Origin of the sequence: Anoxybacillus sp. MB8, from assembly GCF_011006755.1 — a bacterium.
Lineage (GTDB): Bacteria > Bacillota > Bacilli > Bacillales > Anoxybacillaceae > Anoxybacillus > Anoxybacillus gonensis.
This window is the reverse complement of sequence record NZ_RXXX01000008.1, coordinates 1-81484: the sequence shown is the minus strand read 5'-3', so window position 1 is coordinate 81484 and position 81484 is coordinate 1. Positions and strand designations below refer to the sequence as shown.

The window sequence follows — 81484 nt, the reverse complement described above, 5'->3', positions numbered from 1 at the left end:
TCCATACGCTGCTCGATGCTTGCGAAATCGTCTTTTGTGGCCATACGCTGCTCAATGCTTGCGATATCGTCTTTTGTGGCCATACGCTGCTCGATGCTTGCGATATCGTCTTTTGTGGCCATGCGCTGTTCGATGCTGATGATATCATCTTTTGTCGCCATGGTTTGTTCGATCTGTTCGATGCGCTTGTCCATAGCAGCGATGTCATCTTTTGTGGCCATACGTTGCTCAATGCTTGCGATATCATCTTTTGTGGCCATCGTCTGTTCAATATGACTGACGCGACTTTCTAACGCTCGAATATCATCTTTTAACGCGGCGACGTCTGCTTTCGTTGCCATATTCGCACGCAAAAACCCCAACTCATCAAAAATGCGTTGCAACAACTGCTCCATTTTTTTCACCTCCTTTTTCGTTTCCATTATATCATCATTCGACAGAAAGAAGAGAGACGAAACAGAAAATATGACAAAAATTTTTTTGAATTTTTTTCTTTAGGTACATATATTGTCCATGTAAAATAGTAATATATTGTTATAAAAGGTGGCTCTTCACCAAAAGTTGTACTTGATTTTTTATAACACACCTACCGATGCTTGTGAGGAAGAAGCAGTAAACCAATGATTTCTGTACATTTTTGTTCAAGAAAGCGTATCACTTGTCAAGTACATGTTGTGGTGATGAACCATATTTTATAGATCTTCGCTACAAGTTGTAAATGAAAAAACCCGCCTACCTAGACGGGTTTTTTCATCTTCACCACCATCTCCTCATCTGGCGTGACGTAAATCGTCTGCTGGTTTTCGTAAATGACGAAGCCGGGTTTGGCGCCGTTTGGTTTTTTGACGTAGCGCACGCGCGTGTAGTCGACCGGAACGGAGCTGGAGTGGCGCGCTTTGCTGAAGTAAGCGGCTAAGTGGGCAGCTTCGATGATCGTTTGTTCTGATGGGTTTTTGCTTTTAATGACGACGTGCGAGCCAGGGATGTCTTTCGTATGAAGCCAAATGTCGTCTTTGCTTGCGAATTTGTTCGTTAAATAGTCGTTTTGTTTGTTGTTTTTGCCGACGAAAATGTCGGTTCCGTCGCTTGATACGTAGCGTTCGAGTTCGATTGTGCGCGGTTTTTGTTTTTTCTGTTTTGTCGCTTTGGCGCGCAAATACCCTTGTTCGATTAATTCGTCGCGAATGTCGTCAATGTCTTTCGGTGATGCCGTTTCAAGTTGCTGCAACAGCGTATCGAAGTATGCGATTTCTTCTTTCGTTCGTTCGATTTGTTCCTGCACGATGGAAAGAGAATTTTTCGCTTTTTGATATTTTTGAAAATAGCTTTGCGCATTTTCTGACGGCGATTTTTGTTGATCAAGCGGAATGGTGATTGTAGCACCGTTTTCGTCATAATAGTTGACGACTTCGATTTCGCTCATTCCTCGCTTCATAACATAAAGATTTGCGGTCAACAATTCCCCATATAGTCGATATTGTTCTGCCTGTTTTGCTTCTTCAAGCGTTTGGTGAAGTTTCAACAGTTTCTTTTCATTTTTCGCTTTTTCATTCGCGACAAAGCGTTCTAAATCGTGTGCTTGTTGTTTTACGCGGTCGCGTTCCGCTTTGCCGAAATAAAAACGGTCAAGCATCTCGCTTAACGTAGCAAAATGTTTTCCTTCCCCTTCGATATGGGTAAGCGGCAACGCATAAAATACGTCTTTTGTTCCGTTTGTGTATATACACGGAGTAAATTTCTCGCTGCGTACATCTTCCATCAAAGAGATGAAGCTTTTCGGCAACGTCGTTCGGTTAGCAAGCCCTGCGCGATAGATGACTTCGCGCGCAAAAAGTGGCGAAATGCCCGTAAATGTGGCGACGAGTTGATCGGCTAATTTTCCTGCGAGAAAGTCGATCTTTTTTAACACCGTCTCCTCCGTCGCATGAAGCGGATTAATTTTGTCGTGCGATGGAGGCAATATATAAGGCGCCCCAGGAAGCACTGTTCGGTATCGGTTCACCGCAGGAGAGAGATGTTTAACGCTGTCGATGATCGTGTTCGTCTGTTCATCGACGAGAATGATGTTGCTGTGGCGGCCCATCAATTCAACGATGAGCTGCTTTGTACATACATCGCCGAGCTCATTTCTTCCTTTTACATGAATGATGATGATGCGATCAAAATCGACTTGCGTGATCGCTTCAATGACGCCTCCTTCAAGATGTTTGCGCAGAAGCATACAAAACATCGGCGGCTCATGAGGGTTATCGTACGTCTCGTTCGTCAAATGGACGCGCGCATAAGTAGGATGAGCAGATAATAACAATTTATAATTGCTTCCGCGCGAACGAATATGAAGCACTAATTCGGATGGAAACGGCTGATAAATTTTTGAAATGCGCCCCCCGACAAGCGTGCGCTGTAGTTCTTTTGTCATCGCATATGTAAATACTCCGTCAAACGACATAGAAAACACCTTTCTCTTTTTTCTTTTCATTATACCATATCATTTTTTCGTACATGCCTGAATAAGCTGTCATAGATAAGACAAGCGGAAGGGGGAGAGAAATGAGCTGGCACGGACTGCGTATAGAGCAGGTGGAACAACAAGTAAATACAAAGATTGGCTTTGGATTAACGGAAAAAGAAGCGAAAAGACGATTAAAACAATTCGGCAAAAACGAGCTGTCGGAAGAAAAAAAGCCGTCTGCGCTAAAACAATTTTTTAGTCAGTTTCAAGATTTTATGGTGCTCGTCTTATTGGCGGCAACGGCGATTTCCGCCGTATTAGGCGAATACATCGATGCGGTCGCCATCGTGGCGATTGTCATCATGAACGCTTTTTTAGGATTTATACAAGAGCGTCGGGCGGAAAAGTCGCTTGAGGCACTAAAACAATTATCCGCCCCAGAATCGCTCGTTTTACGGGATGGGGAATGGGTAAAAGTGCCGTCTGCTCAGTTAGTCGTTGGCGATATTGTCAAATTCGCAAGCGGTGATCGCATCGGGGCGGACGTGCGCATCATTGAAGCGAAAGGGTTATATATTGAAGAATCGTCGTTAACGGGCGAATCGCTTCCTGTCGAAAAACAAACAGCGCCACTTGTAGATGATGTGCCATTAGGTGATCGCACAAATATGGCGTTTATGGGAACGCTCGTGACAAAAGGAAGCGGAATAGGTATTGTCGTAGCGACAGGCATGCATACAGCGATGGGGCAAATTGCCCATTTAATCCAGTCGGCGCCAACGATGACGACACCGTTGCAACGAAAGCTCGAACAGCTCGGCAAAATTTTAATTGTCATCGCTTTAGCGCTCACAGCGCTCGTTGTCGTGCTTGGCGTATGGCAAGGACATGCGGTATATGACATGTTTTTAGCTGGTGTGTCGCTTGCGGTTGCCGCCATTCCAGAAGGATTGCCTGCGATCGTTACCGTCGTATTGGCGCTCGGTGTCCAACGCATGATGAAGCGAAACGCCATCGTGCGCAAACTTCCTGCGGTTGAAACGCTCGGTTGTGCCTCGGTCATTTGTTCTGATAAAACAGGAACGATGACGGAAAATCAAATGACAGTCACGCATGTGTGGGTGAATAATCGATTATGGACAGTAAGCGGGACGGGCTATGAACCGAAAGGAACGTTTTTATATAACGGCAAACAAGAAAAGGTAGATGCTGCCTTACAGCAAATCTTATTATTTGGGGCGCTATGCAATCATGCGAACATAAAGAAAAAAGGAAAAACATATATGATTGATGGCGATCCGACCGAAGGTGCCCTCGTTGTTGCGGCGGCGAAAGCGGGATGGACGAAAGAAAAAATCGCTGCCGAGTTTACGATTGAACATGAATTTCCGTTTGATTCGACGCGAAAAATGATGTCGGTCATCGTAAAAGATCGCGCGAATCGGCGCTTTATTGTCACAAAAGGTGCGCCAGATATGTTGCTTGAACGTTGTCGTTTCATATATATGGATGGTCAAGCGAAACGAATGCGCGACCAAGAGCAGAAAATGGTGCAGCAAACGGTCAATACGCTCGCTTCTCAAGCGTTGCGAACGATTGCGATCGCCTATCGGCCGCTTTCTTTGACGGAAACAATGAACGATGAAACGAAAGCGGAAAGCGACTTAACGTTCATCGGTTTACAAGGGATGATCGATCCGCCGCGGAAAGAAGTAAAACAAGCCATTGCGGAATGTAAAAAAGCAGGCATTAAAACAGTGATGATTACAGGAGATCATGTGTTAACGGCGAAAGCGATTGCCCAACAACTGCACATGATGCCACCGAACGGCAAAGTGATGGACGGCAAAACGTTAGCGACGTTATCTGTTGATGAATTAGAAGACGTCGTTGAAGATGTATACGTTTTTGCGCGCGTATCACCAGAACATAAATTAAAAATTGTGCAAGCGTTGCAAAAAAGAGGGCATATTGTGGCGATGACAGGCGATGGCGTTAATGATGCGCCAGCGATTAAAACAGCAAACATCGGCATCGCGATGGGAGTCACAGGAACAGATGTATCAAAAGAAGCCGCTTCGCTCGTTTTGTTAGATGATAACTTTGCGACGATTAAAGCGGCGATCGAAGAAGGACGAAACATTTATGAAAACATTCGTAAATTTATTCGCTACTTGCTTGCGTCAAACGTCGGTGAAATTTTAGTGATGTTATTTGCGATGATATTTGCGCTTCCTCTTCCGCTCGTGCCGATTCAAATTTTATGGGTAAACCTCGTCACAGACGGACTACCTGCCATGGCGCTCGGATTAGACCCAGCGGAAGAAAACGTCATGAAGCGGCCACCGCGTCATCCGAAAGAAGGAGTTTTCGTCAGAGGGCTCGGTTGGAAAATTATTAGTCGCGGCTTTCTCATCGGTATGGTGACGTTGATCGCTTTTCTTGTCGTGCATACGCGACATCCGGAAAACTTAACGTATGCCCAGACGGTTGCCTTTGCGACGCTCGTGCTCGCTCAACTCATTCACGTGTTTGATTGCCGAAGCGAACGGTCGGTGTTTGACCGAAATCCGTTTGAAAATATGTATTTAGTGCTCGCCGTGTTGTCGTCGCTTTTCTTGTTGCTTGTCGTCATTTACTATCCGCCGTTACAGCCGATTTTCCATACGGTTTCGTTGCCGCTGACCGATTGGTTGCTTATTGTTGGCTTATCGTCTATTCCGACGTTTTTACTTGCTGGTTCGTTATTTACACGCCGCCGCTCATGAAATGTTTTCGCTATATAGTGATATATGCTATAATGGGAGAAGGTAATGGAGTGAATCTATTACCTTCTTTTATTGTCGATAACGTACAATGGATGTGAGAGTATGATCGTAAGTATGACAGGATTTGGTCGAGGAAAAAAAGAAGGCGAAAACGTGAGCGTTACGGTGGAAATGAAGTCAGTCAATCACCGTTTTTGTGAAATTTCGATCCGCATGCCTAGACAGTGGGTGATGTTTGAAGATAAAATAAAAAGAGTCATTACACAACATATTGCTCGTGGACGTGTCGAAGTGTTTATTACGATTGAAGGGGAACAGCTCGTCGAACGAACGCTTCATGTCGACTGGCAGCTTGTTGATGCGTATTATCGCATGCTTACTGATGTGCGCCGACGGTTTCATTTCGCCGATGATGTATCGCTTCGAGATGTTGTACATATGCTATCGGATGCGGTTGAAATGACGGAGCAGCCGATCGAAAACGATGCGCTTCTTTCGCTTCTTTTAGAAGCGACAAAAGAAGCGGTTGAGCAATTGAAACAGATGCGCGAACAAGAAGGAAACGCGCTATTAGCAGACATGCTGATGCAGCTGGAGACGATTGAGAAAAGCGCACATCGCATTGAACAACTTGCGCCAACGGTCGTCGCTTCTTATCGCGAACGCATACATAAACGAGTAAGTGAATTTGTACAGGGCGTTGTTGATGAACAACGGCTATTGACGGAAGTCGCTTTATTTGCGGAAAAAGTCGATATTCATGAAGAATTAAAACGGATATATAGCCATATTGAACAATTTCGTCGCATCGTTTCTGAAGGAGGAGCAGTTGGACGAAAGCTTGATTTTCTCGTCCAAGAGCTCAATCGTGAAATGAATACGATCGGTTCAAAAGCGAACGATCGCTATATTGCTTCCGAAGTTGTCGAAATGAAAAGCGCCCTTGAAAAAATTAAAGAACAAGTGCAAAATGTAGAGTAGTTTGTTTATCAATAGAAGGTGGGGATGACCGTGAAAGAACGAGGGTTATTAATCGTCCTATCGGGACCGTCTGGCGTCGGAAAAGGGACGGTACGAAAAGCATTATTTTCACAACCAGATATTCAATTGCAATATTCCATTTCTGTGACGACGCGCAAACCACGTGAAGGGGAAGTCGATGGCGTCGATTACTTTTTCAAAACGCGCGAGCAGTTCGAACAAATGATTCGCCAAAATGAGCTGCTAGAGTGGGCAGAATATGTCGGAAATTACTACGGCACGCCAATTGATTATGTAGAAAAAACATTGCAAGAAGGAAAAGACGTGTTTTTAGAAATTGAAGTACAAGGAGCCATGCAAGTTCGTAAAGTGTTTCCAGAAGCGCTCTTTATTTTCCTCGCGCCGCCAAGTTTAAGCGAATTGCGTAAACGAATTGAAATGCGCGGAACGGAATCAGAAGATTTAATTCGCGATCGTTTACAAGCGGCGAAAGAAGAATTAGAAATGATGGATGCATACGATTACGTTGTCGAAAACGATCAAGTAGAACTCGCATGCGAGCGCATTAAAGCGATTGTCATGGCAGAACATTGCCGACGCGAACGCGTGGCACAACGATATAAAAAGATGTTGGAGGTGGAGTAATATGTTATATCCTTCCATTGATTTACTCATTACAAAACTCGATTCAAAATATACGCTCGTCACAGTTGCGGCGAAGCGCGCCCGCCAATTGCAAGTGAAAAATGACTTAACGATCGAAAAACCTGTGTCGAAAAAATTTGTCGGCAAAGCGTTAGAAGAAATTGCGGCGGGTCATATTGAAGTCGTTAGCGAAGAAGAAGCAACGCAATAAACTACTTACGACAACCTAGTTTTTAGGTTGTTATTTTTTTACAAATACCGAACGAAAGGGGCAACGTCGATGCTTCAGCAAAAAAACATTTTATTATGTGTTACAGGTGGCATTGCTGTATATAAAGCAGCGGCGCTCACAAGCAAACTTGTGCAAGCGGGGGCGAATGTCAAAGTCGTCATGACGGAAGCTGCTTGTCAATTTGTTACACCGCTTACGTTTCAAGCGTTATCAAAAAACGAAGTATACATTGATACATTCGACGAAAAAAAGCCGAACGTCATTGCACACATTGATTTAGCTGATTGGGCACATCTCGTACTCGTTGCCCCTGCGACCGCAAACACGATCGCAAAACTGGCGCATGGTTTAGCTGATAACATGGTGACAACGATTTTACTTGCGACGAAAGCACCGGTTTGGCTTGCGCCTGCGATGAACGTCCATATGTACGAACATCCAGCGGTACAACAAAATATGCGCACGTTGCAGTCGTATGGCTATCGCTTCATTGAACCAGCGGAAGGGATGCTTGCGTGCGGTTACGTTGGAAAAGGGCGATTAGAAGAGCCAGAAACGATCGTCGCATTGCTTGAACAACATGTTGCATCAAACGAACTGTTAAAAGGAAAAAAAGTGTTAGTGACAGCCGGTCCGACGCGCGAAAAACTTGACCCTGTCCGCTTTTTCAGCAATCACTCGACAGGAAAAATGGGCTATGCTCTCGCAGAGGCAGCGCGCGATTTAGGAGCGGACGTCATCCTTATTTCCGGCCCGACATCGCTCGCTCGTCCGGAAGGGGTACAGACGATTCGGGTAGAAAGTGCACAAGACATGTATGAAGCGGTGATGGAGCATTTTCAACATAGCGATATCGTCATTAAAACAGCGGCAGTAGCAGACTACCGCCCTAAATATGTCGCCGACAATAAAATAAAAAAACAACAAGGAGACTACACTGTCGTTCTTGAGCGAACGATCGACATTTTACAAACGCTCGGCGAACAAAAAACGCACCAATTTTTAGTTGGCTTTGCGGCAGAAACGAACGATGTGGAACGATATGCGAAAGAAAAGCTTGCGCGCAAAAATGCCGATATGATTGTCGCAAATAACGTTGTCCAAGAAGGAGCTGGGTTCGGTACGGATACAAATATCGTGACGATATTTAAACGAGACGGAACGGCAAAGCAACTTCCACTCTTGCCAAAATCGGAAGTGGCCAAACAAATTTTATATGAAATTTATCATGAAATTGAGGGACGCCTATGACAGTCGCTTCTGTCATCGTCGATATTCCTACGAGTCAAACGGATCGCCCGTTTGATTACGTGATCCCAGCTGAACTTGTCGGCGTTGTACAACCAGGCATGCGCGTTGTCGTACCATTCGGCACACGTTTTTTACAAGGATTTGTCATTGAGCTGAAAGAAACGACGGACATGCCGCGCGAACAGTTAAAGCCCATTCATTCTCTTTTTGACGTTGTTCCTGTATTTAATGAAGAATTGTTGCAACTTGGAAAGTGGCTAACTGAAACGACGCTTTGTTTCATGGTATCGGCGTTTCAAGCGATGTTGCCTGCCGCAATGAAAGCGAAATATGAAAAAGACATTCGACTCATTGAGCAACATATGCCGTTCATACACGAAAAAGTACGTGCGTTGTTTCGTGACCGTCTCGTCATTCCGTGGAGTGAAGTGGCACAAACGCCATACGTGCCGCTGTTGCAAAAAGAAATCGCAAACGGCCATATTGAAGTCGTTTACCGAGTTGAAGAAAAAGGAAAAATAAAAACAGAAAAGTGGGTCGAACTGCGCGCAAGCGACGATGAGATCATACATGCGCTTGCATCGCTCCCGCAGCGTGCCATAAAACAAAAACAAATGCTTGAGCGTTTGCTTACAGCCCGCTCTTTCCCTTTAAAACAATTGTTAAGTGAAACAAATAGCACGTTTGCTACTGTTCAAGCGCTCATGAAAAAACAGCTCGTCGCCGTGACAGAAAAAGAAATATATCGCGATCCGTATGCCAACCGCTCGTTTACAAAAACAAAACCGCTCCCTTTAACAGACGAACAACGCCAAGCGTTACAGGCGATCGGAAAAGCGATTGACGAAGATGTGCATGACGTTTTTTTAATGTACGGCGTCACAGGAAGCGGCAAAACAGAAGTGTATATGCAAGCGATTGATCTCGTCTTAAAAAAGGGGAAAGAAGCGATTGTGCTCGTACCAGAAATTTCGCTTACACCTCAAATGGTGAAGCGGTTTAAAGAACGATTCGGTTCGCAAGTCGCTGTTCTTCATAGCGGGTTATCGCTTGGAGAAAAGTATGACGAGTGGCGAAAAATTCAACGAAAAGAAGTGCAGCTTGTCGTTGGAGCTCGTTCTGCCATTTTTGCCCCTTTTGAAAACATCGGCATCATCATTATTGATGAAGAACATGAAACGAGCTACAAACAAGAAGAATCACCGCGCTATCATGCGCGCGATGTGGCCATTTTTCGCGGTCGTTACCATCGTTGTCCAGTTGTGCTTGGCAGCGCTACGCCATCGCTCGAATCGTTTGCGCGCGCTCAAAAAGGGGTATATAAACAAGTCACGTTAACGAAGCGAATGAACGATCATGCGATGCCGCCTGTGGCCATTGTGGATATGCGTGAAGAACTGCGCGCAGGAAACCGCTCGATGTTTTCCCGCCTTTTATTTGAAAAATTAACGGAACGTTTACAAAAAGGAGAACAATCCGTTTTATTTTTAAATCGTCGCGGTTATTCTTCTTTTGTCATGTGTCGGGATTGCGGTCACGTCATTCAATGTCCGCATTGCGATATTTCACTGACGTATCATCGCGTCCAACAACAATTGAAATGTCATTATTGTGGATACGAACAGCGAATGTCGTCGCATTGTCCTGCTTGTCAAAGCGAACATATTCGCTTTTTCGGAACGGGAACGCAAAAAGTAGAAGAAGAATTAACAAAGCTGCTTCCAGAAGCGCGCGTCATTCGGATGGACGTCGATACAACGAGCCGAAAAGGAGCACACGAGCGACTGCTTCATCAATTTGGAGAAGGAAAGGCTGACATTTTACTCGGCACGCAAATGATTGCCAAAGGGCTCGATTTTCCAAATGTCACATTAGTTGGCGTATTAGCAGCAGACACGATGCTTCACGTCCCTGATTTTCGCGCGGCAGAAAAAACGTTTCAGCTGTTGACGCAAGTAAGCGGCCGAGCAGGGCGGCATCATTTGCCGGGAGAAGTCGTTATTCAAACGTATACACCTGAACATTACAGCATTCAATTCGCAAGCAAACATCATTATGAGGCGTTTTATGAACGGGAAATGATCAATCGAAAAAAACACGGATATCCACCGTTTTATTATTTAACGCTCATTACGGTGTCGCATGTTGATGCGCTAAAAGGAATAAGCATCGCTGAAAAAATTGCTACACATGTGAAAAAACATTTGTCAGCTGAAGCGGTTGTACTCGGACCGGTTGCTTCTCCGATTGCGCGCATGAACGATAGATATCGTTACCAATGCATGATAAAATACAAGCGGGAAGCGAACTTAACGACAGCGCTCCGCACGGTTATGGAACATTATCAGCGCGAGATGGCGCGCGGCGATGTGACGATTACGATTGATTTAAATCCATATATGATGATGTAAATAAGGGAGGAACCATTTTGGCTATTTTACCGATTGTAACATATCCTGCCCCGGTTTTAGAAACCGTTTGCCAGCCGGTCACTGTTTTTGACCGCAAGTTGACGAAAATATTAAACGACATGTACGATACGATGATTGCGGCCGATGGGGTCGGATTAGCTGCCCCGCAAGTCGGCATCGATCAACAAATTGCGATTGTTGACATTGGCGACCGCCATGGGTGCATCGAGTTAGTGAATCCCGTCATCGTTGCCCAAAGCGGTGAACAAATCGGACCAGAAGGATGTTTAAGTTTTCCGGGATTATTTGGAGAAGTAAAACGTTCTCAATATGTGAAAGTACGCGCGCAAAATCGGCGCGGTCGTCCGTTTGAAATCGAAGCGACAGGTTTTTTAGCTCGCGCGTTACAACATGAAATCGATCATTTACAAGGCATATTATTTACGTCAAAAGTCATTCGTTATTATGAAGAAGGGGAGTTCGAACAATGAACATTGTATTTATGGGAACGCCTGATTTTGCTGTTCCGATTTTAGAACAGTTAATCAAAGACGGATACAACGTTGTTGGTGTCGTGACACAACCGGACAAGCCGAAAGGACGAAAACAACAATTAACCCCACCGCCAGTCAAAGTGACTGCACAGTCGTACAACATTCCGGTATTGCAGCCGACAAAAATTCGTGAAAAAGATCAATATGAACAAGTGCTCGCCTTACAACCAGATATGATCATCACTGCTGCATTTGGACAAATTTTACCGAAACCGCTCCTTGAAGCGCCAAAGTATGGGTGCATTAACGTGCACGCCTCGCTTTTGCCAGAATTGCGCGGAGGGGCCCCTATTCATTACGCCATTTTGCAAGGAAAAGAAAAAACAGGCATTACAATCATGTACATGGTTGAAAAACTCGATGCAGGAGACATATTAACACAAGTGGAAGTGCCGATTGATGAACGCGATACAGTCGGGACGTTGCACGACAAACTTAGCGAAGCAGGGGCGAAACTACTTTCTGAAACGCTTCCGAAACTGCTTCGTGGCGACATTACACCGATAAAGCAAGATGATGAACAAGCGACGTTTGCATACAACATTAAACCAGAACAAGAACGAATCGATTGGACAAAAGCGGGCGAAGACATTTATAACCATATTCGCGGTATGAATCCGTGGCCTGTCGCTTATACGATGCATGGCGATGAACGTTGGAAAATTTGGTGGGGAGAAAAAGTACAAGCATCTTCCCAAGCGAAGCCAGGCACCATTGTTGCCGTTGAACGCGATGGCATTGTCGTTGCAACCGGCAACGAAACAGCGATTAAAATCACTGAATTGCAACCAGCAGGAAAACGGAAAATGAGCGCTACTGACTTTTTACGCGGTGCAACGATTGAAATCGGGACAGTATTAGGAGGAACGAATGAGTAAAAAAAACGTCCGAAACTTAGCGTTAGATGTGTTAATCGATATTGAAAAAAAACGAGCATATAGCAATTTATCATTACATCATGTGATCGAAACAAACGAATTATCCGCCCAAGATGTTGCGCTTTTAACAGAATTAGTATACGGCACGATCCAACGACGCGATACGCTTGACTACTATTTACAGCCGTTTATAAAAGGAAAAATTGAGCTATGGGTGCGCCTATTGCTTCGTCTGTCGCTTTATCAAATGGTATTTTTAGACCGGATTCCTGATCGCGCAGTATTATTTGAAGCGGTAGAAATAGCAAAACGTCGTGGGCATCGCGGCATCGCCTCGCTCGTAAACGGTGTATTGCGCTCCATCCAGCGCGAAGGATTGCGCTCATTTGATGAAATAAAAGACGACTTCGAACGTCTAGCCGTTGCGACAAGTCATCCGCTTTGGCTCGTGCGTCGATGGGTCGAACAATTCGGATGGGATGAGACGAAACGAATGTGCGAAGCGAACAACTTGCCACCAGAACAAACAGCAAGGGTAAACGCGATGCGTGTAACGGTTGACGAAGCGATCGCCCGCTTAAAAGAAGAAGGGATTGAAGCCGTTTCTTCTTCTGTCGTGCCGATTGGAATAAAAATGGTCAAGGGCAATGCAGCGAAAACGAGCGTGTTTCAAGAAGGGCTTGTGACGATTCAAGACGAAAGCTCGATGCTTGTTGCTTACGCCCTTTCTCCAACCGAAACAGACGTCGTGTTAGATTGTTGCGCGGCACCGGGCGGAAAGACGACGCATATGGCTGAACGAATGAACAATAAAGGCCGCGTCGTTGCGCTAGATATTCATGATCATAAAGTAAAACTGATTGAGCAGCAGGCAAAGCGTCTAGGCTTGTCGAATATTGAAGCGAAACAACTCGATAGCCGTCAAGCGCATACGCAATTTGCTCCTGAAACGTTTGATCGCATATTAGTCGATGCCCCGTGTTCAGGGCTTGGCGTCATTCGGCGGAAGCCGGAAATTAAATATGCGAAAAACGAAAACGATATGGCGCAACTTGCTGCTATTCAACGAAATATTTTGCGGGCGGTCGCTCCGCTTTTAAAACGCGGTGGAACGCTCGTATATAGCACATGTACGGTCGATCGGGAAGAAAACGAACAAGTCATCGCTGCATTTTTAGACGAACATCCACAATATGAGCTCGATGAAACGCTTGCTTCGCGCTTGCCATCATCGGTGGCGCCATATGTACGTCACGGCATGTTGCAATTGCTTCCACATCACGTATATAGCGACGGATTTTTTATCGCAACATTGAAAAAGAAAGGTGAAATGATATGAAACCATCCATTTACTCGCTGCGTTTAGAAGACTTGCAAAGTTGGGTGGAACAGCAAGGGGAAAAGCCGTTTCGCGCCACACAAATTTTTGAATGGTTATATAAAAAACGAGTGACGTCATTTGAAGAGATGACAAATATTCCAAAAGCGTTGCGCGAGCGGCTACATGAACAGTTTGTCATCACGACATTAAAAACGCTCGTACAACAAACGTCAAAAGACGGAACGATGAAGTTTTTATTTGAACTTCATGACGGCTATTCGATTGAAACGGTGCTTATGCGTCATGACTACGGTAATTCGATTTGTGTGACGACACAAGTCGGCTGCCGAATCGGCTGTACGTTTTGTGCTTCGACATTAGGTGGCTTAAAGCGCAATTTACAAGCAGGTGAAATTGTTGCGCAAGTCGTTAAAGTACAAAAAGCGCTCGATGAAACGAACGAACGAGTGAGCAGCATCGTCGTTATGGGAATTGGGGAACCGTTTGATAACTATGATGAGCTCATCAAGTTTTTAAAAATCGTAAACCATCCGAAAGGGTTGCATATTGGCGCGCGTCACATTACTGTATCAACAAGCGGCATCATTCCGAAAATTTATCAATTTGCTGATGAAAATATGCAAATTAACTTCGCCATTTCGCTTCATGCGCCAAATACGGAATTGCGCTCGAAGTTGATGCCGATTAACCGCGCTTATAAATTGCCAGAGTTGATGGAAGCTGTGCGCTATTACATTGAAAAAACAGGGCGGCGCGTGACTTTTGAATACGGCTTATTTGGCGGTGTGAACGATCAAATTGAACATGCCGAAGAGCTTGCTGCGCTTATTAAAGGATTAAAATGTCATGTCAACTTAATCCCGGTGAACTACGTGCCTGAACGCAACTACGTGCGCACGCCGCGCGAGCAAATTTTTGCGTTTGAGAAAACGTTGAAAAAACATGGCATTAACGTAACGATTCGCCGTGAACAAGGGCACGATATTGATGCGGCATGCGGTCAGCTACGTGCGAAGGAGCGGAAAGAAGAAACGAAAGCGTAACGATGTGGACACACAGATCGAAGTAAGGAAGTGATACGTATATGAAGGCGGTATTTCAAACGGATGTCGGGAAAATCAGGTCACATAACGAAGATAACGGTGGCGTTTTTATGAATCAAACAGGCGATTATTTAGCCGTTGTCGCTGATGGGATGGGCGGTCATCTTGCTGGTGATGTGGCAAGCGAAATGACGATGACGCAGCTAAAACAGTTTTGGGAAGAGACGGAAGAAATGACGTCCCCACAACAAGCGGAGACGTGGTTAAAAGAACATATTATGAAAGTGAACGAATCGCTTTTTCAACACTCTCAAACGAACGATCATTGTCAAGGGATGGGCACGACGATCGTTGCCGCCATTTGTACAAAACAGTTTGCTACGATCGGGCACATCGGTGATAGTCGTTGTTATTTACTAAACGCAAACGGATTTCAACAAATGACAGAAGACCATTCTCTTGTGAACGAATTAGTGAAAAGCGGGCAACTATCAAAAGAAGATGCGGAATATCATCCGCGCAAACATGTGCTATTGCGCGCGCTCGGAACAGAGCAAGTCATTGAACTCGATGTGAAAACGGTCGCTGTCGATGAAGGAGATATGTTATTGCTTTGCTCTGACGGCCTTTCGAATAAAGTGTCTGAACAGACGATGGTAGACGTATTAACGTCGGATCGCTCGCTTGAAGAAAAAGCGCAAGCGTTAATTGATGTTGCAAATGAGCACGGTGGGGAAGATAACATTACGTTAGCGATCGTACAATTTTTAGATGTGAGTGAAAGTAGGTGATCGCTCGTGCTCATCGGCAAACGATTAAACGGTCGCTATAAAATATTACAACTCATTGGCGGCGGCGGAATGGCGAACGTTTATTTGGCGAGGGATATGATTTTAGATCGCGACGTTGCCGTAAAAGTGTTGCGTTTAGATTTTGTAAACGATGAATTATTTATTAAACGGTTTCGACGTGAAGCACAAGCCGCGACAAGTTTAAACCATGAAAATATTGTTACCATTTACGATGTTGGAGAAGACGACGGCATTTACTACATGGTCATGGAATATGTGCGTGGCTGCACGTTAAAACAATACATTCAACAACGTGCTCCGCTTCCTGTTCAAGAAGCGTTGCGCATGATGGATGAATTAACAGGGGCGATTGCTCATGCTCATCAAAATGGAGTCATTCATCGCGACATTAAGCCACAAAACATTTTAGTCGCAGAAGACGGAACGATTAAAATTACCGATTTCGGTATAGCTGTCGCGTTAAGCTCGACAACGATTACGCAAACGAATTCAGTTTTAGGATCGGTTCATTATTTATCGCCTGAACAAGCAAAAGGCGGAATGGCGACAGAAAAATCGGATATTTATTCGCTCGGTATCGTCATGTTTGAATTATTAACGGGACAATTGCCGTTTTCCGGTGAATCTGCCGTAGCAATTGTGTTAAAACATTTGCAAACAGAAACGCCGTCTGTACGACGATGGAACCCAAACATTCCACAAAGCGTAGAAAATATTGTGTTAAAAGCGACAGCAAAAAATCCGTTGCATCGTTACAATAGCGCATTAGATATGCAAAAACATATTCGCACCGCTCTGTCGCCTGAACGCATCAACGAACAAAAATTTACGTTGCCAACCGAAGATGACGACGAAGAAACGAAAATCATTCCTATTGTGAAGCCGACCGCTTCTTCACCGTCAGAAAAGAAAGAGGACGTGCCTCCTCCGAAAGAAAAGCGATCAAAAAAATGGCTCATTTTATGGGCGGCATTTCTTTTCTTGCTCGTCGGCGCTGGAGTGAGTGCGGTGACGTGGATTCCTGATTTATTTTTCCCAAAAGATGTGACGGTGCCTGATGTGACGAACAAAAATTACGATGATGCCGTGACGGAATTAACGTCGTTAGGCTTAAAAATTAAAAAGACGGTCGAAGAAGAACATGATGACATCGCAGAAGGATTTGTCATTCGTACGAATCCGCAAGCTGGAAAAGTCGTCAAAGCCGGTACAGCAGTGACGATTTATAAAAGTATAGGGAAGAAAAAAGTAGCGTTTCAAAATTATGTTGGTGAGCCAATTGATGACGTTGAGCGACAATTGCGATCCGAAAACTATTTGCTCATCGACAAAAAAGAAGTATATAGCGACGAACCGGCAGGTACGATTATTGAACAATTCCCGCTTCCAGGCGAAAAAGTTGTGCCAGAAGAAACAGAAGTGCGTTTGACCGTCAGCCTTGGACCAGAAAAAATTATTTTAAAAGATTTAACAGGATACACGGAAAAAAGTGTGCGCGATTATGCTGCAGACCAACAGCTGTACGTCATCGTGAAACAGCAATATTCGGATACGGTCGAAAAAGGGCTCGTCATTTCTCAAACACCACAAGCGAACGCGAGATTAGAAAAAGGGGCAACCGTTACGGTCGTCATTTCTCTCGGAAAAGAACCGGTATTGACAAAGAAAGTGATCCAACAGATTGACATTCCGTATGAACCGCCTGTTGATGTAAACGAACCTGTCATGGCAGAATTATATATAGAAGATGAAAACCATTCATTTGAGCAACCGTACAAACGTTATCGTCTAACAAATGATGTGAAAGAGCGTGTAGAATTTGTTATTCAACAAGGAAAACAAGGGCGTTATCGCGTCGTCGTGAACGGCAAGATGGTGTATGAGGGCATCGTTTCATATCCAACTACACCTTAAAAGGAGGGAAGTCATGGCGGAAGGAAAAATTATTAAAGCGTTAAGCGGCTTTTATTACGTGTTAAGTGAAGGGCGAGTGTATCAATGTCGTGGTCGTGGGGTGTTTCGCAAGCGGAACGTGACGCCGCTTGTCGGCGACTACGTTTCCTTTCAGGCGGAAAATGAACGAGAAGGGTACATATTAGACGTATTTGAGCGGAAAAATGAACTTGTTCGCCCGCCGATTGCAAATATCGACCAAGCGATTTTAGTGTTTTCAGCGGTAGAGCCAGATTTTAGCCCGGCATTGCTCGACCGCTTTCTCGTCTTAATTGAAGCAAAGCACATTCGCCCAATTATTGTTGTAAGTAAAATGGATTTAGTAGACGATGAAACAAAGCCACGCATCGAACAATATATTCGCGATTATCGTCAAATCGGATATGATGTGTTAGAAGTGTCGACGAAAACGCGTGCAGGGGTTGAATCATTACTCCCTTACTTCGAAGGAAACGTATCCGTATTTGCAGGACAGTCAGGTGTCGGAAAATCGTCTTTATTAAATGCGTTACGTCCTGACTTGCAGTTAAAAACGGGCGACATTTCTCACCATCTCGGACGAGGAAAACATACGACAAGACATGTCGAATTAATTGAAATCGGAGGCGGTTTCGTTGCGGATACGCCGGGATTTAGCGCATTAGAATTTAACGGAATCGAACTAGAGCAATTGCCGCTTTGTTTTCCTGAGTTTGTTGCTAGGAGCGGCGATTGTAAATTCCGCGGTTGTACGCATACAGCGGAGCCGAAATGCGCGGTGAAAGAGGCGTTAGCATCCGGAGACATTCCTTCTTACCGTTACGAACATTACGTAAGCTTTATCGAGGAAATCAAAGAACGAAAGCCGAGGTATTGAACATGATTAAAATTGCGCCATCGATTTTATCTGCGAACTTCGCTAAACTTGGCGAAGAAATTGTAGACGTAGAACGGGGAGGAGCGGATTACATTCATGTCGATGTGATGGATGGTCATTTCGTTCCGAACATTACTATCGGACCACTAATCGTGGAAGCCATTCGTCCGGTGACGACACTTCCGCTTGACGTTCATTTAATGATTGAACAACCTGATCGCTATATTCCGACGTTTGCGAAAGCAGGAGCAGATTATTTAACGGTGCATGTCGAAGCTTGCCCACATTTACATCGCACGATTCATTTAATTAAAGAACACGGTGTGAAAGCAGGAGTAGCGCTAAACCCGCATACGCCGATAGCGATGATTGAACACATCATAGAAGATATTGACTTAGTTTTATTTATGACGGTCAATCCAGGCTTTGGCGGACAATCGTTTATTCCAGCTGTGCTGCCAAAAATTCGTGCGTTTTCGACACTCGTTCGCGAACGAGGGCTTTCTGTGGAAATTGAAGTAGACGGTGGCATTCACGCTGAAACGGCAAAGCGTTGTGTGCAAGCCGGTGCGAACGTTCTCGTTGCAGGATCAGCCATTTATAATCAAGCTGATCGCGCTCAAGCGATTCGCGCCATTCGTGAGGGTGTGTCATCTTGACACATCCTTCTTTTATAAAGGGGGGATATCGGTTGATTATTCATATTGTTGCAGGTGGTCCGATTCATTTTTTACCTCATTTACAGGCATATGATGGAGATGATGTATATTGGGTAGGGGTAGATCGGGGGGTTCTCGCATTGCTTCATGCCGGCATCATACCAAAACGAGCGTTCGGAGATTTTGATTCCATCAGCGAACAAGAGCTACAACAATTAAAAATGAAATTACCGCACATCGATATATGGCCAGCGGAAAAAGATCAAACCGATACAGACATTGCACTTGAATGGGCGCTTGAACAACAAGCGACAAACATTCGTTTGTTTGGAGCGACAGGCGGACGACTTGATCATTTATTCGGAAACGTTCAGCTTTTGTTTAAAGGAAAAGATGGACAAATTGAGTTAATCGATCGCCAAAATGTCGTAACGCTGTATCGCAGCGGGGAGCATATCGTTGAAAAGCGAGACGAATACACGTATATTTCATTTATTCCTTTGACCCCGATTCGCGCCTTAACGCTTCGCGGATTTAAATATCCGCTCGATGCATGCGATGTGCCGCTCGGATCAACATTATGCGTAAGCAATGAACTCATCCATCATTTTGGTACTTTTTCATTCACTGAAGGCATATTAATGATGATAAGAAGCAAGGATGAAAAATAAACGCTTCGAGGTACGATTTGTGCGGAGATGAATATATTAGTGGAAGAATGTGCACAGTAGGGGAGGGAATGATCGTGAAATTTTATACGATTAAGTTGCCGAAGTTTTTAGGTGGAATTGTTCGGGCGATGTTAAATTCGTTTAAAAAAGGATAAAAGCACCAAATGATTGGTGCTTTTTTCTATTACACACGTTCTACTTTTCCGGATTTTAATGCGCGAGCAGAAACCCAAACGCGCTTTGGCTTTCCGTCAACTAAAATGCGAACTTTTTGAAGGTTTGCTTTCCATGTACGGCGGCTCGCATTCATTGCATGAGAACGAGCGTTTCCGAAAGATTTTTTCTTACCAGTCACAAAGCATTTTGCCATTTTGTTTCCCTCCTCACTTGCCAAACTACGTGCTCAAAACACTACTATAATTTATCATACATAAAAACGGATTGCAATACTTCTGACATACTCTTTCAAGAAAATAACCTTGACATCTGTTTTCTGTTTCGGGTAAATATACTATGGGTAGAAGCTTTTAAAAATAAGCTGAGTATAGTACAATGGCGTTAGCTACCTAATCAGAAAGGGGACTTGAGCGATGTCCATTGAATTACAAACAAAATACGGTCGTGTTGAAATTAGTAACGATGTCATTGCAGCGATTGCTGGGGGAGCGGCAGTCGATTGCTATGGGATTGTCGGCATGGCATCAAAAAATCAATTAAAAGACGGCATTGCTGAAATTTTACGCCGTGAAAATTTTGCCAAAGGAATTGTTGTCCGTCAAGAAAACGACGAAGTGCACATCGATTTATACGTTATCGTTAGCTACGGTACGAAAATTTCTGAAGTTGCACATAACGTACAAACGAAAGTGAAGTATACGTTAGATCAAACGTTAGGTTTATCTGTTCAGTCAATCAACATCTATGTTCAAGGGGTTCGTGTGACGAATCCGTAGTGAGGAGGAACAAGTCTGTGGTCATGACAACATTAGATGGGAAACGCTTTGCACAAATGGTATTGCAAGGCGCGACACATTTAGCGAACAATGCAAAAACAGTAGACGCATTAAACGTCTTTCCCGTTCCAGATGGCGATACAGGGACAAACATGAACTTGTCGATGACTTCTGGGGCGAAAGAAGTGAAAAACCACGTATCGGACCATATTGGAAAAGTGGCGAGCGCATTAGCCAAAGGATTATTAATGGGTGCTCGCGGAAACTCAGGCGTTATTTTATCGCAACTATTCCGCGGATTTGCGAAAGCGGTTGAACAAAAAAGCGAAATCAATAGCAAAGAGTTTGCTGCAGCGCTTGAAGCGGGCGTGCAAACGGCGTATAAAGCGGTAATGAAGCCGGTTGAAGGAACGATTTTAACCGTTGCGAAAGATGCGGCGAAACGCGCTGTTACCGTTGCGAAAAAAGAAACGGACATCGTCACCGTCATGACGGAAGTGTTAAAAGAGGCAAAAGCGTCGTTAAAGCGCACGCCAGACTTACTTCCTGTATTAAAAGAAGTAGGCGTCGTTGACAGCGGTGGACAAGGTCTCGTGTTCGTATACGAAGGCTTTTTAGCGGCATTAAAAGGGGAAACGATTGCGGAATCAGAAACGTTGTCGATGGAACAACTCGTCCGCACCGAACATCACCGCAATGTACAAAGCCATTTGAGCGCAGATGACATTGAATTTGGATATTGTACGGAATTTATGGTGAAATTTGAGCAAGAAAAAGTAGCCAAACATCCGTTTCAAGAAGAAACGTTTCGCCAAGATTTGAGCCGCTTCGGCGATTCGCTTCTTGTGATTGCGGACGATGAATTAGTGAAAGTGCACATTCATGCAGAACAGCCAGGAGAAGTGCTCACATATGCGCAACGTTACGGAAGTTTAATTAACATTAAAATCGAAAACATGCGCGAACAACATGCGAATATTGTCCACGAAAATGTGCCGCAACCGAAAAAGCAAGAACGTCTCCCGTACGGTATCGTTACGGTAGCGATGGGGGATGGCATTGCTGAATTGTTTAAAAGCATCGGCGCTCATGCGGTCATCGAAGGTGGACAAACGATGAATCCGAGCACAGAAGACATCGTCAAGGCGATTGAAGAAGTGAATGCGGAAACGGTATTTGTTTTGCCAAATAATAAAAATATTATTTTAGCAGCTCAACAAGCCGCTTCGGTCGCTTCATGTGATGTTGTCGTCATTCCGTCAAAAACGGTGCCGCAAGGAATGACTGCATTGCTTTCATTTAATCCTTCTGCGACAAAAGAAGAAAACGAAGAAGCGATGACAGAGGCGCTTCATCGTGTAAAAACAGGACAAGTGACGTTTGCTGTCCGCGATACAAATATTGACGGTGTTGAAATTACGAAAGACGATTATATGGGCATTGCGGATGGGAAAATTGTCGTCTCTCACAAAGAGCTCATGCATGTCGTTGAAACGTTACTTTCCCATATCATTAGCGAAGAAGATGAAATCGTCACCATTCTTTCTGGTGAAGATGCGACGGATGAACAAACCGCACATGTCGTTCAATGGATTGAAAAGCAATTCCCGGACGTTGAAGTAGAAACACATCACGGCGGACAACCGTTATATCCGTTTATTTTTGCGATTGAATAAAGCGTATTGTTGTAATTCACATACGATAAAGAAGGGGAACGTTCCCCTTCTTTTTCATGAAGATGACAAGGGGGAGAACAAAGCGTGAAATATCGGAGTGTATTTGACATCATTGGCCCGATTATGATTGGCCCGTCGAGTTCGCATACAGCTGGGGCGGTGCGCATTGGCAAAGTCGCGCGCAACTTATTCGGAAGAAAGCCAGCATGGGCGGACATTTTCTTTTACGGTTCATTCGCTGAGACGTACAAAGGACACGGAACAGATGTCGCCATCGTCGGCGGGTTATTAAACTTTGATACGTTTGATGAACGAATGAAAACATCGTTACACATCGCCAAACAAGAAGGGATCCGCATTACGTTTCATGAAGAAGAAGCGATTCCGCCTCATCCAAATACGGCAAAAATTCGCATCGGCGATGAAAAAGGGGAGCTCGAGCTTGTCGGCATTTCTATTGGCGGTGGAAAAATTGAAATCATCGAGCTGAACGGCTTTGAGCTTAAGCTTTCTGGCCATCACCCTGCACTTTTAATTATGCATAACGATCGTTACGGGGCGATTGCAGGCGTTGCGAACGTATTAGCGAAATACGCCATCAATATCGGCCATATGGAAGTATCGCGGAAAGAAAAAGGAAAACAAGCGCTTATGACAATTGAAGTAGATCAAAATATTGATGATGCGATTGTGGAGCAATTAAAAACGTTGCCACATATTATTGACGTAACAAAAATTGTGGAGTAAAGCGGCGCAAAGGGGAGACAACGATGTTTCGAAATGTAGCAGAACTTGTGGAACGAGCAGAACGCGAACAAATAAAAATTGCAGAAGTGATGATTCGTCAAGAAATGGAAGTGACCGAGCGTAGCCGAGAGGATATTGTGGCGCAAATGGAGAAAAACTTACAAGTGATGGAACAAGCCGTTATGCGCGGATTAGCGGGCGTTCGCTCTCATTCTGGGTTAACAGGTGGCGATGCGACACGCTTACAACAATATATTGCGCGTGGGCAATTTTTATCAGGGGAAACGATTTTAGATGCCGTCAGCAAGGCGATGGCAACGAACGAAGTGAACGCGGCGATGGGGATGATTTGCGCGACACCAACAGCAGGATCAGCTGGTGTCGTCCCAGGCACATTATTTGCGGTGAAAGAAAAACTGCAACCGACGCGCGAACAAATGGTTGAATTTTTATTTACAGCTGGCGCATTCGGGTTTGTAGTCGCAAACAATGCCTCCATTTCTGGTGCGGCAGGCGGTTGCCAAGCAGAAGTTGGATCAGCGGCAGGCATGGCAGCAGCAGCGCTCGTCGAGATGGCTGGTGGCACGCCGAGACAAGCGGCGGAGGCGATGGCTATCGCTTTAAAAAATATGCTCGGACTCGTCTGTGATCCGGTCGCAGGTTTAGTTGAGGTACCGTGTGTAAAACGAAACGCGATCGGAGCGGCCAATGCGATGATTGCTGCCGATATGGCGCTTGCTGGCATACAAAGCCGCATTCCGTGCGATGAGGTCATTGAAGCGATGTTTCGCATCGGTCAAACAATGCCGATTGCATTAAAAGAAACAGCACAAGGAGGGTTAGCGGCCACGCCGACTGCGCGCAAATTAGAAGCGCGCATTTTCGGTAAGCCGAATGAGAAACGTGAGTGACGTATTACCACAACCAGTCACAGCGATTAAAGGAATTGGAGAAGAAACAGCCATAGCGCTTCATGACATGGGAATTGATACGATTGAACAACTGTTGTATCACTTCCCTTTTCGTTATGAAGATTATCGCATATGTGCATTAGAAGAAGCAAAGCATGATGAAAAAATAACGATTGTCGGCAAAGTGTACAGCGAGCCTACCGTTACGTATTATCAACGCAAAAAGTCGCGATTAACGTTTCGTGTGCTTGTGGATCGTTTTTTAGTGACGGCTATTTGCTTTAACCAACCTTATTTAAAAAAGAAACTAGCTTTGCACGAAACGGTGACGATGACAGGAAAGTGGGATAAACATCGTCAAACAATTACGGTGCAACAGCTTCATATCGGTGAAATAAAACAAAAAAAGGAAATTGAACCGGTCTATTCGACGCGAGGAGACTTAACGGTGAAAGGGATGCGCCGTTTTATAGCGCTCGCGTTACAACAATACGGCGATGCGATTGTCGACCCGTTGCCTTGCGAATTGTTGCAAACATATCGGCTCGTATCGAAACGTGACGCGATACGAGCGATTCATATGCCGCTTTCGCATGAGCAGCTGAAACAAGCGCGACGGCGGCTCGTTTATGAAGAATTTTTACTTTTTCAATTAAAAATGCAAGCGTTAAAAAAATATCGCCGTGAACAGTCACCGGGCATTGCACATCGCTTTTCAGATGAACAGCTTCAAACGTTTATTCAGTCGCTTCCATTTCCGCTCACGAACGCACAACAGCGGGTTGTCCGTGAAATTGTTCAAGATTTAAAGTCGCCATATCGGATGAATCGGCTATTACAAGGTGATGTCGGGTCAGGAAAAACCGTCGTTGCGGCTATTGTATTGTATGCAGTATATGTTTCCGGATATCAAGGGGCATTAATGGTGCCGACCGAAATTTTAGCCGAACAGCACGCCGAATCGCTCCGTGCGCTCCTTGAACCGATGGGCATTCGCGTCGAGCTATTGACGAGTTCTGTGAAAGGAAAAAGGCGAAAACAGTTACTTGAACAATTGGCAGCGGGAGACGTTCATGTTGTTGTTGGGACACATGCGCTCATTCAAGATGACATCAATTTTGCTCAGCTTGGAGTAGTCATTACAGACGAGCAACATCGTTTCGGTGTCGAACAACGGCGCATTTTACGTGAAAAAGGGCAATCGCCCGATGTGTTGTTTATGACGGCAACACCGATTCCGCGCACTCTTGCGATTACTGCGTTTGGAGAAATGGACGTTTCCGTCATTGATGAGATGCCGAAAGGAAGAAAAAAAATCGAAACGTATTGGGTCAAGCACGACATGCTTGAGCGCGTCTTTCAGTTTATCGCCAAACAAGTTGAGGCAGGACATCAAGCATACGTGATTTGTCCGCTCATTGAAGAGTCGGAAAAGCTTGATGTTCAAAACGCAATCGACGTTCATGCGATGTTAACGCACTATTATAAAGGGCGGTATCGCATCGGATTGATGCACGGCCGTTTATCTTCAGAAGAAAAAGAAGAAGTGATGCGTGCATTTAGTGTAAATGATATTCATATTTTAGTATCTACAACTGTTGTGGAAGTTGGGGTAAACGTCCCGAACGCGACGGTCATGGTCATTTACGATGCTGATCGATTCGGCCTTGCCCAGCTCCATCAGTTGCGCGGGCGAGTGGGGCGCGGACAAGCTCAATCGTATTGTATTTTAGTTGCCGATCCAAAGTCGGAAACGGGAAAAGAGCGCATGCGCATTATGACGGAAACGAACGACGGATTTGTGTTGTCTGAAAAAGATTTAGAACTGCGCGGGCCGGGCGACTTTTTTGGCACGAAACAAAGCGGCATGCCTGAGTTTCGTCTCGGCGATCTCGTCCACGACTATCGCATTTTAGAAGTGGCACGACAAGATGCAGCCCGCCTCATCGATTCCCCTGCCTTTTGGCGGGAAGAAAAATACGCTCTTCTTCGTGAACATTTACAGCAATCAGGCATTTTAAGCGGTGAAAAATTAGATTAAAAGTGGTTGAAATGTCATCTTGGGTGTTATATACTACTATTAGTACCTAGTAATAATTCGGATGGTGGATCGAAAATGAGAAGAAATAAACGAGAACGGCAACGATTACTGCAAGCAACGATCGAAGAAAATCCATTTATTACAGACGAACAGCTTGCCGAAAAATTTTCAGTCAGCATTCAAACGATCCGCCTCGATCGCCTAGAACTGTCGATTCCGGAGTTGCGCGAGCGCATTAAACATGTAGCTGAGCGCACATTTGCTGACGAAGTAAAGTCGTTGCCTATTGAAGAAGTGATCGGAGAAATCATTGATATACAGTTAGATGAAAGTGCCATTTCAATTTTTGATGTAAAAAAAGAACATGTATTTCAACGAAATCAAATTGCGCGAGGACATCATTTATTCGCACAAGCCAATTCGCTTGCGGTAGCGGTCATTAACGATGAATTAGCTTTAACGGCAAAAGCACACATTCGTTTTATGCGTCCCGTCAAAGAAGGAGAACGGGTCGTCGCGAAAGCGAAAGTAACAAACTTAAATGAAAATGGGCGCACAGTCGTTGAAGTGAATAGCTACGTTGGTCAAGAGCTTGTCTTTCAAGGAGAATTTCACATGTATCGTTCAAATGTTGTCAAAAAGGATGGAGAAGAAAAATGAAAATCGCAATCGATGCCATGGGAGGCGATCACGCACCAAAAGAAGTCGTGATCGGTGCACAAAAGGCGATTGAGCATTTTCACGATATTGAAATTACGCTTGTCGGGAATGAGACGCTCATTCGCCCATACATCACAAACGATGAACGACTATCGATCATTCATACGGAACAAGTAATTGAAGCAACAGATGAACCCGTTCGTGCCGTTCGCCGTAAAAAAGAGGCGTCCATGGTATTAATGGCCAATGAAGTGAGCGAAGGGCGCGCTCATGCGTGCATTTCGGCAGGCAATACAGGAGCTTTAATGGCAGCAGGGCTGTTTATCGTCGGCCGCATAGACGGCATTGATCGTCCTGCCTTAGCTCCGACGTTGCCAACGATTGGTGGAAAAGGATTTGTGTTGTTAGACGTTGGCGCAAACGTTGATGCCCGCCCAGAACATATAATGCAATATGCGTTGATGGGTGCAGCATATGCAGAAAAAGTGCGCGGTGTTGCTCGCCCGCGCGTCGGCTTATTAAACGTAGGAACAGAAGATCAAAAAGGAAATGAATTAGCAAAAAAAGCGTTTCAACTGATCCAAGAGACCCCGCTAAACTTTATCGGCAACGTGGAAGCGCGCGATTTATTAGAAGGAGTAGCTGACGTCGTCGTCACTGACGGATTTACCGGCAACGTGGCGTTAAAAACAATCGAAGGAACGGCGATCGCTGTTTTTTCGATGTTAAAATCGGCGCTGACAAGCGGAGTAGTAAGTAAAATAGCGGCGCTTGCTTTAAAGCCGCAGCTCATGCAATTGAAGAAAAAGATGGATTACGCTGAATACGGTGGGGCAGCGCTGTTCGGTTTACGTGCACCTGTCATTAAAGCGCACGGTTCATCGGACGCCCACGCTATTTTTCATGCCGTACGCCAAGCGCGTGATATGGTCGCCAACGAAGTCGTACAAACGGTGAAACAATCGATCGCGGAAATTACAAAATAAGAGGTGCTATGATGGGGAAAATCGCATTTATTTTTCCAGGACAAGGTTCACAAACAGTCGGGATGGGAAAAGAATGGGCGGAAAAAGATGAGAAGGTAGCATCGATTTTTCGCCAAGCAGATGAACGATTGCAAATGTCTTTGTCACAACTTATTTTTGAAGGACCACAAGACGTATTAACAAAAACAGAAAACGCTCAGCCAGCATTGCTCACGACAAGCATCGCATTTTTACAAAAAGTAAAAGAAGCGGGTATTCATCCGCATTATGTAGCAGGACATAGCCTCGGAGAATATAGCGCGCTCGTTGCAGCGTCTGTGCTGTCGTTTTCTGATGCGGTATATGCGGTGCGGAAGCGCGGGGAATTAATGGAAAAAGCCGTTCCAGCACGACAAGGAACGATGGCGGCGGTGCTTGGCATGGATGAGACGACGTTACAGCAAGTCGTTGATGAAGTGACGACACAATCATCGCCTGTTCAATTAGCCAACTTAAACTGCCCGGGACAAATTGTCATTTCCGGAGCAAAAGAAGCGGTTGAGCGAGCGTCACAACTTGCAAAAGAAAAAGGGGCAAAACGAGTCATTCCACTTGAAGTAAGCGGACCGTTTCACTCCATTTTAATGAAGCCAGCGGCAGAGCAGTTTTCATCTGTGCTTGACACATTGTCGTTTCAAGAAAGTGCTGTGCCGATCATTTCAAACGTGACAGCTGAGCCGATGACAAATGCAACGGAAATAAAACAACGTCTTGTTGAACAATTGTATTCACCCGTTCGTTGGGAGCAATCGATTCAAACGATGATCGATCTTGGTGTACATACGTTCATCGAAATCGGTCCTGGAAAAGTATTAAGCGGTCTAGTGAAAAAAATAAACCGTCATGTCAACGTCTATTCGATTTTTGATGAAGCTTCGTTTGCAGCGACGGTGACTGCGTTGAAAGGAGAATGAAGATGGAAGGAAAAGTAGCAATTGTGACAGGGGCATCACGTGGAATCGGACGTGAAATTGCTTTACATCTCGCTCGCCTCGGTGCAAAAGTAGCGGTCAATTATGCAGGGAGCGAAGCGAAAGCGAATGAAGTTGTTGCGCAAATTGTGGAACATGGTGGCGAAGCGTTCGCTGTGCAAGCCGATGTGGCAAATGGCGAAGCGGTCGAGCGCATGGTGAAAGAAGTGCTTGAACGCTGGGGGCGCGTTGACATTTTAGTAAACAACGCAGGCATTACGCGCGACAATTTGCTTATGCGCATGAAAGAAGAAGAATGGGATGCAGTCATTAACACAAACTTAAAAGGCGTCTTTTTATGTACGAAAGCTGTCACCCGTCCGATGATGAAACAACGTTACGGAAGAATTGTAAACGTCGCATCGATCGTTGGCGTGAGCGGCAACCCTGGTCAAGCAAACTACGTTGCAGCGAAAGCAGGCGTCATTGGACTGACGAAAACGGCAGCAAAAGAACTCGCGAGCCGAAACATTACGGTGAACGCTGTTGCGCCTGGATTTATTACGACAGATATGACAGACCAATTAAGCGAAGAGGTGCGCCAAGCGATGTTGCAACAAATCCCGCTCGCACGCTTCGGAAATCCAGAAGATATTGCCCATGTCGTCGCGTTTCTTGTTTCAGATGGGGCAAGCTATATGACAGGGCAAACGATTCACGTCGATGGCGGCATGGTCATGTAAAAATTCGTTTTATTTTCTGATATCGTTCTGTTTTTTAACTAAACCGTAAAAATATATGAAAGACTTCAATAAAATGTATTTAAAAACACCACTTCTTTTGTTATTATTTTTACATGTTATTGCATGGCTCTCTGATGAACATGTATATTAAAAGAGAGGGCGAGGTGAACAACCATCATAATGGTGAATCGAGTGGAAAGGCATATGATTTACGCCACTCATCCGTATTATCCGATGCTCGACGAGTATTGTTTTCGGTCAAAAAACTTGTACAACTTCGCCAACTATCAAGTGAGGCAAACGTTTTTTCAACACGGCACGTATCTTTCTTACAACAAGCTAGACAAGCTGCTGAAAACAGAAGGGATGGATACAGACTATCGAGCGATGCCAATGGCTCAATGTGCCCAACAAACGTTAAGGATGTTGCATCAAAATTGGCAATCATTTTTTAAGTCGATGAAAGATTGGACAAAAAACAAAGACAAATATACAGGCAGACCGAAACCGCCCAAATATCTCAAAAAAGACGGACGATATGTACTTGTGCTAACGAATCAATCATGCAAAGTCGTCGATGATCATATAACATTTCCTATCTGTTTTCAAGGGTTTCGGTTAAAGACAAACATGAAAGGGAAGCTACAACAAGTCCGATTCATTCCGAAACACCGCCATATCATCGTCGAAGTCGTTTACAAAATTCCTATTCCAGCGCAAAAACAAGATCACAACAGATACATCGGTATTGATTTAGGATTAGATAACTTCGCAACCATTGTGAACAACGTGGGGAAACAGCCGATCGTCATCAATGGTAAAGGTCTAAAATCCGCCAATCAATACTACAACAAACAAATGAGCCACTACCGCAAAGTAGCGAAACAAATGAATGGACTCGATTGGACAAAACGAATGAGCAAAATGACAGAAAAACGAAACCGCATCGTAGAAAACTTTATGCACCAAGCGAGTGCCTTTGTCATCAAACATGCGCTGTCTTTAGACTGCGATACGATTGTGGTGGGGATGAATAAAGATTGGAAGCGTGAAGTCCATCTCGGAAAGCGTACGAATCAAGCGTTCGTTCACATTCCGTATCAAACGTTTCTTCATCAGTTGCAGTACAAAGCGGTACAGCATGGCATTCGTGTCATCGTGACAGAAGAAAGCTATACATCGAAATGCAGTTTTTTAGACATGGAAGAAATGAAGAAACAAAAGGAATACAAAGGAAAACGAATCAAGCGTGGGCTGTTTCAATCTGAAAACGGAACGCTCATCCACGCAGATGTCAATGGAGCATACAACATCATGAGAAAAGTATTCCCAAAGGCGTTTGCCAATGGGATAGCGGGTGTGGGGTTACACCCAATCCGAGTACATGTCGCTTAAACGACGTGGACGGATAAACAATTTTATTAAAATCTTTCCCATGATTTTATGATTTTGATAAAATTGATAACCTAATGGCTTGAGGGGAGGTGAATAAAATGGCAGACGTATTAGAGCGTGTAACGAAAATCATCGTAGATCGCCTTGGTGTCGAGGAGTCACAAGTGACGCTTGAATCTTCATTCAAAGAAGATTTAGGAGCAGATTCGCTTGATGTCGTTGAGCTTGTTATGGAGTTAGAAGACGAATTTGATATGGAAATTTCAGATGAAGAGGCGGAGAAAATTGTTACTGTCGGTGACGCAGTAAACTACATAAAAAGCCGTCTATCATAATAAGCAAAGTCCCGTTTTGTAAGCGGGGCTTTCTATGCTTTTTACGTTTATAGTTGGGGGTTCATATGCATGTCGAAGCAACGACCGTACGTGAAGTTTAAACAGTTTCAAGAGCAAATTGGCATTTTTTTTCGCGATGAAAAATTGCTCATCCAAGCATTTACCCATTCATCATATGTGAATGAGCATCGAAAGCGGCTACATGAAGATAATGAGCGCCTTGAATTTTTAGGAGATGCCGTCCTTGAATTGACCGTTTCACAATATTTATTTGAACAGTTTCCGCAAATGAGCGAAGGGGAATTAACGAAACTGCGGGCAGCGATCGTTTGCGAACCATCGCTTGTTACGTTCGCTCATGCGCTATCGTTTGGCGATCTCGTTTTGCTCGGCAAAGGAGAAGAGCTAACGGGGGGGCGAATGCGTCCATCATTGTTAGCGGACGTGTTTGAAGCTTTTATTGGAGCGCTTTATTTAGATCAAGGTATAGAGGCAGTCGTACAATTTTTAGGGAAAACGATGTTCCCGAAAATTCGCGAAGGTGCTTTTTCTCATGTGATGGATTACAAAAGTCAACTACAAGAGCTCGTACAACGTGATGGCAGCGGCATTTTAGAATATAAAATTTTACAAGAACGAGGTCCTGCACATAATAAAGAGTTCGTATCGCGCGTATCGTTAAACGGGGAAGAGCTTGGCGTTGGCATTGGTCGCTCGAAAAAAGAGGCAGAACAACGCGCCGCACAAATGGCATTAGCTAAGCTAAAACAATCACAACAAGGCTGATCCGGTGCGAAAGGACAGCCTTGCTTATTGTTACATCTTTTACATGAAGGGGGATATACGTGTTCCTCAAACGATTAGAAGCTATCGGATTTAAATCTTTTGCAGATCGCATTTCAATCGATTTTGTTCCGGGGATGACGGCCATCGTCGGTCCGAACGGAAGCGGAAAAAGCAACATTACAGATGCGATTCGTTGGGTGCTTGGGGAGCAATCGGCGAAGTCGCTTCGCGGGGCAAAAATGGAAGACGTCATTTTTTCAGGAAGCGAATCGCGCAAACCGTTAAACGTGGCTGAAGTAACATTAACGCTTGATAATAGCGATCAATTTTTGCCACTTGAATACGAAGAAGTAAGTGTAACAAGACGTGTGTATCGCTCGGGAGATAGCGAATTTTTTATTAATAAACAGCCGTGTCGTTTAAAAGATATCGTTGATTTATTTATGGATTCAGGCGTTGGTCGCGAAGCGTTTTCGATCATTAGCCAAGGAAAAGTCGAAGAAATTTTAAGCAGTAAACCGGAAGAGCGTCGCATGATTTTTGAAGATGCAGCCGGTGTGTTAAAATATAAAATGAGGAAAAAAAAGGCTGAACACAAGTTAAGCGAAACAGAAGATCATTTACAACGCGTGCAAGATATTTTACATGAGTTAAACCAACAACTAGAACCGTTGAAACAACAAGCGTCCATTGCGAAAGAATATCTCGAGAAAAAAGAACAACTACAAACATACGAAGTCGGGCTCATCGTCTATGAAATTGAACAGCTACATGAAAAATGGGAAGCGTTAAAAGAACAGCTCGCTATACATGAACAAAACGAGATCGAATTAGCAACGACGCTACAAAAAGAAGAAGCGCACATCGCTGAATTGCGCCATGAACTGACGGCGCTCGATGAGTCGATTGACGGCTTACAACAAGTGTTATTGCTTGTGAGCGAAGAGCTAGAAAAAATGGAAGGAAAAAAACAAGTATTAAAAGAGCGAAAAAACAACGCCCATAAGCAACAACACCAAATGGAACAAACGGTGGCCCAACTGGCTGAGCGCGAACGTGTACTGGAAGCGACCATTGCAGAAAAAAAGAAGTTGCTTCAACAGCTTCAAACAAATGTGCAAGCGCTTCAAGCTGAATTAAAAGAAAAAAATAACGTGCTTTCCGCTTACGGTCCGAAAGCAGAGGCTGAAATTGAACGGCTAAAAAGCGAATATATCGATCTCGTTCACGAGCAAGCGACGTTGAAAAATGAACGGACGCACACGGAAGCACAGTTGCAAAAAAACGAAGAGAAACAACGACAGCTGATCGCTGCAAACGACGAGCATATTCGGGCATACGAGCAAATCGTTCAACAATGGGAACAAAAGCAACAGCTTGTTCACCAATTACAGCAGCGCATCGCCGAGCAAGAAGAAGCAGTAAAAACAAAAGAACAACAATTAGCGGTTCAAAAAGAACAATATCGCAAAAAAGAAGCGACGTTATATGAAGCGTACCAATACGTACAAAAAATGAAATCAAAAAAAGAAATGCTTGAAGCGATGCAACAAGAATATGCTGGATTTTTCCAAGGTGTGAAAGAAGTATTAAAAGCAAAAGATCGCCTTCCAGGCATTCATGGGGCTGTCGTTGAACTGATGACGGTGCCGTCTGAGCTAGAGACAGCGATCGAAGTGGCGCTTGGCGGAGCAGCGCAACATATCGTCGTAGAGAACGAACAAAGCGCACGCGAAGCCATTCAGTTTTTAAAGCGACATGCGTACGGACGAGCTACTTTTTTACCGCTCAACGTCATTCAAGGAAAATCGCTTCCTCCATCTGTTCGGGCGGATATGATGAAACATCCCGCTTACGTTGGCGTCGCTTCCGAATTAATTTCGTATGAAGCAACGTACGCGCAAGTGATGACAAACATTCTTGGAACGGTCATTATTACGCGCGACTTAAAAGGAGCGAATGAGCTTGCGCGCCAACTGCAATACCGCTATCGTTTCGTCACGCTTGACGGAGATGTTGTGAATCCTGGTGGAGCGATGACGGGAGGAACGGTAAACAAACAGACGAGTTCATTATTAAGCCGCACACGTGAACTTGAAGAAGTGACAGCAAGTTTTCGCGAAATCGAACGAAAAACGATTGAACTCGAACAGCGCATCCAGCGTGAAAAAGAGACGATTGCCCAAGCCGAACAGCAACGAGAGCATCTTTATGCGGAACTAGAAGCAAACCGTATGGCGCTGCAAGAAGAAAAAAGCGCATGGACGGAACTAGATCTCCGAAAAAAACATATGGATGAGCGACTAGCTGTGTATCGCTATGAACGACAAACGCTTGAGGAGGAAAAACAACAGCTGACCGCTCGACTTCACGATGTCATGCAGCAGCTTAATGAGTTAGAGAAAAACATCGCTCATATTGACGAACAAGTACAGCAATGGACAGAAAAAAAACAGCTCGAACAACAATCAAAAGAACAAATGCAAGAACAGCTGACCGCTTTAAAAGTCGCGCTCGCAGAAAAGCAAGAACATGTAAGAAATGAAGAACAACATGTGCGGCGACTTGTCGAAGAATGGGAAGAAACGAAGCGAACGCGCGCAAAAATGGAAGAAGAGCGGCATCAACTCATTCAGCATATGAACGAGCAAACGGAAGATGAACAACAGCTCGAACGAATATGCAAAGAAAAAACGAAGCAAAAAGAAGAAACGATTCAACTGATCGCTAGCCGCCGTGAACAACGACTACAATACCAAACGAAGCTTGAACAGCTCGAAAAAGAAATAAAAGAGCTGAAACGTCAACATAAACAGTTAACAGATACGTTAAAAGACGAAGAAGTGAAGCTCGCTCGTTTTGATATGGAGTTAGATCACTTGTTAAATCGACTTCGTGAAGAATATAAACTATCGTTTGAAGCGGCGAAAGAAGCGTTCCCACTTCACATCCCAGCGCAAGAAGCGCGGAAAAAAGTAAAGCTCATTCAATTGGCGATTGATGAGCTCGGGACGGTGAACCTTGGCGCGATTGAAGAATATGAACGCGTATTTGAGCGCCATCGCTTTTTAACGGAACAAAAAGAAGATTTACAACGCGCGAAAGATACACTTTATCAAGTGATTGACGAAATGGACGATGAAATGAAACGAAGATTTGCGGTGACGTTTGAACAAATTCGTACGCAATTTGCGCGCGTGTTCGTCGAATTGTTTGGAGGAGGAAAAGCGGATTTAAAGCTGACCGATCCGAACGATTTACTTCATACAGGTGTCGATATTGTCGCACAACCGCCGGGCAAAAAACTGCAACATTTAAGTTTATTATCAGGCGGTGAACGAGCGCTGACTGCCATTGCGCTTTTATTTGCTATTTTAAACGTTCGACCTGTTCCGTTTTGCGTGCTCGATGAAGTGGAAGCCGCACTAGATGAAGCGAACGTGCAACGATATGCGAAATATTTAAAGAAATTTAGCCACGAAACACAATTTATCGTCATTACTCATCGAAAGGGAACGATGGAAGAAGCAGACGTATTGTACGGAGTAACGATGCAACAATCAGGCGTATCGAAACTTGTTTCTGTTCGATTGGAAGAAGCAACTGGAAAGAAAGGATGAGAAACGGTGAGTTTTTTTAAAAAGTTAAAAGAAAAAATTGCAAAACAAGCGGATACAGTAACGGAAAAGTTTAAGCGCGGCTTAGAAAAAACGCGCGACTCTTTTGCGGGAAAAGTGAATGACTTAATCGCCCGCTATCGAAAAGTGGACGAAGAGTTTTTTGAAGAACTAGAGGAAATTTTAATTGCGTCAGACGTTGGTGTAGCAACGGTCATGGATTTTATTGATGAGTTGAAAATGGAAGTGAAGCGCCGCAACATTCAAGACCCGAAAGAAATGTATAGCGTCATTTCCGAAAAACTCATTGATATATATCAAGCGAGCGGCGATGAAACGACAGAACTAAACATTCAGCCAAACGGCTTAACGGTTATTTTATTTGTCGGTGTCAACGGCGTCGGAAAAACGACGACGATCGGAAAGCTCGCATATAAATTAAAAAACGAAGGAAAAAAAGTGATGCTTGCCGCAGGCGATACGTTCCGCGCGGGGGCGATTGAACAGTTAGAAGTATGGGGAGAGCGAGTAGGTGTCGAAGTGATTAAACAGTCAGCAGGCTCCGATCCGGCTGCGGTGATGTATGATGCAATTCAAGCGGCGAAATCGCGCAACGTCGATATTTTGCTGTGCGATACAGCTGGTCGCTTGCAAAATAAAGTGAATTTAATGAAAGAGCTTGAAAAAGTGAAACGCGTCATTGAACGAGAAGTACCTGGTGCACCACATGAAGTGTTGCTCGTGTTAGATGCAACGACGGGACAAAATGCGATGAGCCAAGCGAAAACGTTTAAAGAAGCAACGAACGTGACCGGTATCGTGTTAACGAAGCTTGACGGAACAGCAAAAGGGGGCATCGTGTTAGCAATCCGCCACGAGCTAAACATCCCGGTGAAATTTGTCGGCTTAGGAGAGAAAATGGACGATTTAGAGCCGTTTAACGCAGAACAATTCGTTTACGGATTATTTTCATCGTTTATGGAGCGTGAAGAAGCGCAAGGAGAATAACTTGACAGCATCGGTTAAAACATATACACTAAAGTCATGTAAAGGCGTTTCACTTAACAGGGGGGAGTTTCATGCTAGAAAAAACAACGAGAATGAATTACTTATATGACTTTTACCAATCGTTGTTGACGCCGAAGCAACGGAACTATATGTCCCTTTATTATTTAGACGATTACTCCCTCGGTGAAATTGCCGAAGAGTACGAAGTGAGTCGTCAAGCTGTATACGATAATATTAAACGGACGGAAGCGATGTTAGAAGATTATGAGCAAAAACTATTGCTCTTTCAAAAGTTTCAACAGCGGCAAAAATTATTAGATGTATTAAAGACGCATATTGCCGAACGCTATCCGAACGATGAAGAGCTGATAAAGCTCGTTGCGGAGTTGGAGAAATTAGAGTAGGGGGCGGTAACGATGGCATTTGAAGGATTGGCCGACCGTCTGCAACATGTCATGAATAAAATTCGTGGCAAAGGCAAAGTCACGGAAGCCGATGTAAAAGAAATGATGCGCGAAGTGCGGCTAGCGCTATTAGAAGCTGACGTCAATTTTAAAGTTGTTAAAGACTTTGTGAAAAAAGTAAGCGAGCGAGCTGTCGGACAAGAAGTGTTGAAAAGTTTGACCCCAGGGCAGCAAGTCATTAAAGTCGTCAAAGAAGAATTGACGGAATTAATGGGAGGAGAAAATAGCAAAATTGCTGTCGCAAGCCGCCCGCCAACCGTCGTCATGATGGTCGGTTTGCAAGGGGCAGGGAAAACGACGACAACAGGGAAATTAGCGAACTTACTGCGCAAAAAACATAATCGCAAACCGTTGCTTGTTGCCGGTGACATTTACCGTCCGGCAGCGATCAAACAGCTTGAAACGCTAGGTAAACAATTGAACATCCCTGTGTTTTCGCTCGGTGATCAAGTGAGCCCGGTCGAAATTGCCAAGCAAGCGATCGCAAAAGCGAAAGAAGAACACTACGATTATGTGTTAATCGATACCGCAGGGCGACTGCACATCGACGAAGCGCTGATGGACGAATTAAAACAAATGAAAGAAGTGACGAAACCAGATGAAATTTTCCTCGTCGTCGATGCGATGACAGGACAAGATGCGGTAAACGTCGCACAAAGCTTTAACGAACAGCTTGGCTTAACGGGCGTCATTTTGACGAAGCTCGACGGCGATACGCGCGGTGGAGCGGCGTTGTCCATTAAAGCGGTCACAAACACGCCAATTAAATTCGTCGGTATGGGCGAAAAACTCGATGCGCTTGAACCGTTTCATCCGGAGCGGATGGCATCGCGCATTTTAGGCATGGGCGATGTACTGACGCTCATTGAAAAAGCGCAAGCCGCGGTTGATGAAGAAAAAGCAAAAGAGCTCGAACAAAAAATGCGCACCGCATCATTTACCCTTGACGACTTTTTAGAACAGCTTGGACAAGTGCGCAAACTTGGTCCGCTTGATGAAATTTTAAAAATGTTGCCGGGCGCGAACAAAGTGAAAGGGCTCAACAACTTACAAATTGATGAAAAACAAATTAGCCGCGTAGAAGCGATTATTCGCTCAATGACAAAAGAAGAAAAAATGAACCCAGACATCATTAACTCAAGCCGCAAAAAGCGAATTGCTAAAGGAAGCGGAACGACGGTTCAAGACGTCAACCGCTTGTTGAAACAGTTTGACGAAATGAAAAAAATGATGAAAATGATGACAACTATACCAAAAGGGAAAAAGAAAGGGTTCCGTTTCCCGTTCATGTAAACAAAATGATAGTGTTAAGAAAAAACACTTTACAAACAAAACGTTTATTGCTAATATACTATCTTGTGTGAAATATTTTCGGAGGTGCTACAATTATGGCAGTAAAAATTCGTTTAAAACGTATGGGTGCAAAAAAATCACCATTTTATCGTATCGTTGTTGCAGACTCTCGTTCTCCACGTGACGGTCGTTTCATCGAAACAATCGGCACATACAACCCATTAACAGAGCCTGCAGAAATTAAAATTAACGAAGAGCTTGCGTTAAAATGGTTACAAAACGGTGCGAAACCATCTGATACGGTGCGCAACTTGCTTTCAAAACAAGGAATTTTAGAAAAATTCCACAACTTAAAGTACGGAAAGTAATGTATGAAAACGTTGCTTGAGACGATTGTTCGGTTACTTGTCGATCATCCGGAATGCGTCGTCATTCGCGAAACGGAACAACAACAATCGATCACATATTCGATTGCCCTTCATCACGAAGACGTTGGAAAAGTGATCGGAAAAAACGGACGAATCATTCAAGCGATTCGTACCGTTGTTCAAGCAGCAAACGAGTCGAAGAAGCGAATAGACGTACGCATCGAAGAGTAAGGGAGAGGGAGATACCTCCCCTTTTTTCGTTCAGAAAGGCGGTGCGCCATGAAAATTATTCAAACGGTTGAAGTGAGACAACGATTGACAGAAAAAAGTAAGCAACAGCTTATTCAACAATTGACGGCACAAAAACGACAGCTTGAACAACAATGTGAACAGCTTATTTTTGAACAAAAACGAATGGAAAAGCAAACATCGTTTCCACCGAAACAAATTAAAGAAAAGTTTGAACGAGAAATGCAAGTTCGACGTCAAAAAATAGCGGAACTTGACTTCCTTCTCGAACAATTGCGCATATTACCGGTAGGAAGCGAAATAAAAGAACGAGAGGTGGAGGCGATTATCGACGTTCACATCGGTGATCGTTGGTCGCCTCAAAAAACGATTATTATTGAAGATGGAATTGTTGTTGACATACGCGAGGGGTGATCGTTGTGAAATGGTTTAATGTCGGAAAGATTGTCAATACGCACGGCATTCGCGGTGAAGTGCGCGTCATTTCACGCACAGATTTTGCGCAAGAACGGTATAAAATCGGAAATGTGCTATATATTTTTATGGGAAGCGAGCCGCCAATTGAAGTGAAAGTGGCGAGCCATCGAGTTCATAAGTCGTTTGATTTATTGACGTTTGAAGGATATGACAACATCAATTTAGTTGAAAAATTCAAAGGCGCCATGATTAAAGTGCCAGAAAGCCAACTTCAACCGCTTGATGAAGGAGAATATTATTTCCACGAAATTATCGGCTGCACCGTTGTAACCGAAGATGGCGAAACGATTGGCGAAGTAAAGGAAATTTTAACGCCAGGAGCAAATGACGTATGGGTCGTGAAACGGAAAAAAGGTGGAGATGTATTTATCCCTTACATTACAGATGTCGTCAAACAAGTCGATGTCGAAAATAAAACGATTACCATTCATGTCATGGAAGGACTGCTTGACGAATGAAAATCGACGTGCTCACTTTATTTCCAACGATGTTTACCGGCGTGCTTCAAGAGTCGATTTTAAAACGAGCGCAAGAAAAAGGGGCGGTTACGTTTCAACTCGTCAATTTTCGCGAGTTTGCCGATAATAAACACCAAACGGTAGATGACTATCCTTATGGCGGTGGCGCTGGGATGGTATTAAAACCACAGCCGATTTTCGATGCGGTTGATCATTTAACGAAACAGAGCGAACATCGCCCGCGCATTATTTTACTTTGCCCACAAGGAGAACGCTACACACAAAAAAAGGCGGAGGAACTCGCCAAAGAACAACATTTAATTTTCATTTGCGGCCATTACGAAGGATATGACGAGCGCATTCGTGAGCATGTCGTAACGGATGAAATTTCCATTGGAGATTATGTGTTAACGGGCGGAGAGCTGGCGGCGATGGTCGTCATCGATAGCGTCGTTCGCTTGCTTCCGGGCGTGCTTGGCAACGAACATTCCTCTGTCCTTGATTCATATAGCTCTGGCTTACTTGAGCATCCGCATTATACGCGGCCTGCGGATTTTCGAGGCATGAAAGTACCAGACGTTCTTCTTTCTGGCAACCATCGTTTAATTGAAGAGTGGCGTCAAAAAGAATCGTTGCGTCGTACGTGGTTGCGACGACCGGATTTACTTGAAACGTATGAACTAACAGAACAGCAAAAAAAATGGATTGAACAATGGGAAAAAAATGAGCGGTAACTCTTGCATCCGATACATCTTTATGCTAGTATAAACGTTGTGACTTACGTCGCACGTAAAACGATGTTCCGCTGCTATGAACGATAAACATAAGCATGAGCATCTGTTGGAAGGAGATGAATATGATGCATCATTTAATTCAAGAAATTACAAAAGAACAACTACGTAACGATCTTCCTGAATTCCGCCCTGGTGACACAGTGCGCGTTCACGTAAAAGTAGTCGAAGGAAACCGTGAGCGTATCCAAGTATTTGAGGGCGTTGTCATCAAGCGTCGTGGTGGTGGAATTAGCGAAACATTTACAGTGCGTAAAGTATCTTACGGTGTAGGTGTTGAGCGTACATTCCCATTACACACGCCGAAGATTGCGAAATTAGAAGTTGTTCGTCGCGGTAAAGTTCGTCGCGCGAAATTGTACTACTTGCGTCAACTCCGCGGTAAAGCAGCACGCATCAAAGAAATCATCTAACAAAAGACATGATTGCGAGGAGCTTGATCATCAAGCTCCTTTTTCAACATTCATCATATAGGTGGGAGACGGATGGAAAAACAAAAAAACGAATGGTTTGAATGGCTGAAAGCAATTGTTATTGCGGTGGCGTTAGCAGGAGGTATTCGCTATTTTATTTTTGCCCCGATTATCGTTGAAGGGGAATCGATGATGCCGACATTACATAACCAAGATCGTATGATCGTGAATAAAGTGGCATACAAAATTGGCGAACCAGAACGATTTGATATTATTGTGTTTCATGCAGAAGAAGGAAAAGACTATATTAAGCGCGTCATTGGGCTTCCGGGCGATCGCATTGAATATAAAAACGACACGCTATATGTTAACGGAAAGCCGTATAAAGAGCCTTATTTAGACGAAGAGAAAAAGCAAGTATTTGATGGTCCGCTAACAGAATCGTTTACACTTGAAGAACTATGGGGACGAAAAACGGTTCCAGAAGGTCATTTATTTGTGCTCGGAGATAATCGTCGCTACAGCAAAGATAGCCGTCATATCGGCTTTATTCCAATGGATAAAGTCGTAGGCAAAACGTCGGTCGTCTATTGGCCCCTTTCTGATGCGCGAATTGTTGAATAACATCTTACAAAGTAGGTGGCAACGATGACGATTCAATGGTTTCCCGGCCATATGGCGAAGGCGAAACGAGAAGTAACAGAAAAATTAAAGCTCATTGATATCGTATTTGAACTTGTTGATGCGCGCATCCCGATGTCATCCCGCAATCCGTTAATTGATGAAATCGTCGCAAATAAGCCGCGCATCATGTTGTTAAATAAAGCGGATATGGCTGACCCAGACGTCACAAAGCAATGGATTGAATTTTTCGCCACGCAACAAATCGAAGCGATTGCGATCGACTCACAAAGCGGAACGGGCGTGAAGCAAATTGTGACGGTCGCAAAAGAGAAGTTGCGCCCAAAGTTTGAAAAAATGATGGCTAAAGGAATTAAACGTCCTCGCGCGATGCGCGCGTTAATTGTCGGAATTCCAAACGTCGGAAAATCGACGCTCATTAACCGACTGGCCGGAAAACATATCGCGAAAACGGGCGATACACCAGGAGTGACGAAAGCACAACAATGGATTAAAGTCGGCAAAGAACTTGAGCTGCTTGATACGCCAGGGATTTTATGGCCGAAGTTTGAAGACGAAGAAGTCGGATTCAAGCTTGCGACAACAGGGGCAATTAAAGATACGATTTTAAATTTACAAGACGTCGCTGTATACGCGTTACGCTTTTTAGCTGCTTATTATCCTGAGCGTTTAAAAGAACGGTACGCGCTTTCGGATATTCCAGAAGACATCGTTGTATTGTTTGATGAAATCGGAAAAAGACGAGGCTGTTTAGCTGCTGGAGGCGTCGTAGATTACGATAAAGTAGCTGAGCTTGTGTTGCGCGATATTCGCACAGAAAAATTAGGACGGCTCAGTTTTGATCGCCTGTAAGGTTCGCATAAGCGGGCCTTTATTTTTTTGCCAATTTGCCGATATAGGATATAAGGAGTGATCGAGTGTGAATATGCAAGAGATCAAACAACGATTACAAACGATTTGCGATGAAACAGATGAATGGTTTCAACAACTATTACACGATGAGCGAAAAGGCGTCCAACGCCTCGTTCAACAATGGTATAAACAAAAAGAAACAGAAAAACGCGAACGGGAACGTTTTTCGCATATGTTGCAATATGAGCAGGCGCTATATGAAAAAGGCGTGCGCTACATCGCTGGGGTAGATGAAGTGGGACGCGGTCCGCTCGCTGGCCCAGTTGTTGCCGCTGCGGTCATTTTGCCGAAAGACGTGTTTTTACCTCATTTGGACGATTCGAAAAAACTATCGGAAACGAAGCGAGAGCAATTGTTTTCTGTCATTCAGCAAACGGCGCTTGCGATCGGCATCGGCATAGTGAGCGCCCGTGAAATTGACGAGCTAAACATTTACGAAGCGACGAAAAAAGCGATGGTGCAAGCCGTCCAAGCGCTTGCGATCGCTCCCGAACATTTGCTTATTGATGCGATGCACATTCCGCTATCGATTCCGCAAACATCCATCATTAAAGGAGATGCGCATAGTGCATCTATTGCAGCAAGCTCCATCATAGCGAAAGTGACGCGCGATCGGATGATGAAACAGCTAGGTGAGAAATATCCGCAATATGGATTTGAGAAACATATGGGCTACGGAACGAAAGCGCATATTCAAGCGATTGAACGATATGGTGTCATTGATGAACATCGTCGTTCTTTTGCGCCAATTCGTGAGCGAATGAAACGAGGGGAATGAAATGAACGTCCAATGGATGCGCACGTTATTTGACGATAGGCAGACGGTCCGCTTGCCGAAAGGACCGACGTTTCAAGTTGGCGACATGATTTACGGAAAAATCGAAAAAATCAATGAAGATCAAACGGCGCTCGTTCGCATCGGGGGTTATACGCTGACAGCAGAATTGCATTCACCTGTTAAAGAAGGCGGAACATATACGTTTCAAGTGCGAAAGACGATGCCGCTTGAGCTGAACATATTGCCTCGTCCAGCAAAGCTGACAGATGAAGAAAGCGTCATTCGTCATTTTCGTCTACCCGAGAATGAACAAACGAAAGCGCTCGTTCGTTGGATGATGAATGAATCATTTTCGTTTAAAAAGAACGACATGGCGCTCATTCGGCACTGGTTGCGAACAGGCGGTGAAAAAGAGGTGCAAGCAATCAAATGGCTGTTGATGCACAATTTGCCGCTTCATGACGATGTGTTTCGTGCGCTCGTCACTTTACAGCATGATCAGCCGCTATATGAACAGCGGCTTATGCTTGCGGCGCTTATTGATCGTGCTCATCCAAAAGGAACGTTAGCGACACTTTCTTCCTATTTACGCCATATGCCGACACTTTCTTCTTTTTCGCCTGAACATATTCAACAACTGCTTGAAGAGACGATGAAACAACAAGATGAATGGCTCGTTTTATTGCAAACAGCAGCCGAAGAAGCAACAGGTGAGTTAAAAGCGGAGATCACCTCATTACTTGATCGGATGAAAGCATATCAGTTGTTATCAACAAACGACCATTCGCTCCAACATATATTTACTCAATTTCCGTTACTCATCGGGACGCATGCAACAGATGTGACGATTCAATGGCGCGGAAAACAACGAGAAAACGGAAAAATGGATACAGACTATTGTCGCATTTTATTTTATTTGACGATGGCGAAGTTAAAAGAAACGATTGTAGACGTTCATATTCAACAACGCATCGTTCATATTTCGATCATTAACGACACGCCCCATGTAGAACTGTACGCATCCGCCCTTGAGCCGGCACTAAAGGAGAAGCTTGCTGAACATGGCTACACGCTTTCTGCCGTTTCCGTTAAACCGCCGATGAACAAGCGAAGCGAACGGTTACTTGTTGAACCATTTTCTTATAAAGGAGTCGATTATCGCGTATGAAACGAAAACGTGCCGTTGCTTTGTCGTACAACGAACAACATATTGCCCCCGTCGTTGTGGCAAAAGGGGAAGGAATGGTTGCTGAGCGTATCATTGAACGCGCGAAACAATACGACGTCCCGATTTACGAAGATCAAACGCTCGCTACAATGCTTAGTCAATTACAATTGAACGAAACGATTCCCGAGGAGCTGTACAAAGTCGTTGCTGAAGTATTTGCGTTCATTTATCAAATAGAAAAAAAGATAGAGGAGCGCTCGTGAAGTGACCGTCGCTTCTTTTTCTTTTGTTAAAGAATTTTCTGTCTAAATGGTAGACAACTGACAAAGTATCATTATACAATGAAAGCGCTAGTACTTTTATTTTTATACATAGGAGGATGGGGTATGAATATTCATGAGTATCAAGGAAAAGAGATCCTCAGAAGCTACGGAGTGAGCGTGCCGAACGGCCGTGTGGCGTTTACGGTTGAAGAAGCGGTCGAGGCGGCGAAAGAGCTTGGCAGTAGCGTTTGTGTCGTCAAAGCGCAAATTCATGCCGGCGGTCGCGGAAAAGCAGGGGGTGTAAAAGTCGCGAAAAGTTTAGAAGAAGTTCGTACATATGCGAGTGAGCTATTAGGAAAAGTGCTTGTTACGCATCAAACAGGTCCAGAAGGAAAAGAAGTAAAACGTCTTCTTATCGAAGAAGGATGCGACATTAAAAAAGAATATTACATTGGACTTGTTGTTGACCGTGCCACATCCCGCGTTGTTTTAATGGGATCTGAAGAAGGTGGAACAGAAATTGAAGAAGTAGCGGCAAAAACGCCAGAGAAAATTTTTAAAGAGTACATTGACCCAGCTGTCGGCTTACAAGCGTTTCAAGCGCGTCGCATGGCGTTTAACATCAACATTCCGAAAGAGCTTGTCAATCAAGCGGTCAAATTTATGTTAGGCTTATATCAAGTGTTCGTCGAAAAAGATTGCTCGATCGCTGAAATTAACCCGCTCGTTGTTACAGGAGACGGAAAAGTTATGGCGCTTGATGCGAAGTTAAACTTTGATTCTAACGCGTTATATCGCCATAAAGACATTTTAGAATATCGCGATTTAGACGAAGAAGATCCAAAAGAAATTGAAGCATCAAAATATGATTTAAACTACATTTCGCTTGATGGAAACATCGGCTGCATGGTAAACGGTGCAGGCTTAGCGATGGCGACAATGGACATTATTAAATATTATGGCGGCGAACCAGCGAACTTTTTAGATGTTGGTGGCGGTGCGACGACAGAGAAAGTAACGGAAGCATTTAAAATCATTTTATCTGATCCGAAAGTAAAAGGCATTTTCGTAAACATTTTCGGAGGCATTATGAAATGCGACGTGATCGCAAACGGGATTGTTGAAGCGACAAAACAAGTCGGTTTAAACCTTCCGCTCGTCGTTCGTTTAGAAGGAACAAACGTCGAATTAGGCAAAAAGATTTTAGAACAGTCTGGACTAAACATTACAGCCGCTGAATCGATGGCAGACGGCGCGCAAAAAATCGTTTCGCTAGTAAGCTAATAGAAGGGATGGGAGAAACGTGAGCGTTTTTGTTAATAAAGATACGAAAGTAATCGTGCAAGGAATTACAGGTTCACAAGGATTGTTCCATACAAAACAAATGATCGAATACGGCACAAACATCGTTGGTGGTGTCACACCAGGAAAAGGTGGAACAGAAGTAGAAGGTGTGCCTGTATTTGATACGGTGTCTGAAGCGGTTGAAAAAACAGGAGCGAACGCTTCTGTCATCTATGTTCCGCCGGCATTTGCTGCGGATGCGATTATGGAAGCTGTCGATGCAGAAATCGACTTAGTTGTTTGTATTACAGAAGGCATTCCTGTATTGGATATGGTGAAAGTCAAGCGCTATATGGAAGGCAAGAAAACGCGCCTTATCGGTCCGAACTGCCCTGGTGTCATCACGCCAGAAGAATGTAAAATCGGCATTATGCCAGGTTACATTCATAAAAAAGGTCACGTCGGTATCGTTTCGCGCTCTGGTACGTTAACGTACGAAGCGGTTCACCAATTAACACAAGCAGGCATCGGTCAATCGACGGCCGTTGGCATTGGTGGTGACCCAGTGAACGGGACAAACTTTATCGACGTATTAAAGGCGTTTAACGAAGATGAAGACACATATGCGGTCATTATGATCGGTGAAATTGGTGGAACAGCAGAAGAAGAAGCGGCAGAATGGGTGAAAGCGAACATGACAAAGCCGGTTGTCGGCTTTATTGGTGGACAAACAGCTCCTCCAGGAAAGCGCATGGGACATGCTGGTGCGATCATTTCTGGTGGCAAAGGAACAGCCGCAGAAAAAATTCAAACGATGACAGCATGCGGCATTAAAGTGGCTGAAACGCCATCTGTGATCGGCGAAACGCTCATCTCTGTATTAAAAGAACGCGGTTTATACGAAAAGTGTAAAACACATTAATCGTTCAATCGTCCTAAGGAGCAGACCTTAGGACGATTTTTATACAAAGGAGGGATATGATGTACGATACAGATCGCGAAAGGCTTATTCATTTGCATCATTGTCGTGGGATCGGATGGAAAAGCATCGCGCGCTTACTTGAGGTTGATCCATCCCTTGCCTCTATTTTTCATCTTTCTTCTCAGCAACTTCAACGATTACTGACAATCCCCGAAAAACATTTCGCTGCTTTTTTCCATGATTTGCATTGTCACAAATTGAAACGTATGATAAAAACATATGAGGAGCAAAACATTCATATTGTAACAATGAAGGACGACGAATACCCAGAGTGGCTTAAACATATATACGATCCGCCATGGGTACTATATGCGAAAGGAAACGTGCAATTATTGAAGCGAAAAAAATTAATAAGCGTCGTCGGGACACGAACACCAACCCGTCAAGGAATTGCAGCGATGCACATCGTTTTTCCGCCGCTCATTGAACGCGGGTGGGTCATTGTGAGCGGATTAGCGAAAGGTGTCGATGCCGAAGCGCATCGTTTATGTTTACGCCATAACGGTGAAACCATTGCGGTCATGGCAGGGGGATTGCGTTATATATATCCTCCTGAAAATGAATCATTATTTCGACAATTAGCGACAACCCAACTCGTTATTTCTGAGCACCCGCCGTTTGTTCGCCCACAAACATGGCATTTTCCGATGCGCAACCGGATCATTAGCGGTTTGTCTGTTGGCACGGTTGTCGTGCAGGCGAAAGAGCGAAGCGGCTCGCTAATTACTGCTCATTTTGCGCTACAACAAGGAAGGGAAGTGTTTGCGATCCCAGGTGACATCACGACGAAAGAAGCGCACGGAACGAATCGCTTAATTCAACAAGGAGCGAAATTAATCTTATCAAGCGACGATATCGAAGAGGAATTTCGACATCTTTTTACATGAGCGAAAGAAAAAATCGAAAAATGATGTTTGACAAATGAACGAATCATCATTAATAATAATGAAGATTTTATTTTACGAATTACCTCTTAAGGGAGGACAAAATGATGTCAGACTACTTAGTCATTGTAGAGTCGCCAGCAAAGGCGAAAACGATTGAAAGATACTTAGGAAAAAAGTATAAAGTAAAAGCATCGATGGGGCATGTGCGCGATTTGCCAAAAAGTCAAATGGGCGTTGATATACAAAACGATTATGAACCGAAGTATATTACGATTCGTGGCAAAGGTTCGGTCATCAAAGAGTTGAAAACAGCAGCGAAAAAAGCAAAAAAAGTATTTCTTGCAGCCGACCCGGATCGCGAAGGGGAAGCGATCGCTTGGCATTTAGCACATTTGCTTGATTTAAATACCGACTCCCCATGTCGCGTTGTATTTAACGAAATTACAAAAGATGCGATTAAACAGTCGTTTGAACAACCGCGCGCCATTAATATGCATTTAGTTCATGCACAACAAGCGCGGCGCGTGCTCGATCGCCTTGTCGGCTACAACATTAGCCCGTTGCTTTGGAAAAAAGTAAAAAAAGGGTTAAGCGCAGGGCGTGTGCAATCTGTTGCGCTTCGCTTAATTATTGATCGTGAAAAAGAAATTCAATCGTTTCAACCAGAAGAATATTGGACGATTCAAGGGACGTTTGTCAAAGGCAATGACACATTTGAAGCGCAATTTTATCGGCTAGACAACGAAACGATCGATTTAAAAGCAGAACAAGATGTACAACATGTGTTAAGCCATATACAAGGGAATGAATTTGTCGTCACAGCGGTGACGAAAAAAGAGCGAAAGCGCAATCCGGTCGCTCCGTTCATTACATCGTCATTACAACAAGAGGCTGCACGGAAGTTGAATTTTCGCACGAAAAAGACGATGATGGTCGCACAACAGCTATACGAAGGAATTGATCTTGGAAGCGAAGGAACTGTCGGTTTAATTACATATATGCGTACAGACTCCACGCGTGTATCAGAAAGCGCTCAACAAGAGGCGATTCAGTATATTGAACAGACGTTCGGTACATCATATGTAGCAACAGAAAAAAGAAAAGAAAAACAAAAGGCGAACGCGCAAGATGCGCACGAAGCGATTCGCCCAACGTCCGTCTGGCGTCATCCGAGCGCCATTAAACCGCATGTGACACGCGATCAATATCAGCTATACAAACTGATTTGGGAGCGCTTTATCGCTAGCCAAATGGCCCCAGCTGTGCTCGATACGGTTGCGGTCGAGCTTTCAAACGGTTCGGTCGTCTTTCGCGCGACTGGCTCGACAGTCAAATTTCCAGGATTTATGAAAGTATATGTGGAAGGAACAGACGATCCGAAAGATGAACAACAACGATTACTGCCAGATTTTGTTGAAGGGGAGCGCGTATTTAGTAAAGATATTGAAGGAAAGCAACATTTTACACAGCCGCCACCACGTTATACGGAAGCGCGCCTTGTCAAGACGTTAGAAGAGCTCGGCATCGGTCGTCCATCGACATACGCTCCGACGCTCGATACGATTCAAAAACGCAATTATGTGACGCTTGAGAACAAACGATTCGTTCCAACAGAGCTTGGGGAAATTGTCCTTGATTTAATGATGCAATTTTTCCCGGAAATTTTAGATGTCGAGTTTACAGCAAAAATGGAAAAAAACTTAGATGACATTGAAGAAGGGAAAGTAGAATGGGTACGCATCATTGACGAATTTTATCGCGAGTTTGAAAAGCGGTTAAAAGTGGCTGAAGTTGAAATGGAAAAAGTCGAAATAGCAGATGAATCAGCGGATGTCGATTGCGATGTATGCGGAAGCCCAATGGTATACAAAATGGGGCGCTTCGGAAAGTTTATCGCTTGTTCAAATTTCCCGCAATGTCGCAATACAAAAGCGATCGTCAAACATATCGGTGTCACATGTCCGCGCTGTCATGAAGGAAATATCGTCGAACGAAAAAGCAAAAAGAAGCGCATGTTTTATGGTTGCGATCGTTTCCCAACATGCGACTTCGTTTCATGGGATAAACCGATCAATCGACCGTGTCCAAAATGCGGTGGCATGCTCGTTGAGAAAAAAGGGAAAAAGAGCGTGCACATTCAATGTACACAATGTGAATATAACGAACAACAGTAAGGTGAGGCGCATACCCTCACCCATTTTATCGAGGAGGGAATATAGATGGAAGTAACAGTCATTGGAGCAGGATTAGCAGGAAGTGAGGCGGCATGGCAACTCGCGAAGCGCGGCATTCGTGTCAAATTATATGAAATGCGCCCGGTGAAACAAACTCCTGCGCATCATACAGACAAGTTTGCAGAACTTGTATGTAGCAATTCTCTTCGCGCAAATACGTTAACGAATGCAGTCGGTGTATTAAAAGAAGAAATGCGTCGGTTAGATTCCGTCATTATGAAAGCAGCGGACTCTTGTTCCGTGCCCGCTGGTGGAGCTTTAGCTGTCGACCGTCACGAATTTGCGGCGAAAGTCACAGACATGGTAGCGAATCATCCGAATGTGACGGTTGTGCGCGAAGAAGTAACAACTATTCCAACAGGCCCAACGATTATTGCGACAGGTCCGTTAACATCACAGCCGCTTTCGGAACAGCTTAAGGCGTTGACAGGGGAAGAATATTTATATTTTTACGATGCGGCTGCACCGATTGTTGAGAAAGAAAGCATTGATATGGAAAAAGTGTATATAAAGTCCCGCTACGACAAAGGCGAAGCAGCATACATTAATTGTCCGATGACAGAAGAGGAGTTCGACCGATTTTATGATGCGCTCATTTCTGCTGAAACAGTACCTTTAAAAGAGTTTGAAAAAGAAATTTATTTTGAAGGATGTATGCCAATTGAAGTGATGGCGCGACGCGGAAAAAAGACGTTGTTGTTTGGACCAATGAAACCTGTCGGCTTAGAAGATCCGCGTACAGGCAAACGTCCTTTTGCCGTCGTTCAGCTTCGTCAAGATGATGCTGCAGGAACGTTGTACAATATTGTCGGTTTTCAAACGCATTTAAAATGGGGGGCGCAAAAAGAAGTCATTCGCCTCATTCCAGGGCTTGAGCAAGCAGAAATTGTACGATATGGTGTCATGCACCGTAATACGTTTATTAATTCGCCGAAGTTATTAAAACCGACATATCAATATAAAGAAAGAGAAGATTTATTTTTTGCAGGACAAATGACCGGGGTCGAAGGATATGTCGAGTCAGCGGCATCAGGACTTGTGGCGGGGATCAATGCTGCGCACTATGTGCTTGGAAAAGAACTTGTCGTATTTCCACAAGAGACGGCCATTGGAAGCATGGCGCATTATATTACATCGGCGAATCCGAAACATTTTCAACCGATGAATGCGAATTTCGGTTTATTCGCACCGCTCGACGAGCCAATGAAAGATAAAAAGAAAAAAAATGAACGATATGCACAACGGGCATTAGAAACGATTCAGAATTTTTTAAAAAAATGGTGAAATTCGTTGCAAGAGCTACTAAATTGTGCTACTATTTAGTAGCTCTTGTGAGGTGATCGAATGGAAAATGTGAATTTTACGTTAAATTTGTTCATTGAATATTTACAAATAGAAAAAAATTATTCAGAATATACAATTGCGTGTTATAAGCATGATATTGGCGAATTTTTTGAATTTATGGAGCGCGAACAAGTTAAACAGTTGCAAGAAGTGTCTTACAGCGACGTTCGCTTGTTTTTAACAGAGCTTCATAAACGTCAGCAATCCAGCCGTTCGATTGCCCGGAAAATGTCGAGCTTGCGCAGCTTTTATAAATTTTTAGTGCGGGAGAAAATCGTTTCTGAAAATCCGTTTGCGCTTGCATCGTTGCCGAAAAAAGAACAGAAAATTCCACATTTTTTGTATCCAGATGAATTAGAACAGTTGTTTGTTGTCAATGATTTGAATACAGCGATCGGTCAACGAAACCAAGCGATCATTGAACTATTATACGCAACAGGTGTTCGTGTAAGTGAATGTTGTAACATTCGCTTATCGCACATTGATTTCTCTGTATGTACCATTTTAATTTACGGAAAAGGAAATAAACAGCGATATGTCCCGTTTGGTACGTATGCAAAAGAAGCGCTTGAACGATATATACAAGACGGACGTCAGCAACTGGTAAGTAAAGCAAAAGCGCCAACGGATGTGCTTTTTTTAAATGCGCGTGGTGGAGCATTAACGCCAAGAGGGGTACGTCACATTTTAAACGACATCGTTGAACAAGCTGCCCTTTCTTTGAAAGTTAGTCCCCATGTGTTTCGCCATACGTTTGCGACGCATTTATTAAATGAAGGTGCTGATTTACGTTCTGTGCAAGAATTGTTAGGTCATGCGCATCTTTCGTCAACACAAGTGTATACACATGTAACGAAAGATCATTTGCGCCACGTTTATTTACATTCTCACCCGCGTGCATAAAAAGGAGGATGGGTTATGAGTCAATTTCATGCGACGACGATTTTTGCGATTCGCCATCAAGGAAAAGGAGCGATGGCAGGCGATGGTCAAGTGACGTTCGGCAATGCCGTAGTAATGAAACATACAGCCCGGAAAATTCGTAAACTTTTTCATGGCAAAGTGTTAGCTGGTTTTGCAGGAGCGGTAGCTGATGCGTTTACGCTGTTTGAAATGTTTGAAGGAAAGTTAGAAGAATACAACGGGAATTTACAACGGGCAGCGGTTGAGCTAGCGAAAGAGTGGCGGAGCGACAAAGTGTTGCGCCGATTAGAAGCGATGTTAATCGTCATGGATGCCACACATATGTTGCTCATTTCTGGAACAGGCGAAGTCATTGAACCAGACGATAACATTTTAGCGATTGGCTCCGGGGGTAACTATGCGTTAGCAGCTGGTCGGGCATTGAAGACGTATGCAGGTGAACATTTAACAGCGAAGCAAATTGCGGAAGCGGCATTAAAAGTAGCGAGCGATATTTGCGTATACACAAACGATAGCATTATCGTTGAAGAGCTGTAGAGGAGGGAGCGGCATGTTAACGCCAAAACAAATTGTTGAAAAGCTTGATCAGTTTATCGTCGGTCAGCATGAAGCAAAAAAAGCGGTAGCGATCGCATTAAGAAATCGTTATCGCCGCAGTTTATTAGATGAAAAATTGCGCGATGAAGTCGTGCCGAAAAACATTTTAATGATTGGACCGACGGGGGTTGGAAAAACAGAAATTGCACGGCGATTAGCGAAACTTGTTGGCGCTCCATTCGTAAAAGTAGAGGCAACGAAATTTACGGAAGTCGGTTATGTCGGTCGCGACGTAGAATCGATGGTGCGCGATCTCGTTGAAACGTCTGTGCGCATCGTGAAAGAGAAAAAAATGAACGAAGTAAAAGAACAAGCAGAGCAATTAGCGAACAAACGGCTTGTTGAACTGCTTGTACCTGGGAAAACAAAACAGCCAATGAAAAACCCGTTTGAACTTTTGTTTGGCGGGGCAGTGGAACAACAAACGACAAACGGCAGCGAAGATCAACAACTTGCCGAAAGACGAAGACAAGTCGCTTGGCAATTGGCCAATGGGCAGTTAGAAAACGAAGTAGTAACGGTTGAAATCGAAGAGCAACAACCGATGATGTTCGACTTATTCCAAGGCGCTGGCATGGAGCAAATGGGCGTAAATATGCAAGATATGTTAAGTAGCTTTATGCCGAAAAAGCGAAAAAAACGAAAATTAAAAGTAAAAGAAGCGCGCCACGTGCTTGCGAACGAAGAAGCGCAAAAGTTGATCGATATGGACGAAGTAACGCAAGAAGCGATTCGTCTAGCAGAACAATCAGGCATCATTTTTATTGACGAAATTGATAAAATTGCACGGAAAGGGCAGGTTGGTTCATCAGCTGACGTTTCGCGTGAAGGTGTGCAACGCGACATTTTACCGATCGTTGAAGGTTCAACCGTCATGACGAAATACGGACCGGTCAAAACGGACTATATTTTATTTATTGCAGCTGGTGCGTTTCATATGGCGAAACCGTCCGACTTAATTCCGGAATTGCAAGGGCGTTTTCCGATTCGCGTTGAATTGACGAAACTTACCGTAGATGATTTCGTAAAAATATTAGTTGAACCGAACAATGCGCTTTTAAAGCAGTATATCGCTTTACTTGCTACAGAAGGTATACAACTTGAATTTTCTGACGATGCTATTCGTAAAATCGCAGAAGTCGCTTTTGAAGTGAATCAACAAACAGATAACATTGGCGCACGCCGCCTTCATACAATTATGGAAAAATTGTTAGAAGACTTATTATACGAAGCGCCAGACGTACATCTTGAAAAGGTCGTTATTACTCCACAATATGTGGAACAAAAACTAGGAAACATTGTAAGAAATAAAGATTTAAGTCAGTTTATTTTATAAGGAGGATGCGATATGAACTTACTTGAAAAAACGAGAAAAATTAATGCGATGCTGCAAAATGCGGCCGGAAAGCCTGTGAACTTTAAAGAGATGGCAGAAACGCTTTGCGAAGTCATTGAAGCAAACATTTTCGTTGTGAGCCGTCGCGGAAAGTTGCTCGGCTTTGCCATTAAACAAACGATTGAAAATGAACGAATGAAAAAAATGTTAGCAGATCGTCAATTCCCAGAAGAGTATACGAAAAACTTATTTAATATTACAGAAACATCCCCAAATCTTGATATTAATAGTGAGTATACGGCATTTCCGATTGAAAATAAAGACTTATTTAAAAATGGCTTAACGACGATCGTGCCGATTATCGGTGGCGGGGAACGCCTTGGAACGCTCATTTTATCTCGATTAGATAAAGAGTTTCACGATGATGATTTAATTTTAGCTGAATACGGAGCGACAGTTGTTGGAATGGAAATTTTGCGTGAAAAAGCGGAGGAAATTGAAGAAGAAGCGCGCAGCAAGGCGGTCGTGCAAATGGCGATTAGCTCTCTTTCATATAGTGAATTAGAAGCAATCGAGCATATTTTTGAAGAATTAGATGGGACAGAAGGTTTGCTCGTGGCAAGTAAAATTGCCGATCGCGTCGGCATTACGCGTTCCGTCATTGTCAACGCGCTTCGCAAACTAGAAAGTGCCGGAGTCATTGAATCTCGTTCGCTTGGTATGAAAGGAACGTACATTAAAGTATTAAACGATAAATTTTTAACGGAACTCGAGAAATTAAAACATCATTAAAACAAGCAGGCATCTTTCTCGCAAAGATGCCTCTTTTGTTAAAGTATGTGAAAAATAGTCCAATGTTCCCTATATACATTATGTAAATAATTTTTTACAATAAAGGTGTATTGTCGAACGGTGTCTTTACAAGGAGGAATATGCCGTGAAATTGTTTTCAAATACATTCCAAATACTAGAACAAGGATTAAATTATTCATCATTGAAACAAAAAGTGATCGCAAACAATATTGCGAATGTCGATACACCAAACTTCCAAGCGAAAGATGTTCAGTTTCGGACTGAATTTCAGCAAGCGTTGCAAGCGTATCGTACTGATCCACGCCATTTTGAGTTTAAAGGAAGTACAAATAAATTTTTCGTGACAACTAAAAACGATCTCGTTTACAATCATAATAAGAATAATGTCGATCTAGATAAAGAAATGTCGGATTTAGCGCAAAACCAAATTTACTATAACGCGTTAGTCGAACGTTTAAACGGAAAGTTTAACTCCTTAAAAACGGTCATTAAGGGAGGAAAATAATACATGTTTCAAAGTTTCAATGTGTCTGCCTCTGCGTTAACAGCTCAGCGGTTACGCATGGATGTCATTTCAGCAAATATGGCGAACGTCGATACGACCCGTGCCAAAATGGTCGATGGAAAGTGGCAGCCGTATCGTCGGAAAATGGTTGTCATGCAACCGAACGAGTCGTTTTCTTCTTTTTTGAATCAAGCGATGAACGAACGATCAACAGGTGGGGTGAAAGTGACGAAAATTGTCGAAGATCAAACCCCATTTAAACTTGTGTATGATCCATCTCATCCCGATGCAGATGAAAACGGATATGTGCAGCTACCAAACGTCGATCCGTTAAAAGAAATGGTTGATTTAATGAGCGCTACGCGTTCGTATGAGGCGAATGTGACGGTGTTAAATGCAACGAAAGGGATGTTAATGAAGGCGCTAGAAATCGGGAAATAGGGGGATAAACGATGATTGATCGCATTCAACGTACATTACCATCAGCTGTACAGCAGCAAGCGATAAAGCCTGCGGAAGCCCAACGGGCATTTTCACAATTTTTAAAAGAAGCGATAAACGAAGTAAATAAACAACAAATTGAATCCGATTTGCTCACGACAAAGTTAGCAAAAGGAGAAAACGTTGACTTACACAACGTGATGATCGCTTCGCAAAAAGCGAGCGTGTCGCTTCAATTAGCAATTGAAGTACGCAATAAAGTCATTGAAGCATATCAAGAAGTGATGAGAATGCAAGTATAATGGACCTCAAGAGATAGCGGAGGAAGCATATGAACGAGCGATTAAAACAAGCGATAGAACGATTTAAATTGTTTTGGAGCGAGAGAACAAAACAGCAAAAAGCGATGGCGCTAGGACTTGTCGCGCTGTTGGTCGTCGCTGTTGCGCTTACTGCTTTTTTTGCGACGCGAACGAACTTTGTTCCTCTCTACAGCAATTTATCGCCGCAAGAAGCAGGGCAAATTAAAGCGACGCTTGATCAGCGGGGAATTAAGTCGCAAATTACCGATAACGGTACGACGATTTTAGTGCCTGAACAGCTTGTTAACACATTAAAAGTGGAGTTAGCTGCAGAAGGCATTCCAGATAGCGGAAGTATTGATTATTCGTTTTTCGGAAAAAACTCTGGTTTCGGGATGACGGATAATGAATTTAACGTGTTGAAAATTGAGGCGATGCAAACAGAGCTCGCCAATTTAATAAAAAGTATCGACGGGGTAGAAGATGCAAAGGTGATGATTAATCTACCCCAGCCGACCATCTTTGTTGGTGACCAACAGGAAGAGGCATCTGCGTCCATTGTTTTGAAAACGAAGGCAGGATATAAATTTAATGAACAGCAAATTAAATCGCTATATCACCTTGTTTCCAAAAGCGTGCCGAATCTTCCTACTGAAAATATCGTCATTATGAATCAATATTTTGAGTACTTTGATTTAAAAAATGAAGAAAATTTTTCGTCAGGCAAAACATTTGCTGAACAATACGAAGTAAAACAACAAATCGAGCGCGACATTCAACGCCGCGTCCAACAAATGTTAGGAACGATGATTGGACAAGATAAAGTTGTCGTTTCCGTTACAGCAGACGTGGATTTTACGCAAGAAAACCGTCAAGAAGAGCTTGTTGAGCCAGTCGATAAAGAAAATATGGAAGGCATCGCAGTAAGCGTCCAGCGCATTACCGAAACGTTTTCCGGCAAAGGAGCTCAAGCAGGTGGTACAGTAGGAACGGGAGAAAACGCCGTACCAGGATATGAAGGAGCAAATGGCGAGACAAACGGGGATTATGAGCGAATCGAAGAAACAATTAATAACGAGGTTAATAGAATAAAAAGAGAAATTGTAGCAAGTCCTTATAAAATAAAAGATTTAGGCATTCAAGTGATGGTTGAGCCACCAAAACGAAACGATCCAAATTCACTTCCTGCTCAAACGGTTGATGATATTACGAAAATTTTAGGTACGATTGTGCGGACGTCCGTTGATAAAGAGATCGCTGGACAATGGACAGATGCAGATTTACAAAACCGCGTCGTCGTTTCTGTGCAACCGTTTAATGGAAAAGTGCAGTTTAATGAACAAACATCAGCCATTCCGATGTGGGCATATATTGTTGGTGGCGGAGTTATCGTGCTGTTGCTTGCCTTGCTCGTCTTTTTATGGTTGCGGAAACGGAAGAAAGAAGAAATGGACGAACGACCATTGCAAGAAGAGCAAGTGGCAGTACAAATTCCAGACGTAAACGAAGAAGTCGAAACGGAGGCTACATTGCGACGGAAGCAGCTTGAAAAGCTCGCAAAAGAAAAGCCAGAAGAATTTGCGAAATTATTAAGAACATGGCTTGCAGAGGAATAAAGGAGGGGATTGTATGGCAAAACGCGATCCAAAAGAGTTAACAGGAAAACAAAAAGCAGCCATTCTCCTCATTTCATTAGGACCAGACGTTTCAGCATCGGTATATAAACATTTATCGGAAGAAGAAATCGAAAAGCTCACACTTGAAATTTCTAACGTTCGCCAAGTCGATGGCGAGAAAAAAGAAATGATTTTAGAAGAGTTTCACCAAATCGCCTTAGCACAAGATTACATTTCCCAAGGCGGTATTGCTTACGCGAAACAAGTGCTTGAAAAAGCGTTAGGGCCAGAGCAAGCGATGAACATTATTAATCGTCTAACATCCGCCTTGCAAGTGCGTCCGTTTGATTTTGCACGCAAGGCGGACCCTGCGCAAATTTTAAACTTTTTGCAAAACGAACATCCACAAACGATTGCGCTCGTGCTGTCTTATTTAGACCCGGCGCAAGCGGGACAAATTTTATCCGCGTTACCACAAGAAATGCAAGCGGATGTTGCGCGTCGCATCGCGTTAATGGATCGCACATCACCAGAAATGATTAATGAAGTTGAGCAAGTGCTCGAACGGAAACTATCGACGACAGTTGTGCAAGATTATACACAAACGGGTGGTATTGAAGCGGTTGTCGAAGTGTTAAACGGTGTCGATCGCGCAACAGAACGAACCATTTTAGATGCGCTTGAAATTCAAGATCCAGAATTAGCAGAAGAAATTAAAAAGCGCATGTTTGTCTTTGAAGATATCGTCACGCTTGATAATCGTGCCATTCAACGTGTCATTCGCGAAGTGGATAATGCCGACTTGTTGCTTGCATTGAAAGTGTCTAGCGATGAAGTGAAAGAAGTCGTGTTCCGCAACATGTCTTCACGCATGGCGGAAACATTTAAAGAAGAAATGGAGTTTATGGGTCCTGTGCGCCTTCGCGACGTAGAGGAGGCACAATCGCGTATTGTTGCAGTCATTCGTCGTCTCGAAGAAGCGGGTGAAATTGTCGTCGCTCGCGGTGGAGGAGATGATATTATTGTCTAAATTAATTAAAGCGCCGTTTGCTAAAACGTGTACGGAACAACGAGCCGTCATTCAAGTGAAAAAAGTGTTGCCAGACGTGCAACAAGAGGAATATGAGCAACATGACGAAGCGATGACAGCACACGCACAAATGATCATTGAACAAGCAGAACAGGAAGCGGCAAACATTCGTCAAGAAGCTGATATGTATTACGCATCTGTTCAACAACAAATTGCAGAAGAACGAAGACAATGGGAAGAAGAACGAAACCGATGGGTGAACGAAGCGCGTCAAGAAGGATATGCGATCGGCTTAGAACAAGGGCGCCAAGACGGATTTCAACAATACATGGAAACGATCCAAGAAGCGAAACAAATCGTGCAATCAGCAAACGAACAATTTTATCATATGTTGCAGTCGGCCGATGAAACGATTTTGCTTATCGCGTGCAAAGTGGCGGAACGAATTATCGGTGAACGTCTCGCTGAAAATAAAGAACATTTTCTCGGTCTTGTCAAACAAGTCATGAAAGAAGTTCGTGAGCATGAAGAAGTGAAAATGTATGTTCACCCGACGTACTATGATGTTGTCATTCGCCAAAAAGATGAGCTGAAAGCGCTATTTAATCAAGACGTTCATTTATTCATTTATCCAGATGACACATTGGCTGAAACAAGTTGTATTGTTGAATCTCCGTTTGGTCGCATTGATGCAAGCGTGGACACGCAACTTGAGCAATTGAAGTTACAATTGCTCGAACGAATCGAGGGGGCAAGTGAATGAACTGGCAAGCGCTTATCAATGAAATCGAACTGCTCGACCCGTATAAACGATTTGGCAAAGTGACGCGCGTCATCGGCTTAATGATTGAAGCAAAAGGACCAGAAAGTTCCATTGGGGATGTGTGCTACATTCATATTGGTCATAAAAAAAAGAAAAAAATTCAAGCTGAAGTTGTCGGCTTTCGTGACGAGTACGTGCTTTTAATGCCGTACGCAACCGTGCAAGACATCGCCCCAGGGTGCATTGTTGAAGCAACGGGTGCCCCTCTTGAAATCAAAGTAGGTACTGCGCTTGTCGGACGTGTCATTGACGCGTTAGGTGCTCCGCTCGATGATCAGCCGCTTCCGAAAGGGCTGACGGCTGTTCCGATCGATCGTCAACCGCCAAATCCGATGACGCGTCCACCGATTGCGGAGCCTATTGAAGTCGGCGTGAAAATGATCGACAGTTTGCTTACGGTTGGAAAGGGGCAACGCGTTGGCATTTTTGCTGGGTCTGGCGTTGGAAAAAGTACGTTGATGGGAATGATTGCCCGCAACACAAACGCCGATTTAAACGTCATTGCTCTCATTGGAGAACGCGGAAGAGAAGTGCGCGAGTTTATTGAACGTGACCTTGGCTCAGAAGGATTGAAACGTTCCATTGTCGTTGTTGCGACGTCCGATCAACCAGCCCTTATGCGCATTAAAGGGGCGTATACAGCGACAGCTATTGCCGAATATTTTCGGGATCAAGGGTTGAACGTCATGTTTATGATGGATTCCGTCACGCGCGTAGCAATGGCGCAACGTGAAGTCGGATTAGCCGTCGGAGAACCACCGACGACGAAAGGGTATACGCCGTCTGTTTTTGCTATGTTACCAAAACTGCTTGAGCGGACGGGAACGAATGAACACGGAACGATTACTGCTTTTTATACGGTGCTCGTTGACGGCGATGATATGAACGAACCGATTGCCGATACAGTTCGTGGTATTTTAGACGGTCATTTCGTATTAGAACGACAACTAGCAAACAAAGGTCAATATCCGGCAATTAACGTATTAAAAAGCGTAAGCCGCGTCATGAACTACATCGTAACGCCAGAACATCGCAAAATGGCGGAAAAGTTGCGTGAGTTGTTAGCGACATACGTTCAGTCTGAAGATTTAATTCAAATTGGTGCATACAAACGAGGATCGTCGCGAGAAATCGACGAAGCGATTCGTTATTATCCAAAAATTATTTCGTTTTTAAAGCAAGATGTTCATGAATCGTACACAATAAACGAAAGCGTTCAACAGTTGTTTCAACTTATTGAACAAGGGTGAATAAACGATGACACCATTTAAATTAACAAAAATTTTAAACTTAAAAGAACATGAAAAACAAAAAGCGTTGCACGAATATGAAGAAGCGCGCAACCGATTTGAAGAAGTGGCGGAAAAACTATATCACTTTTTAAAGCAAAAAGAAGATTATGAAGAACAACATAAACAACAACTACAATTAGGGGTAGCGATTCAACATATTCGTTCGTTTCAACAATTTATGAGCAATTTGCAACGCGTTATCGACCATTATCAACATCTTGTCATGCAAGCCCGACAACAAATGGAGTTGAAACAACTGAAGTTAGTTGAATTGAATGTAGAAGTGAAAAAATACGAAAAAATAAAAGAAAAATATGACGATATGATTGCAACACAAATGCGAATCGCAGAACAAAAGCAGATGGACGATATTTCAATACAGCAATATTGCTATCGAGAGACAAGGTGAGCGTCAATGGAACAGTTTGAAAAAGAAGAAGAAACGAAAAAAACAAGTAAGTTTCAATGGTTTCTCTTTGTCGTTTTTATTCCACTTTTATTTACAATCTCGGTTGTTTTACTTATTTTAACATTCTCCGGTATTAACGTATTTGAACAAGGGAAAAAATATGCGAGTCAATTGCCGTTCGTATCACAATGGATTGAAGGAACGGAAGCAAACGAAAAAAAGAAACTACAAGAACAAATCGTTGAGCTAAAAGCAACGATTGTCGAAAAAGAGAAACAACTAACAAAAGCGAACGATGCGCTCAAAGAAAAAGAAGGGGAAATTGATGCGCTGAAACAAGAAATTGCGCGTCTGAAAGCAGAAAAAGAACAAGCTCAGGGGCCGACAACGCCACCAACAGAACAAACAAACACTTCACGTGTGGACGTTGTGAAAATGTATGAAACGATGTCTCCAAAAAAAGCAGCAGAAATTATTCCGCAAATGTCGGACCGCGAAGCTGTCGATTTGCTTTCGCAACTAAAAACAGATAAAGTGGCGGCCATTTTAGAAAAAATGGATGCAGCAAACGCCGCAAAATATACGAGCTTGCTTGCGAAAAAAGCGAACAATTGAAAGGAGGTGAAAACATGAATATCGCACCGATTTCCTCGTTGACTTCGTTTCGAAGGCAACAGGCACAAACAACGGTCCAAACGAATGATGGCAACGCATTTGCTCATTTGCTTTTGTCGCTACGGCAACAGTCGGCACTACAACCATCGCCTGAGCAACATATGGTGCAATCAATCGATTGGGAAGCATTGCAACAATGGTTGACGCAACTACCGGACGATGTCACGTATGCAGATGCCGACATGTTGTCAAACGAAATGATACAGTCGTTCCTTTCTTTTTTACCAGAAGAAGTAAGAGAGAAAATGGTCGATCGTTTTTCAACAAGTCAACCGTTTGAAACGATGTTTGCGTCAGAAAATGATCGAAACGAAGAAGATGAACTTGCGCTTATGATGGTATTGTTTCAACTCGAACAAAAGCAGCAGACGATTCCAGAGCCGATCATCGAACAAGTACGCACAAAGATGCGCACGATGTTTAGCATGGGTGATGAGCAAAGTAGCACGATGACAGCGATGTTGCAAAATTTAATAAAAGAAATGAACGAGAGTGACAAACGAGCGATTGCTACGTCTCACACGCCAGACGATCGCACGCTCGAAAATCTGTTGAAAGATGCGCCATTCACATCACGTTTGCAAGAACAAAGATTTGATTTAAAAGGCGCTGCATTATTACAAGGGGAACGAGTGGATTCCAAAGGCGTTGCACTATTACAAGGGCAACAAGTGGATTCCAAAGGCGTTGCACTATTACAAGGGCAACAAGTGGATTCCAAAGATGTTGGCTCATTAACGCAAGAGAAACAAGCTGTCCAAAAACAATTTACATCGTTATCACAAGCACAGCTACTTGCCCAAAAAGAACCTACATCATTATTACAAGATCGTAAACAACCGATTGCTCCCAAGTATGAACATATGTTACATGTCGGGCAAACAAATGAACATGCACCGATGGAACTCAAAACGATCGATACAACAAAAGATACGCCTTTTGTTACACAGTTTGAACGCATTTTGCGAACAAGTAAACTGACGCAATGGAAAAATGGCAATACACAAATGCTTATTCGTTTGCATCCGGAACATTTAGGGTATGTCACAATTAAGCTCATTCAACAAAAAGGAAAATTGACGGCAAAAATGATTACATCAACCGATGCGGCGAAACAGTTAGTTGAACAACATATTCATCAGCTGTCACATATTGTTGATCATATTACCGTTGAGAAGTTTCATGTATTTGATGAAGCAAAATTTCGCGACCATTCATTCCAACAACAAAAACAGCAGCACCAAGAACAACAAAAAGAACAAAAGAAACAACATGACGAATCTTTTGATGAGTGGTTGAAAGAATGGTTTGACTTTGAAAAGAGGTGATGAACGTGACAGCCATTGATCCGAGCTTATTTTTATCACAGCGTCAAACACAACAAAGAGCAACAGGAAAAAGCTCATTAGGAAAAGATGATTTTTTAAAAATTTTAATTGCCCAATTGCAGCATCAAGATCCGTTAAATCCGATGGAAGACCGTGAATTTATTTCGCAAATGGCGAATTTTTCATCGCTTGAACAAATGGTAAATATGTCAAATATGATGAGCAAATTTATCGAGACACAAACAGGTACATCAGAAAAACTTGTGACGACGCTAGATTTGTTAAAAAAGTCAATTCAACAACAATCGACGCCATCGCTTGCTCAATATAGCGAATGGATTGGCAAAACGGTCACATGGGATGAACAAAGCGGCGTTGTGAAAGCGGTCGTTCAAAAAGGAACGGAAGTATGGTTAGAGCTTGAACAAGGGGAAACTGTTTTAGCCTCTCGCGTCACAAAAGTGTCGCAATAAAGGAGGTGAGTGAATGAATCGCATTCAATTTTTCCCGCACACTCCGCTTATTCCGACAAAAAAACAAGCGGTCGTTTCAACAGAGCGACAATCGTTTCGGGATGAGCTTGCCAAAGCTGAACAAACGTTAAAAATAAGCAAACATGCTCAACAACGATTGCAAGAACGAAATATTCATATTAACGATGAACAATGGGAAATGATCGGACAAAAAATTGTCGAAGCGAAACAAAAAGGGGTGCGCGATTCGCTCGTCATTACAGATGAAGCGGCACTCATTGTCAGCGCTGTGAATCAAACGGTCATTACAGCAATGCATCGTGAAGAAGCGCAAACGCAACTGTTCACAAACATCAATGGTGCGATTATTATATAAGGCTGGACCTTCATTTGGAAGCCTTCGAGCGTGCGGAATGACAGAAGCCGCTCAAATGATGAAAAGGAGAGGATTATATGTTACGTTCCATGTTTACAGGCATTGGTGGTATTCGCAACTTTCAATATAAATTAGACGTGATTGGTAACAATATTTCTAACGTCAATACGTATGGCTATAAAAAAGCGCGCGTCACATTTAAAGATCTCGTTTCCCAACAAATTTCCGCGGCGACATCATCAACAGGAACGCGTGGAGGAATTAACGGCAAACAAATCGGACTAGGAAGCGGCCTCGGTTCAATTGAAACGATTCATACGCAAGGATCGACGCAAACAACATCGCGCCCACTTGACTTAGCGCTCGGTGGCGACGGATTTTTCGTCGTCGGTTCGATTAACGATGTAACGTTAATTAGTATGGATGGACCGGCTGGGAAATTAGGAACAAATAAAGTAAATACAGGTGTACCGATCGACCGTGTCTTTAACTTAAGCTTTACACGTGCTGGAAACTTTTATTTAGATGAGTATGGATATGTCGTAAATGCAGATGGACAGTATTTAATTGGTGAAGCAGCGATTAAAACATTGCCTTCTGCCACGAACCTTACTCAAGTGAACACTTTAAGAACTCAGCTCGATAGCTTTGTTAATGGATCTAGTGGATTAGTTAATTTTGTTCAAAATTGGAAAAATAACTTTGACCCTCCTTCGTTTTCTAACTTTAATACTTTTATCAATAACTTTAATACGCAAATAAACAATATGAATACAAATGTGGGCAACTTTAATAACAATGTTTCTCCAAAAGCAAGTATTAACAACATGACAACGATTCCGACGAGCGGATGGCCAAGTACGCTAGATCAAGCAGAAAAAATGATGGGTCCATACTTGGAAGGAATTAGTGGGGCTATTGAGAGCATTCAACAAGTGTTGCAAGATTATAGCGAGCCAAAATACGGCAACGTGACAAGTTTTGAACCAGGGCTAATTCAAATTCCGAAAACAGCGAAAAGCTTTGGAATTACAGCGGACGGAAAAGTGACATTTATTGATAGCAACGGACAATTAAAAATTGCTGGACAAATTTTGTTGGCGCAATTTCCAAACCCAACCGGTTTAGAAAAAATGGGCGGCAATACGTTTAAAGAAACAAACAACTCCGGTAAGCTTGACCGAAATGCGAACGGTTTGACGATTAATGAGTTATCGCGCCCTGGTTTAAACGGCGCGGGCGAAATTATTTCCGGCGCTTTAGAAATGTCGAACGTAGACTTATCCGAAGAATTTACGGAAATGATCGTCGCACAACGCGGATTCCAAGCAAATACGCGCATTATTACAACGTCGGATGAAATTTTACAAGAGCTTGTCAACTTGAAGAAATAATAAATAAAGGGGGGACGGGGGCGTTTGCCCCCGATACATAATGATTCGATTAACGCGGTTAAACGGTAAACCTTTTACGTTAAACGCCATTTACATAGAGCAAGTTGAAGCGTTCCCAGACACGACCATTACATTAACGAATGGCAAAAAGTTTGTCGTGCGGGAGTCTGTGGAAGATGTTATGTTATTAGTAGAAACGTTTTATCGTAACATTTCTGTTCTCGGATTAAGGAGAGATGCGGAGGGATCCGACGTTGAAGGACAATAAAATGTTAAAAATCATGTTAATTGTTATGGGAGTGATTACGCTTGTTAGCGTCGTCGCCCTTGTTGTTGTCATGAAGTTCATGGGGAATGACGAACCAAAAGAACCGACGGTTGATGAAATTGTCGCCAGTTCGTTTGATGTACCGGAAATGATGACAAATTTAATGGACGGAAGTTTTATAAAAATTGCGTTTAAAATTCAAACAGATAGCGAAAAAGCAAAAGAAGAAGCGGAAAAACGTGATTTTCAAATTAAAAACATTATTATTGAAGAGCTATCAGAGATGACAGCGGAGCAGTTCAAAGGAAAACAAGGAAAGCTTCTTTTAGAGAAAAAACTGCGCGAACGCATAAATGAACTTATGCAAGAAGGAAAAGTTGAGAAAATTTATATAACCTCCTTTATTATCCAGTAAATAAAATGAATAGGAGTAGGAGGTGAGAACGGTGTCAGGAGAAGTTTTATCACAAAGTGAAATTGATGCCTTGCTTGCGGCGCTATCTGCTGGAGAGATGAGCGCGGATGAGCTGAAAAAGGAAGAAGCAGAGAAAAAAGTGAAAGTGTATGACTTTAAACGGGCGTTACGGTTTTCAAAAGACCAAATTCGCAGTTTAACGCGCATACATGAAAACTTTGCTCGATTGTTAACGACGTTTTTTTCTGCGCAGTTGCGCACATACGTGCAAATTTCAGTCGCATCGGCTGACCAATTGCCATATGAAGAGTTTATTCGCTCCATTCCGAAAATGACGATTTTAACAGTGTTTGAAGTTCCACCTCTTGATGGACGCGTACTGTTAGAAGTCAACCCAAACATCGCCTATGCGATGCTTGATCGCGTATTGGGAGGCAGAGGGGTAAGTTTAAACAAAATCGAAAATTTAACTGAAATTGAAACAAAAATTATGTCCAGTTTGTTTGAAAAAGCGTTTAGCAACTTGCGTGAAGCGTGGGAGTCTGTGGCGGATATCGATCCGATGCTCACAGATTTTGAAGTCAATCCACAATTTTTACAAATGGTGTCACCAAATGAAACGGTTGTTGTTATTTCTTTAAATACACAAATTGGTGATACGAGTGGAATGATTAATATTTGTATCCCACACGTTGTATTAGAGCCGATTATCCCGAAGTTATCTGTTCATTATTGGATGCAAACGCAAAAAAAAGAGCGTGAACCAGAAGAAGTTGCGACGCTACAAAAGCGATTAAAGCAAACGAAAGTGCCGATGATCGCAGAGCTTGGTAAATCAAGCATCTCCGTCCAAGAGTTTTTACAACTTTCCGTTGGTGATGTCATTCAACTCGATCAAACAGTGCGCGATCCGCTCATCATTAAGGTAGGAGATGTGCCGAAATTTATTGGGCAGCCAGGAAAAATGAATAAACGATTAGCAGTACAAATTTTAGATGTAATAAAGGGGGAAGACGGCGATGATGAGTGACGATATGTTATCTCAAGATGAGATTGATGCGTTGTTGCGAGGAATTGATGAAGACCCGATGCCGTCTAGTACAATGTCGATCGATGAAGTATTGACACCAATTGAACAAGATGCGCTTGGTGAAATTGGAAATATTTCATTTGGCAGTTCAGCGACAGCGTTATCGATGTTATTAAATCAAAAGGTTGAAATTACGACGCCGAACGTTTCACTCATTGAACGTACGCGCGTAGCAGAAGAGTTTCCACATCCGTACGTTGCGATTCAAGTTAGCTATACGGAAGGATTTTTAGGAACGAATTTACTTGTCATTAAGCAATCTGATGCCGCGATTATCGCAGATTTAATGATGGGGGGAGATGGTACAAATCCGCCTGCCTTTATGGACGAAATTCAACTGAGTGCTGTACAAGAAGCGATGAACCAAATGATGGGTTCGGCTGCGACATCGATGTCCACAATTTTTAGTAAAAAAGTTGATATTTCACCACCAAGCTTACACTTGCTTGATTTATCGGAAGGCGAAGGATTTGAATATTTACCGCCGGACGACGTGCTTGTAAAAGTATCGTTCCGTTTAAAAGTAGGAAACTTAATTGATTCTAACATTATGCAATTGTTGCCGATTCATTTTGCGAAAGAATTAGTCGAAAATTTATTAAATCCGTCTAGTACAAAGACACAAACATCAGCTACAATAAATACGAACGAGCCACGTCAAACCGCGCCATCCGTACAAGCGCAACCAGCGTCTTCACCGGCTCAACAAACGCAAAAAGAAGCTCCTCAACATGTTGGAGTGGGAGCAGTACAGCAGCCTGTCAACGTCCAGCCTGTTGCTTTTGCAAGTTTTGAACCAGCGCCATTGCCAGAAGCGGAATCGCGCAATCTCGACATGTTGCTTGATATCCCGCTGCAGGTGACGGTGGAACTCGGGCGCACGAAGCGCTCTGTACAAGACATTTTAAGTTTATCGTCAGGTTCCATCATTGAACTCGATAAGTTGGCTGGTGAACCGGTTGACATTTTAGTAAACAATAAATTGATCGCGAAAGGTGAAGTCGTTGTCATTGATGAAAATTTTGGAGTGCGTGTGACAAGTATTATTAGCCAAAGCGATCGGTTAAACAAATTACGATAATTTGGGAGGTTTTTGGAGAATGGCGAGAATTTTAATTGTTGATGATGCAGCATTTATGCGAATGATGATTAAAGATATTTTAACGAAAAATGGGCACGAAGTTGTCGCAGAAGCAGCAGATGGAGCACAAGCGGTCGAAAAATATAAAGAGTTTCGCCCGGACTTAGTCACAATGGACATTACGATGCCAGAAATGGATGGCATTACGGCGCTGAAAGAAATTAAAAAAATTGACAGCAACGCCAAAGTCATTATGTGTTCAGCAATGGGGCAACAAGCGATGGTTATTGATGCCATTCAAGCAGGAGCAAAAGATTTTATTGTCAAGCCGTTCCAAGCAGATCGCGTCATTGAAGCGATTAACAAAACGCTCGGTTAGAGGTGGAATTCATTGCGCTATATTCGCATCATCATGTTGTGCGCGTTCGTTGTTCTGCAAGCAGTTTCTCCTGCTTTTGCAGAACAAACGAATAGCGTAAAAGAATGTGTAGAGCATCCAGAAAAGTGTAAAGAACAACAAACAGACAAGGCAACGGAATCGGAAATCGTTGCCCAGCCGTCTCCCATTACAATTTGGGACTTTGTCAAACTCATTTTTGCAACGGCTTTTGTTGTATTTTTGTTATATGCGCTTTTAAAATGGTTAAATAAACAAAACCGATTTTATGAGCGAAAAGGGCTTATCCAACATTTAGGTGGGACAAGTTTAGGAACGAATCGAACGATTCAAATCGTGAAAGTCGGTCGACGCGTATTTGTTGTCGGTGTAGGTGAATCGATTCACTTATTAAAAGAAATTACAGATGAACAGGAAATTGAGGAGTTGCTTAAGCAACATGAAGCGCGTCTTGATTCATTGCTTGATACGAACGTATGGAAATCGCTCCAATCGCTTTTGCAACGAAAAACAAACGAACCTCGCTTTCGCCAATTGTTTGATCGAGAATTACAACAGTTGGCTGAAAAGCGAAAACAGGCGATGAGAGCGCTCGAAAAAGAAAGGGATTCACATGAATGAAGTCATGCAGTTTTTTAATAATAGTGCGCCTGAAAACGTAGCCACATCCGTCAAACTGTTATTGCTCTTGACGGTCTTGTCCATTGCGCCAGGCATTTTAATTATGGTGACATCGTTTACGCGCATCGTCATTGTTTTATCGTTTGCTAGAACAGCGCTCGGCACGCAACAAATGCCGCCAAACCAAGTGATTATCGGGCTATCGCTATTTTTAACATTTTTTATTATGGCACCGACATTTCAACAAATTAACCGTGACGCTCTACAACTGTTATTTGATGAAAAAATTAACTTAGAGCAAGCATATGAACGAGCCGAAGCACCATTAAAAGAGTTTATGAGCAAACATACGCGACAAAAAGATTTAGCTTTATTTTTAAGCTACGCAGGGGCTGAACAGCCAAAAACAGTGCAAGATATTCCGATGTCAGCTCTTGTCCCTGCTTTTGCGATTAGCGAATTAAAAACGGCTTTTCAAATCGGCTTTATGTTATTCATCCCGTTTTTAGTGATTGATATGATTGTTGCAAGCGTATTAATGTCGATGGGGATGATGATGTTGCCGCCAGTTATGATTTCGTTGCCGTTTAAAATTTTATTATTTGTTCTCGTAGACGGTTGGTATTTAGTTGTGAAATCATTATTAGAAAGCTTTTAAAGTAGGTGGGAAAAATGAGTCCCGATTTTGTCATTCAAGTCGCAGAACGCGGTGTGTATATGGTGCTTGTCATATGTGGGCCGCTCATGTTGCTTGCGCTTGCGGTCGGATTGTTTGTCAGCATTTTGCAAGCAACGACGCAAATTCAAGAACAGACGTTAGCGTTTGTTCCAAAAATTGTTGCTGTTCTCATCGGTCTCGTTTTTTTCGGGCCGTGGATGCTTTCGCGCATGATTTCGTATGCATACAATATTTTTAGTAACTTAAGTAAATTTGTAGGATGAAGCGTATGGAGTTATACACGTATGTACCAACGTTTTTGCTTGTTTTTGCGCGCGTCGCTTCCTTTTTTGCGACGATGCCGCTTTTCTCCTATCGAAACGTGCCGAACGTTCATAAAATCGGTTTTGCCTTTTTTATTAGTTGGATCATGTTTTTTTCACTTGATCCGAAACCGATCGATATTGACGGAACGTATATGATGTTGCTAATCAAAGAAGTGCTTGTCGGGCTGTTGATTGGGCTTGTTGCGTTTATTATCATGTCAGCCATTCAAATTGCGGGCGGACTCATTGATTTTCAAATGGGATTTGCGATCGCAAACGTCATCGATCCACAAACAGGCGCACAAAGCCCATTAATGGGACAATATTTGTATACGATCGCTTTGTTTTTTTTACTTGCCGTCAATGGACATCATTTGTTGTTAGACGGTATTTTTTATAGTTATCAGTTCATTCCGCTCGAGCGTCTCATTTCTTTTGGAAATGGACAAATCGCAGAACAAGTCGTTCGTTTATTTCAAGCGATGTTTGTCATTGCGTTACAAATGGCCATTCCAATTGTCGGCTGTTTATTTTTAGTGGATGTGGCGCTTGGTATTGTCGCACGTACCGTTCCGCAAATGAACATTTTTGTTATTGGATTACCGGTAAAAATTATCGTTAGTTTTGTTTTGTTTGTCATTGTATTTTCAAGCATGTTTGTTGTCACAAAACAACTGTTTGAATTCACTTTTACGTCGATGCGCGGCATGATGAAGCTGTTAGGGGGCGCGTAACGTGAGCTGGCTGTCGGTTGATTTACAGTTTTTCGCTGGAGAAAAAACGGAAAAAGCAACGCCGAGAAAACGACAAGAAGTGCGCAAAAAAGGACAAGTAGCGAAAAGTGCTGATGCGACTGCAGCTTTTTTAATGCTCGTCGTTTTTCTTACTCTCTCGTTTTCTTCAGGCGTGTGGGGAGATGCGATTGTCCGACTGTTTCGTCAATCTTTTCAACATTATTTTTTTATGGATGTGACGGTTGATTCTGTGCAGCTTATTTTCGTTGACCTTCTTCGCCAGCTTGCGATGCTCGTTGGACCCATTTTTTTAGCTGCCATTGCCGCAGCGCTATTTGCCAATTTTGTGCAAGTTGGCTTTTTATTTACGACGGAACCGTTGCAAATGAAACTAAGTAAACTCGATCCGATTCAAGGATTCAAGCGCATCTTTTCCCTTCGCTCACTTGTAGAATTGTTAAAGTCGATTTTAAAAGTGCTGTTTGTTGGCGTTGTGACATTTTCAGTTTTATGGTTGCACATGGGTGATATTTTATCGCTATCCCATAAATCCATTGGTGCTAGTGCGATCACGCTTGGACGTTTAACGATTCAAATGGGGCTCGTTGCTTCTGTCGCTCTACTATTTCTTTCGATGTTCGATTATTTGTATCAACGGTACGATTTTGAAAAAAATATTCGTATGTCAAAGCAAGATATTAAAGATGAATATAAAAAGACAGAAGGAGATCCGCTCATTAAATCGCGCATTAAGCAAAAACAGCGGGAGATGGCGATGCGCCGCATGATGCAAGAAGTGCCGAAAGCGGATGTTGTCATTACAAACCCAACGCATTTTGCTGTGGCGTTAAAGTATGATGAACAACAAGCGGATGCCCCGATCGTTGTCGCCAAAGGGGCGGACTATATGGCGCAAAAAATAAAAGATATTGCCAAAAAAAATGATGTGATGATTGTTGAAAATCGTCCGCTTGCGCGCGCACTATACGATCAAACAGATATCGGCATGGTCATTCCGGAAGCCTTTTTCAAAGCGGTAGCAGAAATTTTAGCGTACGTTTATAAAACGAAAAATAAACTTTAATTTTATGTATGTGAACAGGAGAGAACGTTTATGTCGGCAAGGGACTTATCTGTATTACTTATGGTTGTACTCATTGTAGCGATGCTCATCATTCCCCTACCATCATGGTTGCTTAGCATCCTCATCATTATGAATATTTCTCTTGCGTTGCTCGTTCTCTTAACATCAATGAATATGCGCGAACCGCTCCAATTTTCGATCTTCCCTTCTCTTCTCCTTTTGCTCACATTATTTCGCCTCGGTTTGAACGTTTCAACGACTCGCTCGATTTTGAGCAGAGGAGAAGCAGGAGGAGTAGTTGAAACGTTTGGAACGTTCGTTATAGGCGGAAACGTTGTTGTTGGTTTTGTTGTCTTTTTAATTTTAATTATTATTCAATTTGTCGTCATTACAAAAGGGGCGGAGCGCGTATCAGAAGTTGCGGCGCGCTTTACGCTCGATGCGATGCCGGGAAAACAAATGAGCATTGACGCCGATTTAAATGCCGGCATCATCTCTGAACAACAAGCGAGAGAACGACGTGAAAAAATTGCGCAAGAAGCGGACTTTTACGGAGCGATGGATGGAGCGAGTAAGTTCGTAAAAGGAGACGCGATCGCAGGAATTATTATTGTATTAATTAACATGTTATTTGGAATCGTCATCGGCATGGTGCAACAAGGGATGGACATTGGGGAAGCGGCAAGAAGATATACGCTATTAACCGTTGGGGACGGAATTGTTAGCCAAATTCCAGCGTTATTAATTTCAACGGCCACTGGTATTGTCGTTACTCGTGCGGCTTCTGATGATAATTTAGGTGCCGACATTATGCGACAGCTGTTTGCGTATCCGAAAATGTTATACGTCACAGCGGGGACCATTTTTTTACTTGGTTTGTTTACCCCGATTAATGATTTGCTAACGATTCCGATTGCTTCTTTGCTTGCTTTCGGCGCATATCAATTAACAAAACAAGCTCATGTGGCAGAAACGACAACAGAAGAGACAGAAGAAGAAATCGAAATGGATCAAATGAAAAGTCCAGAAAGTGTTGTTAGTTTATTAAGTGTCGATCCGATTGAATTTGAGTTTGGATACGGACTCATTCCGCTCGCTGACGCCAATCAAGGCGGAGATTTATTAGATCGCATCGTGATGATTCGACGCCAACTTGCTTTAGAGCTTGGTATCGTCATTCCTGTTGTTCGCATCCGTGATAACATTCAACTGCAGCCGAATGAATATCGACTAAAAATTAAAGGAAATGAAGTGGCGCGTGGCGAGTTGTTGCTTGATCATTATTTAGCGATGAGCCCTGGGGTTGATGATGATTCCATTGAAGGAATCGATACGATTGAACCGGCGTTCGGTTTGCCAGCGAAATGGATTTCTGAAGAGATGAAAGAGCGAGCCGAAATGTTTGGATATACGGTCGTTGATCCACCATCTGTCGTATCGACGCACATCACCGAATTGTTAAAAGCGCATGCGCATGAGTTGCTCGGTCGTCAAGAAACGAAGCAGTTAATCGATCATGTCAAAGAGTCGTATCCAATTTTAGTCGAAGAAGTGACGCCAAATCCGTTATCAGTCGGCGACATTCAAAAAGTGCTTGCGAATTTATTACGTGAAAAAGTATCGATCCGCAATTTGCCAGTTATTTTTGAGACGCTTGCAGATTTTGGACGAATGACAACAGACCCAGATCTTTTAACAGAATATGTTCGTCAAGCGCTCGCACGTCAAATTACAAGCCAATATGTTGTTGAAGGTCAGCCATTGCGTGTCATTACATTATCAGGAAAAGTTGAAAAAATGATTGCCGAAGGTGTGCAACAAACGGAACATGGTAATTATTTAGCGCTTGATCCTGTTGTTTCACAAGCGATTATTGAAGCAATAGCGATGCAAATTGAACAATTTCCGTTTCAAGATCAATCGCCAATTTTACTATGCTCTCCGGCTGTGCGCATGTATGTTAGACAATTAACCGAACGATATTTCCGTCACGTTCCGGTCTTGTCGTATAATGAACTTGAAGCAAATGTGGAAGTTCAAAGTGTTGGGGTGGTGAATGTGGAATGAAAGTAAAAAAGTTTGTTGCTTCGTCTATGCCAGAAGCGATGAAAATGATTCGCGCGGAACTTGGAAATGATGCCGTTATTTTAAACTCGAAAGTCGTACAAAAAAAAGGCTTTCTTGGTCTATTTTCCCGAAAAAACATTGAAGTGATTGCTGCCGTTGACCCGAAGCCAACCACTCCGCCTGTTCAAAAAATGAAAGAAAAACGGAAAGAGCGCACAGAACCGTTGCGTGACGAACAGTTATTAAAAGAAATTCATGAGTTAAAAGCGACGATCCGTCAGTTGTCACAAGGAGGGGGTGTTGAGCATTACCCCGCTCCGTTAAAAGCAATAGATGCCCATTTAATTGATCAAGAAATAAGCGATGATGTGCGAGCGACATTGATGTCTGCTTTATTGCAACGATGGTATACATCAGGGGCGAACGGATCGGATGACGAAGTAAAACAATGGCTTTATGAGGAAATTGTAAACACATTATCTCCTCTCTCATTCGGCGGTATTTCTTTTCAAAAAAAATTCGTTAACGTTGTTGGGCCAACGGGGGTTGGGAAAACGACGACGCTGGCGAAAATGGCAGCCGATTGTGTCATTAAACATAGAAAAAAAGTGGCGTTTATTACGACAGATACGTATCGTATCGCGGCGATTGATCAGCTAAAAACATATGCAAAAATTTTAAACGTGCCAATTGAAGTATGTTACAATCTTGACGATTTTCGCCAAGCAAAAGAGAAGCTTGCATCGTACGATATTGTTTTTATTGATACGGCCGGAAGAAATTTTCGCAACGTCCAATATGTGAACGATTTAAAAGAAATGATCGATTTCAATGAAGAAATGGAAACGTTTCTCGTATTGTCGTTAACAGCGAAATGGCGAGATATGAAAGAAATATATACACAGTTTTCGCTCATTCCGATTCATAAATTTATTTTCACGAAAATGGACGAAACGAGTCGGCATGGGGCGATGTTAAATATGATGGTCCAATGCGGTATCGGTACAGCGTATATGACGCACGGGCAAAACGTGCCAGACGATATCGTTGAAGCTACTCCACAACTTGTGGCAAATATGATTACCGGGGTCGAGCAACAATGATGAGAGATCAAGCGGAAAGCTTACGTTTACGTGTGAAAAAAATGCAACACGGTTCAGAAACGAAAGCGATTGCTGTGTTAAGTGGAAAAGGTGGCGTTGGAAAGTCGAACGTTTCGCTAAATTTTTCATTAGCGCTACGTCAGCGAGGGAAACATGTATTGTTGTTTGATATGGATATTGGAATGGGAAATATCGATATTTTACTTGGACAAACGTCATCCCATACGATTATCGATATTTTTCGTCCGAACGTAACCATTCATGATATTATAAAGACAGGACCGAATGAGTTGGCGTTTATTGCAGGGGGAACGGGATTCACCGAAATTTTTCATATGGACGAACAACAAGTGGAATATTTTATTGAACAATTGCAACTCGTTTCTGAGCAATATGATTACATCATTTTTGATATGGGAGCGGGGATGTCTGAAGATCGTCTTCAACTGTTAAAGGCGGTGGATGATATTTTCATTGTGACAACGCCTGAGCCAACAGCTTTAACTGATGCATATGCGACGATGAAATACATTCATTTAGCGGATCCACAACTTCCGATTTATGTGCTAGTGAATCGTGTTCGTTCAGACAAAGAAGGAATGGAAACGTTACAACGTTTAAAACAAGTAGCGAAACGTTTTTTAGGAAAAGAGCTACATGCTTTAGGATATGTGCCAGAAGATCGAACAGTAAGCACAGCTGTCATTCGCCAAACACCTTTTCTTTTGTTTGATCCGAGTGCTAAGGCGAGCAAGGCCCTTGTACAAATGACAGATCGCTATTTAGCAGATGAAGAGCATGAGGAGAAAGAGAAACGTCCGTTTCACTTTTTTGCCAAGCTGCGTCAATACTTTTTAGAAAGGTAGGTTATCATCGCCGTGAATAAAGCAAAAGTGCTTGTCGTTGATGACTCTGCTTTTATGCGAAAATTAATTAGCGACTTTTTGTCAGAACATCCGCGCCTGCACGTTGTCGGGACCGCACGCGACGGGCAAGAAGCGTTACAAAAAATTGAGCAATTACAACCGGATGTTGTTACGTTAGATGTTGAGATGCCTGTCATGAACGGGCTTGAAACGCTAAAGCATATTATGCAGAAACGACCGCTTCCTGTTGTTATGATTTCAAGCACAACGAAAGAAGGAGCGGAAAATACAATTTTAGCGTTGCAATACGGTGCCGTTGATTTTATCGCTAAACCATCAGGGGCCATCTCGCTAGATTTATATAAAATTAAAGATAAAATGATCGAAAAGGTGCTTTTGGCGAGCGAAGCGAATTTGCGAACGGTAAAGACAAAGCAAAAAATGTCTATGTTGCCACAAAAGCAATATAGTAAAATAGAGGTAAGCGAACGACAACATGTGAGCGGAAAGAAAAAAATCATCGCGATCGGCACATCGACGGGGGGGCCGCGTGCGCTTCAGCACGTGTTAACGAAATTTCCAGCGACCATTGATGCACCTATTTTAGTTGTGCAACATATGCCAAAAGGATTTACAAAGTCGTTAGCGAACCGCCTCGATTCGTTATGTGATATTCGCGTGAAAGAAGCAGAAGACGGTGAAATTATCCAAAAAGGAACGGCGTATATCGCACCAGGTGGAAAACATTTATATGTCAAACGTGTCGGCACATCGCTTGCCATTCATCTCGATGAAGCAGCACCTCGCAACGGACATCGCCCTTCTGTTGACGTCATGTTTGAGTCGTTAAGCGCCCTAACAGATTACGAAAAAATTGCGGTCATTATGACGGGAATGGGTTCAGACGGCACAGCAGGATTAAAACAGCTAAAGATGTCTGGCAAAACGTCTGTCATTGCAGAATCTGCTGAATCTTCAGTCGTATTCGGTATGCCAAAATCAGCGATTGCTGCAAACGTCGTTGACGAGATTGTTCATGTTGATGATATTGCTGAAACGGTAATGAAGCACGTACAAGTTTGAGGGGGATAGGAACAATGGACATGAGTCAATACCTCGAAGTATTTATTGATGAAAGTAAAGAACATTTACAAACGATTAACGAACAATTGTTAGAGCTTGAAAAAAATCCAGATGACGTGTCAATCGTGAATGAAATTTTCCGTTCTGCCCATACGTTAAAAGGCATGTCAGCGACGATGGGATTTGAGGACTTAGCGAATTTAACACACCAAATGGAAAATGTACTCGATGGGATTCGCAACGGGAAAATTGCTGTGACAACTGAGTTGCTTGATGTCATTTTCCGTGCCGTTGACGATTTAGAAGCGATGGTTGTTTCCATTGCAGAAGGTGGAGATGGGAAGCGTGACGTTACAGCCGTTGTTGCGCAGTTAAAACAAATCGAAAAAGGAGAAGTAGTTACACCGCAAAAAAGTACTCCGATTCAAGAACAAACATACGATGAATTTGAATACACCATTTTAAAACAGTCAGCTGAGCAAGGATTTCATAGCTACGAAGTGAGCGTGAAATTGCGTTCTGACTGCTTATTAAAAGCGGCTCGTGTATTTATGATTTTTGAAGTCATTGAACAAGTCGGTGAAGTGATCAAATCTGTTCCGTCAGTAGAAATGCTTGAAGCGGAACAATTTGACGATCAATTTGTCGTGACGGTTGTAACAAAAGTATCACAAGACGAATTACAAAAACGCATTATGAAAGTGTCAGAAGTAGAAGAAGTAAACGTTCAGCCGGTTGATTTACATAGACCTGAAAACACCGTTGAACAAAAAGAAGAGCAGAAAAAGGAACAAAAAGAAGAAACAAAAGCGGTTGAACAAACAGTTGAGAAAAAACAAGAAGCACAAGAAGAAAAGCAAACAGGAAAGCAAGTGAGCAATAAAACGATTCGCGTAAATATTGAGCGGCTCGATATATTAATGAATTTGTTCGAAGAGCTCGTCATTGATCGCGGTCGATTAGAACAAATTTCACGCGAGTTAAACAACCCAGAATTACATGAAACGGTTGAACGCATGTCACGCATTTCAGGAGATTTGCAAAACATCATTTTAAATATGCGCATGGTGCCTGTTGAAACGGTATTTAACCGCTTCCCGCGCATGGTTCGTCAATTAGCTCGCGATTTAGGAAAGAAAATTAACCTTGAAATTATCGGAGCAGAAACGGAGCTTGACCGCACGGTGATTGATGAGATCGGCGATCCGCTCGTTCACTTATTGCGCAATGCGATCGATCACGGTATTGAAACGCCGGATGTGCGCCGTGCGAAAGGAAAGCCGGAAGAAGGAACAGTCAAGTTAAAAGCGTATCATAGTGGCAACCACGTATTTATTGAAATTGAAGATGACGGTGCGGGCATTAGCCGTGAAAAAGTGTTGAAAAAGGCGATTAGTAAAGGCATTATCTCCGAACAAAATGCGGCGAATTTAACGGATAAGCAAGTATATGAACTGATTTTCGCTTCAGGCTTTTCGACAGCAGATAAAGTATCTGATATTTCTGGACGTGGCGTCGGCTTAGATGTTGTCAAAAGCACGATCGAATCGCTTGGTGGTTCGGTATCGATTGATTCAGAGGAAGGAGTCGGCTCCATCTTTTCGATCCAACTACCGCTTACTTTATCGATTATTTCTGTCATGTTAGTTGAAATTCAAAATGAAAAATATGCGATCCCATTGTCATCTATTATTGAAACGGCTATTGTGAAGAAAGAAGATATTTTACATGCTCATAACCAAAAAGTCATTGATTTCCGTGGAAAAGTTGTTCCGCTTTTATTCTTAAAAGATATTTTTGAAGTGCCAGTCGTGAAGGAAGAGGACGATTTCTTATCGGTCGTCATGGTGCGGAAAGGCGAAAAAATGGCCGGACTTGTCGTCGATTCGTTTATTGGTCAACAAGAAGTGGTGTTAAAATCGCTTGGCAACTACTTAACGTCCGTATTTGCCATTTCTGGAGCGACGATTTTAGGTGACGGACAAGTGGCGCTCATTATTGACTGCAATGCGCTAATTAAGTAGGGACAAGCGAGAGGGGGAATAGAATGTGGCTGAGCTGAAAGTGATTGTGTTTCAATTAAAAGACGAAGAATATGCCATTCCAGTTCAACAAGTGCGCTCAATCGAAAAAATTCAACATATTACGCGCGTTCCTCGCGTTCCGAAATATGTAAAAGGCGTCATTAATTTGCGCGGTGTTGTAACACCGATTATTGACTTGCGCATGCGTTTCGGTTTAGAGGAAGCTGCGTTTTCTGATCATACGCGCGTCATTATTGTTGCGCTCGATGATATGGAAGTCGGTTTAATTGTTGATGCTGCAAATGATGTTATTGATATTTCAACAGAAGCGATTGAGCCTCCACCAGAAGTAGTCGATACAACAACAGCGGAATATATTAATGGGGTTGTAAAAATCGGAAAACGCCTATTTATTTTATTAAACTTAGAAAAAGTATTAAAAACAGAGAAAGGATAAATCGTCCATGTCATATTTCGAACGGATGGATGCCGTCCATATGGACATACTAAAAGAGATTGGAAATATTGGTGCGGGGCACGCAGCAACAGCGTTATCAAAGCTGTTAAATAAAAGAATTGAAATGACGATTCCAGATGTGCGCATCATTTCATTTGATGAAATGATGGATATTGTTGGAGGAGCTGACAATGTCGTCGCTGCGGTTTTCTTGCGTATTGAAGGGGATGCGCCAGGCAATATGTTTTTCGTATTATCTATTGAACAAGCGGAACGATTTATTCAACAAATGATTGGCGATGAGCAGTTTAAACTAGAGCAAGATTGTTCCGAATTGTCGCTATCTGCGTTGCAAGAGCTAGGCAACATTTTAGCCGGTTCGTATTTATCGTCTTTATCAGATTTCACTCATTTAAATTTATATCCATCTGTTCCGGCGCTTAGCATTGATATGATTGGTGCGATTTTAAGCTATGGGTTAATTGAAATGTCGCGCGTCGGTGATCATGTCATTGTCGTTGATACGGCCATTCATGAAGAACATCAGCCTGATGATCGTGTCAATGGCCACTTTTTCCTACTTCCTGACCCTGAATCATTTCACATTATTTTTCGGGCTTTAGGTGTGGAAAATGATGAGTGAAATTGTTCAAGTCGTCAAAGTAGGAATTGCTGACATGAATGTAGTAAAGGCACCACATGTCATTCGTACGTGTGGACTTGGCTCTTGCGTCGGTGTCGTTGTGTATGATTTAGCAAAAGAAGTGGCAGGGATGGCGCATGTGATGCTACCTGATTCATCGTTAGCAAAATCCGAAAACATGAATGTAGCGAAATATGCCGACACAGCGATTGAAGAGTTAATACGCCGGGTCATTGGAGCAGGGGGAAGAAATGGTCATTTGAAAGCAAAAATGGCTGGCGGTGCGCAAATGTTTCAATTTCGTACAGGTACGACAGATATGATGCGCATCGGACCGCGCAACGTTGAAGCTGTTCGTGAGCAGCTTCAACGGTTTCGCATCCCAATCGTTGCTGAGGACGTCGGAGGGAATAGTGGACGGACGATAGAATTTCATCCGAAAACAGGCATGTTGCTCATTCGCACAGTAAATCAAGGGGTACGGGAAATGTAATGGTTAGTACATGGAAATTTAATGTGATTTTTGCCTTATTTGGCTGTATCGTCGCTTTTTTTTCTTCATTATTGCAAAATAGTGTATCGACATCGATCATACGTGCGCTGATCGCATTCGTTATTTTCTTTGTTTTTGCATTTATCATTCGTTGGATGATGGCGTTTATCCAAAAAGATGTATCAACACAAAACATGTCGTTCACATCATCAGATGAAATCGAAGTGGAACAGATGATTGAAAATTTAAACGAAGAAGAGCAACAAAAAGTGGCAGAATATATTCGGCAACTATTGAGTCAGGAAGAAAAGTAAATGAACGTTAACAGGTAGCGTCAAAAAATCTATGAAAAGTCATCATGGTCTACCTGTTGAAGGAAAATAAAGAGGATAGTGGAATTGGATTCGCCCTTGACCA

Annotated in this window: 86 protein-coding genes and 1 pseudogene; 84 read left to right on the top strand and 3 right to left on the bottom strand. The window is 43.2% G+C overall.

Going from position 1 to position 81484, the window contains the following annotated elements:
* Window positions 1-395 (bottom strand): annotated as a pseudogene (locus EKC99_RS05035) (hypothetical protein); the annotation flags it as partial.
* Window positions 396-736: 341 nt separating this feature from the next.
* Window positions 737-2449: an Rqc2 family fibronectin-binding protein gene (locus EKC99_RS05030; RefSeq protein ID WP_163150832.1), complete on the bottom strand. Its 1713-nt coding sequence runs from the start codon at window positions 2447-2449 to the stop codon at window positions 737-739.
* A 101-nt stretch (window positions 2450-2550) separates the two neighbouring features.
* On the opposite strand from EKC99_RS05030, the gene EKC99_RS05025 reads away from it, so the two are divergent.
* The 16 genes from EKC99_RS05025 to spoVM all read left to right on the top strand — a co-directional run bounded on the left by EKC99_RS05025 (window position 2551) and on the right by spoVM (window position 19663).
* Window positions 2551-5220 carry a calcium-transporting P-type ATPase, PMR1-type gene (locus EKC99_RS05025; protein ID WP_163150830.1) on the top strand — a complete coding sequence of 890 codons (2670 nt, stop codon included), beginning with the start codon at window positions 2551-2553 and terminating at the stop codon, window positions 5218-5220.
* Window positions 5221-5322: 102 nt separating this feature from the next.
* Complete coding sequence (locus EKC99_RS05020; RefSeq protein ID WP_009373571.1) at window positions 5323-6201, top strand: YicC/YloC family endoribonuclease; 879 nt, start codon at window positions 5323-5325, stop codon at window positions 6199-6201.
* A gap of 24 nt (window positions 6202-6225) precedes the next feature.
* Entirely contained in the window at window positions 6226-6846 is a 621-nt protein-coding gene (gene gmk / locus EKC99_RS05015) for a guanylate kinase (RefSeq protein WP_009373572.1), read from the top strand.
* 1 nt (window position 6847) lies between these two features.
* Window positions 6848-7057, top strand: coding sequence for a DNA-directed RNA polymerase subunit omega (gene rpoZ, locus EKC99_RS05010; RefSeq protein ID WP_009373573.1), 210 nt, complete (start codon window positions 6848-6850; stop codon window positions 7055-7057).
* A 69-nt stretch (window positions 7058-7126) separates the two neighbouring features.
* The gene (gene coaBC, locus EKC99_RS05005; RefSeq protein WP_163150827.1) at window positions 7127-8329 is read left to right on the top strand and encodes a bifunctional phosphopantothenoylcysteine decarboxylase/phosphopantothenate--cysteine ligase CoaBC; all 1203 of its coding nucleotides are present in this window, start codon (window positions 7127-7129) and stop codon (window positions 8327-8329) included.
* Window positions 8326-10740 (top strand): primosomal protein N', encoded by a 2415-nt coding sequence (priA, locus tag EKC99_RS05000; protein WP_163150825.1) that lies wholly within the window; start codon window positions 8326-8328, stop codon window positions 10738-10740. The genes coaBC and priA overlap by 4 nt, the downstream gene beginning before the upstream one ends.
* Before the next feature lie 17 nt (window positions 10741-10757).
* Complete coding sequence (gene def, locus EKC99_RS04995) at window positions 10758-11231, top strand: peptide deformylase (protein WP_163150823.1); 474 nt, start codon at window positions 10758-10760, stop codon at window positions 11229-11231.
* Window positions 11228-12172, top strand: a complete 945-nt coding sequence (gene fmt, locus EKC99_RS04990; protein WP_163150821.1) for a methionyl-tRNA formyltransferase — start codon at window positions 11228-11230, stop codon at window positions 12170-12172. Before def ends, fmt begins: the two co-directional genes overlap by 4 nt.
* Window positions 12165-13511 carry a 16S rRNA (cytosine(967)-C(5))-methyltransferase RsmB gene (gene rsmB / locus EKC99_RS04985; protein ID WP_163150819.1) on the top strand — a complete coding sequence of 449 codons (1347 nt, stop codon included), beginning with the start codon at window positions 12165-12167 and terminating at the stop codon, window positions 13509-13511. Before fmt ends, rsmB begins: the two co-directional genes overlap by 8 nt.
* The gene (gene rlmN, locus EKC99_RS04980; RefSeq protein WP_009732843.1) at window positions 13508-14557 is read left to right on the top strand and encodes a dual-specificity RNA methyltransferase RlmN; all 1050 of its coding nucleotides are present in this window, start codon (window positions 13508-13510) and stop codon (window positions 14555-14557) included. Before rsmB ends, rlmN begins: the two co-directional genes overlap by 4 nt.
* A 41-nt stretch (window positions 14558-14598) precedes the next feature.
* Window positions 14599-15348, top strand: coding sequence for a Stp1/IreP family PP2C-type Ser/Thr phosphatase (locus tag EKC99_RS04975; protein WP_163150817.1), 750 nt, complete (start codon window positions 14599-14601; stop codon window positions 15346-15348).
* A 6-nt stretch (window positions 15349-15354) separates the two neighbouring features.
* The gene (gene pknB / locus EKC99_RS04970) at window positions 15355-17283 is read left to right on the top strand and encodes a Stk1 family PASTA domain-containing Ser/Thr kinase (RefSeq protein WP_163150815.1); all 1929 of its coding nucleotides are present in this window, start codon (window positions 15355-15357) and stop codon (window positions 17281-17283) included.
* A gap of 13 nt (window positions 17284-17296) precedes the next feature.
* On the top strand, window positions 17297-18178 hold the full coding sequence (gene rsgA, locus EKC99_RS04965) for a ribosome small subunit-dependent GTPase A (protein WP_009732846.1): 882 nt from the start codon (window positions 17297-17299) through the stop codon (window positions 18176-18178).
* Window positions 18179-18180: 2 nt separating this feature from the next.
* Window positions 18181-18837 carry a ribulose-phosphate 3-epimerase gene (rpe, locus tag EKC99_RS04960; protein ID WP_009732847.1) on the top strand — a complete coding sequence of 219 codons (657 nt, stop codon included), beginning with the start codon at window positions 18181-18183 and terminating at the stop codon, window positions 18835-18837.
* 32 nt (window positions 18838-18869) lie between these two features.
* Window positions 18870-19508: a thiamine diphosphokinase gene (locus EKC99_RS04955; protein WP_026011811.1), complete on the top strand. Its 639-nt coding sequence runs from the start codon at window positions 18870-18872 to the stop codon at window positions 19506-19508.
* 74 nt (window positions 19509-19582) lie between these two features.
* Window positions 19583-19663, top strand: coding sequence for a stage V sporulation protein SpoVM (gene spoVM / locus EKC99_RS04950; protein ID WP_003394991.1), 81 nt, complete (start codon window positions 19583-19585; stop codon window positions 19661-19663).
* Between the two features lie 29 nt (window positions 19664-19692).
* Here spoVM and rpmB read toward each other — a convergent pair whose 3' ends face one another.
* Window positions 19693-19878 (bottom strand): 50S ribosomal protein L28, encoded by a 186-nt coding sequence (rpmB, locus tag EKC99_RS04945; protein ID WP_003394988.1) that lies wholly within the window; start codon window positions 19876-19878, stop codon window positions 19693-19695.
* A gap of 220 nt (window positions 19879-20098) precedes the next feature.
* Here rpmB and EKC99_RS04940 point away from each other — a divergent pair, with 220 nt between their 5' ends.
* From EKC99_RS04940 to EKC99_RS04605, 68 genes are all read left to right on the top strand, one after another.
* Entirely contained in the window at window positions 20099-20461 is a 363-nt protein-coding gene (locus EKC99_RS04940; RefSeq protein WP_006323120.1) for an Asp23/Gls24 family envelope stress response protein, read from the top strand.
* Between the two features lie 17 nt (window positions 20462-20478).
* Window positions 20479-22137 (top strand): DAK2 domain-containing protein, encoded by a 1659-nt coding sequence (locus EKC99_RS04935; protein WP_163150813.1) that lies wholly within the window; start codon window positions 20479-20481, stop codon window positions 22135-22137.
* An 84-nt stretch (window positions 22138-22221) separates the two neighbouring features.
* Entirely contained in the window at window positions 22222-22884 is a 663-nt protein-coding gene (gene sdaAB, locus EKC99_RS04930; protein WP_042533836.1) for an L-serine ammonia-lyase, iron-sulfur-dependent subunit beta, read from the top strand.
* Window positions 22885-22907: 23 nt separating this feature from the next.
* Complete coding sequence (sdaAA, locus tag EKC99_RS04925; protein ID WP_042533838.1) at window positions 22908-23795, top strand: L-serine ammonia-lyase, iron-sulfur-dependent, subunit alpha; 888 nt, start codon at window positions 22908-22910, stop codon at window positions 23793-23795.
* A complete protein-coding gene (gene recG / locus EKC99_RS04920; RefSeq protein WP_305793586.1) occupies window positions 23779-25836 on the top strand; it encodes an ATP-dependent DNA helicase RecG in 2058 nt (685 codons plus the stop codon). The genes sdaAA and recG overlap by 17 nt, the downstream gene beginning before the upstream one ends.
* Before the next feature lie 75 nt (window positions 25837-25911).
* Entirely contained in the window at window positions 25912-26496 is a 585-nt protein-coding gene (fapR, locus tag EKC99_RS04915) for a transcription factor FapR (protein ID WP_042533842.1), read from the top strand.
* Window positions 26493-27482, top strand: a complete 990-nt coding sequence (gene plsX, locus EKC99_RS04910; RefSeq protein ID WP_075039026.1) for a phosphate acyltransferase PlsX — start codon at window positions 26493-26495, stop codon at window positions 27480-27482. The genes fapR and plsX overlap by 4 nt, the downstream gene beginning before the upstream one ends.
* 11 nt (window positions 27483-27493) lie before the next feature.
* A complete protein-coding gene (fabD, locus tag EKC99_RS04905) occupies window positions 27494-28435 on the top strand; it encodes an ACP S-malonyltransferase (RefSeq protein ID WP_075039027.1) in 942 nt (313 codons plus the stop codon).
* A complete protein-coding gene (gene fabG / locus EKC99_RS04900; RefSeq protein WP_163150811.1) occupies window positions 28432-29175 on the top strand; it encodes a 3-oxoacyl-[acyl-carrier-protein] reductase in 744 nt (247 codons plus the stop codon). The genes fabD and fabG overlap by 4 nt, the downstream gene beginning before the upstream one ends.
* A gap of 204 nt (window positions 29176-29379) precedes the next feature.
* Window positions 29380-30570 carry an RNA-guided endonuclease InsQ/TnpB family protein gene (locus EKC99_RS04895; RefSeq protein ID WP_240468797.1) on the top strand — a complete coding sequence of 397 codons (1191 nt, stop codon included), beginning with the start codon at window positions 29380-29382 and terminating at the stop codon, window positions 30568-30570.
* Between the two features lie 98 nt (window positions 30571-30668).
* Window positions 30669-30905, top strand: a complete 237-nt coding sequence (acpP, locus tag EKC99_RS04890; RefSeq protein WP_003394967.1) for an acyl carrier protein — start codon at window positions 30669-30671, stop codon at window positions 30903-30905.
* 69 nt (window positions 30906-30974) lie between these two features.
* Window positions 30975-31691 carry a ribonuclease III gene (gene rnc, locus EKC99_RS04885; protein ID WP_009732858.1) on the top strand — a complete coding sequence of 239 codons (717 nt, stop codon included), beginning with the start codon at window positions 30975-30977 and terminating at the stop codon, window positions 31689-31691.
* Window positions 31692-31750: 59 nt separating this feature from the next.
* Window positions 31751-35311, top strand: coding sequence for a chromosome segregation protein SMC (gene smc / locus EKC99_RS04880; protein WP_163150809.1), 3561 nt, complete (start codon window positions 31751-31753; stop codon window positions 35309-35311).
* Window positions 35312-35317: 6 nt separating this feature from the next.
* Complete coding sequence (ftsY, locus tag EKC99_RS04875; protein ID WP_009732860.1) at window positions 35318-36316, top strand: signal recognition particle-docking protein FtsY; 999 nt, start codon at window positions 35318-35320, stop codon at window positions 36314-36316.
* Between the two features lie 71 nt (window positions 36317-36387).
* The gene (locus tag EKC99_RS04870; protein ID WP_019418394.1) at window positions 36388-36720 is read left to right on the top strand and encodes a putative DNA-binding protein; all 333 of its coding nucleotides are present in this window, start codon (window positions 36388-36390) and stop codon (window positions 36718-36720) included.
* A 12-nt stretch (window positions 36721-36732) separates the two neighbouring features.
* Window positions 36733-38073 (top strand): signal recognition particle protein, encoded by a 1341-nt coding sequence (gene ffh / locus EKC99_RS04865; RefSeq protein ID WP_009732862.1) that lies wholly within the window; start codon window positions 36733-36735, stop codon window positions 38071-38073.
* A gap of 95 nt (window positions 38074-38168) precedes the next feature.
* Window positions 38169-38441, top strand: coding sequence for a 30S ribosomal protein S16 (rpsP, locus tag EKC99_RS04860; RefSeq protein WP_004891099.1), 273 nt, complete (start codon window positions 38169-38171; stop codon window positions 38439-38441).
* A gap of 3 nt (window positions 38442-38444) precedes the next feature.
* Window positions 38445-38672 (top strand): KH domain-containing protein, encoded by a 228-nt coding sequence (locus tag EKC99_RS04855; RefSeq protein ID WP_163150807.1) that lies wholly within the window; start codon window positions 38445-38447, stop codon window positions 38670-38672.
* Window positions 38673-38720: 48 nt separating this feature from the next.
* Window positions 38721-39104, top strand: a complete 384-nt coding sequence (locus tag EKC99_RS04850) for a YlqD family protein (protein ID WP_163150806.1) — start codon at window positions 38721-38723, stop codon at window positions 39102-39104.
* Window positions 39104-39625: a ribosome maturation factor RimM gene (rimM, locus tag EKC99_RS04845; RefSeq protein WP_305793587.1), complete on the top strand. Its 522-nt coding sequence runs from the start codon at window positions 39104-39106 to the stop codon at window positions 39623-39625. The genes EKC99_RS04850 and rimM overlap by 1 nt, the downstream gene beginning before the upstream one ends.
* Window positions 39622-40359, top strand: coding sequence for a tRNA (guanosine(37)-N1)-methyltransferase TrmD (gene trmD, locus EKC99_RS04840; RefSeq protein WP_019418397.1), 738 nt, complete (start codon window positions 39622-39624; stop codon window positions 40357-40359). The genes rimM and trmD overlap by 4 nt, the downstream gene beginning before the upstream one ends.
* A gap of 125 nt (window positions 40360-40484) precedes the next feature.
* Window positions 40485-40829: a 50S ribosomal protein L19 gene (gene rplS / locus EKC99_RS04835; protein WP_003394943.1), complete on the top strand. Its 345-nt coding sequence runs from the start codon at window positions 40485-40487 to the stop codon at window positions 40827-40829.
* A gap of 72 nt (window positions 40830-40901) precedes the next feature.
* Window positions 40902-41453: a signal peptidase I gene (gene lepB, locus EKC99_RS04830; RefSeq protein WP_009732867.1), complete on the top strand. Its 552-nt coding sequence runs from the start codon at window positions 40902-40904 to the stop codon at window positions 41451-41453.
* 15 nt (window positions 41454-41468) lie between these two features.
* A complete protein-coding gene (gene ylqF / locus EKC99_RS04825; protein ID WP_205597792.1) occupies window positions 41469-42323 on the top strand; it encodes a ribosome biogenesis GTPase YlqF in 855 nt (284 codons plus the stop codon).
* A 73-nt stretch (window positions 42324-42396) separates the two neighbouring features.
* Window positions 42397-43161, top strand: coding sequence for a ribonuclease HII (locus EKC99_RS04820; RefSeq protein WP_163150840.1), 765 nt, complete (start codon window positions 42397-42399; stop codon window positions 43159-43161).
* Window position 43162: 1 nt separating this feature from the next.
* Entirely contained in the window at window positions 43163-44329 is a 1167-nt protein-coding gene (locus EKC99_RS04815) for a hypothetical protein (RefSeq protein WP_163150800.1), read from the top strand.
* Window positions 44326-44592 (top strand): EscU/YscU/HrcU family type III secretion system export apparatus switch protein, encoded by a 267-nt coding sequence (locus EKC99_RS04810; RefSeq protein WP_009732871.1) that lies wholly within the window; start codon window positions 44326-44328, stop codon window positions 44590-44592. Before EKC99_RS04815 ends, EKC99_RS04810 begins: the two co-directional genes overlap by 4 nt.
* Before the next feature lie 123 nt (window positions 44593-44715).
* A complete protein-coding gene (gene sucC, locus EKC99_RS04805; protein WP_009732872.1) occupies window positions 44716-45876 on the top strand; it encodes an ADP-forming succinate--CoA ligase subunit beta in 1161 nt (386 codons plus the stop codon).
* Window positions 45877-45895: 19 nt separating this feature from the next.
* Window positions 45896-46798, top strand: a complete 903-nt coding sequence (gene sucD / locus EKC99_RS04800; RefSeq protein ID WP_009732873.1) for a succinate--CoA ligase subunit alpha — start codon at window positions 45896-45898, stop codon at window positions 46796-46798.
* 59 nt (window positions 46799-46857) lie between these two features.
* Entirely contained in the window at window positions 46858-47745 is an 888-nt protein-coding gene (dprA, locus tag EKC99_RS04795) for a DNA-processing protein DprA (protein ID WP_163150838.1), read from the top strand.
* A gap of 104 nt (window positions 47746-47849) precedes the next feature.
* Complete coding sequence (gene topA / locus EKC99_RS04790) at window positions 47850-49919, top strand: type I DNA topoisomerase (protein WP_163150836.1); 2070 nt, start codon at window positions 47850-47852, stop codon at window positions 49917-49919.
* A 45-nt stretch (window positions 49920-49964) separates the two neighbouring features.
* On the top strand, window positions 49965-51263 hold the full coding sequence (trmFO, locus tag EKC99_RS04785; RefSeq protein ID WP_009732876.1) for an FADH(2)-oxidizing methylenetetrahydrofolate--tRNA-(uracil(54)-C(5))-methyltransferase TrmFO: 1299 nt from the start codon (window positions 49965-49967) through the stop codon (window positions 51261-51263).
* 60 nt (window positions 51264-51323) lie between these two features.
* On the top strand, window positions 51324-52226 hold the full coding sequence (gene xerC / locus EKC99_RS04780; protein WP_009732877.1) for a tyrosine recombinase XerC: 903 nt from the start codon (window positions 51324-51326) through the stop codon (window positions 52224-52226).
* 15 nt (window positions 52227-52241) lie between these two features.
* A complete protein-coding gene (gene hslV, locus EKC99_RS04775; protein ID WP_009732878.1) occupies window positions 52242-52784 on the top strand; it encodes an ATP-dependent protease subunit HslV in 543 nt (180 codons plus the stop codon).
* 13 nt (window positions 52785-52797) lie between these two features.
* Complete coding sequence (hslU, locus tag EKC99_RS04770) at window positions 52798-54180, top strand: ATP-dependent protease ATPase subunit HslU (protein ID WP_009732879.1); 1383 nt, start codon at window positions 52798-52800, stop codon at window positions 54178-54180.
* A 12-nt stretch (window positions 54181-54192) separates the two neighbouring features.
* Entirely contained in the window at window positions 54193-54972 is a 780-nt protein-coding gene (gene codY, locus EKC99_RS04765; RefSeq protein ID WP_009732880.1) for a GTP-sensing pleiotropic transcriptional regulator CodY, read from the top strand.
* Window positions 54973-55117: 145 nt separating this feature from the next.
* Window positions 55118-55498 carry a flagellar basal body rod protein FlgB gene (gene flgB, locus EKC99_RS04760; protein WP_009732881.1) on the top strand — a complete coding sequence of 127 codons (381 nt, stop codon included), beginning with the start codon at window positions 55118-55120 and terminating at the stop codon, window positions 55496-55498.
* Window positions 55499-55501: 3 nt separating this feature from the next.
* A complete protein-coding gene (flgC, locus tag EKC99_RS04755; RefSeq protein ID WP_009732882.1) occupies window positions 55502-55939 on the top strand; it encodes a flagellar basal body rod protein FlgC in 438 nt (145 codons plus the stop codon).
* 11 nt (window positions 55940-55950) lie between these two features.
* A complete protein-coding gene (gene fliE, locus EKC99_RS04750; protein WP_043964771.1) occupies window positions 55951-56241 on the top strand; it encodes a flagellar hook-basal body complex protein FliE in 291 nt (96 codons plus the stop codon).
* Between the two features lie 29 nt (window positions 56242-56270).
* Window positions 56271-57857: a flagellar basal-body MS-ring/collar protein FliF gene (gene fliF / locus EKC99_RS04745; RefSeq protein WP_163150798.1), complete on the top strand. Its 1587-nt coding sequence runs from the start codon at window positions 56271-56273 to the stop codon at window positions 57855-57857.
* Window positions 57858-57870: 13 nt separating this feature from the next.
* Window positions 57871-58887 carry a flagellar motor switch protein FliG gene (gene fliG / locus EKC99_RS04740; protein WP_009732885.1) on the top strand — a complete coding sequence of 339 codons (1017 nt, stop codon included), beginning with the start codon at window positions 57871-57873 and terminating at the stop codon, window positions 58885-58887.
* Window positions 58871-59650, top strand: coding sequence for a flagellar assembly protein FliH (gene fliH / locus EKC99_RS04735; RefSeq protein WP_163150797.1), 780 nt, complete (start codon window positions 58871-58873; stop codon window positions 59648-59650). The genes fliG and fliH overlap by 17 nt, the downstream gene beginning before the upstream one ends.
* Window positions 59647-60960 (top strand): flagellar protein export ATPase FliI, encoded by a 1314-nt coding sequence (gene fliI / locus EKC99_RS04730; protein WP_085788773.1) that lies wholly within the window; start codon window positions 59647-59649, stop codon window positions 60958-60960. The genes fliH and fliI overlap by 4 nt, the downstream gene beginning before the upstream one ends.
* Window positions 60961-60967: 7 nt before the next feature.
* Complete coding sequence (gene fliJ, locus EKC99_RS04725; RefSeq protein ID WP_021094212.1) at window positions 60968-61411, top strand: flagellar export protein FliJ; 444 nt, start codon at window positions 60968-60970, stop codon at window positions 61409-61411.
* A gap of 6 nt (window positions 61412-61417) precedes the next feature.
* Window positions 61418-62026 (top strand): MotE family protein, encoded by a 609-nt coding sequence (locus tag EKC99_RS04720; protein WP_021094211.1) that lies wholly within the window; start codon window positions 61418-61420, stop codon window positions 62024-62026.
* 14 nt (window positions 62027-62040) lie between these two features.
* Window positions 62041-63414: a flagellar hook-length control protein FliK gene (locus EKC99_RS04715; protein WP_075039039.1), complete on the top strand. Its 1374-nt coding sequence runs from the start codon at window positions 62041-62043 to the stop codon at window positions 63412-63414.
* Window positions 63415-63419: 5 nt separating this feature from the next.
* The gene (locus tag EKC99_RS04710) at window positions 63420-63887 is read left to right on the top strand and encodes a FlgD family protein (protein WP_021094209.1); all 468 of its coding nucleotides are present in this window, start codon (window positions 63420-63422) and stop codon (window positions 63885-63887) included.
* Window positions 63888-63900: 13 nt separating this feature from the next.
* Window positions 63901-64263, top strand: coding sequence for a TIGR02530 family flagellar biosynthesis protein (locus EKC99_RS04705; protein ID WP_021094208.1), 363 nt, complete (start codon window positions 63901-63903; stop codon window positions 64261-64263).
* Window positions 64264-64340: 77 nt separating this feature from the next.
* Window positions 64341-65657: a flagellar hook-basal body complex protein gene (locus EKC99_RS04700; protein ID WP_021094207.1), complete on the top strand. Its 1317-nt coding sequence runs from the start codon at window positions 64341-64343 to the stop codon at window positions 65655-65657.
* A gap of 40 nt (window positions 65658-65697) precedes the next feature.
* Entirely contained in the window at window positions 65698-65925 is a 228-nt protein-coding gene (locus EKC99_RS04695; RefSeq protein WP_009732894.1) for a flagellar FlbD family protein, read from the top strand.
* A gap of 1 nt (window position 65926) precedes the next feature.
* Window positions 65927-66340, top strand: a complete 414-nt coding sequence (gene fliL / locus EKC99_RS04690; protein ID WP_163150795.1) for a flagellar basal body-associated protein FliL — start codon at window positions 65927-65929, stop codon at window positions 66338-66340.
* 31 nt (window positions 66341-66371) lie between these two features.
* Window positions 66372-67370: a flagellar motor switch protein FliM gene (gene fliM, locus EKC99_RS04685; protein WP_055441135.1), complete on the top strand. Its 999-nt coding sequence runs from the start codon at window positions 66372-66374 to the stop codon at window positions 67368-67370.
* Entirely contained in the window at window positions 67360-68511 is a 1152-nt protein-coding gene (gene fliY / locus EKC99_RS04680) for a flagellar motor switch phosphatase FliY (protein ID WP_055441134.1), read from the top strand. The genes fliM and fliY overlap by 11 nt, the downstream gene beginning before the upstream one ends.
* 19 nt (window positions 68512-68530) lie before the next feature.
* Entirely contained in the window at window positions 68531-68890 is a 360-nt protein-coding gene (locus EKC99_RS04675; protein ID WP_003394872.1) for a chemotaxis protein CheY, read from the top strand.
* Window positions 68891-68902: 12 nt separating this feature from the next.
* Window positions 68903-69529, top strand: a complete 627-nt coding sequence (gene fliZ, locus EKC99_RS04670) for a flagella biosynthesis regulatory protein FliZ (RefSeq protein WP_055441133.1) — start codon at window positions 68903-68905, stop codon at window positions 69527-69529.
* Window positions 69522-70187, top strand: coding sequence for a flagellar type III secretion system pore protein FliP (gene fliP, locus EKC99_RS04665; RefSeq protein ID WP_163150793.1), 666 nt, complete (start codon window positions 69522-69524; stop codon window positions 70185-70187). The genes fliZ and fliP overlap by 8 nt, the downstream gene beginning before the upstream one ends.
* Window positions 70188-70201: 14 nt before the next feature.
* On the top strand, window positions 70202-70471 hold the full coding sequence (fliQ, locus tag EKC99_RS04660) for a flagellar biosynthesis protein FliQ (protein ID WP_009732900.1): 270 nt from the start codon (window positions 70202-70204) through the stop codon (window positions 70469-70471).
* Window positions 70468-71247, top strand: coding sequence for a flagellar biosynthetic protein FliR (gene fliR, locus EKC99_RS04655; RefSeq protein ID WP_163150791.1), 780 nt, complete (start codon window positions 70468-70470; stop codon window positions 71245-71247). The genes fliQ and fliR overlap by 4 nt, the downstream gene beginning before the upstream one ends.
* Before the next feature lies 1 nt (window position 71248).
* Window positions 71249-72331: a flagellar biosynthesis protein FlhB gene (flhB, locus tag EKC99_RS04650; RefSeq protein ID WP_163150789.1), complete on the top strand. Its 1083-nt coding sequence runs from the start codon at window positions 71249-71251 to the stop codon at window positions 72329-72331.
* 30 nt (window positions 72332-72361) lie between these two features.
* Window positions 72362-74398, top strand: coding sequence for a flagellar biosynthesis protein FlhA (gene flhA, locus EKC99_RS04645; protein WP_163150787.1), 2037 nt, complete (start codon window positions 72362-72364; stop codon window positions 74396-74398).
* On the top strand, window positions 74395-75501 hold the full coding sequence (gene flhF / locus EKC99_RS04640) for a flagellar biosynthesis GTPase FlhF (protein ID WP_163150785.1): 1107 nt from the start codon (window positions 74395-74397) through the stop codon (window positions 75499-75501). The genes flhA and flhF overlap by 4 nt, the downstream gene beginning before the upstream one ends.
* Complete coding sequence (locus tag EKC99_RS04635; RefSeq protein WP_163150783.1) at window positions 75498-76367, top strand: MinD/ParA family protein; 870 nt, start codon at window positions 75498-75500, stop codon at window positions 76365-76367. Before flhF ends, EKC99_RS04635 begins: the two co-directional genes overlap by 4 nt.
* A gap of 12 nt (window positions 76368-76379) precedes the next feature.
* Entirely contained in the window at window positions 76380-77450 is a 1071-nt protein-coding gene (locus EKC99_RS04630; RefSeq protein WP_163150781.1) for a protein-glutamate methylesterase/protein-glutamine glutaminase, read from the top strand.
* Window positions 77451-77464: 14 nt separating this feature from the next.
* Window positions 77465-79474 (top strand): chemotaxis protein CheA, encoded by a 2010-nt coding sequence (locus EKC99_RS04625; RefSeq protein ID WP_163150779.1) that lies wholly within the window; start codon window positions 77465-77467, stop codon window positions 79472-79474.
* Between the two features lie 25 nt (window positions 79475-79499).
* Window positions 79500-79931, top strand: coding sequence for a chemotaxis protein CheW (locus tag EKC99_RS04620; RefSeq protein WP_009732908.1), 432 nt, complete (start codon window positions 79500-79502; stop codon window positions 79929-79931).
* Window positions 79932-79938: 7 nt separating this feature from the next.
* On the top strand, window positions 79939-80574 hold the full coding sequence (locus EKC99_RS04615; protein ID WP_163150777.1) for a chemotaxis protein CheC: 636 nt from the start codon (window positions 79939-79941) through the stop codon (window positions 80572-80574).
* Window positions 80567-81067, top strand: coding sequence for a chemotaxis protein CheD (locus EKC99_RS04610; protein WP_163150834.1), 501 nt, complete (start codon window positions 80567-80569; stop codon window positions 81065-81067). Before EKC99_RS04615 ends, EKC99_RS04610 begins: the two co-directional genes overlap by 8 nt.
* Entirely contained in the window at window positions 81067-81381 is a 315-nt protein-coding gene (locus EKC99_RS04605; RefSeq protein ID WP_163150775.1) for a hypothetical protein, read from the top strand. The genes EKC99_RS04610 and EKC99_RS04605 overlap by 1 nt, the downstream gene beginning before the upstream one ends.
* The last annotated feature ends 103 nt before the right edge of the window (window positions 81382-81484 follow it).

Bases quoted from the DNA above. Each gene is read 5' to 3' on its own strand.
- rpe (WP_009732847.1), top strand. From the start codon at position 18,181: ATGATTAAAATTGCGCCATCGATTTTATCTGCGAACTTCGCTAAACTT.
- EKC99_RS04700 (WP_021094207.1), top strand. From the start codon at position 64,341: ATGTTACGTTCCATGTTTACAGGCATTGGTGGTATTCGCAACTTTCAA.
- fliG (WP_009732885.1), top strand. From the start codon at position 57,871: ATGGCAAAACGCGATCCAAAAGAGTTAACAGGAAAACAAAAAGCAGCC.
- coaBC (WP_163150827.1), top strand. From the start codon at position 7,127: ATGCTTCAGCAAAAAAACATTTTATTATGTGTTACAGGTGGCATTGCT.
- EKC99_RS04625 (WP_163150779.1), top strand. From the start codon at position 77,465: ATGGACATGAGTCAATACCTCGAAGTATTTATTGATGAAAGTAAAGAA.
- codY (WP_009732880.1), top strand. From the start codon at position 54,193: ATGAACTTACTTGAAAAAACGAGAAAAATTAATGCGATGCTGCAAAAT.
- EKC99_RS04635 (WP_163150783.1), top strand. From the start codon at position 75,498: ATGATGAGAGATCAAGCGGAAAGCTTACGTTTACGTGTGAAAAAAATG.
- EKC99_RS04675 (WP_003394872.1), top strand. From the start codon at position 68,531: ATGGCGAGAATTTTAATTGTTGATGATGCAGCATTTATGCGAATGATG.
- fliJ (WP_021094212.1), top strand. From the start codon at position 60,968: ATGACACCATTTAAATTAACAAAAATTTTAAACTTAAAAGAACATGAA.
- trmD (WP_019418397.1), top strand. From the start codon at position 39,622: ATGAAAATCGACGTGCTCACTTTATTTCCAACGATGTTTACCGGCGTG.
- rpsP (WP_004891099.1), top strand. From the start codon at position 38,169: ATGGCAGTAAAAATTCGTTTAAAACGTATGGGTGCAAAAAAATCACCA.
- trmFO (WP_009732876.1), top strand. From the start codon at position 49,965: ATGGAAGTAACAGTCATTGGAGCAGGATTAGCAGGAAGTGAGGCGGCA.
- flhF (WP_163150785.1), top strand. From the start codon at position 74,395: ATGAAAGTAAAAAAGTTTGTTGCTTCGTCTATGCCAGAAGCGATGAAA.
- lepB (WP_009732867.1), top strand. From the start codon at position 40,902: ATGGAAAAACAAAAAAACGAATGGTTTGAATGGCTGAAAGCAATTGTT.
- fliP (WP_163150793.1), top strand. From the start codon at position 69,522: ATGAATGAAGTCATGCAGTTTTTTAATAATAGTGCGCCTGAAAACGTA.
- ffh (WP_009732862.1), top strand. From the start codon at position 36,733: ATGGCATTTGAAGGATTGGCCGACCGTCTGCAACATGTCATGAATAAA.
- rpmB (WP_003394988.1), bottom strand. From the start codon at position 19,878: ATGGCAAAATGCTTTGTGACTGGTAAGAAAAAATCTTTCGGAAACGCT.
- recG (WP_305793586.1), top strand. From the start codon at position 23,779: ATGAGAAACGTGAGTGACGTATTACCACAACCAGTCACAGCGATTAAA.
- xerC (WP_009732877.1), top strand. From the start codon at position 51,324: ATGGAAAATGTGAATTTTACGTTAAATTTGTTCATTGAATATTTACAA.
- flhA (WP_163150787.1), top strand. From the start codon at position 72,362: ATGTCGGCAAGGGACTTATCTGTATTACTTATGGTTGTACTCATTGTA.
- dprA (WP_163150838.1), top strand. From the start codon at position 46,858: ATGTACGATACAGATCGCGAAAGGCTTATTCATTTGCATCATTGTCGT.
- flgC (WP_009732882.1), top strand. From the start codon at position 55,502: ATGTTTCAAAGTTTCAATGTGTCTGCCTCTGCGTTAACAGCTCAGCGG.
- rpoZ (WP_009373573.1), top strand. From the start codon at position 6,848: ATGTTATATCCTTCCATTGATTTACTCATTACAAAACTCGATTCAAAA.
- fliQ (WP_009732900.1), top strand. From the start codon at position 70,202: ATGAGTCCCGATTTTGTCATTCAAGTCGCAGAACGCGGTGTGTATATG.
- fapR (WP_042533842.1), top strand. From the start codon at position 25,912: ATGAGAAGAAATAAACGAGAACGGCAACGATTACTGCAAGCAACGATC.
- EKC99_RS04610 (WP_163150834.1), top strand. From the start codon at position 80,567: ATGAGTGAAATTGTTCAAGTCGTCAAAGTAGGAATTGCTGACATGAAT.
- EKC99_RS04615 (WP_163150777.1), top strand. From the start codon at position 79,939: ATGTCATATTTCGAACGGATGGATGCCGTCCATATGGACATACTAAAA.
- EKC99_RS05020 (WP_009373571.1), top strand. From the start codon at position 5,323: ATGATCGTAAGTATGACAGGATTTGGTCGAGGAAAAAAAGAAGGCGAA.
- EKC99_RS05025 (WP_163150830.1), top strand. From the start codon at position 2,551: ATGAGCTGGCACGGACTGCGTATAGAGCAGGTGGAACAACAAGTAAAT.
- fabD (WP_075039027.1), top strand. From the start codon at position 27,494: ATGGGGAAAATCGCATTTATTTTTCCAGGACAAGGTTCACAAACAGTC.
- fmt (WP_163150821.1), top strand. From the start codon at position 11,228: ATGAACATTGTATTTATGGGAACGCCTGATTTTGCTGTTCCGATTTTA.
- EKC99_RS04940 (WP_006323120.1), top strand. From the start codon at position 20,099: ATGTCCATTGAATTACAAACAAAATACGGTCGTGTTGAAATTAGTAAC.
- sdaAA (WP_042533838.1), top strand. From the start codon at position 22,908: ATGTTTCGAAATGTAGCAGAACTTGTGGAACGAGCAGAACGCGAACAA.
- EKC99_RS04850 (WP_163150806.1), top strand. From the start codon at position 38,721: ATGAAAATTATTCAAACGGTTGAAGTGAGACAACGATTGACAGAAAAA.
- acpP (WP_003394967.1), top strand. From the start codon at position 30,669: ATGGCAGACGTATTAGAGCGTGTAACGAAAATCATCGTAGATCGCCTT.
- EKC99_RS05030 (WP_163150832.1), bottom strand. From the start codon at position 2,449: ATGTCGTTTGACGGAGTATTTACATATGCGATGACAAAAGAACTACAG.
- fabG (WP_163150811.1), top strand. From the start codon at position 28,432: ATGAAGATGGAAGGAAAAGTAGCAATTGTGACAGGGGCATCACGTGGA.
- fliL (WP_163150795.1), top strand. From the start codon at position 65,927: ATGTTAAAAATCATGTTAATTGTTATGGGAGTGATTACGCTTGTTAGC.
- EKC99_RS04870 (WP_019418394.1), top strand. From the start codon at position 36,388: ATGCTAGAAAAAACAACGAGAATGAATTACTTATATGACTTTTACCAA.
- topA (WP_163150836.1), top strand. From the start codon at position 47,850: ATGTCAGACTACTTAGTCATTGTAGAGTCGCCAGCAAAGGCGAAAACG.
- plsX (WP_075039026.1), top strand. From the start codon at position 26,493: ATGAAAATCGCAATCGATGCCATGGGAGGCGATCACGCACCAAAAGAA.
- sucC (WP_009732872.1), top strand. From the start codon at position 44,716: ATGAATATTCATGAGTATCAAGGAAAAGAGATCCTCAGAAGCTACGGA.
- fliF (WP_163150798.1), top strand. From the start codon at position 56,271: ATGAACGAGCGATTAAAACAAGCGATAGAACGATTTAAATTGTTTTGG.
- EKC99_RS04810 (WP_009732871.1), top strand. From the start codon at position 44,326: ATGAAACGAAAACGTGCCGTTGCTTTGTCGTACAACGAACAACATATT.
- EKC99_RS04855 (WP_163150807.1), top strand. From the start codon at position 38,445: ATGAAAACGTTGCTTGAGACGATTGTTCGGTTACTTGTCGATCATCCG.
- rsmB (WP_163150819.1), top strand. From the start codon at position 12,165: ATGAGTAAAAAAAACGTCCGAAACTTAGCGTTAGATGTGTTAATCGAT.
- EKC99_RS04695 (WP_009732894.1), top strand. From the start codon at position 65,698: ATGATTCGATTAACGCGGTTAAACGGTAAACCTTTTACGTTAAACGCC.
- EKC99_RS04975 (WP_163150817.1), top strand. From the start codon at position 14,599: ATGAAGGCGGTATTTCAAACGGATGTCGGGAAAATCAGGTCACATAAC.
- hslV (WP_009732878.1), top strand. From the start codon at position 52,242: ATGAGTCAATTTCATGCGACGACGATTTTTGCGATTCGCCATCAAGGA.
- rlmN (WP_009732843.1), top strand. From the start codon at position 13,508: ATGAAACCATCCATTTACTCGCTGCGTTTAGAAGACTTGCAAAGTTGG.
- fliI (WP_085788773.1), top strand. From the start codon at position 59,647: ATGAACTGGCAAGCGCTTATCAATGAAATCGAACTGCTCGACCCGTAT.
- EKC99_RS04715 (WP_075039039.1), top strand. From the start codon at position 62,041: ATGAATATCGCACCGATTTCCTCGTTGACTTCGTTTCGAAGGCAACAG.
- fliR (WP_163150791.1), top strand. From the start codon at position 70,468: ATGAAGCGTATGGAGTTATACACGTATGTACCAACGTTTTTGCTTGTT.
- fliY (WP_055441134.1), top strand. From the start codon at position 67,360: ATGATGAGTGACGATATGTTATCTCAAGATGAGATTGATGCGTTGTTG.
- EKC99_RS04895 (WP_240468797.1), top strand. From the start codon at position 29,380: ATGATTTACGCCACTCATCCGTATTATCCGATGCTCGACGAGTATTGT.
- EKC99_RS04820 (WP_163150840.1), top strand. From the start codon at position 42,397: ATGCAAGAGATCAAACAACGATTACAAACGATTTGCGATGAAACAGAT.
- rplS (WP_003394943.1), top strand. From the start codon at position 40,485: ATGCATCATTTAATTCAAGAAATTACAAAAGAACAACTACGTAACGAT.
- fliH (WP_163150797.1), top strand. From the start codon at position 58,871: ATGATATTATTGTCTAAATTAATTAAAGCGCCGTTTGCTAAAACGTGT.
- EKC99_RS04720 (WP_021094211.1), top strand. From the start codon at position 61,418: ATGGAACAGTTTGAAAAAGAAGAAGAAACGAAAAAAACAAGTAAGTTT.
- rsgA (WP_009732846.1), top strand. From the start codon at position 17,297: ATGGCGGAAGGAAAAATTATTAAAGCGTTAAGCGGCTTTTATTACGTG.
- gmk (WP_009373572.1), top strand. From the start codon at position 6,226: ATGACCGTGAAAGAACGAGGGTTATTAATCGTCCTATCGGGACCGTCT.
- rnc (WP_009732858.1), top strand. From the start codon at position 30,975: ATGTCGAAGCAACGACCGTACGTGAAGTTTAAACAGTTTCAAGAGCAA.
- priA (WP_163150825.1), top strand. From the start codon at position 8,326: ATGACAGTCGCTTCTGTCATCGTCGATATTCCTACGAGTCAAACGGAT.
- fliE (WP_043964771.1), top strand. From the start codon at position 55,951: ATGATTGATCGCATTCAACGTACATTACCATCAGCTGTACAGCAGCAA.
- hslU (WP_009732879.1), top strand. From the start codon at position 52,798: ATGTTAACGCCAAAACAAATTGTTGAAAAGCTTGATCAGTTTATCGTC.
- EKC99_RS04815 (WP_163150800.1), top strand. From the start codon at position 43,163: ATGAACGTCCAATGGATGCGCACGTTATTTGACGATAGGCAGACGGTC.
- EKC99_RS04605 (WP_163150775.1), top strand. From the start codon at position 81,067: ATGGTTAGTACATGGAAATTTAATGTGATTTTTGCCTTATTTGGCTGT.
- EKC99_RS04705 (WP_021094208.1), top strand. From the start codon at position 63,901: ATGAATCGCATTCAATTTTTCCCGCACACTCCGCTTATTCCGACAAAA.